Origin of the sequence: Uliginosibacterium sp. TH139 (genome assembly GCF_002855595.1) — a bacterium.
Taxonomy (GTDB): domain Bacteria; phylum Pseudomonadota; class Gammaproteobacteria; order Burkholderiales; family Rhodocyclaceae; genus Uliginosibacterium; species Uliginosibacterium aquaticum.
Window position 1 is genome coordinate 57,672 of the sequence record NZ_PKRR01000008.1, and the last position, 109,444, is coordinate 167,115.

The 109,444-nt window shown below is 61.1% G+C and carries 127 protein-coding genes and 1 tRNA gene (2 of these 128 only partly in view); 62 read left to right on the top strand and 66 right to left on the bottom strand.

All coding sequences use genetic code 11. The features are described from left to right. A protein-coding gene (locus C0V76_RS16155) for an HD-GYP domain-containing protein (RefSeq protein ID WP_101943796.1) crosses the window boundary here: on the top strand, positions 1-1,021 show its 3' portion. Its footprint begins 86 nt before the window's first position; only the last 1,021 of its 1,107 coding nucleotides appear in the window; its start codon lies beyond the left edge, outside the window; its stop codon occupies positions 1,019-1,021. Here the strand turns inward: C0V76_RS16155 and dnaQ are convergent, their stop codons facing one another. The 5 genes from dnaQ to C0V76_RS16180 all read right to left on the bottom strand — a co-directional run bounded on the left by dnaQ (position 1,022) and on the right by C0V76_RS16180 (position 5,971). Further along, positions 1,022-1,735, bottom strand: coding sequence for a DNA polymerase III subunit epsilon (gene dnaQ, locus C0V76_RS16160; RefSeq protein WP_101943797.1), 714 nt, complete (start codon positions 1,733-1,735; stop codon positions 1,022-1,024). It abuts the gene before it with no gap. Further along, positions 1,732-2,505, bottom strand: a complete 774-nt coding sequence (gene tpiA / locus C0V76_RS16165) for a triose-phosphate isomerase (protein WP_101943799.1) — start codon at positions 2,503-2,505, stop codon at positions 1,732-1,734. The genes dnaQ and tpiA overlap by 4 nt, the downstream gene beginning before the upstream one ends. Before the next feature lie 75 nt (positions 2,506-2,580). Continuing rightward, positions 2,581-3,942, bottom strand: a complete 1,362-nt coding sequence (gene radA, locus C0V76_RS16170; protein ID WP_101943800.1) for a DNA repair protein RadA — start codon at positions 3,940-3,942, stop codon at positions 2,581-2,583. After that, positions 3,942-5,018, bottom strand: a complete 1,077-nt coding sequence (gene alr / locus C0V76_RS16175; protein ID WP_101943802.1) for an alanine racemase — start codon at positions 5,016-5,018, stop codon at positions 3,942-3,944. Before alr ends, radA begins: the two co-directional genes overlap by 1 nt. After that, positions 5,015-5,971, bottom strand: a complete 957-nt coding sequence (locus C0V76_RS16180) for a LysR family transcriptional regulator (RefSeq protein WP_101943804.1) — start codon at positions 5,969-5,971, stop codon at positions 5,015-5,017. The genes alr and C0V76_RS16180 overlap by 4 nt, the downstream gene beginning before the upstream one ends. Before the next feature lie 172 nt (positions 5,972-6,143). Here C0V76_RS16180 and lplT point away from each other — a divergent pair, with 172 nt between their 5' ends. After that, on the top strand, positions 6,144-7,406 hold the full coding sequence (gene lplT, locus C0V76_RS16185; RefSeq protein WP_101943806.1) for a lysophospholipid transporter LplT: 1,263 nt from the start codon (positions 6,144-6,146) through the stop codon (positions 7,404-7,406). A 6-nt stretch (positions 7,407-7,412) separates the two neighbouring features. Here the strand turns inward: lplT and C0V76_RS16190 are convergent, their stop codons facing one another. The 4 genes from C0V76_RS16190 to C0V76_RS16205 are packed head-to-tail and all read right to left on the bottom strand — an operon-like array spanning position 7,413 to position 9,780. Continuing rightward, positions 7,413-8,198 (bottom strand): uracil-DNA glycosylase family protein, encoded by a 786-nt coding sequence (locus tag C0V76_RS16190; protein ID WP_101943808.1) that lies wholly within the window; start codon positions 8,196-8,198, stop codon positions 7,413-7,415. Next, entirely contained in the window at positions 8,195-8,653 is a 459-nt protein-coding gene (gene rimI, locus C0V76_RS16195) for a ribosomal protein S18-alanine N-acetyltransferase (RefSeq protein ID WP_101943810.1), read from the bottom strand. Before rimI ends, C0V76_RS16190 begins: the two co-directional genes overlap by 4 nt. Continuing rightward, complete coding sequence (tsaB, locus tag C0V76_RS16200) at positions 8,650-9,327, bottom strand: tRNA (adenosine(37)-N6)-threonylcarbamoyltransferase complex dimerization subunit type 1 TsaB (RefSeq protein WP_101943811.1); 678 nt, start codon at positions 9,325-9,327, stop codon at positions 8,650-8,652. The genes rimI and tsaB overlap by 4 nt, the downstream gene beginning before the upstream one ends. A 36-nt stretch (positions 9,328-9,363) precedes the next feature. Continuing rightward, complete coding sequence (locus C0V76_RS16205) at positions 9,364-9,780, bottom strand: hypothetical protein (protein WP_101943813.1); 417 nt, start codon at positions 9,778-9,780, stop codon at positions 9,364-9,366. Positions 9,781-9,922: 142 nt separating this feature from the next. Here C0V76_RS16205 and ompR point away from each other — a divergent pair, with 142 nt between their 5' ends. From ompR to fabI, 6 genes are all read left to right on the top strand, one after another. Then, entirely contained in the window at positions 9,923-10,657 is a 735-nt protein-coding gene (gene ompR, locus C0V76_RS16210; protein ID WP_101944029.1) for a two-component system response regulator OmpR, read from the top strand. Then, on the top strand, positions 10,657-11,976 hold the full coding sequence (locus C0V76_RS16215; protein ID WP_101943815.1) for an ATP-binding protein: 1,320 nt from the start codon (positions 10,657-10,659) through the stop codon (positions 11,974-11,976). The genes ompR and C0V76_RS16215 overlap by 1 nt, the downstream gene beginning before the upstream one ends. A gap of 56 nt (positions 11,977-12,032) precedes the next feature. Further along, positions 12,033-12,671 (top strand): septation protein A, encoded by a 639-nt coding sequence (locus tag C0V76_RS16220; RefSeq protein ID WP_101943817.1) that lies wholly within the window; start codon positions 12,033-12,035, stop codon positions 12,669-12,671. Positions 12,672-12,676: 5 nt separating this feature from the next. Continuing rightward, complete coding sequence (locus C0V76_RS16225; protein WP_101943818.1) at positions 12,677-12,949, top strand: BolA family transcriptional regulator; 273 nt, start codon at positions 12,677-12,679, stop codon at positions 12,947-12,949. Positions 12,950-12,991: 42 nt separating this feature from the next. Then, complete coding sequence (locus C0V76_RS16230) at positions 12,992-13,774, top strand: peptidyl-prolyl cis-trans isomerase (protein WP_101943820.1); 783 nt, start codon at positions 12,992-12,994, stop codon at positions 13,772-13,774. 151 nt (positions 13,775-13,925) lie between these two features. Further along, a complete protein-coding gene (gene fabI / locus C0V76_RS16235; protein WP_101943822.1) occupies positions 13,926-14,717 on the top strand; it encodes an enoyl-ACP reductase FabI in 792 nt (263 codons plus the stop codon). A gap of 9 nt (positions 14,718-14,726) precedes the next feature. Here fabI and C0V76_RS16240 read toward each other — a convergent pair whose 3' ends face one another. From C0V76_RS16240 to C0V76_RS16295, 12 genes are all read right to left on the bottom strand, one after another. Beyond that, positions 14,727-15,161: a hypothetical protein gene (locus tag C0V76_RS16240; protein WP_101943824.1), complete on the bottom strand. Its 435-nt coding sequence runs from the start codon at positions 15,159-15,161 to the stop codon at positions 14,727-14,729. Positions 15,162-15,170: 9 nt separating this feature from the next. Continuing rightward, a complete protein-coding gene (flgL, locus tag C0V76_RS16245; RefSeq protein WP_101943826.1) occupies positions 15,171-16,385 on the bottom strand; it encodes a flagellar hook-associated protein FlgL in 1,215 nt (404 codons plus the stop codon). A gap of 5 nt (positions 16,386-16,390) precedes the next feature. Beyond that, positions 16,391-18,328 (bottom strand): flagellar hook-associated protein FlgK, encoded by a 1,938-nt coding sequence (flgK, locus tag C0V76_RS16250; RefSeq protein ID WP_101943828.1) that lies wholly within the window; start codon positions 18,326-18,328, stop codon positions 16,391-16,393. Between the two features lie 200 nt (positions 18,329-18,528). Then, positions 18,529-18,723, bottom strand: a complete 195-nt coding sequence (gene iscX / locus C0V76_RS16255) for a Fe-S cluster assembly protein IscX (protein WP_101943829.1) — start codon at positions 18,721-18,723, stop codon at positions 18,529-18,531. Next, on the bottom strand, positions 18,720-19,064 hold the full coding sequence (gene fdx / locus C0V76_RS16260; protein ID WP_101943831.1) for an ISC system 2Fe-2S type ferredoxin: 345 nt from the start codon (positions 19,062-19,064) through the stop codon (positions 18,720-18,722). The genes iscX and fdx overlap by 4 nt, the downstream gene beginning before the upstream one ends. Positions 19,065-19,076: 12 nt before the next feature. Further along, positions 19,077-20,945, bottom strand: coding sequence for a Fe-S protein assembly chaperone HscA (hscA, locus tag C0V76_RS16265; RefSeq protein ID WP_101943833.1), 1,869 nt, complete (start codon positions 20,943-20,945; stop codon positions 19,077-19,079). Next, the gene (gene hscB / locus C0V76_RS16270; protein ID WP_101943835.1) at positions 20,945-21,457 is read right to left on the bottom strand and encodes a Fe-S protein assembly co-chaperone HscB; all 513 of its coding nucleotides are present in this window, start codon (positions 21,455-21,457) and stop codon (positions 20,945-20,947) included. The genes hscA and hscB overlap by 1 nt, the downstream gene beginning before the upstream one ends. Before the next feature lie 147 nt (positions 21,458-21,604). Next, positions 21,605-21,928: an iron-sulfur cluster assembly protein IscA gene (gene iscA, locus C0V76_RS16275; RefSeq protein ID WP_101943837.1), complete on the bottom strand. Its 324-nt coding sequence runs from the start codon at positions 21,926-21,928 to the stop codon at positions 21,605-21,607. After that, positions 21,928-22,317, bottom strand: coding sequence for a Fe-S cluster assembly scaffold IscU (gene iscU / locus C0V76_RS16280; RefSeq protein WP_101943839.1), 390 nt, complete (start codon positions 22,315-22,317; stop codon positions 21,928-21,930). Before iscU ends, iscA begins: the two co-directional genes overlap by 1 nt. An 18-nt stretch (positions 22,318-22,335) precedes the next feature. Then, on the bottom strand, positions 22,336-23,544 hold the full coding sequence (locus tag C0V76_RS16285; RefSeq protein WP_101943841.1) for an IscS subfamily cysteine desulfurase: 1,209 nt from the start codon (positions 23,542-23,544) through the stop codon (positions 22,336-22,338). Positions 23,545-23,575: 31 nt separating this feature from the next. After that, positions 23,576-24,730, bottom strand: a complete 1,155-nt coding sequence (locus tag C0V76_RS16290) for a cysteine desulfurase family protein (RefSeq protein WP_101943843.1) — start codon at positions 24,728-24,730, stop codon at positions 23,576-23,578. 12 nt (positions 24,731-24,742) lie between these two features. Further along, positions 24,743-25,234 (bottom strand): Rrf2 family transcriptional regulator, encoded by a 492-nt coding sequence (locus tag C0V76_RS16295; protein ID WP_101943844.1) that lies wholly within the window; start codon positions 25,232-25,234, stop codon positions 24,743-24,745. Between the two features lie 166 nt (positions 25,235-25,400). Between C0V76_RS16295 and C0V76_RS16300 the strand changes: the two genes are divergently transcribed. The 3 genes from C0V76_RS16300 (at position 25,401) to C0V76_RS16310 (ending at position 29,067) form a co-directional block, all read left to right on the top strand. Continuing rightward, positions 25,401-26,069, top strand: a complete 669-nt coding sequence (locus C0V76_RS16300) for an RluA family pseudouridine synthase (RefSeq protein WP_101943846.1) — start codon at positions 25,401-25,403, stop codon at positions 26,067-26,069. 44 nt (positions 26,070-26,113) lie between these two features. Further along, positions 26,114-26,755 carry a VC0807 family protein gene (locus tag C0V76_RS16305; protein ID WP_101943848.1) on the top strand — a complete coding sequence of 214 codons (642 nt, stop codon included), beginning with the start codon at positions 26,114-26,116 and terminating at the stop codon, positions 26,753-26,755. A gap of 107 nt (positions 26,756-26,862) precedes the next feature. Next, a complete protein-coding gene (locus C0V76_RS16310; RefSeq protein WP_101943850.1) occupies positions 26,863-29,067 on the top strand; it encodes a DEAD/DEAH box helicase in 2,205 nt (734 codons plus the stop codon). A 54-nt stretch (positions 29,068-29,121) separates the two neighbouring features. On the opposite strand, the gene C0V76_RS16315 is transcribed toward C0V76_RS16310, so the two are convergent. After that, positions 29,122-29,997, bottom strand: coding sequence for a class I SAM-dependent methyltransferase (locus tag C0V76_RS16315; protein WP_101943852.1), 876 nt, complete (start codon positions 29,995-29,997; stop codon positions 29,122-29,124). 109 nt (positions 29,998-30,106) lie between these two features. Continuing rightward, complete coding sequence (gene kduI, locus C0V76_RS16320) at positions 30,107-30,940, bottom strand: 5-dehydro-4-deoxy-D-glucuronate isomerase (protein ID WP_101944031.1); 834 nt, start codon at positions 30,938-30,940, stop codon at positions 30,107-30,109. A gap of 261 nt (positions 30,941-31,201) precedes the next feature. Here kduI and C0V76_RS16325 point away from each other — a divergent pair, with 261 nt between their 5' ends. The 6 genes from C0V76_RS16325 to C0V76_RS16350 all read left to right on the top strand — a co-directional run bounded on the left by C0V76_RS16325 (position 31,202) and on the right by C0V76_RS16350 (position 36,891). Continuing rightward, the gene (locus C0V76_RS16325) at positions 31,202-32,248 is read left to right on the top strand and encodes a hypothetical protein (protein WP_101943854.1); all 1,047 of its coding nucleotides are present in this window, start codon (positions 31,202-31,204) and stop codon (positions 32,246-32,248) included. Positions 32,249-32,316: 68 nt separating this feature from the next. Beyond that, positions 32,317-33,495 carry an 8-amino-7-oxononanoate synthase gene (gene bioF / locus C0V76_RS16330; protein WP_101943856.1) on the top strand — a complete coding sequence of 393 codons (1,179 nt, stop codon included), beginning with the start codon at positions 32,317-32,319 and terminating at the stop codon, positions 33,493-33,495. Next, entirely contained in the window at positions 33,492-34,199 is a 708-nt protein-coding gene (locus tag C0V76_RS16335; RefSeq protein WP_158239259.1) for an alpha/beta fold hydrolase, read from the top strand. Before bioF ends, C0V76_RS16335 begins: the two co-directional genes overlap by 4 nt. Then, positions 34,189-34,941, top strand: coding sequence for a methyltransferase domain-containing protein (locus C0V76_RS16340; protein WP_101943858.1), 753 nt, complete (start codon positions 34,189-34,191; stop codon positions 34,939-34,941). The genes C0V76_RS16335 and C0V76_RS16340 overlap by 11 nt, the downstream gene beginning before the upstream one ends. Next, positions 34,938-35,606: a dethiobiotin synthase gene (gene bioD / locus C0V76_RS16345; RefSeq protein WP_101943860.1), complete on the top strand. Its 669-nt coding sequence runs from the start codon at positions 34,938-34,940 to the stop codon at positions 35,604-35,606. The genes C0V76_RS16340 and bioD overlap by 4 nt, the downstream gene beginning before the upstream one ends. A gap of 121 nt (positions 35,607-35,727) precedes the next feature. Continuing rightward, a complete protein-coding gene (locus tag C0V76_RS16350; RefSeq protein WP_101943862.1) occupies positions 35,728-36,891 on the top strand; it encodes a DUF2863 family protein in 1,164 nt (387 codons plus the stop codon). A 36-nt stretch (positions 36,892-36,927) separates the two neighbouring features. Here the strand turns inward: C0V76_RS16350 and C0V76_RS19705 are convergent, their stop codons facing one another. Beyond that, complete coding sequence (locus C0V76_RS19705) at positions 36,928-37,251, bottom strand: hypothetical protein (RefSeq protein ID WP_143707448.1); 324 nt, start codon at positions 37,249-37,251, stop codon at positions 36,928-36,930. Between the two features lies 1 nt (position 37,252). On the opposite strand from C0V76_RS19705, the gene C0V76_RS19710 reads away from it, so the two are divergent. From C0V76_RS19710 to C0V76_RS16365, 3 genes are all read left to right on the top strand, one after another. Continuing rightward, positions 37,253-37,573 (top strand): hypothetical protein, encoded by a 321-nt coding sequence (locus C0V76_RS19710; RefSeq protein WP_143707449.1) that lies wholly within the window; start codon positions 37,253-37,255, stop codon positions 37,571-37,573. Between the two features lie 66 nt (positions 37,574-37,639). After that, positions 37,640-37,993 (top strand): ArsC family reductase, encoded by a 354-nt coding sequence (locus C0V76_RS16360; RefSeq protein WP_101943866.1) that lies wholly within the window; start codon positions 37,640-37,642, stop codon positions 37,991-37,993. Beyond that, positions 37,990-38,847, top strand: coding sequence for an Hsp33 family molecular chaperone HslO (locus tag C0V76_RS16365; protein WP_101943867.1), 858 nt, complete (start codon positions 37,990-37,992; stop codon positions 38,845-38,847). The genes C0V76_RS16360 and C0V76_RS16365 overlap by 4 nt, the downstream gene beginning before the upstream one ends. A gap of 49 nt (positions 38,848-38,896) precedes the next feature. Here the strand turns inward: C0V76_RS16365 and C0V76_RS16370 are convergent, their stop codons facing one another. Genes C0V76_RS16370 through gpmA form a run of 4 tightly spaced genes read right to left on the bottom strand, consistent with a single transcriptional unit; the run spans position 38,897 to position 42,827 of the window. Further along, the gene (locus C0V76_RS16370; protein ID WP_254048274.1) at positions 38,897-39,349 is read right to left on the bottom strand and encodes a hypothetical protein; all 453 of its coding nucleotides are present in this window, start codon (positions 39,347-39,349) and stop codon (positions 38,897-38,899) included. Between the two features lie 50 nt (positions 39,350-39,399). Next, a complete protein-coding gene (locus tag C0V76_RS16375; protein ID WP_101943871.1) occupies positions 39,400-40,836 on the bottom strand; it encodes a S41 family peptidase in 1,437 nt (478 codons plus the stop codon). Between the two features lie 12 nt (positions 40,837-40,848). Then, positions 40,849-42,027 carry a murein hydrolase activator EnvC gene (locus tag C0V76_RS16380; protein WP_158239260.1) on the bottom strand — a complete coding sequence of 393 codons (1,179 nt, stop codon included), beginning with the start codon at positions 42,025-42,027 and terminating at the stop codon, positions 40,849-40,851. A gap of 50 nt (positions 42,028-42,077) precedes the next feature. Continuing rightward, on the bottom strand, positions 42,078-42,827 hold the full coding sequence (gene gpmA / locus C0V76_RS16385; RefSeq protein WP_101943874.1) for a 2,3-diphosphoglycerate-dependent phosphoglycerate mutase: 750 nt from the start codon (positions 42,825-42,827) through the stop codon (positions 42,078-42,080). Here gpmA and C0V76_RS16390 point away from each other — a divergent pair. Genes C0V76_RS16390 through C0V76_RS16410 form a run of 5 tightly spaced genes read left to right on the top strand, consistent with a single transcriptional unit; the run spans position 42,801 to position 45,657 of the window. Further along, on the top strand, positions 42,801-43,424 hold the full coding sequence (locus C0V76_RS16390) for a rhodanese-like domain-containing protein (RefSeq protein ID WP_254048275.1): 624 nt from the start codon (positions 42,801-42,803) through the stop codon (positions 43,422-43,424). The two genes, gpmA and C0V76_RS16390, sit on opposite strands and share 27 nt — an antisense overlap. Beyond that, positions 43,421-43,681, top strand: coding sequence for a glutaredoxin 3 (gene grxC, locus C0V76_RS16395; RefSeq protein WP_101943877.1), 261 nt, complete (start codon positions 43,421-43,423; stop codon positions 43,679-43,681). The genes C0V76_RS16390 and grxC overlap by 4 nt, the downstream gene beginning before the upstream one ends. Positions 43,682-43,720: 39 nt before the next feature. After that, positions 43,721-44,191: a protein-export chaperone SecB gene (gene secB / locus C0V76_RS16400; RefSeq protein WP_101943879.1), complete on the top strand. Its 471-nt coding sequence runs from the start codon at positions 43,721-43,723 to the stop codon at positions 44,189-44,191. A gap of 15 nt (positions 44,192-44,206) precedes the next feature. Beyond that, entirely contained in the window at positions 44,207-44,653 is a 447-nt protein-coding gene (locus C0V76_RS16405; RefSeq protein ID WP_101943880.1) for an SH3 domain-containing protein, read from the top strand. Continuing rightward, the gene (locus C0V76_RS16410) at positions 44,650-45,657 is read left to right on the top strand and encodes an NAD(P)H-dependent glycerol-3-phosphate dehydrogenase (protein WP_101943882.1); all 1,008 of its coding nucleotides are present in this window, start codon (positions 44,650-44,652) and stop codon (positions 45,655-45,657) included. Before C0V76_RS16405 ends, C0V76_RS16410 begins: the two co-directional genes overlap by 4 nt. 65 nt (positions 45,658-45,722) lie before the next feature. Here C0V76_RS16410 and C0V76_RS16415 read toward each other — a convergent pair whose 3' ends face one another. Continuing rightward, positions 45,723-46,391 carry a GntR family transcriptional regulator gene (locus C0V76_RS16415; protein WP_101943884.1) on the bottom strand — a complete coding sequence of 223 codons (669 nt, stop codon included), beginning with the start codon at positions 46,389-46,391 and terminating at the stop codon, positions 45,723-45,725. A 70-nt stretch (positions 46,392-46,461) separates the two neighbouring features. Between C0V76_RS16415 and uxuA the strand changes: the two genes are divergently transcribed. The 7 genes from uxuA (at position 46,462) to C0V76_RS16450 (ending at position 53,260) form a co-directional block, all read left to right on the top strand. Then, the gene (uxuA, locus tag C0V76_RS16420) at positions 46,462-47,532 is read left to right on the top strand and encodes a mannonate dehydratase (RefSeq protein WP_101943885.1); all 1,071 of its coding nucleotides are present in this window, start codon (positions 46,462-46,464) and stop codon (positions 47,530-47,532) included. Continuing rightward, entirely contained in the window at positions 47,529-48,383 is an 855-nt protein-coding gene (locus C0V76_RS16425; RefSeq protein ID WP_101943887.1) for an SDR family oxidoreductase, read from the top strand. The genes uxuA and C0V76_RS16425 overlap by 4 nt, the downstream gene beginning before the upstream one ends. 22 nt (positions 48,384-48,405) lie before the next feature. Beyond that, the gene (locus C0V76_RS16430; RefSeq protein WP_101943888.1) at positions 48,406-48,675 is read left to right on the top strand and encodes a DUF2164 domain-containing protein; all 270 of its coding nucleotides are present in this window, start codon (positions 48,406-48,408) and stop codon (positions 48,673-48,675) included. 118 nt (positions 48,676-48,793) lie between these two features. Further along, entirely contained in the window at positions 48,794-50,194 is a 1,401-nt protein-coding gene (uxaC, locus tag C0V76_RS16435; RefSeq protein ID WP_101943890.1) for a glucuronate isomerase, read from the top strand. 95 nt (positions 50,195-50,289) lie between these two features. Next, the gene (gene mnmC / locus C0V76_RS16440) at positions 50,290-52,200 is read left to right on the top strand and encodes a bifunctional tRNA (5-methylaminomethyl-2-thiouridine)(34)-methyltransferase MnmD/FAD-dependent 5-carboxymethylaminomethyl-2-thiouridine(34) oxidoreductase MnmC (protein WP_101943892.1); all 1,911 of its coding nucleotides are present in this window, start codon (positions 50,290-50,292) and stop codon (positions 52,198-52,200) included. Between the two features lie 5 nt (positions 52,201-52,205). Beyond that, the gene (locus tag C0V76_RS16445) at positions 52,206-52,751 is read left to right on the top strand and encodes a DapH/DapD/GlmU-related protein (RefSeq protein ID WP_101943894.1); all 546 of its coding nucleotides are present in this window, start codon (positions 52,206-52,208) and stop codon (positions 52,749-52,751) included. Then, complete coding sequence (locus C0V76_RS16450; RefSeq protein WP_101943896.1) at positions 52,751-53,260, top strand: DNA-deoxyinosine glycosylase; 510 nt, start codon at positions 52,751-52,753, stop codon at positions 53,258-53,260. The genes C0V76_RS16445 and C0V76_RS16450 overlap by 1 nt, the downstream gene beginning before the upstream one ends. Before the next feature lie 48 nt (positions 53,261-53,308). Here the strand turns inward: C0V76_RS16450 and C0V76_RS16455 are convergent, their stop codons facing one another. The 4 genes from C0V76_RS16455 to yjgA all read right to left on the bottom strand — a co-directional run bounded on the left by C0V76_RS16455 (position 53,309) and on the right by yjgA (position 57,202). Beyond that, entirely contained in the window at positions 53,309-53,566 is a 258-nt protein-coding gene (locus C0V76_RS16455) for a hypothetical protein (RefSeq protein WP_101943898.1), read from the bottom strand. Between the two features lie 265 nt (positions 53,567-53,831). Then, the gene (locus tag C0V76_RS16460) at positions 53,832-56,012 is read right to left on the bottom strand and encodes a patatin-like phospholipase family protein (protein ID WP_101943899.1); all 2,181 of its coding nucleotides are present in this window, start codon (positions 56,010-56,012) and stop codon (positions 53,832-53,834) included. Between the two features lie 31 nt (positions 56,013-56,043). Then, positions 56,044-56,634, bottom strand: a complete 591-nt coding sequence (gene mog / locus C0V76_RS16465; RefSeq protein WP_216821783.1) for a molybdopterin adenylyltransferase — start codon at positions 56,632-56,634, stop codon at positions 56,044-56,046. Further along, complete coding sequence (gene yjgA / locus C0V76_RS16470; protein ID WP_101943901.1) at positions 56,627-57,202, bottom strand: ribosome biogenesis factor YjgA; 576 nt, start codon at positions 57,200-57,202, stop codon at positions 56,627-56,629. Before yjgA ends, mog begins: the two co-directional genes overlap by 8 nt. A 117-nt stretch (positions 57,203-57,319) precedes the next feature. Between yjgA and pmbA the strand changes: the two genes are divergently transcribed. Then, positions 57,320-58,669 carry a metalloprotease PmbA gene (gene pmbA / locus C0V76_RS16475; protein ID WP_101943902.1) on the top strand — a complete coding sequence of 450 codons (1,350 nt, stop codon included), beginning with the start codon at positions 57,320-57,322 and terminating at the stop codon, positions 58,667-58,669. Between the two features lie 112 nt (positions 58,670-58,781). Here the strand turns inward: pmbA and C0V76_RS16480 are convergent, their stop codons facing one another. After that, a complete protein-coding gene (locus C0V76_RS16480) occupies positions 58,782-59,666 on the bottom strand; it encodes a TraB/GumN family protein (RefSeq protein WP_158239261.1) in 885 nt (294 codons plus the stop codon). Positions 59,667-59,684: 18 nt separating this feature from the next. On the opposite strand from C0V76_RS16480, the gene miaA reads away from it, so the two are divergent. Continuing rightward, positions 59,685-60,638 (top strand): tRNA (adenosine(37)-N6)-dimethylallyltransferase MiaA, encoded by a 954-nt coding sequence (gene miaA / locus C0V76_RS16485; protein ID WP_101944036.1) that lies wholly within the window; start codon positions 59,685-59,687, stop codon positions 60,636-60,638. On the opposite strand, the gene C0V76_RS16490 is transcribed toward miaA, so the two are convergent. The 3 genes from C0V76_RS16490 to C0V76_RS16500 all read right to left on the bottom strand — a co-directional run bounded on the left by C0V76_RS16490 (position 60,639) and on the right by C0V76_RS16500 (position 62,868). Beyond that, positions 60,639-61,562, bottom strand: coding sequence for a CobD/CbiB family protein (locus C0V76_RS16490; RefSeq protein ID WP_101943906.1), 924 nt, complete (start codon positions 61,560-61,562; stop codon positions 60,639-60,641). Positions 61,563-61,637: 75 nt separating this feature from the next. After that, positions 61,638-62,249, bottom strand: coding sequence for a CoA pyrophosphatase (locus C0V76_RS16495; protein WP_101943908.1), 612 nt, complete (start codon positions 62,247-62,249; stop codon positions 61,638-61,640). A 4-nt stretch (positions 62,250-62,253) separates the two neighbouring features. Further along, positions 62,254-62,868 (bottom strand): TIGR02281 family clan AA aspartic protease, encoded by a 615-nt coding sequence (locus tag C0V76_RS16500; protein ID WP_254048277.1) that lies wholly within the window; start codon positions 62,866-62,868, stop codon positions 62,254-62,256. Positions 62,869-62,899: 31 nt separating this feature from the next. Here C0V76_RS16500 and C0V76_RS16505 point away from each other — a divergent pair, with 31 nt between their 5' ends. The 4 genes from C0V76_RS16505 (at position 62,900) to C0V76_RS16520 (ending at position 68,111) form a co-directional block, all read left to right on the top strand. Next, a complete protein-coding gene (locus tag C0V76_RS16505) occupies positions 62,900-63,613 on the top strand; it encodes a type 1 glutamine amidotransferase (RefSeq protein ID WP_101943911.1) in 714 nt (237 codons plus the stop codon). Positions 63,614-63,664: 51 nt separating this feature from the next. Beyond that, on the top strand, positions 63,665-64,126 hold the full coding sequence (locus tag C0V76_RS16510) for an OmpA family protein (protein ID WP_101943912.1): 462 nt from the start codon (positions 63,665-63,667) through the stop codon (positions 64,124-64,126). 48 nt (positions 64,127-64,174) lie between these two features. Then, positions 64,175-66,517: a penicillin-binding protein 1C gene (gene pbpC / locus C0V76_RS16515; RefSeq protein WP_101943914.1), complete on the top strand. Its 2,343-nt coding sequence runs from the start codon at positions 64,175-64,177 to the stop codon at positions 66,515-66,517. 73 nt (positions 66,518-66,590) lie between these two features. Then, entirely contained in the window at positions 66,591-68,111 is a 1,521-nt protein-coding gene (locus C0V76_RS16520; protein ID WP_158239262.1) for a YiiX/YebB-like N1pC/P60 family cysteine hydrolase, read from the top strand. 45 nt (positions 68,112-68,156) lie between these two features. Here C0V76_RS16520 and rnhA read toward each other — a convergent pair whose 3' ends face one another. Then, entirely contained in the window at positions 68,157-68,618 is a 462-nt protein-coding gene (gene rnhA / locus C0V76_RS16525; RefSeq protein ID WP_101943917.1) for a ribonuclease HI, read from the bottom strand. Beyond that, a complete protein-coding gene (locus C0V76_RS16530; RefSeq protein WP_101943919.1) occupies positions 68,606-69,352 on the bottom strand; it encodes a class I SAM-dependent methyltransferase in 747 nt (248 codons plus the stop codon). The genes rnhA and C0V76_RS16530 overlap by 13 nt, the downstream gene beginning before the upstream one ends. Positions 69,353-69,377: 25 nt before the next feature. Between C0V76_RS16530 and gloB the strand changes: the two genes are divergently transcribed. Continuing rightward, positions 69,378-70,154: a hydroxyacylglutathione hydrolase gene (gene gloB, locus C0V76_RS16535; RefSeq protein WP_216821776.1), complete on the top strand. Its 777-nt coding sequence runs from the start codon at positions 69,378-69,380 to the stop codon at positions 70,152-70,154. Here gloB and C0V76_RS16540 read toward each other — a convergent pair whose 3' ends face one another. Both C0V76_RS16540 and C0V76_RS16545 read right to left on the bottom strand, forming a co-directional pair. Next, the gene (locus C0V76_RS16540) at positions 70,155-70,553 is read right to left on the bottom strand and encodes a response regulator transcription factor (RefSeq protein WP_101943920.1); all 399 of its coding nucleotides are present in this window, start codon (positions 70,551-70,553) and stop codon (positions 70,155-70,157) included. Beyond that, positions 70,550-71,500: a diguanylate cyclase gene (locus C0V76_RS16545; protein ID WP_101943922.1), complete on the bottom strand. Its 951-nt coding sequence runs from the start codon at positions 71,498-71,500 to the stop codon at positions 70,550-70,552. Before C0V76_RS16545 ends, C0V76_RS16540 begins: the two co-directional genes overlap by 4 nt. A gap of 262 nt (positions 71,501-71,762) precedes the next feature. Here C0V76_RS16545 and fliO point away from each other — a divergent pair, with 262 nt between their 5' ends. From fliO to C0V76_RS16590, 9 genes are all read left to right on the top strand, one after another. Beyond that, positions 71,763-72,167 (top strand): flagellar biosynthetic protein FliO, encoded by a 405-nt coding sequence (gene fliO / locus C0V76_RS16550; protein WP_101943924.1) that lies wholly within the window; start codon positions 71,763-71,765, stop codon positions 72,165-72,167. Further along, the gene (fliP, locus tag C0V76_RS16555; protein WP_101943926.1) at positions 72,157-72,891 is read left to right on the top strand and encodes a flagellar type III secretion system pore protein FliP; all 735 of its coding nucleotides are present in this window, start codon (positions 72,157-72,159) and stop codon (positions 72,889-72,891) included. Before fliO ends, fliP begins: the two co-directional genes overlap by 11 nt. 15 nt (positions 72,892-72,906) lie before the next feature. Then, complete coding sequence (fliQ, locus tag C0V76_RS16560) at positions 72,907-73,176, top strand: flagellar biosynthesis protein FliQ (protein WP_101943928.1); 270 nt, start codon at positions 72,907-72,909, stop codon at positions 73,174-73,176. 10 nt (positions 73,177-73,186) lie between these two features. Further along, complete coding sequence (gene fliR, locus C0V76_RS16565) at positions 73,187-73,972, top strand: flagellar biosynthetic protein FliR (protein ID WP_101943929.1); 786 nt, start codon at positions 73,187-73,189, stop codon at positions 73,970-73,972. Positions 73,973-74,072: 100 nt separating this feature from the next. Beyond that, complete coding sequence (gene minC, locus C0V76_RS16570; protein ID WP_101944039.1) at positions 74,073-74,855, top strand: septum site-determining protein MinC; 783 nt, start codon at positions 74,073-74,075, stop codon at positions 74,853-74,855. A 29-nt stretch (positions 74,856-74,884) separates the two neighbouring features. Next, complete coding sequence (minD, locus tag C0V76_RS16575) at positions 74,885-75,703, top strand: septum site-determining protein MinD (RefSeq protein WP_101943931.1); 819 nt, start codon at positions 74,885-74,887, stop codon at positions 75,701-75,703. Position 75,704: 1 nt separating this feature from the next. Next, entirely contained in the window at positions 75,705-75,965 is a 261-nt protein-coding gene (gene minE / locus C0V76_RS16580; protein ID WP_101943932.1) for a cell division topological specificity factor MinE, read from the top strand. A gap of 64 nt (positions 75,966-76,029) precedes the next feature. Then, complete coding sequence (locus C0V76_RS16585; protein ID WP_216821777.1) at positions 76,030-76,650, top strand: trimeric intracellular cation channel family protein; 621 nt, start codon at positions 76,030-76,032, stop codon at positions 76,648-76,650. 51 nt (positions 76,651-76,701) lie between these two features. After that, positions 76,702-76,786, top strand: a tRNA-Leu gene (locus C0V76_RS16590). Positions 76,787-77,096: 310 nt separating this feature from the next. Here C0V76_RS16590 and C0V76_RS16595 read toward each other — a convergent pair. From C0V76_RS16595 to gspG, 9 genes are read right to left on the bottom strand one after another with little or no spacing between them, the layout of a single operon-like run. After that, positions 77,097-77,492 carry a type II secretion system protein gene (locus C0V76_RS16595; protein WP_254048278.1) on the bottom strand — a complete coding sequence of 132 codons (396 nt, stop codon included), beginning with the start codon at positions 77,490-77,492 and terminating at the stop codon, positions 77,097-77,099. Further along, on the bottom strand, positions 77,485-79,605 hold the full coding sequence (locus C0V76_RS16600) for a secretin N-terminal domain-containing protein (protein WP_158239263.1): 2,121 nt from the start codon (positions 79,603-79,605) through the stop codon (positions 77,485-77,487). The genes C0V76_RS16595 and C0V76_RS16600 overlap by 8 nt, the downstream gene beginning before the upstream one ends. A 4-nt stretch (positions 79,606-79,609) precedes the next feature. After that, positions 79,610-80,146, bottom strand: coding sequence for a hypothetical protein (locus C0V76_RS16605; RefSeq protein WP_101943939.1), 537 nt, complete (start codon positions 80,144-80,146; stop codon positions 79,610-79,612). Next, the gene (pilO, locus tag C0V76_RS16610; RefSeq protein WP_101943941.1) at positions 80,143-80,718 is read right to left on the bottom strand and encodes a type 4a pilus biogenesis protein PilO; all 576 of its coding nucleotides are present in this window, start codon (positions 80,716-80,718) and stop codon (positions 80,143-80,145) included. Before pilO ends, C0V76_RS16605 begins: the two co-directional genes overlap by 4 nt. Further along, positions 80,715-81,290 (bottom strand): hypothetical protein, encoded by a 576-nt coding sequence (locus tag C0V76_RS16615; RefSeq protein ID WP_101943942.1) that lies wholly within the window; start codon positions 81,288-81,290, stop codon positions 80,715-80,717. The genes pilO and C0V76_RS16615 overlap by 4 nt, the downstream gene beginning before the upstream one ends. After that, entirely contained in the window at positions 81,287-82,057 is a 771-nt protein-coding gene (locus C0V76_RS16620; RefSeq protein WP_143707450.1) for a hypothetical protein, read from the bottom strand. The genes C0V76_RS16615 and C0V76_RS16620 overlap by 4 nt, the downstream gene beginning before the upstream one ends. Before the next feature lie 31 nt (positions 82,058-82,088). Continuing rightward, positions 82,089-83,756 carry a GspE/PulE family protein gene (locus tag C0V76_RS16625; protein ID WP_216821778.1) on the bottom strand — a complete coding sequence of 556 codons (1,668 nt, stop codon included), beginning with the start codon at positions 83,754-83,756 and terminating at the stop codon, positions 82,089-82,091. Between the two features lie 8 nt (positions 83,757-83,764). After that, a complete protein-coding gene (locus C0V76_RS16630) occupies positions 83,765-84,949 on the bottom strand; it encodes a type II secretion system F family protein (RefSeq protein WP_101943947.1) in 1,185 nt (394 codons plus the stop codon). Between the two features lie 24 nt (positions 84,950-84,973). After that, the gene (gene gspG, locus C0V76_RS16635) at positions 84,974-85,414 is read right to left on the bottom strand and encodes a type II secretion system major pseudopilin GspG (protein ID WP_101944041.1); all 441 of its coding nucleotides are present in this window, start codon (positions 85,412-85,414) and stop codon (positions 84,974-84,976) included. A gap of 226 nt (positions 85,415-85,640) precedes the next feature. Between gspG and C0V76_RS16640 the strand changes: the two genes are divergently transcribed. The 5 genes from C0V76_RS16640 (at position 85,641) to C0V76_RS16660 (ending at position 91,010) form a co-directional block, all read left to right on the top strand. After that, positions 85,641-86,141 carry a type II secretion system protein gene (locus C0V76_RS16640; protein WP_101943949.1) on the top strand — a complete coding sequence of 167 codons (501 nt, stop codon included), beginning with the start codon at positions 85,641-85,643 and terminating at the stop codon, positions 86,139-86,141. Continuing rightward, positions 86,135-86,665, top strand: coding sequence for a type II secretion system protein (locus C0V76_RS16645; protein ID WP_101943950.1), 531 nt, complete (start codon positions 86,135-86,137; stop codon positions 86,663-86,665). Before C0V76_RS16640 ends, C0V76_RS16645 begins: the two co-directional genes overlap by 7 nt. Positions 86,666-87,054: 389 nt before the next feature. Continuing rightward, positions 87,055-87,756 (top strand): pectate lyase, encoded by a 702-nt coding sequence (locus C0V76_RS16650; protein WP_101943952.1) that lies wholly within the window; start codon positions 87,055-87,057, stop codon positions 87,754-87,756. Between the two features lie 578 nt (positions 87,757-88,334). Continuing rightward, positions 88,335-89,036, top strand: a complete 702-nt coding sequence (locus C0V76_RS16655) for a pectate lyase (RefSeq protein ID WP_101943954.1) — start codon at positions 88,335-88,337, stop codon at positions 89,034-89,036. A gap of 123 nt (positions 89,037-89,159) precedes the next feature. Next, entirely contained in the window at positions 89,160-91,010 is a 1,851-nt protein-coding gene (locus C0V76_RS16660; RefSeq protein ID WP_101943957.1) for a tetratricopeptide repeat protein, read from the top strand. On the opposite strand, the gene C0V76_RS16665 is transcribed toward C0V76_RS16660, so the two are convergent. The 10 genes from C0V76_RS16665 to C0V76_RS16710 all read right to left on the bottom strand — a co-directional run bounded on the left by C0V76_RS16665 (position 90,982) and on the right by C0V76_RS16710 (position 97,977). Continuing rightward, on the bottom strand, positions 90,982-91,551 hold the full coding sequence (locus C0V76_RS16665) for a hypothetical protein (protein ID WP_101943958.1): 570 nt from the start codon (positions 91,549-91,551) through the stop codon (positions 90,982-90,984). The two genes, C0V76_RS16660 and C0V76_RS16665, sit on opposite strands and share 29 nt — an antisense overlap. A gap of 9 nt (positions 91,552-91,560) precedes the next feature. Next, positions 91,561-91,950, bottom strand: coding sequence for a hypothetical protein (locus tag C0V76_RS16670; RefSeq protein WP_101943960.1), 390 nt, complete (start codon positions 91,948-91,950; stop codon positions 91,561-91,563). A 2-nt stretch (positions 91,951-91,952) separates the two neighbouring features. Further along, on the bottom strand, positions 91,953-92,777 hold the full coding sequence (locus C0V76_RS16675; RefSeq protein WP_101943962.1) for a hypothetical protein: 825 nt from the start codon (positions 92,775-92,777) through the stop codon (positions 91,953-91,955). Continuing rightward, entirely contained in the window at positions 92,774-92,992 is a 219-nt protein-coding gene (locus tag C0V76_RS16680) for a hypothetical protein (RefSeq protein WP_101943964.1), read from the bottom strand. Before C0V76_RS16680 ends, C0V76_RS16675 begins: the two co-directional genes overlap by 4 nt. Beyond that, positions 92,989-93,336 (bottom strand): glycosyltransferase, encoded by a 348-nt coding sequence (locus tag C0V76_RS16685; protein ID WP_101943965.1) that lies wholly within the window; start codon positions 93,334-93,336, stop codon positions 92,989-92,991. Before C0V76_RS16685 ends, C0V76_RS16680 begins: the two co-directional genes overlap by 4 nt. A gap of 23 nt (positions 93,337-93,359) precedes the next feature. Then, on the bottom strand, positions 93,360-93,782 hold the full coding sequence (locus C0V76_RS16690) for a hydrogenase maturation protease (RefSeq protein WP_101943967.1): 423 nt from the start codon (positions 93,780-93,782) through the stop codon (positions 93,360-93,362). A gap of 100 nt (positions 93,783-93,882) precedes the next feature. Then, positions 93,883-95,190 (bottom strand): Ni/Fe hydrogenase subunit alpha, encoded by a 1,308-nt coding sequence (locus C0V76_RS16695; RefSeq protein ID WP_101943968.1) that lies wholly within the window; start codon positions 95,188-95,190, stop codon positions 93,883-93,885. Between the two features lie 3 nt (positions 95,191-95,193). Then, entirely contained in the window at positions 95,194-95,988 is a 795-nt protein-coding gene (locus C0V76_RS16700) for a sulfhydrogenase subunit delta (protein ID WP_101943970.1), read from the bottom strand. 1 nt (position 95,989) lies between these two features. Next, a complete protein-coding gene (locus C0V76_RS16705; protein WP_101943971.1) occupies positions 95,990-96,826 on the bottom strand; it encodes an FAD/NAD(P)-binding protein in 837 nt (278 codons plus the stop codon). Further along, the gene (locus tag C0V76_RS16710) at positions 96,823-97,977 is read right to left on the bottom strand and encodes a 4Fe-4S dicluster domain-containing protein (RefSeq protein WP_101944043.1); all 1,155 of its coding nucleotides are present in this window, start codon (positions 97,975-97,977) and stop codon (positions 96,823-96,825) included. The genes C0V76_RS16705 and C0V76_RS16710 overlap by 4 nt, the downstream gene beginning before the upstream one ends. A 343-nt stretch (positions 97,978-98,320) precedes the next feature. Here C0V76_RS16710 and C0V76_RS16715 point away from each other — a divergent pair, with 343 nt between their 5' ends. From C0V76_RS16715 to C0V76_RS16750, 8 genes are all read left to right on the top strand, one after another. Continuing rightward, positions 98,321-98,551, top strand: a complete 231-nt coding sequence (locus C0V76_RS16715) for a HypC/HybG/HupF family hydrogenase formation chaperone (RefSeq protein WP_101943973.1) — start codon at positions 98,321-98,323, stop codon at positions 98,549-98,551. Further along, positions 98,544-98,903, top strand: coding sequence for a hydrogenase maturation nickel metallochaperone HypA (locus C0V76_RS16720; protein WP_158239264.1), 360 nt, complete (start codon positions 98,544-98,546; stop codon positions 98,901-98,903). The genes C0V76_RS16715 and C0V76_RS16720 overlap by 8 nt, the downstream gene beginning before the upstream one ends. Continuing rightward, positions 98,893-99,651, top strand: coding sequence for a hydrogenase nickel incorporation protein HypB (gene hypB, locus C0V76_RS16725; protein WP_101943976.1), 759 nt, complete (start codon positions 98,893-98,895; stop codon positions 99,649-99,651). Before C0V76_RS16720 ends, hypB begins: the two co-directional genes overlap by 11 nt. After that, the gene (hypD, locus tag C0V76_RS16730; RefSeq protein ID WP_101943978.1) at positions 99,648-100,739 is read left to right on the top strand and encodes a hydrogenase formation protein HypD; all 1,092 of its coding nucleotides are present in this window, start codon (positions 99,648-99,650) and stop codon (positions 100,737-100,739) included. Before hypB ends, hypD begins: the two co-directional genes overlap by 4 nt. After that, positions 100,736-102,967: a carbamoyltransferase HypF gene (gene hypF, locus C0V76_RS16735; protein ID WP_101943980.1), complete on the top strand. Its 2,232-nt coding sequence runs from the start codon at positions 100,736-100,738 to the stop codon at positions 102,965-102,967. The genes hypD and hypF overlap by 4 nt, the downstream gene beginning before the upstream one ends. Continuing rightward, entirely contained in the window at positions 102,964-103,959 is a 996-nt protein-coding gene (hypE, locus tag C0V76_RS16740; RefSeq protein WP_101943982.1) for a hydrogenase expression/formation protein HypE, read from the top strand. Before hypF ends, hypE begins: the two co-directional genes overlap by 4 nt. Before the next feature lie 129 nt (positions 103,960-104,088). After that, the gene (gene folE / locus C0V76_RS16745; RefSeq protein WP_101943984.1) at positions 104,089-104,802 is read left to right on the top strand and encodes a GTP cyclohydrolase I; all 714 of its coding nucleotides are present in this window, start codon (positions 104,089-104,091) and stop codon (positions 104,800-104,802) included. 11 nt (positions 104,803-104,813) lie between these two features. Beyond that, on the top strand, positions 104,814-105,242 hold the full coding sequence (locus C0V76_RS16750) for a BLUF domain-containing protein (RefSeq protein WP_101943986.1): 429 nt from the start codon (positions 104,814-104,816) through the stop codon (positions 105,240-105,242). 294 nt (positions 105,243-105,536) lie between these two features. Here C0V76_RS16750 and C0V76_RS16755 read toward each other — a convergent pair whose 3' ends face one another. The 3 genes from C0V76_RS16755 to C0V76_RS16765 are packed head-to-tail and all read right to left on the bottom strand — an operon-like array spanning position 105,537 to position 106,497. After that, on the bottom strand, positions 105,537-105,812 hold the full coding sequence (locus tag C0V76_RS16755) for a hypothetical protein (RefSeq protein WP_101943988.1): 276 nt from the start codon (positions 105,810-105,812) through the stop codon (positions 105,537-105,539). Beyond that, positions 105,809-106,195 carry a phage holin family protein gene (locus tag C0V76_RS16760; protein ID WP_101943989.1) on the bottom strand — a complete coding sequence of 129 codons (387 nt, stop codon included), beginning with the start codon at positions 106,193-106,195 and terminating at the stop codon, positions 105,809-105,811. Before C0V76_RS16760 ends, C0V76_RS16755 begins: the two co-directional genes overlap by 4 nt. Then, a complete protein-coding gene (locus tag C0V76_RS16765) occupies positions 106,195-106,497 on the bottom strand; it encodes a YqjD family protein (protein ID WP_101943992.1) in 303 nt (100 codons plus the stop codon). Before C0V76_RS16765 ends, C0V76_RS16760 begins: the two co-directional genes overlap by 1 nt. 199 nt (positions 106,498-106,696) lie before the next feature. Here C0V76_RS16765 and C0V76_RS16770 point away from each other — a divergent pair, with 199 nt between their 5' ends. Further along, positions 106,697-107,347 carry a hemolysin III family protein gene (locus C0V76_RS16770; RefSeq protein WP_216821780.1) on the top strand — a complete coding sequence of 217 codons (651 nt, stop codon included), beginning with the start codon at positions 106,697-106,699 and terminating at the stop codon, positions 107,345-107,347. Here the strand turns inward: C0V76_RS16770 and C0V76_RS16775 are convergent, their stop codons facing one another. The 3 genes in view from C0V76_RS16775 to C0V76_RS16785 are tightly spaced (at most 35 nt apart) and all read right to left on the bottom strand, a layout consistent with a single transcriptional unit that may run on beyond the window. Next, on the bottom strand, positions 107,348-108,397 hold the full coding sequence (locus C0V76_RS16775) for a DUF3108 domain-containing protein (protein ID WP_158239265.1): 1,050 nt from the start codon (positions 108,395-108,397) through the stop codon (positions 107,348-107,350). It lies immediately after the preceding gene. A 10-nt stretch (positions 108,398-108,407) separates the two neighbouring features. After that, a complete protein-coding gene (gene purN / locus C0V76_RS16780; RefSeq protein ID WP_101943997.1) occupies positions 108,408-109,049 on the bottom strand; it encodes a phosphoribosylglycinamide formyltransferase in 642 nt (213 codons plus the stop codon). Positions 109,050-109,084: 35 nt separating this feature from the next. Beyond that, positions 109,085-109,444 carry the 3' portion of a DedA family protein gene (locus C0V76_RS16785; protein WP_101943999.1) on the bottom strand. It continues 288 nt past the right edge of the window, so only the last 360 of its 648 coding nucleotides appear in the window; its start codon lies off the right edge, out of view — the gene reads right to left on this strand; it ends in the stop codon at positions 109,085-109,087.

The window sequence follows — 109,444 nt, forward strand, 5'->3', positions numbered from 1 at the left end:
GCTCTGCAAGGGCTTTCGCATCTCCCGCGAATCCCAGCGGGAAGTGCTGATGGCGCGTGGCCTGTACGTGGATGAACTGGTACTGAGTCCGCAGCGCTCCACAGATGACAACAAGGGCTACAACCCCTTCCGCGTCTGGGACAGCATCATTGATGAACTGGAGGTGCTACTGCGTGACATCCGCTTGGAAAAGGATTTTTGCGAGCAGATCTCCGGCTTGGCCAAGCTGATCCAGGAGCTCGCCCGGCGTAGCCCGGACATTGCCCTCGCAGCCATCATCCTGACCAACCAGCGGCGCTATCCGATCATTCACAGCGTGCATGTAGCGGTCCTTAGCGAACTGGTCGCAGCGCGCTTGGAGTGGCTGCCGGACCGGCGAATAAGCCTGATCTGTGCCGCCCTCACCCAGAATCTGGCCATGATTGAGCTGCAGATGAAGCTGTGTCATCAGCGCATCGCCCCCTCTACAGCTCAGCGCCAGGAAATTCAGCGCCACCCCAAACTGGCCCACGAAATGCTGCAGTCAGCAGGCGTCAAGGATCCGATCTGGTTGCATGCGGTTCTGGAGCACCACGAACTCAATGGCGGTGGCGGCTACCCCTTCGGGATCGTGGCACCCTGCGAAGAAGCGCTGCTGATCCAGACCACGGATATATTTTCTGCCAAGGTCAGTCCGCGCGCAGCGCGCAAACCCGTCACCCCGCAGGAAGCCGCCCGCTCGCTGTACCTGGGCTCAGACAAAGGAACAACGAATCGCTATGTGGCGGTACTAATCAAGGAAATCGGCATCTTCCCGCCTGGCACTTTCGTCACGCTCTCCAATGGCGAGTTGGCGCTGGTCACCCGACGCGGAGCCGGGGCCAACACTCCGGAGGTGTTAAGTCTGATCAGTCCGCAAGGCACGTCCTATATGGATCCGATCCAGCGCAACACCTCGCGCAAGCCTTATGACATCGCAACCGTAATACCGCGCGATCAGGTCAAGGTGCAGATCAATCCAGAGCGGATCTGGCGAATCTGATCAGGCGGAAGGTACGGCCTCCTGCGGTGGCAACCACAGGCAGGGGCCCTTCTTGCCGATATCGGCAAGCACTTTCTCATGCTCAGCCACCTCAAAATCGCTGGCACGCAGCACCCGCAGCGGTCGCCGCTCACCGTCCAGTACCAGACTGCTGGCAGTAGTCGTCGGTGCATCATCCAGACCGATGGTGAGGCTCTCTTGGCCACGCGTCATGGCCAGGTAAACCTCGGCCAGCAACTCCGCGTCAAGCAAGGCGCCGTGCAAGGTACGGTGCGCGTTGTTGATCGCATAACGATCGCACAGCGCATCCAGTGAGGCTTTCTTGCCCGGGAACATTTCCTTGGCGACCTTCACCGTATCGATCACCTGTGGGCACAACACGCTCACCTTGGTACGCCGCAGCCGCTCCTGCTCCATGTTCAGGAAGCCGATATCGAAACTGGCGTTATGAATGATCAGTTCTGCGCCAGCTACAAACGCCTCGAATTCAGCAGCGATTGCAGCATAGAGCGGCTTGTCAGCGAGAAAGGCGTCCGACAAGCCGTGAATTCGCTCAGAGTCACCGACATCACGTTCCGGATTCAGATAGACGTGGTAAGTGCGACCAGTCAGGCGCCGGTCTTCCATTTCCACGCAACCGATTTCCACCACCCGATCGGCGCCGCTGCGCCAATCCAGGCCGGTGGTTTCGGTATCGAGGAAAATCTGTCTCATTCGGCGGCAGACACCACGCTCAGCAGCTCGCGGTAAATGCTCACGAACTCTGTGGCATTCAGCGCTGCCGAACCGATCAGACCACCATCCACATCCGGCATCGAGAAGATCGACACAGCATTGGCAGACTTCACGCTGCCACCGTAAATGATCGGCAGACGCGCAGCGAAATCCTTATCGCGAATCGCAACGCGATGGCGCAGAAACTCATGCTCGGCCTGGATGATCTCGGGCGTGGCGGCAATACCGGTACCGATGGCCCAACGCGGTTCGTAAGCCAACACGATCTTGTCATGAGCGGTGCGGATGTAGCCAAAGGCAGCATCGAGCTGGCGCGCCAGAACGTCATGAGTGCGGCCCGTGTCACGCTCTTCAGCAGTTTCACCGACGCAGATGACCGGAATCAGACCCGCATCGATAGCCGCCAGTGCCTTGCGGCCCATCAGACCATCATTCTCTCCCTGGTACTGGCGTCGCTCGGAGTGGCCAATGATCGCGAAGCTGCCACCAAGTTCTTTGACCATCAGCGGCGAGGTTTCACCGGTGTAAGCGCCCTGCAGGTGGTCGGAAACGTTCTGCACGCCAACACCAATACCGGTGCCGCGCGTCAGCTCAGCCAGCTGATACAGATAGGGGAAGGCCGGGCAGACGACCATTTCGGCACCTTCGTCCAGCTCCGGCAACTCGGCACGAATGCTCGCGATGAGCGCCTTGTTGGCTGCAAGGTTGCCGTGCATCTTCCAGTTGCCAATCAGCCACTTCTTTTTCATGTTCAGTATTCCCCCGTGTCAATCCGGATATTTCACGCGGCGCGAGCTTACTCGCCGCCTGCATCACAAACAAGTTCAGAGTTCACGCAAAGCGGAAAACGCTTCCTCGATCCGTTCGACCGCAATCACCCGCATGCCAGCTATCGCCTGCCTGGGCGCATTGGCCGCAGGAATAAGGGCTAGCTCGAAGCCCAGCTTGGCGGCTTCCTTGAGCCGTTCCTGGCCCCGTGGCGCAGGTCGGATCTCGCCCGCGAGGCCCACTTCGCCAAACACGATCAAGCGCGGGGGCAGCGCTCGCCCCGTCAGCGAAGAGACAATGGCCAGTGATACCGCCAGATCGGCTGCAGGCTCGGCGATCTTCACGCCGCCCACTGCATTGATGAAGACATCCTGATCTGCACACTGGATACCTGCATGGCGATGCAGCACAGCCAGCAGCATAGCCAAGCGGTTCTGCTCAAGGCCGACAGAGAGCCGGCGCGGATTGCCAAAAGCCGAATCGACCAACGCCTGGATCTCTACCAGCAAAGGTCGGGTACCTTCCTGGGTGACCAGTACGCAAGAGCCTGGCACCGGCTGCGCGTGCTGTGAAAGGAACAGCGCGGAGGGATTGCTGACGCCGCGCAGACCTTTGTCGGTCATGGCGAACACCCCGAGCTCGTTCACCGCGCCAAAGCGATTCTTGATGGCCCGCACGAGACGGAAGCTGGAGTGGGTATCGCCCTCGAAATACAGCACGGTATCAACGATGTGCTCCAGTACACGCGGGCCGGCCAGAGCTCCGTCCTTGGTTACGTGCCCAACCAGCACCATGGCCATGCCGCAGGCCTTGGCGTGGCGCGTCAGTTGGGCAGCACATTCGCGCACCTGCGCTACGGAACCGGGCGCAGATTGCAGCACTTCGGAATACATGGTCTGAATCGAATCGATCACCACCACGTCGGGCTTGGTCTCGCGCAGCGTTGGTAGGATCTTTTCCAGCGAGATTTCCGGCAGCAGTGGCATATCCCCGGCTTCCAGCTGCAGGCGGTGGGCGCGCAGGGCGATCTGCTCGGCAGACTCCTCGCCACTGACATAAAGAACTTTCTGCTTGGGCCCCAGGCTGGCCAGTGCCTGCAACAACAGCGTCGACTTGCCGATACCAGGATCACCACCAATCAGCACCACCATGCCCGGGACCAGCCCACCGCCCAGCACACGATCGAGCTCATCGATGCCGGTGCTCTGGCGCGGCGATTCACGCGGATCAATCTCGGAGAGTTTCTGCAGTTTGCCGGCCCCGGCAGCAAGCGCTGCAAAACGCGAGCCAGCCGGCGCGGCTTCTGCCATCCCTTCGACCAGCGTATTCCACTGCCCACAGGCCGGACACTGGCCCTGCCATTTAGGGCTTTGGCCGCCGCACTCGCTACAGATGTAGACCGTTTTGGCCTTGGCCATCAGCCCAGCACCACCGGCACACGCGGGGCAAGTGCGCAGAACAGCTCGTAACTCACGGTGCCGGCGGCGCTGGCCACCTCGTCAGCCGGCAAACCCTCACCCCACAGCGTCACGCTGCTGCCGACGTCAGCGGCCAGATCCGTAAGCTCACAGGCCAGCATGTCCATCGAAACACGGCCGAGCGTACGGCTGCGCTGACCATTAACCAGAATCGGCGTACCGCTGGGAGCATGGCGCGGATAGCCATCGGCATAACCACAGGCCACAACACCAACCCGGGTCGGACGCTCCGCACGGAACAGCGAACCATAGCCCACGCTTTCACCGGGCTGAAGGCTCTGCACCCCGATGATGCGGCTGGCCAGACTCATCACCGGGCGCAACCCAAGGGCCGCAGCCGTGTTCAGGTCGGGCATCGGTGAGCCCCCATAAAGCATGATCCCCGGGCGCACCCAATCGCGCTGCGCTTGCGGAAAACGCAGCAAGGCCGCCGAATTAGCCACGCTGCATGGCAAACCGCTATCCGCGGCAATGCCCTCAAAACAGGCGAGCTGGGCTGCAATGCCCGTGTCGTCGGCATTGGCAAAATGCGTCATCAAGGTGATCTGGCCAACCTTGCCGCTGGTCCGCAAACGTGCCAGCAGTGCCGGCGCCTGCTGCGGCAGGAAGCCTAGCCGATTCATCCCCGTATTGAATTTCAGACCTACGTTCAGCGGACGCTCCAGCTCAAGCAACTCAAGCAACTCAAGCAGCGCGAGTTGCGCCTGACTGTGGATCACCACGCTGATGTCGTACGCGGCGGCGAGGCGCAGATCATCTTCCGCGAAGAAGCCTTCAAGCATCAGGATCGGCTGCGTAAAACCGGCTGAGCGCAGGCTCAGCGCTTCACTGATCTCTAGCAGTGCGAAACCATCGGCCACATCGCGCACGGCTTCGGCGCAAGGCAAGAGTCCGTGACCATAGGCATTGGCCTTGACGACGGCCCAGGCACGCGCTGCACCAGCGTGGCGTTTCGCCACCAGATAATTATGACGGAATGCGGCCGTATCGATCCGCGCCAGGATCGGCCGGGTCATGAATTCGAGCTGTCTTGACTGCCGGGGATGGCGATGCCAGAAGGCTTGGTATCGCCCCGTTCCATGTTGGTAAACATGCTCACCGCAAACTCGGCAAAGGTCGAGTGCAGCCGCGCGCGGAAGCGATCCTTGGGTACCAATACGTTGAGCGAGGAGTACAGCCGCGGCTCCAGCGAGATGCCGACCAGACCCCGGTTGTTGTAGTCGTTGAGCGCCGCCTTGGCGATGATGGCAAAGCCGAAGCCCTGCTTCACAAGGTGCAAAATGGATGGCAGCGAGCCGAGCTCACCACGCCGGTTAAGCGTCTCGGGCGGCACACCATTGCGGCGGAAGAAATCCTCGGCCAAAGCGCGGATGGCAGCGCCCGGGTCGCGATCCACAAAGGGACGCCCCTGCAGGTCTGCAGCCTTGATCGACGAAGCAGAGGCCAGCTCATGTCCGTGCGCTACGATGACCAGCAACTCATCCTGGCAGGCCAGAGTGCATTCAAGGGTCGGATCTTCGGACTGTTTCTCCACCAGGCCCACATCCAGCTCATGCGCAGCCACTCGGTTTTCGATGTTTTCGGAGTTCGCCACGAACACACGCGGAATCACCCGTGGATGCTTGCGGATGAAGTTTTCCAGCAATCGCGGCAGCCAGTAGCCTGCAATGGTCTGGCTGCAGCCGATGGTCAGCACGCCGGTTAGCTCGTCGGTGAGCTCCGCGATACGGGTTTCCATTTCATCGGAGAGACCCAGAATCCGTTCGGCGTAGGCAAACACGATCTCGCCGGCAGGAGTGAGCGTAACGCGTCCGTGACCACGATCAAGCAGGCGGGTGTTGAACTGCTCCTCCAGTTGCTTGATCTGGAAGGTTACCGCCGGTTGCGTCATGTAAAGCGTTTCCGCGGCCCGCGTAAAAGAGCCGTGTTTGGCAACGGCGTGGAACACCTGCAGTCTGCGATCAGCCATCACATTCCCCAAGATAAATGCGCTTTATCATTCTACGCGCAGAGCCCCTCAGCGTCGATTGCTGTTGCGCAACATTTTCCTCGGTTGTGTGCAACGCAAAGGCAGGTCGGGTGACTGTGGTATAAACGCCGCTCGGCTGCCCGAGCGGTTAGCGGATCTCAGAAGGACTTTCATGGGTTTGGGCTTCTACATTGTCATGGCCGCGCAGTTTTTCTCGGCGCTGGCAGACAACGCATTGCTGATCGCTGCCATCGCGCTGCTGGTCGAAATGAAGGCCCCGGCAGAACAGATCCCCCTGCTGAAGTTCTTCTTCACCCTCTCCTATGTTTTCCTGGCTGCCTTCGTTGGCGCCTTTGCCGACTCAATGCCTAAGTGGCGCGTGATGCTGTTCAGCAACACGATCAAGATTGCGGGCTGCGCCCTGATGTTCCTGGATGTCCACCCACTGCTGGCCTATGCGCTGGTGGGCTTAGGCGCAGCGGCCTACTCTCCGGCCAAGTACGGCATCCTTACCGAGATGCTGCCACCAGCCAAACTGGTTGCGGCAAATGGCTGGATCGAGGGGCTTACCGTAGGAGCCATCATCCTGGGCACCTTGCTGGGCGGCCTCCTGATCCACCCAGCACTGCTGGGCTGGGTCGAAAGTTTTCATATCCCGGCCATAGGCCCGGTCTTCAATACAGCTGTCGACCTCTCGATCTTGCTGATTGGCAGCCTGTATCTGGTTGCAGCCATTTTCAACATGTATGTACCGGACACAGGGGTGGATCACAAACCACTGAGCAACAATCCGCTGTACCTGCTGCATGAGTTCTGGCACTGCAACAGCCTGCTCTGGCGCGACAAACTGGGGCAGATTTCGTTGGCTGTCACCACCCTGTTCTGGGGGGCCGGTGCCACGCTTCAATTCATCGTACTGGACTGGGCGCGCGCCAATCTGGAACTCAAGCTCTCTCAAGCCACCAATATGCAGGGGGTGGTGGCACTCGGCGTGGCGATCGGCTCTGTTTTGGCCGCCAAATTCATCACCTTGCGCCGCTCCCCCCGGGTCATCCCGATGGGCATCGCCATGGCGATCACGATCATGTTCATGGTGTTCATTCACAGCGTACCGCTAGCCATGGTGCTGATGGTGGCAGTGGGCGGTCTGGCCGGCTTCTTCGTTGTGCCGATGAACGCCCTGCTGCAGCATCGTGGCCATGTGCTGATGGGCGCGGGCCATTCGATCGCAGTGCAGAACTTCAACGAGAACCTGAGTATTCTCGCCATGACCGGTCTGTATTCCCTGCTGCTCTACTCCGGGCTGTCGGTCAATATCGTGATCTTGCTCTTTGCGGGTTTCGTGGCAGCCTCGATGTATATCGTCAAGCGCAGACACGACGCCAATCAGCGCGCCTATGATTCAGTCGCGCTGCTCGACGACCGCTGCCACTGAGCTATATCAGCGCTGGAGTTCTGCCATGCGGTCCAGCGCAAAACACAGATCTTCCCAGGCGCGCGCCTTATCCGCCGGATTACGTAACAGGTAGGCCGGGTGATAGGTCACCACGACCGGCACGCCCTCTCGCTCAAAAAGCTTGCCTCTTGCAGCCCCGATCTTGATGTCCTGCCCCAGCAGCGTTTGTGCGGCTGGGCGGCCGAGTGCCACGATCAGCTTCGGGCGAATCAGCTCGATCTGGCGTGCCAGATAGGGCAGGCAACTCGCCGTTTCATTCGCCTCCGGCGTGCGATTGTTGGGCGGGCGGCATTTCACCGCATTGGCGATATAGACCTTCTCACCACGCTTCAGTCCGACAGAACCGAGCATAGCATCAAGCAGTTTGCCAGCCTGACCAACAAAAGGCTCACCCTGTTCGTCCTCGTCTGCCCCTGGGCCTTCACCCACGAAGAGCCAGTCAGCCTGACGATCTCCCACCCCCGGCACGGCCTGTTTGCGACGCTCACACAGCGCACAACGGCGACACTCGCGGATGCTGGTTTCAAGCGTATCCCAATCCATTGAGGCGACCGCATCCTGCTGCGCAGCGGGCAGCTCCTCGGCCGCAACAGGATTCGAGATCTGGAGGACTGGCGCGGAACGAGCAGGCTCCTCAAGCGGCGCCACTACTGCGACGACCGGAGCAGGCTCGACCGGCTGGGGCTGTTCCTCCCGAGCCTCCCGGGCTCGCAGGCGCCATTGCGGCTTAATGCCCATTTCAGCCAGCATCTGCTCATTGCGTTGGTTCATAGTTCCAGCCTCATGACCAAAGCGTCTTCGCGCTGCCCGTTCTGTGCCGGATAGTAAGCCTTGCGCCTGCCAATCTCGGCAAACCCGCGCTTGCCATAAAGCGCCAGGGCATGGAGGTTGGATGGGCGCACTTCCAGAAACATTTCGCGCGCCCCCTGCTCCGCCGCGCACAGGCATAGATGATCGAGAAGCTGGCGTCCGAGCCCCATGCCTTGCCAGGCCGGACTGACGCTGATAATCAGCAAGTGAGCCTCATCGAGCACCCGCATCATCACTCCCTGCGCCAGCAAGACTCCGCCTGAGCGCATGACCCAGCAGGAATTGCCAGCGTGCAGGGCATCCCTAAAATTCTGCAAAGACCACGGATACTCAGTCGCCTCAACCTCACAGTCAGCCACTTCAACAAGATCGGCTTCCTGCATCGGCAGGAACTGCAGGTGCGGATCGGGCCTCATGCCCTGCCCCCGTTTGCCAGCCGCTCGGCCACTGTCTGAGCTACGCGATCACGCACATACAGCGGCGCAACCAGGGCTGGATCCACACCCGGGATCTGACCGGCCAGACGCGCAATGGCGGCGGCATCCGGCACACAGGCCACGTCCGGCACGCAGACCCGGCTCTGCAGATGTTCCCCCAGGGCAGGATAGGCAGCAAAAGCATTACCAGCACCCAGCCAGCCCCCCTCCGGCACCAGCGGAGCAGCATCTGGCGCTACGCAGCAAGGCGTGATCACTTCCACCCAGCCAGTGGCCTCGCGCCTATACGCAGCGACATAGACTTCACCCATACGCGCATCCATCGCGCAGTACACCTCACGCGCGTTCATCGCTTCAGCCAGTGCCAGCAGGCTGCATACAGGGTGAACCACAAGATCGGCGCCCAATGCGAGGCCTTGGGCCACGCTGCAAGCCAACCGGACACCAGTAAACGCCCCGGGCCCGATACCGCAGGCAATTCCATCCAGCGCCGTCAGTGCCAAGCCCTGCCCGGCAAGCAGTTGGCGAATCTCGGGCAGAAGGGTGGCGGAATGCGCAGGGGGGCTGCTCAGGCGGGTCTGGATGATCTGGCCATCAAGGCTCAGGGCGATCGAGGCAAGCTCGGTAGAGGTTTCCAAGGCGAGGATTTTCATTGCGCCGCCATTCTAACGCAGCACAGCCTGCCAGCCTCAGGGACGCCGCCGTTCCCGCACAGCTTCACGCATTTCACGGCGCAAGCGCTCCCGCTCTTCAGGCGGCAATTGCCGCAGGCCGCGCCCAGGACCATTACCCACCCCGTCCGCGCGCCCAAAGCCCTGCCCCGGCGGATGATCCATCGTGGGCGCCAGAGCGGGCTTGCCGGCAGCCTCATCCACTTGGCGTTGCTCGATCAAGGCTTGGCGAATCGCCCGCATCCGCTCCCGGCGCAGTAGCCGCTCTTCGGCATTGAAGCCCGGCTGCGACAAGGGGGCTGACTGCCCGGCTACGCGCAGCAACGGCTCTGCCTGCAGCGCCGGCGGGCAGATGCAGATGCACAGCAGAAAGAGAGTTGGGCAGAAAATTTTCACAATCAGCTCACACTTGCGCAGGCACCGAGCGCGGTACATGTCTGAATTATCGCCGCCTTCCGCCGGGCGATCAGCGCAAGATGTAAGCACATGTTTCAGACAGAGCAAAAACCAACATTTGCTCACGATTGCTGCGACCGGGAAGCTGACAGGCTCACGCCGAGCGCATACGATGCAGGCCATGAATACCGAACGCCACCGCATTCTCGTCGTCGATGACGACGCTCGCCTGCGCAACCTGCTCGAGCGCTATCTCGACGAACAGGGCTTCAGCGTCAAGGCAGTAGCGGATGCCCAGCAGATGGACCGAACGCTCGCCCGCGAACATTTCGATTTGCTGGTGCTAGACCTGATGCTACCCGGTGAGGACGGATTATCGATTTGCCGAAGGCTACGCGCCGGTAACGCGTTACAGGGGAACGAGCTACCGATCGTGATGCTTACTGCACGTGGCGACGAGGTTGATCGCATCATCGGCCTGGAACTCGGCGCTGACGACTACCTGCCCAAGCCCTTCAACCCACGCGAACTGGTTGCCCGCATCCACGCGGTACTGCGCCGTCGCCCGCGCACGCTGCCAGGCGCACCGGCCGAGGCGGGCAGCATGGCGCGTTTTGGCCTGATCGAAATTGATCTGAGCACACGCCGCCTGCTGCGTGAAGGCAAGGAAGTGGCCCTGACCACCGGCGAATTCGCCTTGCTCAAAGTACTTCTGCAGCATCCGCGCCAGCCTCTGTCGCGTGATCGCCTGATGGAGCTTGCGCGCGGCCGCGAATACGATGCCTTTGATCGCTCCATCGACGTACAGGTCTCGCGCCTGCGCAAACTACTCGAAGAGGATCCGGCCAAACCGCGCTACCTGCAGACAGTGTGGGGCTTTGGCTATGTTTTCGTACCGGACGGTGAGGCTAACTGATGCGCCTGCCCTGGCCGCACTCCCTGCTGTGGCGGAGTTTTCTGCTGATTGTGCTACTTCTGGGCGCCTCCTATGTCATGTGGTTCCAGATCTACCGCGAATACGCGCAGGAACCACGCACGCGCCAGATCGCCCAGCTCGTGGTCAGCGTGATCAACCTCAGCCGCTCCGCCCTGCTGGCGGCGGACAGCAGCCAGCGCCTCGAATTGCTGCGCGAGCTCGAAGCGCGCGAAGGCATGGTCATTCTCCCAGCCGAGACAGACGACCCGCTGCTACCGTTCACCCACGGCCAACAGATGGCAATCGTGCAGGAGCAGGTACGCCAGCGCCTGGGTGAGCACACCCGTTTCACCGGTAATCTGCATGGGGAAAGCGGCTTCTTCGTGAGCTTTCGCCTTGATGACCGGGTGCCGGACGACGAATACTGGCTCAGACTGCCCGCCGAACGCGTTGAGCGCCTGCTGCCGACGCATTGGCTGGCCTGGAGCGCAATCGCCGTTATCGGCTCCTTGCTCGGAGCCTGGTTGCTGGTGGTAGGTATCAACCGGCCGCTGCGTGCTTTGCAGGAAGCCGCTCAGATACTCGGCCGCGGCGAACACCCGCCGCCACTGGATACGCGCGGGCCGCTTGAGCTCGCCGCGCTGGCCACAGCGTTCAATCAGATGTCGCAGGATCTGCAACGCATCGAGTCTGACCGCGCCCTGATACTCGCCGGCGTCTCCCACGACTTGCGCACACCGCTGGCGCGCCTGCGTCTTGGCCTAGAGCTATCGGGCGCCCAAGCCGAGGATCTCGCTGCGATGAGCTGTGACATTGAAGAAATGGACCGCATCATCAACCAGTTCCTCGATTTCGCCCGCGATCAGCAGGCGGAGAGCCCGCTCTCGCAGGACCTCTCCACCCTGCTCGCTGAACTGCTACAGGCCTGCCGTCTGCGCGGCGTGAAGATCCAGGCCGCTATTCAGCCAGAGATCGTGCTGCCGCTGCGGCCGCAATCGATCCGCCGCGCGACATCCAACCTGATCGACAATGCCACGCGTTACGCAGGCAACGAATCCCCACTGGATATCAGTCTGCGCCGTGAGGGACGTGAAGTGGTGCTGGAAGTGGCTGACCGCGGCCCCGGCATTCCACCCGCGGAGGTAGAGCACCTCAAACGCCCCTTCACCCGCCTGGAAGCCGCACGCAGCAATGCTGGCGGCTCCGGCCTGGGGCTTGCCATCGTAGAACGTGTGGCGCGCCTGCACGGCGGCCATCTGGCCTTGCTTCCTCGCCCGGGAGGCGGGCTAAGCGCCAGTCTGCACCTGCCTGCAGACTGAACTTCCAACTGGCGGCGGCTTCAAACACCAGTCCCTCGTTTATAATCCAGCGCCACATGAAACTATTTTTTGATTTTTTCCCGGTCGCCCTCTTTTACGCCGCCTTCCAGTACGCCAGAGCCCACAAGGAGCTGGCCGCGCAAAAGGCGACCGAGTGGTTCGGCTTCATGGTTTCCGGTGGAGTGGTCGGGCCGACCGAAGCGCCAACCGTGCTGGCCACGATTGTCGTCGTACTGGCTATTGCCGCACAGATCGGCTGGCTACTGGTGCGACGCCAGACAGTCAGTAAAATCCTGTGGGTCAGCATGGCGGCGGCCATCATCTTTGGGGGTGCCACGGTATGGTTCCACGATCCGGCCTTCATTAAGTGGAAATTCAGCATCGTGTACTGGTTGATGGGCAGCGGCTTTTTCATCAGTGCCCGCTTCTTCCGCAAGAATCCAATCCAGGCACTCATCGGAGAAGGCATCAGCCTGCATGAACAAGCCTGGCATCGCCTGAACCTCGCCTGGGTGCTGTTCTTCATTGGCATGGGCTGCCTGAATCTGGCGATTGCCTATAACTTCTCCGAGAACGCCTGGTTCAATTTCAAGCTCTTTGGCAGCATGGGCCTGACGCTCCTCTTTGCCCTGGCTCAGGGCCTGTATCTGGCGCGCTTCATCAAGAGCGGCCCCAAGGAAGAATCCCAAGCCTGAAACACATGGACCGTATCGAAGAAATCCGCCAGCGCCTTGCTGCACTCGAGCCACTACTGATCGAACTCGAAGACGAGAGTCATCGCCATGCCGGCCACGCCGGCGCACGCAGCGGCGGCGGCCATTTTGAGTTGCGAATCGTCGCAACCTGCTTTACCGGCAAACCGACGCTGGCACGTCATCGCTTGATTTATGCTGCTCTGGGCGAGTTGATGCAGACTCGCATCCACGCCCTGAGCATTCTTGCCCAGACCCCGGAAGAAGCCGCGCAAGCCTGAGCTTCGTCCATTTTCAAACCGCAATCCTCACCAGGAAATAACATGTCCGTGAAGCTGAGTTGTGTAGCCCTCTCCCTTCTTCTTGCTGCCGGCGTTGCCCAAGCTCAAGCCCAGAAACCCCTGGCCAAGGTCAATGGGGTCACAATCCCGGCCTCAATCGGTGAGCTGATGATCGCCGAACAGGTAGCCCAGGGCGCGCCCAACAACGAGGAACTGCGCAAAGCCGTTAAGGAAGAACTGATCCGCCGTGAGCTGCTTGCTCAAGAGGCCAAGAAAAGCGGCCTCGACAAGAAACCGGAAGTGATCGCGCGCATGGATGTGGCACGCCAGGGCATCCTGGTCGGCGGCTTCATCAATAACTGGATGAAGGCCAACCCGGTTTCGGATGCTAGCGTGCGCGCCGAGTATGACCGTCGCGTCAAGGAAATGAGCGGTACCGAATACAAGGTCCGCCACATCCAGGTCGAAAAGGAAGAGGCCGCCAAGGCCATTATCGCCAAGCTGCAGAGCGGCGCAAAGTTTGAAGACTTGGCCAAGGAATCAGTTGATGCGGGCTCCAAGGACAATGGCGGTGATATCGGCTGGGTAGCCCCCGCCGGTCTGCCGCCGGCCATGGGCGAAGCGCTGGCCAAGCTGGAAAAGGGTAAGTTCCATGCCCTGCCGGTGCAGTCCAACTTCGGTTATCACGTAGTGAAGCTGGAGGATTCCCGTCAGGCCGTGCCGCCCAAGTACGAAGAAGTCCAGGGCAATCTGCGCCAGGGCCTCGAGCAACAAGCACTCTCCAAGTACATCAATAGCCTGATGGCCAAAGCCAAGGTCGAGTAAGTCTGCCTCCGGGCTCCGACCTCTGCCAGCAGGTAAGGGGCGGAGCCCGCGACTTTGCGCGGCGCCCTGCCGCGCACAGCCAGCCCCCAATAAAACCATGCGGGGAGAATGGCTATAATCGCACCACAATCAAAACTACCGGGGAACGGAAATGGGTTTTCTCGCAGGCAAGCGCATCCTCATTTGTGGGTTGCTGAGCAATCGCTCGATTGCATACGGCGTCGCAAAAGCCATGCATCGCGAAGGCGCTGAACTCGCTTTCACTTACCAGCACGAGCGTTTCCTGCATCGCGTGACAGAAATGGCGCGTGAGTTCGACAGCGAACGAGTATTCCTGTGCGATGTGCAGTACGACGAGCAGATCACCGCCCTGTTCGACTCAATCGCCCAACATTGGGACGGGCTGGATGGCATCGTGCACTCGCTGGCCTTTGCACCAGCAGAAGCCCTCAAGGGAGACTTCCTTGAAGGGTTTTCGCGTGAGGCATTCCGTACCGCTCACGAAGTGAGCAGTTACAGCTTCGCGGCGCTCGCCAAAGCTGCTCGCCCGCTGATGAAGGGACGCAATGGTTCGTTGCTGACCCTCTCCTATCTCGGCGCGGTCCGCACCCTGCCCAACTACAACGTGATGGGCCTTGCAAAGGCCAGCCTGGAGGCTTCGGTCCGTTACATGGCCAATGCACTAGGGCCGGAAGGAACCCGTGTGAATGCCATCTCGGCCGGGCCGATCCGTACCCTGGCGGCATCGGGTATCGGCAATTTCGGCAAGCTGCTGACCTTCAACGAACACAACGCGCCACTGCGTCGCAATGTGACCATCGATGAAGTCGGCAACGCCGCGGCCTTCCTGTGTTCCGATCTGGCCTCGGGCATCTCGGCAGAGATCATGTATGTGGATGCTGGCTTCAATTCGGTCGCCATCGGTACTGACGAGCCGCTGTAAGGCGCTGCGCTATCCGCCTACGGCCTTCACCGGGATCATCCGGATCTCGGCATAGGCCGTGCGCCGCGGCAGCAGGATACGGTTATCCACGGCTTCCTCAAAGCGCTCGATCCGGTAGTCCGCCATCCCCAATTCGCGCACCAGTGATTCGGCGCGCCGCCGCATGATGTAGCCCGCTTCGCCATCCCCACCCACGCTGAGATACTGCTTGTTCATCTGATAGATCACGCGCTGGTCAGGCAGGCGGGTCTCACTGATTTCCCAGCTTGGTGCCCGCGGATCGGTAATGTAGTAAAGCGTACCGATCAGGACTCCAACCTTCAGAACATCGCCATAGGTCACCGCATACCCGAGCCCATCGGACGGAATCGGCTTACTGAGCGTACTGCAGGCGGCCATCACCAGCCAGGCCGGCAACAGGAGGGTTGGCAGAAGTCGCTTCATGGCGCGCCCTCAAGAAATGAAGTTGAACAGGGACAGCCCTGTGACTTTGGAGAAGGTGCTGCGGGCAGCCTCCAGGTAGGTCTGCTGCTGCTGGAAGTCCGAAATCGCGGTTACGTAATCCAGCCCCACCAGACGATCCAGTCGGTCCGCATACTGGATTTGCATGTCCTCTCCTACGCTTTCCAGCGCCTCGACTTCCAATTGTCGAGAGCCTCCCTGCGCCCGCAGACGCAGCACATTCTCCAGCGCATTGTCGAGCCGGCTGATCGATTCAGCGATCGTTGTCTGGTAATCCGCCCCGGTGGTGTTCTCCAGCCCCACGATCAGCTGCTGCAGACTTGTGAACATGTCAGTGCTGGCTCCAGGCAGGGCATTGAAAGTGTCACCGGCAGAGGGGGTTCCAGAAATCACGATGGCGATTTCCTGGGTCGCAGCATTAGCCGGATCAGGCAAGCCAATGGACTGCCCGGAGACATACGCCCCCGATGTCAAGGGCGCCCCACTCATGGTCGGATCGGCCGCTAAATCGAAAATATCGTAAGTCGTAGGGCTGCTGAAACGGATGCCGTATTGCCCACCAGCGTAAGCCACAGGGCCGGTTACATCGCCATCACTGATGGTGGCGGTGGTAGAGGTGGAATGCGTGGAAAAAGTGCCGTTGCCGGATTCGATATTAAGGAAGAGCTCGCTGCCATTCACACTGACCGGAATCAGGCGGGTACTTGAAACCTGAAGGGTTCGAGTGCCCTGATCCCCTTGGTAACTCACGCCTGAAAGATTGCCGGTGAAAGACTGCGCGTCGCCTTTGTAGCCGGAGAACATGTATTCGCCAGACGAATCCTTGGCGTTGGCAAGGCTCATCAACTCCTCGAACTGCGCCCGCACATCCACCGCGATGGAACGCCGGTCTTCCGCTGAGAGTGCATCATTACCCGCCTGAACCGCACGTTCACGCACATAGGTCAGCAACTCACCGATGGCGCCCAACTGGCTGTCGAGCGCCTTGAGCGAATCGGAAGCCGTCCCCTGGTTCTCCTTTTCGAGATTGATACGACTGACGGACTGGGAGATTTCCAGCGCCCGAGCCGAGGCCACCGGATCATCACTCGGTGCCACCACGCGAGAGCCCGTCGAGAGTTGTTGTTGGGTATGCAGCAGATCCACCTGCTGGCGACCAATGGTAGCAACGTTGGTGTCGTAAATAAGGGAAGTGCTAACTCGCATGATGCTTACCTCATGACCGAGAGGATGTCGTCGAACAGGCTTTGCGCAATGCCAATGCAGCGCGCGCAAGCTTGATAGGCTTGTTGGTAACGCAGGAGGTTGGCGGCCTCTTCATCCAGGTTCACGCCGGAAAGGCCTTGCTGCTCTGCCGTTGCCTGCTCCAGCAGCCCGGCCTGTGCTGTGGCATTGACCTTGGCTTCGCTGGTCTGGGTACCTACATTGCTGACCATCTGCGAATACGCATAACCCAGGGTCGCCGTGCCCCCGAGCAAATCCTTGGCCGAGGCGATCGCGTATAGCGCATTGGCGTTGCGCCCATCCTTGGTGCCGCCAACATTGGTCTCGATGGTGAAGGTATCGCCATTGGCAGGGCGACCTGCAATCGCAAAACTCAGATTGGGATTGGTGAGGGTTACGGTGGTTCCCGCAGCGTTGCTGGCCGGATCGTAGGCAATGGTGGCTGGCACAGCGCCGGTAACGTTGAACTGATTCAGCGCCGAATCGAATGTAAGGGTGATGGGAGTGGCAATGTGAGCGGCGGCGGGCGCAAGAATGCCGGTCAAGCTCTCAGCGACCGGCTGAGTCACGGAACCGGTACCGGTGTTGGTACTTGCGGCAACACTACGCACCGGAGAGCCTGCAGCGATCAAGGCGGTATCCTGAATGGCTATCGAGATATCGCGTGCGGCAAAGCGGGTTGGCTGGATCAGCACTCGGTCTCCGGCCGCCATCGTGCCGGAAATACTCAATCCATCTATATTCGTCGGCAGCGTAGCGCCGGAATACACAACGCCACTGTCCGACGTCCGGCTCAACGTATAGGTGGCCCCATCGAAACTCATCACATAGTCATCCGTGGTGAGCCCGCCCACATCCACCACACTGGTCGTGAGGCTCGCGGTTGAAGGGGAGGAGGTGAGCAGATTCGGCAAATTCTGCATGGTCGAGGTGAGCGAACCGAAAAAATTGCCGCCCATAGCGCCCTGCAAATCCTGCCCAAGCTGATGTTGTGCATTGAAAGTGGTTGCCAGACTCAGCGCGATCCGACCCAGGGCATTCTGGGCTTCGTCCAGCGATTCACTGCGGTATTTGATCAGGCCACCCAATTCACCGCCACTGAGCAGATTCTCAGGAATCGGCACGATGCCGCCGCTGGGTAGCTGCACCCCCACTGCGACGCGATTCTGGTCTGTCGCAGAAGGCGCTGTGTTGAGCGAAAACACATCGGTATTCATCACCAGTGGCTGCCCACTACCAATGAATACATTGATGGTGCCATCGGTATTGCCGGTGACCGTAACCTTGATCAGGGTATTGAGCTCAGTGACGATGGCGTCACGCGTATCCATCAAGTCATTTGCCGGAACATTGGGGCCGGCCGACTGGGCGGAAACAATCTTGTTGTTGAGATCCGCAACCTTGCTGGCCAAAGTGTTGATCTGCCCCACTACCTGGCTGATCTGGGTTTCGACGCCATCGCGAACTTCCTGAATACGCGCCTGCATGGCCTTGAAACGGGTAGCCAGCGCTTCGGCATTGGACAGCATGGACTGACGCGAAGGCACGCTGGAGGGATCTGCCGCCACTTGTTGGACGCCGCGGAAGAATTCGTCGAGCGCCGGACTCAGACCGGCAGTGGAATCCGCAAGCAGGTTATCGACCTGCTTGATCTGGTTGTAATAGGTTTCAAATTCAGCGCGCGAAGTATCTGCAGCAAGCACCTGCCCGGCCAAAAACTGGCTATAGACGCGTTTGACTGTGCTGACTTCGGTGCCCTGCCCGAAGAATCCCACCCCACTGAACATCGGCTGGGCAGACTCCAGCACGACCTGCTGACGGTTATAACCTGCCAGATTGGCGTTCGAGATGTTATGGCTGGTCGTGTTTAGCGCTGCCTGTGAGGCATTGAGACCGGTAAGAGAAATACTGAGTAGGCCTGACATGGTCGCGCGCTCCGCTGCTGTTACGAGCTTCTAACGCAAATCCGGTGCCAGTTTTTTCATTCGCCTTTAATTACAAGGCAAGCATTTGATTTTATTGGATTAAATACACACCCAAAAACACCTCAAGGAGGAATTGGAGCGCATGAAAAAGGCGGCATAAATTGCCGCCTCGCCGTACGCCAAACCTGCGCATTCCGACTTTATTCGCGCTCTTCGATCCAGGCGCTCTGGATGGCTTCAAGAATGCGCTCACCACACCGATCGCTGGCATCGTCAAAGCCTGGCAGCGCTTTCACCCAGTTCATCAAGTCGACGAAATTGATCCGGGTCGGATCCACATCGGGATATGCATCGGAGAGTGCGATAGCGATTTCAAGTGTGTCGGTCCATTTCATTTGGAGTTCCCTTCACTGACCATGTTAACGGTATAGCGCGGGATCTCCACCACCAGGGGCGTCTCCGCAACCACGGCCTGACATGAGAGGCGCGATTGCGGCTCCAGGCCCCAGGCCTTGTCCAGCATGTCCTCTTCAAGTTCGTCAGCCGCTTCGAGCGAGTTGAAGCCTTCACGCACGATCACATGGCAGGTGGTGCAGGCACAGGACTTCTCACAGGCGTGTTCGATATCGATCTCGTTGGCGAGCAGCACATCACAGATGGTTTCGCCAGGAGCGGCTTCCAGAACAGCGCCATCGGGGCACAGTCCGGCATTCGGGAGGACGACGATCTGAGTCATGGTCTTCTCCTTTCAGATAGGGAGGTTATCAACACGGCTGCCAGTGAGCGCCTGGCGAATGGCCTTGTCCATACGCCGCGCCGCGAGCTCGCCAGTTTGTGCCGAGAGGGCATCGATGCCGGCCTTGATCGCAAGGTGATCCGTGCCGGTGGCCAGTTGCTGCAAACGACTCATGGCCGATTCAACCAGCAGCAGTTCATTCGCTTCGAGCAAGGCAGCATCTTCGTTGAGCGCCTGGCGAGTCGCTTCGAGCAGACGTTCAGCTTCGACCTGCTGCTCGCGCAGGGAACGAGCCTGCATGTCTTCCGACGCGTGCTCGAAACCAGACTTGAGCATGCCGGCAATCTCATCGTCAGAAAGCCCGTAGCTGGGTTTCACCGTGACATTGGATTCAACACCCGTAGTCTGCTCACGGGCGCTTACCGACAGCAAACCATCGGCATCGACCTGGAAGGTCACCCGTATCCGGGCACCACCGGCTGGCATAGGGGGAATGCCGCGCAGCTCGAAGCGCGCCAAGGAACGGCAGTCCTGCACCAGTTCGCGCTCGCCCTGCAGCACATGGATTGCCATGGCGCTCTGGCCGTCTTTGTAGGTCGTGAACTCCTGCGCTTTGGCGACCGGGATGGTGGAATTGCGCGGAATGATTTTCTCGGTCAGCCCACCCATCATCTCAAGACCCAGCGACAGCGGGATCACGTCGAGCAGCAGCCAATCCTCGCCAGGGCGACGATTCCCGGCCAAAACGTTTGCCTGGATCGCGGCACCAATGGCTACGACTTTCTCCGGATCAATCTCGGTGAAGGGCTCGCGGCCGAAAAGCTGCGCCACGGCCGTACGCACATGCGGCATGCGGGTAGCTCCGCCAACCATCACCACAGCCTGGATTTCATCAACCTTGAGGGCCGCATCACGCAGCGCCTTGCGCACCGGCAGCAGAGTGCGCTCGACCAATTCTTGAGTCAGCTGCTGGAAATCGGCCAGACCGACTTTCAGCTCGCGCAGCCCGTCAGCCGCGACAGGAACGTGAGCGATCACCTCGGGATGCGTCGTGAGTGCTTCCTTGACCCGCCGCGCCTCCACCAGCAGAGCGCGGGATTTGGAACAATCCAGATCTACACCACTGGCCTGGCGGTGCATCCAATCAGCCAGCGCCTCATCGAAATCATCACCGCCCAACGAGGAGTCCCCACTGGTGGCCATCACTTCGAACACTCCACGTGAAAGACGCAGGATCGAGAAATCGAAAGTGCCGCCCCCCAAGTCATACACCGCGTAAATACCTTCGGCGGCCTCATCGAGACCGTAGGCAATGGCGGCTGCCGTCGGCTCGTTGAGCAGGCGCAACACGTTCAGACCGGCCACGCGCGCAGCGTCCTTGGTGGCCTGGCGCTGAGCGTCATCGAAATAGGCCGGCACAGTGATCACCGCGCCCACCAGCTCATCGCCCAGAGTAGCTTCGGCGCGCTCACGGAGCACACGCAGGATTTCAGAGGAAACTTCAACCGGGGTGCGCGGCCCGGCCACGGTATGGATACGCACCATGCCGCCGGTATCCACCAGATCGTAACGCGCGCGCATGCCGGCATCGGTATCCGCCAGGCCACGTCCCATCAAGCGTTTGACCGACGCGATGGTATTGCGCGGATCAGCCGCCTGAGCCGCCAGTGCATCCTGACCAACGATGGTCTTGCCATCGCGCTGATAACGCACCACGGAAGGCAGGATCACGCCGCAGCCGTCACCTGCCAGGCATTCCGGGATTGAATGGCGCACGGTCGCCACCAAGGAATTGGTCGTGCCGAGATCGATACCGACTGCGAAACGTTGCTGATGCGGATCCGGCGTTTCGCCCGGTTCGGAGAGCTGCAGGAGGGCCATCAGTTATCCAGTTGTGCGAGAGCGTCATCAATTTCATGACGCAGTTTTTCCATGAACATGAGGCGACGCACGAGTTCGGTAGCCACGACCAGATCTTCAACCTCATCGATGGCGTGCTTGAGATCGTCGAGCATCACACGCTCATCACGCGCCAGCTCCTTCTGCAGGCGCTGCAGCTCGACTGCATCGCCGCTGGCTTCCTCGGCCGCTTCGCGCCACTCCATCTGCTGCATCAGGAACGCGTGCGACATCCCGGTATTGCGCTCGGCTTCAACGGCATAGCCACGGCGCTCCAGCAGGTAGCGGGCCCGATTGAGCGGGCTCTTGAGGGTTCGGAAAGCTTCATTGGCGAGCGTAGCCCATTGCATGGCCACTCGCCGTTCAGCTTCAGGGCGATGGGCAAAGCGGTCCGGATGCACCTGTGCCTGCACATTGCGATAGGCCGCTTCGAGCTGGGCAGAATCGAGCGTATAACGCTCGGGCAAACCGAAGAGTGAGAAGTACTCTTGCATGGTGTGGAACGCCTTGCCACACACGGGGCACGACAAGGCGTCTGATCAGGTTAGGTTCCGGAAGGGCTGAGAAACAAGGCGGTAGGCTTTACCGCCACCGACAACACCACATTGGAGAAGTATTGCCGGGCGCATGTCTGACAAGCCCTAGACGTTGAAGCTCTCGCCGCAGCCGCACTCGTTCTTCACGTTCGGATTGTTGAACTTGAAGCCTTCGTTGAGGCCTTCGCGCACAAAATCAAGCTCGGTGCCATCAATGTAAGGCAGGCTCTTCGGATCGACCATGACCTTCAGACCCTGACTTTCAAAGACCAGATCATCGGCTTCAGATTCGTCCGCATACTCGAGCTTGTAAGCCATGCCCGAGCACCCGGTCGTTTTAACGCCCAAGCGAACGCCGATGCCCTTGCCACGCTTGGCGAGGAACTTGGTGATATGCCGCGCAGCGGCTTCGGACAGGGTGACAGCCATTACTTTGCCTCGTGCTTCTTGCGATAGTCGTCGACAGCAGCCTTGATTGCATCTTCGGCCAAGATCGAGCAGTGGATTTTAACCGGCGGCAGCGCCAGCTCTTCCGCAATCTGCGTGTTCTTGATGTTGAGCGCCTCATCCAGCGTCTTGCCCTTCACCCACTCGGTTACCAGCGAGCTCGAAGCAATGGCCGAGCCGCAGCCATAGGTCTTGAATTTTGCATCTTCGATCACGCCAGCTTCATTGACCTTGATCTGCAGTTTCATCACATCACCGCAAGCCGGCGCACCGACCATGCCGGTGCCCACAGTGGTGGCCTCATCCTTGCCGAAGCTGCCAACGTTACGGGGGTTTTCGTAGTGGTCCAAGACCTTGTCGCTATATGCCATTTTTTTCTCCTGCCAGATTCAGTGTGCAGCCCACTGCACGGAATTCAGATCGACGCCTTCCTGCACCATTTCCCACAGCGGCGAGAGTTCGCGCAGCTTGTCGATCTTGGCGTGCATCAGCTTGATCGTGTAGTCAACTTCTTCTTCGGTGGTAAAGCGGCCGATGGTGAAACGGATCGAGCTGTGAGCCAGCTCGTCCGAGCGTCCAAGGGCGCGCAACACATAGGAAGGCTCCAGCGAGGCTGAGGTGCACGCCGAGCCACTCGATACGGCAATATCCTTCACCGCCATGATCAGCGACTCGCCTTCCACATAGTTGAAGCTGATGTTGAGGTTGTGCGGCACGCGATGCGCCACATCACCATTCACATAGGTTTCAGGAATGTCTGAGAGCCCCTTGAGCAAACGATCCCGCAATGCGCCGATACGCGCGTTTTCGCTGGCCATTTCTTCGCAGGCGATGCGGAAAGCCTCCCCCATGCCAACGATCTGATGCGTAGCCAAGGTGCCTGAGCGCATACCGCGCTCGTGGCCACCGCCGTGCATTTGCGCTTCGATCCGCACCCGCGGCTTGCGACGCACGTAGAGAGCCCCAATGCCTTTAGGACCGTAAGTTTTATGGGCCGAGAAGGACATCAGATCAACCTTGAGTGTTTCGAGATTGATCTCGACTTTACCGGTAGCCTGCGCTGCATCGACGTGGAAGATGATGCCCTTCTCGCGGCAGATTTCACCGATCTCGGCAATCGGCTGGATCACGCCGATTTCGTTGTTCACAAACATCACTGACACCAGGATGGTGTCCGGACGCAGCGCCGCCTTAAAGGCCTCCAGATCCAGCAGACCGTTTTCTTGCACCTCAAGGTAGGTGACTTCGAAGCCTTGTCGCTCCAGTTCGCGCATGGTGTCCAGCACAGCCTTGTGCTCGGTTTTCAGCGTGATCAGATGCTTGCCCTTACCCTTGTAGAACTGGGCAGCCCCCTTGATTGCGAGGTTGTTGGACTCGGTGGCGCCGCTGGTCCACACGATGTCTTTGGAGTCAGCCCCCACCAGCGCGGCTACCTGCGTGCGCGCCTCTTCCACTGCGGCCTCAGCATCCCAGCCATAGGGATGCGAGCGGCTAGCCGGATTACCGAAATGTTCGGTCAGCCAGGGAATCATTTTCTGCGCCACGCGCGGATCAACCGGGGTGGTTGCTGAGTAATCGAGGTAGATGGGGAACTTCATCAGCTGCTCCAGGGGGCTTGTTGTCTTTGTTTCAGACTGCAAGCGCAGTCAGGTTCTTCAATTCATTCAGGGTCTGACGCAAGGCCAGCAGAAAACTTTCAATTTCGCTCATCTGTGTGCCCTGTCCCACGCTGACCCGCACCGCGCCACGCGCCAGCTCAGGGGCAATTCCCATCGCCAACAGGGTGCGCGAAGGTTCGGGATTGGCCGATGAACAGGCCGCGCCACTCGCCATTGCAAAGCCGGCACGATCCAGCTTGCCAACCAGGGTTTCGCCGTCGATCCCCTCAAAAGCGAAAAAACTTGTATTCGGCAAGCGCGCAGCCTGAACACCGAAGAGACAGGCCTGCAATTTCCGCAACCCGACCTCCAGGCAATCACGCAGCGCCTGCATATGCTGAACCCGCCGCTGCAGATCATCTTGCAGCAGTTCGCAGGCAAGGCCGAAGCCAACGATGGCCGCGACATTTTCGGTACCGGAGCGCAGCCCGCGCTCCTGACCTCCACCGCCAATCAGCGCCTCTAATTCGACCCGCTTGTCCAGCACCAATGCACCAGCCCCAAGGGGGCCATAAACCTTATGCGACGAGAGCGTCAGTCCATGCACACCCAGCGCGCGGAAGTCGAGCGGGATTTTACCCAAGGCCTGCACCGCGTCACTGTGAATATATCCACCCTGCGCACGCTGGGTTTTGGCCAAGGTCACAAGATCATTCAGCACGCCTGTTTCATTGTTGGCCAGCATCACCGAAACCAGCGCAGGCTTGTCACGCAGCACTTGATCAAGCGCGGCATTTGTATCAAGTGCACCCTCAGCACTCAGCGGCAACTCGTTCAACTGCCATCCCGCATGCCGCAACTGCCGGGCCGGTTCTCGCACACAGGGATGTTCACTGGCACCGATGGCGATTCGCCCCACAGGCAGATTCGCGGCCGCGCCCTTGATGAATAGGTTGTTGGATTCGGAGCCGCCGCTGGTGAAGATCACCTCGGTCGGGTGCGCATTCACCGCCGCAGCCACTTGCTGGCGAGCCTGATCAATCGCAGCGCGTGCCTGCCGGCCATATTCATGACGACTAGACGCGTTGCCCCAGCGCCCTCCGCCCAACCAGGGCAGCATGGCCTCACGCACACGCGCATCAAGCGGCGTGCTGGCATTGTGATCGAGATAGGCCGGGGCAAACATGACAGTCTCCGCTCAGGCCAGCGCCTCAGCATCGGCCTTGCTGCCGCGACGAAACTCGTCGCACAGCACGACAGCCTGATGCGGGTTTTCGCGCTGACGAATCTGGCTGACCAGAGTATCCAGATCCACCGATTCGAGATACTCGAACATGCGGCGGTTCAGATTGGACCACAGATCATGGGTCATGCAACGGTGATGCGGCTGGCCGTTGCAGTCTTCCTTGCCACCGCACTGAGTGGTATCCAGTGGCTCGTCAACAGCAATGATGATGTCTGCGACGGTGATCTTGTCCATGGTACGGGCCAGGCAATAACCGCCGCCAGGGCCACGCACGCTAGAAACCAGCTGATGGCGACGCAACTTGCCGAAAAGCTGCTCAAGATAGGAAAGCGAGATACTCTGACGCTCGCTGATGCCGGCCAGCGTTACTGGCCCCTTGTCCTGGCGCAGGGCCAGATCGATCATGGCGGTAACGGCGAAACGACCTTTGGTGGTGAGGCGCATGTTCTGCTCCGGTCTCTGTGGGTGGCTGGCTGAAATCCTTTGCGGGGCTGGCGCGCAGGGCCTCAGGGCAATACTTGATTGTTTTGCTCAAGAATACAATTCCCGACCAATCTGGTCAAGCATTCCCGAACCCGGAAAGACGCTATCGGCACGATAGAATCCACGCATGCTTCCTCCCCCTTCGCCCTATCAGCCACCGCCCGACCAAGGCCTGCCACTCATTTACGTTGACGAGGCTTTGCTAGTGCTGGACAAACCTGCCGGCCTGCTAACCGTGCCAGGCAGAGGCCCCGAAAAAGCGGACTGCCTCGCTGCAAGGGTGCAAAAACGCTTCCCTGAAGCACTGATCGTTCATCGGCTGGACATGGAAACCTCTGGGCTCGTCCTGATGGCACGTGGCCCGGCCATGCAACGCACGCTGAGTCAGCTTTTCGAGCAACGGCGCATCCACAAGCGCTATCTGGCACGCGTGGCAGGCCGGCTGACCCCCGAGCGCGGAGCAGTCAACCTGCCACTGATCACGGATTGGCCCAGACGCCCGCGCCAGATGGTCGATCATGGCATTGGCAAACCTTCGCTGACCCACTATGCCAGCCTGCACTTCGACGCCGCAACGCAGAGCAGCCGGGTAGCACTGGAACCACTCACCGGCCGCTCCCACCAACTCCGGGTGCACATGCTGAGCCTTGGGCACCCGATCCTGGGAGATGCGCTCTACGCACCCGAAGCGGTGCGCCTGGCCGCCCCGCGTCTCATGCTGCATGCTGAATGGCTGAGTTTTCCGCATCCGGATAGTACTGAGCCGGTCGAATTCACTGCGCCCTGCCCGTTCTGAAGCACAATCCCGCCCCCTGTCCATAGCCCCCCTCCATCCATGCAATGAAGGTCCGCCTGCATACATTCCTTGAACTATTGCTTAACCTGCTGGCGCCTTGGCTGGCCTACTCGGCCGCGGAACCCCACTACGGCGAATTTGGCGCCCTGATCGCGTCCTCCCTGCCGCCCTTGGCATGGAGCGTCTTCGAGTTGCTCCGCTATCGGCGCGTGGATGCCCTGAGTTTCTTCATTCTCGGCGGCATTGCCCTCTCGCTGCTGGCCATGGCTTTGGGCGGGGATGCCCGCTTGTTGCTGGTGCGCGAATCACTCATTTCCGGCCTGGTCGGAATTGCTTTCCTGGTTTCGCTGCTGTTTCAACACCCGCTTGTTTACTATCTCGTGTGCGCAATGGCAAAACGTGGAGACGAGCAGCATGGCGCTGAGCGTTTTCATGCCTGGTGGCTGCTTGCCGGCAGCCGCAAGCTCATTTGCGAGATCAGTTTCGTATGGGGTACGGGCCTGGCACTGGAGGCGGCTCTACGCATCTGGCTAGCCTGGCACTGGGAACCGCAACGCTTCCTCGCTATCGCTCCGCCACTGGGCTACGCAATCGCCGGCCTCATGGGCGCATGGACATTCTGGCGTGTGCGCCGGCATTTATCGGGCCAGCCCAAAGCGACAAAGACTTCAGCAACTGCTGAATAAATCCGCTAAACATCCTGAATCGGCGACAATAGCGGTATTCCCGCGCTGTCGCCTTCCTGCATTTCCCCGGCTCGCCCATTTGCGCAGCCCAATCCGGTACCACTGCCATGTCAGACTCCATCGCCAGCTTCGCCGACCTGAAGCTTTCCGCCCCCATTCTCCAGGCCCTTGCCGACGTCGGTTATGAAACCCCGTCGCCCATTCAGGCTGCCTGCATCCCGATCCTGCTTGATGGCGGTGACATTCTCGGCGAAGCCCAGACCGGTACCGGCAAGACCGCAGCCTTCGCGCTACCGCTGCTTGAGCGCCTCGATGCCAGCGACCGCCGGCCGCAGATTCTGGTTCTCACTCCGACCCGCGAACTGGCCATCCAGGTCGCCGAAGCTTTCCAGAAGTACGCCCGCTACCTGCGCGACTTTCATGTACTGCCGATCTACGGCGGCCAGAGCATGGTGGTTCAGCTACGTCAGCTCTCGCGCGGTGCTCAGGTCATTGTCGGCACACCCGGCCGCGTCATGGACCACCTGGAGCGCAAGAGCCTTGATCTCACCAACCTGAAAGCCCTGGTACTGGACGAAGCTGACGAGATGCTGCGCATGGGCTTCATCGACGACGTCGAGTGGATACTCCAGCACATTCCTGACACGCGCCAGACAGCGCTGTTCTCCGCCACCATGCCGGACGTAATCCGCCGTGTGGCACACAAGTATCTGAAGAGCCCGCAAGAAATCAAGATCAAGGCTTCGACCAGCACCGTGGCGGCAATCAGCCAGCGCTACTGGCAGGTTCGCGGCGTAAACAAGCTCGATGCACTAACCCGAATCCTTGAAGTCGAGGAAACTTTTGACGCCGCGATCATCTTCGTTCGCACCAAGATCGCGACCGAAGAGCTCGCGGACAAACTCGAAGCCCGTGGCTATGCCGCGGCCGCCATCAACGGCGATATGAACCAGGGCATGCGCGAGCGTGTGATCGAGCAGCTCAAGAGCGGCACCCTCGACATCCTCGTTGCCACCGACGTGGCCGCCCGTGGCATTGACGTACCGCGCGTCTCACATGTTATCAACTACGACATTCCCTACGACACCGAAGCCTATGTGCACCGTATCGGCCGCACCGGCCGCGCAGGTCGTACCGGCAACGCCATTCTCTTTGTCGCCCCGCGTGAGCGCGGCATGTTGCGCGCCATCGAGCGCGCCACGCGTCAGCCGATCGAGCAGATTTCCCTGCCGACGCGCGAAGATGTTGAAGGCCGCCGCATCGCTCAACTCAAGCAGCTGATCCTTGACACTATCGAAGCCGAAGACATGCAGTACTTCAGCGAAGTGCTGGATCAGCTAGCGGAAGAGAACGAGCTCTCGGTTGAAGAGATCGCCCCGGCTCTGCTCTTCATGGCTCAGAAGGAACGCCCGCTGAAGGTTGAAGAACACGGCCATGGCTGGGACGTAGCCACGGCACCGGCCGACGCCCCGCGCAAATTTGACGGTGGCAGCTTCACCGAGCGCAACGAACGCCCGGCCCGCTTCGAGGAGCGTGGTGAGCGCCCCCGTTTCGAGCGCGAAGAGCGCGCCCCGCGCGAACGTGCCCCCCGTCAGGAGTTCGTCTCGGACGGCAAGACTCAGCGTTACCGCATCGAAGTGGGCCGTGCTCATGGCGTGATGCCCAAGGAGATTGTTGGCGCCATCGCTAACGAAGGGGGTATCGACGGCCGCATGATTGGTCAGATTGACCTCTTCGACGATTTCAGCACCGTTGATCTACCGGTGTTGCCTGAACCACTACTTGGCGTGCTCAAGCGCACCCGCGTGCGCGGCCAGACCATCAATATCCGTGCCCTGGCAGAAGGTGAGCGCTACGAAAAGAGTCGCGCCCCGCGTGAAGAACGCCGCCCGCAAGGCGCCTACGACGAAGGCCGCCGTGGCGGTTTCTCGCGCGACGAGACCCCGCGCCCGCGCCGTGAGGGCGGCTTCCCGGAAAAGCGCAGCTTTGACGATCGCCCGCGCAGCCCCTACAACAACGAAGCCCCGCGCCGCAGCTTCGACGATCGCCCGCCGCGCCCACGTGAAGGTGGCGCTCCCTTCGATGGCCCACGCAAGAGCTTTGGCGGTGATTCCGCCGCGCCGCGCCGCAACTTCAGTGATGCACCACGCAGTTTTGGCGATGCGCCCCCGAAACGCAGCTTCGCTCGCGATGACAGCGCCCCGCGCCGTGATGATCGCCCGACGCAGCCGCGTGAGGGCTTCAGCAAACCGGCCTTTGGTGACAAACCCAAGACAGGATTCAAGGGCGGTAAGCCAAAGAAGAGCTGGTAAGCAGAAACGAAAAAGCGGACCTACAGGTCCGCTTTTTTTGTGTCATCCCCTGCTTCAGATCGCCATTGGCATCGCCATGCCTCCGAAATGGAAGAATCGGGCATAGTCAAGCAAGTCCCGGCGTTGAGCCGGCTGAAGCCGGCTGATCAACTGGCGGGCGCGTGCTTCAGCAGGCGCGTCTGGCAGCCAGCGCGGAGGACTGCGCAGGGCAAGCATGAAGGGCGCCATCCAGGTTCGGTGGAGACTGACGTCAGAGCCCAGCACGGGCGCCAGTTGGCGTAACTCAGGCTCGCTGAAGGCAGCGCGCAGTGAGTGGCGGTAATCTTCGGTGAACAATTCCGGCTGCAGATCGGCCCGATCCGTAGCAAAAAACTCCTGGGTCTGCGGGCGACGCAGACGACCAAAGTCGATCAGCAGAACACCGCCACCAGGCTTCAGGACTCGTCTGAGCTCGCGAAAACAGGCTTCAAGTGCTGCCAGATCTGGCAGATGATGCAGCGACAGGGTGGACGTCACCACGTCAATGGAGGCATCCGCGAATCCTTCCAGCTTGCAGATATCTCCCTGCCGCAGGCGCATGTTGTCCAACTGCTGGCGTGCAAGCGTAGCTTGGCCGTGCTCAAGCATCGCAGCCGAAGCATCTAGGCCGATGAACTGTGCCTGTGGATGCAGGCTTGCCATCACACCCAGCTGGTTCGCCGGGCCACACGCCAGATCCAGCACGGTATCACCGGGGCGAATCAAGGACAGGGTCTGGAGCGCGTTATAGACGTAGGTAAAGGCGAGGATGCCATCCTCGCGCCCGGCGCGCATGAAGGCCTCGACCTTGGCCGGATCCTCCATCACCAGCGCCGGCTCCGGAACGCGCACCTGCTCGTGACGAGCGAGGCGGTCGAGAACGAGATGGAACATCATGACGAGGCCGGACATGGCAAGAGCGTGAGCAAATTGAAACGCGATTGTAATAGGCAATCCCGCACACCAACAAAAACGCCGGTCATTCGCACGACCGGCGCCCAGGCAACGGCAAAGCCCGGAATTACTTCAGGGCAGTCATGGCCACGTGATCCATGTCCGGGAAGGTCTGGTTTTCACCCGCCATCCCCCAGATGAAGGTATAGGTCTGGGTTCCTACGCCGGTATGGATCGACCAGGACGGCGAAATCACGGCTTGCTCGTTGCGCATCACGATATGACGGGACTCGGTCGGTTCGCCACACATGTGGAAGACCACTCCGTCCGCATTCATGTTGAAGTAGAAATACACCTCCATGCGGCGCTCGTGGGTATGACAGGGCATGGTGTTCCACATGCTGCCTTCTTCCAGTTTGGTCAGGCCCATGATCAGCTGGCAGCTATCCACTACGCCCGGCACGATGTACTTGTTGATGGTACGGCGATTGGAAGTCTTGGCGTCCCCCATGGTTTGCGGGCTGGCCATTTCACGGGTGATTTTCTTGATCGGATAAACCGCGTGGGCCGGGGTGCTGTTGTAGTAGAACTTGGCAGGATGAGCAGCGTCCGTACTCCTGAACACCAACTCCTTGTTGCCCTTGCCAACGTAAAGCGCTTCTTCGCCATTCACTGCGAACTCAACACCGTCGACGACAACGACACCGTCGCCACCAATATTGATCAAACCCAGTTCACGACGCTCCAGAAAATAGGCGGTGCCATAGGTTTTGCCCAGATCAGGCATGGCGATCGGTCCTGTCACCGGCATGATCCCGCCAAAAACGATGCGGTCGACGTGGCTATAAGTCATGGTGATCTGGTCTGCCACAAAAACCTGCTCGACCAGATACTCCTTTCGCAGACCTTCGGTATCAAGCGTCTTGCTGTAGGCGGCGTTGCAGGATTGGCGAATATCGATTTGCATGCTTGCTCCAAAGAAATGAGGCGCGGCGCGGCAGGCACCCGGCCTGTGAAAGGGTCTGACAAAGCCAAAGGCGAGCCATTGTACGAGGGCGTCAGGGCTTCCTGCTGCTGGAAGGGCTGCCCGCCCTTGATCCAGACCACATTTCCTGTCGAAATTGCGGCCCTGCCGGGTATGATCACACGGAAAACTAAATGAAAACGCTGTCACCATCCAGCAGTTGTAGTGACAGCGAAACAATAGGCAGGGGACTCTGTAATGGCAAGCGAATACCGCGTCGTATTCAAGGGTGAGATTCTTGATGGTTTCGATCCGGAAGCCGTGCGTATCAAGGCATCAGCCAAACTCAAAGCATCGCCTGAGCAGGTCGAACGCCTGTTTTCCGGACGCAGTTCGGTACTGAAGAAAGGCATCGCCGCCGATGTCGCTGAACGTTATGTGAAAGAGCTGGGCAAAATCGGCATGCGGGTGAAGCTCGAAGCCGTGGCTGAAGCAGCCCGCACACCGCCGCCCACACCAATCGTTCAGGCCTTCTCCGATCTGGAAAAAACTCAACTTGCCGATCCCCTGGCGCTTTCGCGCTATCTTCAGGGCGAACAGGACGCAGCCAGTGCGCCCACCGTGATCGTTACCCCTGCTCAGCAGCAGGAAGTTCTGGACGCTGTTGCCAGCATGAGCGCTGAAAACGCTCCGACCCTGATCGTGACGCCTGCGCTGCGCGCCGGTTTCCTTGCCGAGCACGCGCCCAATGCGGCCGACATGCCGACCGTGATCGTCAATCCTGCCCCCCGTGGCATTACCCCCGGCATGGTGGTACGCGAGGAAAAAACCAGCCCGCCGCGACACGATCCGGAGCGCACCCTGATAGCTAATCCAGCCGCGCTGGACGCTTATTTCAAGACTGAAAGCAGTTCCCAGCCCGCCGCAGCCCCGACCCAATCCCAGTTCCCGACAGGCCTGCCGCTGGACCCACACAAGACCGAGCTGAACCCGGATGCACTTGACGCGTACCTGAGCGCCCATCCTCAGCCACCGGCCATCACCAAGCCGGCGCCGCTGCGCGAGGTGACCGTCAGCGTCGCCAAGGATTTCAACACCGGGTCGGGAGATCAGGCGATCAGCGTGTTTGCCCCCTCCATGCCCAGTGGCCCCTTTGCAGCCGCAACAAGCCCGACCCAGTGGATGGAAACCGAGCAGGACGAGGATCTGGCGCCACCACCCGACCACGCAGCTACCCGCCTGCGCAAGATCAAGATCGGCGCCGCTGTCACCTTGGCCTTCCTCTTACTTTGGTGGCTACTGTAGGCCGTAGCCCCCAGAGGGGGCGTCCGGGCCGCTACAATGGCGGCCCTTTGCATTTCTGTTGACGCGCCATGCCCCTCGAACACCCTGCGCATGAAGCACTCCAGGCGCAGCTTGCAGAGCTGGATGCCGCATCGCTCAAACGCCAGCACCGGATACAGGCCCACGCCTGCAGCCCGGTGACCCTGGCCGATGGCAAGTCGCTCCTGGCATTTGCCAGCAACGACTATCTTGGGCTTGCCAATGCGCCAGAATTGATTGCCGCGGCCCAGACTGCCGCCGCTCGCTGGGGCGTTGGTGCTGGCGCTTCGCACCTTGTCAGCGGACATACTGAAGCCCATCAGGCACTGGACGAAGCGCTCGCCCGCTTCACCGGCTTCGAAGCCGCGCTAGGATTTGCTACCGGCTATCTCGCGAACATTGCCGTCATGCCCGCGCTGCTCGGGCGGGGCGATGCCATTTTTGCCGACCGTCTTAATCACGCCTCACTGGTCGACGGCGCACGCCTCAGCCGTGCCGAACTGAACCGCTACGCCCATTGCGACCTGACCATGCTGGATGCGCAACTGTCAGCCAGCCGTGCCCGACGCAAGCTGATCGTTACCGACAGTGTATTCAGTATGGACGGTGATGTTGCGCCACTCGCCAAGCTTCTGACGCTCGCCGAACAGTACGACGCCTGGCTGCTGGTTGATGACGCACATGGCTTCGGCGTACTTGGCCCGCAGGGACGCGGCACACTGGCCGAGGCGGGTCTGAACTCCGGGCGCCTGATCCTGATGGGCACCCTCGGCAAGGCAGCCGGCGTGGCGGGCGCTTTCGTCGCCGCTTCGCGAACCGTCATCGACTGGCTGCTGCAAACAGCCCGCCCCTATATTTTCACCACAGCCACACCTCCGATGCTGGCAGCGACGCTGCAAGAAGCTCTGACGCTGATTGCCGCCGGTGATGAACGCCGTGCCCATCTGCAGAGGCTGATTGCCGCACTCACCGCGGGGCTTGCCGATACGCCCTGGAAGCTCCTCCCTTCACGCACCGCCATTCAGCCCATTCTGATCGGCGAGAACGCCCGCACACTTGCCATCTCCAAAGCGCTTGAATCGCGCGGCCTGCACGTCCCGGCAATCCGCCCCCCGACGGTACCGCAGGGCACGGCGAGGCTGCGCGTCTCTCTATCCGCCGCACACACCGCCGAAGATGTCACCCGCCTGTGCAGCACCCTGCACGACTTAGCACAGGACTTCGCGTGACGCCCACCCTGATCTTCCTCCCCGGCTGGGCTTATCAGCCCACGCTCTGGGATACTCTGCGCGCAACGCTCAGCGAATTCCCCTCCTATGCGCCTGAATTGCCCATGCACGCCGGGGGGCTTGAGTGCTGGGCAGATACGCTTGCTGGCAAACTGCCGGAAAACGCCCTTCTGGTCGGCTGGTCGCTCGGCGCCATGATCGCTCTGGTGCTCGCGGCACTGCACCCTGAAAAAGTGCGCGGTCTCTATCTGATCGGGGCCACTCCGCGTTTCGTCACCACTCCGGACTGGCCACATGGGCTTGATGCATCGACGGTCAGCGCCTTCCTCCGAGGGTTTTCCAGCTCACCCGAACGCACCTTGCAGCGCTTTCTGACCCTGCAAGTGCTGGGAGACGCACGCCGCAGCACCCTCACACCGCAACTTGAAGCCTGTCTGGCCAAAGCCACAGAGCCCGGCCTTGATGAAGGCCTGCAGCAACTCGAACGCGCCGAACTGCGGCCGCTGCTCGCACATGTGCGCCAGCCAGTCTACCTGCTGCATGGCAACCGGGACGCGCTGATGCCGGTCGGCGCTGCAAAGTGGCTGGCCGCCCAATTGCCCACTGCCAAGCTGGAAACTCTCGCTGAGGCCGGCCACGCACCGCTGTTTGACCAAATTCCCGAGTTGGCTAGGCGCATCCGGAACTTTGCCAATGCGCGCTGAGAAGCAGCTCATTCGCGCAGCCTTCGGCGCTGCTGCGACCCGCTATGACGCGGTTGCCGAACTCCAGCGCCGCATTGCGCGCGACTTGCTGAGCCGCACCCCCGCCGCCAACCGGATGCTGGACGCCGGTTGCGGCACCGGTTTTGGCGCCCGCCTGCTGCGCTCGGCGCACGCTGAAGCGAACGTGTTTGCGCTGGATGCAGCGCAGCCCATGTGTGCCCACTCAGGCGAAGCGCTAGCCACCTGCGGCGATATCGAAGCCCTGCCCTTCGCCAACGCCAGCTTCGATCTGTACTGGTCCAGCCTCGCCTGGCAATGGACCAACCCCCTGCTGGCCGCGCACGAAGCGGCGCGTGTTCTCGCGCCCGGCGGGGTCTTGCGCGTCGCGACACTGGGCCCCGACAGTTTGCGTGAGTTGCGCGAGGCCTTTGCCAGCGTGGATAGCCATGCTCATGTGCGTGATTTCGACAGTCTTGAGCACCACGCCAATGCCTTGAACACAGCAGGCTTCAGCACTCTATATATCGAGCGTGTCGTCATCCAGGCTTTCCTGCCCGATCTCAGAACAATCCTGCGGGACTTGCGCCAGCTCGGCGCCCACGCCCTGGGGGCTGCCCGCCGTCGCGGCATGCTCGGGCGCCAGGCCTGGCAGCGTCTTGAAACCGCCTACGAAGCACACCGCAGCCCAGCCGGCTTGCCCGTGAGTTACGACGTGATTTATCTCGCTGCGAGCAAAGCATGAGCGCCTTCTTTCTTACCGGAACGGATACCGAGATCGGCAAAACCTTCTCGGCCTGCGCCCTGCTTCACGCCTGGCGCAACCAGGGATTCAGCTCCGTGGCTTACAAACCGGTTTCGGCGGGTGCGGAACTGATTGAGGGCCAATGGAGCAACGAGGACGCGCGCCGCCTGCAGGCTGCCTCCAGCCCAGGCTTCGTGCTTGAAGAAATCAACCCGCTGTGCCTGCGTGCCGCCATCGCACCGCACCTGGCAGCCGCCGAGGAAGGACGCGAACTCGCACTGAACGACATGCTGGCGGGCTTCCACGCCCTGCAGGCACGCGCCCAGCGCGTACTGGTCGAAGGGGTGGGTGGCTTTCGCGTACCGCTCGGGCGAGACTTTGACAGCGCCGACCTGGCCGTGGCGCTGGGCCTGCCCGTGATTCTTGTGATCGGCCTGCGTCTGGGCTGCCTGAACCACGCCCTGCTGACGACGGAAGCGATCCAGGCACGCGGCCTGAGGCTCGCAGGCTGGATCGGCAACACACTGAATCCGGCGATGAACCGACTCGACGCCAACATCAGCACGCTGCATGAGCATCTGCGTGCTCCCTGCCTGGGTATCCTGCCTCACGCAACCGATGGCGAGGCCGGCGGAGTGGCGCAGCATCTCCTTCCGCCCGCTTGAGCCCAGGGTCTGTTGGCAATCACTCGCCGAATCAGCGGATGATTGTCAACAGACCCTGGGCACATGGCCAAACGGGGGGAATGCTAGACTCCAAGCCTTCCCTGCACCGCATACCTCCTCCATGAAACGCTCCCGCCTTGGCCGCCGCAGCGGCCTGCCCCGCGAAGCTGAAGAAATTCTCTGGCTGGCCAATGGCCTGGCCGAATCCGGCAGCCGCGCCGAAGACTCCGGTTGGGAGAACCCACTCCTGAAAGCCCTCGAAGCCCTTCTGCAAGCAGGCGATGAAGAAGTGCTTACGAGCACCCTCGACCACCTCTACAACACCAACCAGCGCGCTTACGATGTGCTCGCCGACTGCATCGAAACCAGCGCCGAGCAACTGCTGACGCCAGCCGGTGAAGTGCTGTTGCTGGCCGTGCCGGTACTGGCCTGGTCACGCTTCTCGATTCCGGCCAGTGCCATTCCGGCCAAGGTGCTGAACAATCTGCGCGTGCATCTGCAAGCCCATGTACTAGCTCAGGGTGTGAAGCTCGGGCTGGCTGACGCGCTCTTCAGCCCAGATCAATTGCCTCAGGGCTATTGCGAAACCGCGCGTTTTACCGCGGCCATGATCGAAACAACCCTGGCTGAAGGCGTGCTGCACATTGATCAGGAAACCCTACCGGAAACCACTCGTTTCCTGTCGGATGTTCGTTACATTCTGGCCGCCGTTGAGGTACGCCCGGGTCAGCCGGTGTTCCACTGGCAGGAAAAGGATGGCAGCAAGGAACAGGCTGGCGAACAGTGGCGCGCCCAGGGCGGTGCCTGCCTGTTACCCCTTCTGGCCGGCTGCGCCATGGAACTGGTGCTACCCGACGCCTATTTCTCAGCCTGCCGACAGGCCGATCGCGCCTCACGCCCCTATTCGGTACGCGCTTCCGCAGCATTTTTGAGCACTACGCTGGATGTCGCGCCAGGGGAGCTGCGCGCGGTAGTAGCGCCATTCTACGACCGTCAAATCGAGGAGTACCGCATCGGTTTTACCACCACCAAGGGCAAAAACGTAGTGCATGGTGTGGTGTGGCCGCTGCTCGGACCAGAGGACGACTCGGCCGAAGTGCCCGGGCAGATTGAGGCTGCGCTGAAAGATAGCGGCATCACTCGCATCGAGCACCTCGACAACCGCTTTCCGCTGGAATACTGCGATGACTGCGGAGCCCCGATGTATCCCTCGCCGGACGGCGATGCAGTGCACGCCGAGCTGCCTGAAGACAAGGCGGAGCAGATGCCCAGACACCTGCACTGAGCCCTGCAGTGGCCGCCTCAGGGCGGCCCCTTGTGTTCATTCCATCCGGTCGGCGAGGTTACGGCCATTGATCAACACAGTGGCAGTAGACAGGCCGCTGGCGTCAGTGCTGAGCGGGTCGATCATCAGGCTGCCAGATTCAAGCTGCTTTTGCAGACGCTGCTTGGCCATATCACTGCTATCCCCCTGCAAGCCAGCCACTTTGTATTTGCGACCCTGGTAGAAAAAGGTGTCTCCATCTACTGCGTAGGCACGGTCCGGGGCGCTACGGGCTTTTACTTCAGTCTCTGGCCCGTCTGCTGCCGGTTTATCCAGCGCGTCCCGGGCGATCGGGCTGCTGAGCGTTTTTTCGACCGGCACGTTGCAAACCTTCCTGCTGGTCCAGCCCTTGGCCGTCCTGACCCTCTGCATTTTGCAGCCTTCAAGTGCAGCGCTCGTTCCTGCCGTTTTTCCGGCGGACTTCCTGGCCCCAGCCTTCTTGCCCGTAGTCTTGCCCGTGGGTTTGGCTGGCACCGGTTTGCTGGTGCTTTGCTTGCTGACCGGCTTTTTGCTGCTGGTTGTTGCTGCCGCAGCAGTCTGGGCAAACCCCGCGCACAACAGGCCGGCAAACAGGACACAAAGCACTCGCTTCATCGTTTCTCCACTTCAGGCACATTCATCGTTTCCGGCATTTTCGCACTGATCACGTGCGAACATGGCGCACAGGTGAGAAAATCCGTCTCCCGCAAAGTTCCCTACCGCCTCTCCCATGCTCCGGATTTACGGCATCAAACAATGCAGCAGCATGCAGAAAGCCTTCGCTTGGCTGGATGCACGCAGCCTTCAATATGACTTCCACGACTACAAGAAAAACGGCATCGACGCCGTTACCTTGCAAACCTGGAGTACCCAGGCGGGCTGGCAAGTTTTGCTCAACACGCGCGGCACCACTTGGCGAAAACTTAGCGAGAGCGAACGTCAGGATGTTGATGAGGCCAAAGCCATTCGCCTGATGCAAGCCAACCCCAGCCTCATCAAGCGGCCTGTCATCACCGGCGGCAAGCAACTGGTCGTAGGTTTCGACGAAGCCCGCCTTGCCGCAGCCCTGGAGCCTCAAGCATGACCAATGCCGTTACCCGTTTCATGCTCGATGCACTGGATATCCGTGGTGCGGTCGTTCAGTTAGGAAGCACCTGGCAGCAAGTGTGCGTCGGTCGCCACTATCCACCGGCGGTGCAATCACTGCTCGGCCAGATGTGCGCTGTGACTGCAGTCATCGCTGCCAATCTCAAACAGGCAGCCCGGATCACCTTTCAGCTCAGCGGCCACGGCTCGGTTTCGCTGCTGGTGATTGACTGTAATGAACGCTTGAACCTGCGCGGCTACGCCCGCCACGAAGCGGCGCCTGTCGGGCCTGCCGGCCTACAGGAACTGCTCGGTGACGGCCGCCTGCTGATGTCACTCGACATGGAGGGGGCACGCCAGCCCTGGCAAAGTTATGTACCGGTCGAAGGTGAATCAATCGCAGCGGTTTTTGAGCACTACCTGGCACAATCCGAACAGCAACCCGCACTGCTCGTGCTGTTTGCCAACCAAGAACAGGCTACCGGCCTGTTCCTGCAGAAGCTGCCCGGTGCAGATCTCAAAGATGCAGACGGCTGGAATCGCATCGTGCACCTCGCTTCAACCGTGAAAGCAGAAGAGTTGATGGAGCTTTCAGCTGAGGAAGTGTTGCTGCGCCTGTTTTTCGAAGAAGAGGTGCGTATGTTTGAAGCACGCCCGGTGACCCATGACTTCCCACCGGATCGCGACAAGATCGCTACCATGCTGCGCAGCCTCGGTCACGAAGAAATCGAACGCATCCTGGCCGAGCATGGCGAAGTACGTATCCATGATGATCTTTCCAATCATGAGTACATATTCAGCAGCGAAGAAGCGCTGGCGCTATTTAGTCAAGGCCGACCGACCCTGCACTGACTGGCTTCAAACAACCATGGAAATGGCCGTCACAAGACGGCCATTTTTTTTATTTGAACTCGCGTAATTCAGGCGGTGTTTCGTCCCGATCTCCGTGTGGATGATGCTCCCAGGCTTTGACGTAGACCTGATTGGATTGCTTGATCAGACGCTGCGGCGCGGTTGCATTGCGGCTACGCGTTTCTTCGCAGAAATGGGTCAGCGAGCGCTTGATTCGTGAAATCAGGCTATCGTCGAGACGAAAGCCCTCAGCCTCCAGAGCCTGCTCAATACCACGCAGGGAGTAGTGCGCAAGGTCGTAACACACATGCAGACTCTCCGCGTGCACTCCGGACTCCACATGCAGCCAAGGTTGATTCTGCAGGAACAGCAAAGCTCTGGCGCTCTGGCCTTCCGGATACTGCGCAAAGCGTAGCTCGTGCTCGCACAATGCCTCAGCCAGCGCGTTTTCGTGCAGATGCTTGCGTCCGGCAAGCTTGTAGGCAGTTTCGCGACGCATCATGCCCTCCGCCGTCAAAATGCGGGCCAACCGACGGCTGACCCGGTATTCACTTACTTGGGCTGCGAGGCCTCAGCTGCCGGCTCCGCGACTTCGGATTTCACAACAGCAACCGGTTTGCCCTTGAGCAGATTCATGGCTTGCTCAAATTGATAGTCACCCGCACCAGCTGGCTCAAAACGTGCAGGCGGTTCATCAGCTTCAGGCTTGCGACCATTCTTGGCTGGCTTTGCTGCCGGGGCAGACGCGGACGCAGCAGGCGCAGATTGCTCTGTCGGATTGGCAAGATGACGCGTCAGATCGGCTTCACGATAGAACGGCTCCGAAGAACCATTCGGCGTCTCATCAACCTGGAAGTCGGGATCGATACCCTTTGCCTGGATCGAACGGCCAAGCGGTGTGAAGTACTTGGCGATGGTCAGCTTGACGCCAGTCTGCCCTTGGATGATCGGGAAAATGGATTGCACAGACCCCTTGCCAAAAGAACGAATTCCCAGCACTTTGACGCGCTTGTAGTCCTGCAAGGCTCCGGCCACGATCTCCGAGGCCGAAGCAGAACCACCGTTGACGATCACCACCATCGGCACGGTCTTCACGCCCTTGGGTAGACTCTTGAGTGCATCCTCGCTGCCACGCGAATACTCGCTGGCTTCTGCGTGATACTTACGCCGTGCATCGGGGATACGCCCCTCCGAATACACCACCAGACTCTTGGCTGGCAGGAATGCGGCGGAGACTCCTACCGCCGCATCGATCAGACCACCCGGGTTGTTTCGCAGATCAAGCACCAGCCCCTTGAGCGGGCCATCCTTGTAAAGCTTATCCAGATGGCGAGCCAGGTCAGCCGTCGTCTGTTCCTGGAACTGGGCCACACGAACATAGCCATAGCCCGGCTCAATCAATTTGGACTTGACGCTTTGCACCTGGATCTCTTCACGCACCAGCGTGAACTCGAGCGGTTTTGTTTCACCCTTGCGCACAATGGTGATGTTGATCGAGGTGCCAGGCTTTCCGCGCATGCGCTTGACGGCATCGGTCAAGGTCAGGCCGCGCACAGGGGTGTCATCGAGCTTGAAAATCAGATCACCAGACTTGATGCCAGCACGGAAAGCTGGCGTGTCTTCGATCGGGCTGACGACCTTGACCAGACCATCTTCCATCGAAACCTCGATACCCAGGCCACCAAATTTACCCTTGATCGAGATCTGCATGTCCTTGAAGGCTTCTTCATCAAGGAACTGCGAATGTGGATCCAGACCCGCGACCATGCCGCTGATCGCATCGTTGATGAGTTTCTTGTCTTCGACCGGCTCTACGTAAAGCTGCTTGATGTGGTTGAACACGTCAGCGAGGCTACGCACCTCATCCACCGGGAGCTGCGGCGTTGCACCGCCTTCGCGATTGGCGTTGGCCGCAAACTGCAGGCTCACCAGCACCCCCAGGCACATGCCGCACAGCACCAACCCCAACTGCTTGAATCTGCTCATCAGCTCTCCGTCAGACTATTTTGCCGCCATCCATTTGGCGGGATCTTGCGGTTGCCCGCGATGTCGTATTTCAAAGTATAAACCCGATTCTTCGAGGCCACCGCTGCTGCCCGCACTGGCCAGCACCTCTCCTGCCCGTACGTCGTCTCCCGGGTTCTTGAAGAGCGACTCATTGTTGCCATACACGCTCATGTAACCATTGCCGTGATCAACGATCACAAGGTTGCCAAAACCGCGCAACCAATCGGCAAAAGCTATCTTGCCGGAGGCGATGGCGCGCACATCGGCACCACTGGCTGTTTTGATGAAAACCCCACGCCAGCTCGCCCCCCCCTCCGCACGCGGGCTGCCGAATCGCGCCTTGATGGTACCTGCCACGGGCCACGCCAATGCCCCCTTGCGCGCAGCAAATTCACCGCCCTCAACATCACTACCGGCCACGCGAGAAATCTGCTCTTCCTTGCCTACGGGCTTGCTTGGAGCAGACTGAACGCTTCTGGGCGCAGGCGACGGACGGCTGCGAGAAATTTTCTCCAGTCCACGCAACAGCTTTTCCATGCGCGCCTCGTCACGTTGCAGGGTCTGCATCTGCTTGCGCTGACCACGCAACTGACTGGCGATCTGCTCCAGCACTTCACGCTGCTTGCGTCGCTCGCTCTGTAAGCCCTCCTGCTCGCCGCGACGCTGCTGCTCAAGACGCAGCAGTTCAGTCCGTCTAGTCTCGGCCTGGGCTACCACGCCAGCCAACTCCTGCATCGCGGAGCGGGCACGCTCGATCGCCACAATGCGCTGACGCGCAATCTGCTCGAGGTAATAGGCATCCCGGGACAACTGATTTGGACTATCGCCAGAAAGAAAGCGGCGAGCCCCCCCCTGGCCACCTTCAACATACATGCGGAACACTGCATCGCCCAATTGCTTTCGCAATACGGCAATCTCGTTTTCAAGCGCGAGCTGCTGCTCCCGCAAGCGTTGAATTTCGGCTTCAGCTGCCTGACGTAACAGTGATATTTCACGCAGGCGGCGCTGCGCGGCAGAAATGGCCTTGTCCGAGCCAGCCAGCTCGTCAGCCACCTCCTCCTTGTTTTCTTCGCTGCGGGCAATTTCATCCTGCAGGCTATGGATCTTCTCGCGCAGAGCGGAAAGCTCACTGCGCTTGCTGTCAGCCGGGGCCGCACGGACTCCGGCTGACATCAGGCAGGCGCCTGCCATGCATACAGCGGCAAGGCCTGCTCGCCAAGTCATCAGGCCTTGGCCTTGCCCTGATTGGCAACTGCGTTCATTGCAGCCTCGATCACCGACGGATCAGCCAAGTAGTAGCTCTTGATCGGCTTCAGATCCGCATCCAGTTCATACACCAGCGGTTGTGCAGTCGGGATGTTGAGCTTGAGGATGGCCTCTTCGCTCATGTTGTCCAGGTACTTGACCAAGGCACGCAGGCTGTTGCCATGGGCAGCAATAACCACGCGTTTGCCGGATTTCACTACCGGCGCAATGGTCTCCAACCAGTAGGGAATGAAGCGCTCGACCGTATCCTTCAGACACTCGGTGCGCGGAAATTCGCCCGGCTTCATGTCAGCGTAGCGCGGAGCCTTATCTTCCATGCGCGGATCGTCCAAATCCAGAGCAGGCGGCGGCACATCATAGGACCGACGCCACACCAGCACCTGCTCCTCGCCGAACTTGGCTGCGGTTTCAGACTTGTTGAGACCTTGCAGCGCACCGTAGTGACGCTCATTCAGACGCCAGCTGTGTTCGACCGGAATCCACAGTTGATCCATCTGTTCCAGTACGCCATTCAAGGTCTTGTTGGCACGCTTGAGCATCGAGGTGTAGGCGATGTCGAATTCAAAGCCCTTTTCCTTGAGCAGCTTGCCGGCGGTAATCGCTTCTTCGACACCACGCGGCGTGAGATCCACATCGGTCCAGCCGGTAAAGCGATTTTCAAGGTTCCAGGTGGATTCACCGTGACGCATCAATACGATTTTGTACATGACGTTAGCCTATCAGAGGGAAGTGAAAGCGGTCTCTCCGCCGCCCGTAAAACGCGGGTTGCGGCAAAAGTGGTATTGTATCGGATCACTTGGCCCGCGACGCATTGCCGCACGAGCGGATCGCGCGTGTTTTTGATCGCAGGCACGTTTTCCGGAATTTTGCAGAAAAGAACCATGGATTTCGTTTCACAAAACATCTTCCTAATCACCCTCGCCGTCATCAGCGGCCTGGCTCTCTTCATCCCCGTACTGCGCGATGCCCAGGCCAGCACCAGCCAGGTTTCGCCGGCCCAGGCCGTCATGCTGCTGAACCGCCAGAATGCGGTCATCGTTGACGTGCGCGAAACCGCAGAGCTTGCGACAGGCAAGATCGAAGGTGCCCGCCATATCCCTGCTGGCGAGATCAAGGCCCGCAGTGGCGAACTGGATAAATTCAAGAACCGTCCGCTGATTCTCGTATGCGAGAGCGGCGCGCGCTCTGGCCGAGCCCTGGCAGATCTGCGCAAAGCCGGCTTTGCCCAAGCCTACAATCTGGCCGGTGGCATCAAAGCCTGGAAAGAAGCAGGTCAGCCTCTTGCTGGTAGCAAACAGACATGAGCAAGGTCGTCATGTATTCCACGGGCGTCTGTCCGTATTGCGTACGTGCCGAGCAACTGCTGCTGCGCAAAGGTGTCACTGATCTTGAAAAAATCAGGATCGATCTGGATCCGCAGCAGCGCGATCACATGATCGAGATCACCGGCCGGCGCACCGTCCCCCAGATTTTCATCGGGGCTACGCATGTGGGCGGCTGTGACGACCTGTATGCGCTTGAGCACGAGGGCAAGCTTGAAGCCCTGCTCAAGGACGCCTGACACTTACCCGTTTTAACTTCCACGCGGAAACTCCACATCATGGATCAGAACCAGCAACCCGTTTTCAAGATTGAAAAGCTCTACGTCAAGGACCTCTCGCTGGAAGTGCCGAACGCTCCGGCCATCTACCTCGACCCGAATTCGCCTTCCGTAAATGTTGACCTCACCACCCAGGCGGCGGCCGTGGGTGAAGGCTTCTTCGAAGTGTCGATCACGGTAACCGTGACGGCCAAGATGGAAGAGGAAGAGAAGGTCGTCTTCCTGGTCGAAGCAACCCAGGCCGGCATTTTCCAGGTGCGCAACATCCCCGCTACGGACATTGAGCCTCTGCTGATGATCGGCTGCGCCAACATCCTGTTCCCGTATGCCCGCGAAACCGTGTCGGACGCGGTCACCCGCGCAGGCTTCCAACCGGTGCTGCTGGCGCCAGTTAACTTCGAAGGCATGTATGAAGCTCGCCAGCAAGAACTCGCCGCTCAGCAGCCGAAGATCGAAGTGCCGATTCAGTAAGCAGGCCTTCAAAGCATGAAGCACGGATTCCTCAGACTGATCCTGGCCTGCAGCGCGGCATCCGCGTCCTTCGCGGCGCCGGCTCTGGAGTACAAGTCCTTGGCCGACAATGCCATCTTGTATGACGCCGGCTCCACCAAGGCGCAGCCGCAGTTCATCCTGCTCAAGGGCACACCGGTCGAAGTGATTGTGACGGTGGACAAGTGGCTTAAGGTGCGTGAGCAAGGTGGTGGCATGGGCTGGGTTGAGCGCGGCAGCATCAGCGACAGCCAGCAAGTCATCGTCAGCGCAGCCACGGCTGACGTACGCCAGCGCGCCGAGGAATCCGCACCGCTGGTCTTCCAGGGCAGCAAGGGCTTGTTGCTGGAAGTACTTGAAAAACCTGTCGGTGCCTGGCTAAAAGTCCGGCACCGCGACGGGCAGAGCGGTTACGTTTCGCTCAAATCTGTCTGGGGAATCTGAACGTGTCCCGTATTGTTGTACTCGGCGCAGGTGCCTGGGGCACTGCGCTGGCGAATTCCTATTGCTTTTCCAATCACAGCGTCACGCTTTGGAGCATCGAGGCCGATCATGTCGCTGAGATGCAGGCCGAACGCATCAATCGTCGTTACCTGCCGGACATCGCGCTGAATGAAACGCTCGCCATTACGGGCGACTTTGCCACCGCCTGCAAAGATGCCGACCTGGCACTAATTGCCACGCCGGTAGCGGGTCTGCGCCCTACGCTGAAACGTATCGCCACCGAGTTTCCGGCCCTGCCGGTGCTGTGGGTGTGCAAGGGCTTCGAAGCGGGCAGCGGCAAATTGCCACATGAGGTGGCCGCCGAGCTTCTGGCACCAGGTACTGGCCGCGGCGCACTAACCGGGCCCAGCTTTGCGCAGGAAGTGGCCATCGGCCTGCCCTGCGCAATCACCTTGGCCTCGAAGGACCTTGCTTTTGCGCGCCACTGGGCCGGTAAGTTGATGCATCCGCGCCTGCGCCTCTATGCCAATGACGACATTGTCGGTGCCGAGATCGGCGCTGCGGTGAAAAACGTGCTGGCGATTGCTGCCGGCATCTCAGACGGGCTCGGCTTTGGTTTGAACGCCCGCGCCGCCCTGCTGACGCGTGGGCTGGCCGAAATTGCCCGGCTCAGCACCGCACTAGGCGGACGCAGCGAAACCCTGATGGGCCTCGCCGGCATGGGCGACCTGATCCTCACCGCGACCGGCGATCTCTCGCGCAACCGTCGCGTCGGTCTGGCGCTGGCAGAAGGCAAGCAATTGCCGCAGATCCTCCAGGAACTCGGGCATGTAGCAGAAGGCGTGCTGACCACGGCCACTGTGGTGCAGCGTGCCCGCAGCCTGAGCGTCGAAATGCCGATCACAGAGGCGGTGCATGCCGTGCTTGAAGGAGGCTTGAATCCACGCGACGCGGTCGAGCAATTGATGACCCGTGAAGCCAGATTGGAGAACGGCGCGGGCTGATACTCGCCCGAGCCGAAAAACAAAGCCCGGTCATGTGCCGGGCTTTGTTTTTGCGCAGCAAGCGCTCAGAGTTCAAACATCTCCGGATACTGCGCCGCCAACTGCGGCAACTGCTGCAGGATCTCGGCCATATGAATGCGCACTGCCGCCTCGGCCGCACTGGCGTCATGCGCCGCAATGGCCTCGACGATCTCGCTATGCTGGCCGATCAACCGTTCGGCCGGGCTGACATCGGTGTAGCTCAAATAGCGCACCCGATCCATCTGCGCCTTGATTTGGTCCACCACGCGCCAGGCCGCCTCGCGCCCGGCGATCAGGGCAATTTCATGATGCATGGCTTCGTCGGCAGCCAGAAACTCCGCATTACCTTCAGCGCCCGCCTGCGCCTCCAACGTTGCGCGCAGGCGTGCAACCGCAGCCTCATCGGCTTTCAGCGCTGCCTCCCGCGCCACCGCCACTTCAATCGCCTCGCGTACGAAGCGCGCATCCAGCACATCCGCCATCACTATGCGCTTTACATAAGTGCCACGCTGCGGGCGGATTTCGACCAGATCTTCCTGCGCCAAACGAATGAAAGCCTCACGCACCGGCTGGCGACTAACCGTGTAGCGCGCCGCAATCTCGGCTTCTGACAAGGCCGTACCCGGCTTCAGCTCGGCACGCACAATGGCGTCGCGCAAGGCCTGGTGAAGCTGGGAGCCGATGGATGCGGCGCGTTGCGGAATGCTTTTCATGATTTCGTTGACCCTCAAAAACTCACTGCTATACTACCATACAAGTTAGATCACCCGAAGGAGTAGCGCAATGAAGATGACCTTCCGCTGGTACGGCGAATCCGATCCGGTCAAGCTCGAATACATCCGCCAGATCCCGGGCATGTACGGCATCGTGTCGGCCATTTACGACGTATCGGTCGGCGAAGTCTGGCCGCTTGAGAGCCTGCAAAAGCTCAAGGCCCGCATCGAAAGCGTCGGCCTGAAATTCGAGGTCGTTGAAAGTGTACCGGTGCATGAAGACATCAAGCTCGGCAAGCCTTCGCGCGACCGGCTGATCGCCAACTACCAGCAAAACATCCGCAATTGCGCCGCCGCAGGCGTGAAGGTGATCTGCTACAACTTCATGCCGGTCTTCGACTGGACTCGTACCGAGCTCGAAAAAGAGTTGCCGGACGGCTCCACCACGCTGGCCTTCGATGCTGCAGCGATCGAGAAGCTCGACATATCCAAAGGCATTTCCCTGCCGGGCTGGGATAGCAGCTACGGCGCCGATCAGCTGCGCGCGCTGCTCGATGAATATGCCGCCGTGGGGGAAGAACAGCTGTGGGCCAATCTGGAGTATTTCCTGAAGGCCATCATCCCGGTCGCCGAAGAAGTCGGCGTGAAGATGGCCATGCACCCGGATGATCCGCCCCGCCCGATCTTCGGCCTGCCACGCATCGTGAAGAACCGCGACGATCTGGCGCGTCTGGTGAAAATCGTCGACTCACCGGCCAACGGTCTCACGCTGTGCTCGGGCTCGCTCGGCGCGGATCTGTGCAACAACATCGAATCCCTGGTGCGCGAATTTGGCGGCATGGGTCGCATCCATTTCGGCCACCTGCGCAATGTGGCGGTGGATCCGGACGGCAGTTTCCATGAAGCGCCGCATCTGTCCTGCACCGGCTCGCTTGATATGGCTCGCATCCTGCGCGCTTACCATGAGATAGGCTTTGAAGGTTATGTGCGCCCGGACCACGGCCGCATGATCTGGGGCGAAACCGGCAAGCCCGGTTACGGCCTCTATGACCGCGCCCTCGGGGCGGTCTACCTCAACGGACTATGGGAAGCCATCACCAAGTTCGTTCCCGCCCAACCTGAACAGAAAGACGCAGCATGAGCGCCACCGACAATTCCCTGCCCTTCGCAATCGACTTGAACAACAAGGTGGCCGTCGTCACCGGCGGTGCCGGCGTGCTCGGCGCCGCCATGTGCCGGGCGCTGGCCGCCTGCGGCGCGAAGGTCGTGATTATCGGCCGCGACCTAGCCAAGGCTGAGGCCCTGGCCGGCGAAATCGAAGCCACGGGTGGCGTTGCCCAGGGCCTGTCCTGCAATGTGCTCGACCGCGCTGCACTGGAAAGCGCAGCAACCCACATTGCCAGTAGCTTCGGACCCTGCGACATCCTGATCAACGGCGCCGGCGGTAATCACCCGAAAGGCATCACCGATCAGGAGTACCTGGACACCACCGGCAGCGGCAGCAATTTCTTCGACCTGGACATGGAAGGCTTCAAATTCGTGTTCGATCTGAACCTGATGGGTACCCTGCTCCCCAGCCAGGTTTTCGCGAAACAGATGCTCGGCCGCCCCGGCTGCTCGATCATCAACATTTCCTCGATGTCCGCACTCAAGCCCCTGACCAAGGTTGCCGCCTACAGCGGCGCCAAGGCGGCTGTCAGCAACTTCACCCAGTGGCTGGCCGTGCATCTGGGGCAGAGCGGCGTGCGCGTGAATGCGCTCGCGCCTGGCTTCTTCATCACCGAACAGAATCACAAGCTGATGCTGCAGGAAGATGGCAACTACACCCCGCGCGCCCAGAAAGTGATCGCCCAGACGCCGATGCGTCGCTTCGGCGAGGCCAATGAGCTGATCGGCGCCCTGCTGTGGCTGGTGGAACCCAAGGCCTCCGGCTTCGTCACCGGGTCGATCATCGCGGTAGATGGTGGTTTCTCCGCCTACGCCGGGGTTTGAACCCTCGCGTACAGATTGCCCCATGAGCATTGAAATTTCAAAAGAGGCCCGCCTGCAGGCGATTGCTTCGATCGAACGTTATTTCATGACCCATATGGAAGAACCGATCAGCAATCTGGCTGCCGGAGGGCTGCTCGGTTTTTTCCTGGAAGAGATTGGCCCCCTCATTTACAACAAGGCGGTCAACGATGTGCAGACGCAGATTCAGGCCCGGGTGGCGGAAGTCGACATCGAAGTGCATGAAGAGGAATTCGGCTACTGGCAGAAATCGGGCCGCTCACGCAAAGCTTAGTCAGACAACTTAGGGTAAATCCCGGCTTATGGCATAATTGGTCAGACAACATAATCAGCTTTTCGCTTGCGGCCCCGGTAGACCACAGCGGCCCTCACGCACTTCAGGAGATCAAAGCATGGCCAAAACTTTCATGGACGAGAACTTCCTGCTCGAGTCCGCCACCGCGCAGAAGCTCTACCACGAGTACGCCGCAGCACAGCCGATCATCGACTACCACTGCCACCTGCCGCCCGAGCAGATCGCGCAGAACAAGCAGTTCAAGAACATCACAGAGATCTGGCTCGGCGGCGACCACTACAAGTGGCGCTTCATGCGCTCCTCCGGCGTCACCGAGGATTTCATGACCGGCAACCAGCCGGATGAAGCCAAATTCCGCAAGTTCTGCGAAGTGCTGCCGATGGGCGTGGGTAACCCACTGTTCCATTGGAGCCACCTGGAGCTGCAACGCTATTTCGGCACGAAAACCCTGGTCTCGGCCGCCACGGCCGACGAACTGTGGAACCACTGCAACAGCCTGATCGGCACGCCAGAGCTCTCCGCACGTGGCCTGATGGTTCGCTCCAAAGTACGCGTGGTGTGCACCACCGATGACCCGGTCGACACTCTGGAGCACCACAAGGCCATCGCCGCCGACGGCTTTCAAGTGAAGGTGTTGCCCACCTTCCGCCCGGACAAATCCTTCAATATGGATCGTGCCGGCTTCCAGGACTACATCCGCAAGCTCGCCGAAGTCTCAGGTGTAGCGATCAATTCGTTTGCCGACGTGACCCGTGCGCTGGACAAACGCCTCGATTATTTCGCCGCCCACGGCTGTAAGGTGTCGGATCACGCCATCGACGTGGCCTTCTTTGCCGAAGCCGGTGAAGCCGAGCTGTCCGGAATTCTCGCTCGTGCCATGAACAATGAAGTCGTGAGCCGCGACGACGTCGAGAAATACAAGACGGCCATCCTGCTGCACCTGGGCCGCGAATACGCCAAGCGCGGCTGGGCCATGCAGCTGCACATCGGCGCTCAGCGCAACAACAGCGCGCGCATGTTCCGCAATCTGGGCCCGGATACCGGCTTTGACTCAATTGCCGATGACATCATCGCCGCCAAGCTGGCCCGTTTTCTCGATGCGCTGGATGGCGATGACCAGTTGCCGAAGACCATCCTCTACAACCTGAATCCGATGCACAACGAAGTGCTGGCCACCATGATCGGCAACTTCCAGGACGGCAAGGTCGTCGGCAAGATGCAGTTCGGCTCGGGCTGGTGGTTCCTCGACCAGCAAGATGGCATGAAGCGTCAGCTCACTGCCCTCTCGCAACTCGGCAACCTCGGCGCCTTCATCGGCATGCTGACCGATTCGCGCAGCTTCCTGTCCTACACCCGTCATGAATACTTCCGCCGCATCCTCTGCAACATGATCGGCGGCTGGGTAGAGAATGGCGAATACCCGCAGGACTGGGCACAGCTGCAAAAAGTCATCGAAGGCATCTGCTACAAGAACGCCGAGGCCTATTTCAATTTCTGATTGAAGCCATCCCCCGCATCGAAGCCCCGCCGCGCGCGGGGCTTTTTGCGGGTGCCGCCTGCTAAACTTCGGCGACTCCAGAATCCGCCGCTCCCGTGACGCCACTCCAGCCCGCCTCCCTGCAGTTCTCCGCCGAAGGCATTCCCTTCTCCGCCGAGTATGGCGACGTGTACCACTCGGCCAGCGGCGCGCTGGCCCAGGCCGAGCACGTCTTCCTTGCCGGCAACGGCCTGCCCGCCCGCTGGCAGGACCGTGATAGCTTCGTCATCGTCGAGACCGGCTTCGGCCTCGGCAACAATTTCCTCGCCACCTGGCAAGCCTGGCGGGCAGACCCGCAAGCCTGCGAGCGCCTGCATTTCATCTCGCTTGAAAAACATCCCTTTGCTGCCCCTGATCTGGCCGCCGCGCTGAGCACATCAGGCGCCCCCGCCGATCTGGCCGGGCAGCTCTGCGCACGCTGGCCCTTGCCACTGCCGGGCATGCATCGCATCGAATTCGAGAGTGGCCGCGTCGTTCTGAGCCTGATTTTCGGCGAGGCCGCAGAAGCCTTGCAGCAGATCGCCGCGCGAGCCGACGCAATTTTTCTGGACGGTTTTTCACCGGCCAAGAATCCGCAGATGTGGTCGGACGGGGTATTCCGCGCACTCGCCGCCCTCTCGGACAGCAGCACCACCTTGGCCACCTGGTCGGTGTCCTCTGCCGTGCGCGAAGGCCTCGCGCGGGCGGGCTTCGTGGTCGAAAAGGCTCAGGGTTTTTCCGGCAAGCGCGAAATGCTGCGCGGCCAATATCGCGGCGCCCGGCCGCGCCCGGCCGCGCTCGCCGAGCGCCGCGTACTGGTGATCGGCGCAGGCCTGGCCGGCTCGGCGATTGCCGAGCGCCTCGCTGCGCGTGGCTTCACAGTCGATATGCTGGAAGCCCAGGAAGAGATCGCCCAGGGCGCTTCCGGCAATCTGGCCGGCGCCTTCCGCCCGCTGCCGAGCAAGGACGACAATCTGCTCTCGCGGATCACCCGCACCGGTTTTTTCTACGGTCTGCAGCATCTGGCCAGCTTGCAGGCTCGGGGCCATGAGGTTCTCTGGGAACCCTGCGGCGTGCTGCATCTGGCGCGCAGCGCCGATCAGGAGCGCAAGCAGCAGGCCGTCTGCGAAACCCTGGACTTCCCACGCGAATATCTCGACTGGGTGACGGCCGCTGAGGCCACACTCAAGGCCGGGCATACGGCTTCGTTTGGCGGCTGGTGGTTCGCGCAAGGTGGCTGGATTCAGCCGCGCAGTCTGGTCGCTGCAAATATCGCCGCCGGTGGTACGCACATCCGTCTGCACGCGGGACTGTCGGTCGACAGCCTGCGTCGCGAAGCCGGCGAGTGGCAAGCACTGGCCAGCGATGGCTCGGTGCTTGCCGCCGCGCCGCATGTCGTTCTTGCCAACGCGCATGATGTACGCCGCCTGGCCGAAGCCGACTGGTTGCCGCTGCGCGCCGCGCGCGGCCAGGTTAGCCATCTGCCGATGGCCCAGCTTGCCCCGCTGGGCGTGGTGGTCTGCGGTCAGGGCTACATCACACCCGGCATCGGCGGCCATGCCGCACTTGGCGCGAGTTTTGTCGTCGATGATTTCGACTTGGCACTGCGTGAAGACGAACACGCCGAAAACCTCGCCAAGCTGGGGCGCATGCTGCCGGGCATGGCCGGGGAGCTGCAAGGCAGCGAACTCGAAGGGCGGGTCAGCCTGCGCCCGGTGTCGCTGGACCGTCTGCCCATGGTCGGCCAGTTGCCCGCCGTCACGACTGGCGAAGGCTTCAATCTGGACACACTGCCGCGTAGCGAAGGCCTCTGGATGCTGACCGGTTTCGGTGCCCGCGGGCTGGTATGGAGCAGCCTGTGTGGCGAACTGCTGGCTGCCCGCATGTGCGGCGAGCCGCTGCCGATCGAAAGCGAGCTGGCCGAGGCCATGGACCCGGCCCGTTTCGTGATCCGCCCGCCGACCCGCCTCGCCTTTGGCACGGAATAGCCATCATGACCACCTTCCTGCGTCGCCTCTATCGCCGCTTCACCGGCCGTGATGCGCTGGCCCGCCTGATCGCACGCGGGCTGGTCGTCGGCCGCAACTTCTACATGCAGGATGGCTGCACCATCGATGCCTGCCACTGCTGGCACATCACCATCGGCGACGATGTCACCCTCGGCCCCAACGTCACCTTGCTGGCGCATGACGCCAGCACAAAACGCGCCTTAGGCCATGTGCGCCTGGGCAAGGTCGAGATTGGCAACCGGGTTTTCATCGGCGCCGGCAGTATCGTGCTTCCCGGCGTCAGCATTGGTGATGACGTGATCATCGGCGCAGGCAGCGTGGTCACCCATGACATTCCAGCTGGCAACCTCGCCGCCGGTAACCCGGCCAGAATTCTGGGCCTGACGGCCGACTATCTGGCGCGCCAGGCCGAGGCGATGAAGAGCGCCCCCTGCTTCGATCAGCGCTACACCCTCAGTGCTGGCGTCACGGCCGCAACGAAGGCCGAGATGAACCGTCGCATGGGAGACGGACCCGGCTATATCGTGTGATGGCCCGCCTGGAAGCGTTTCCGCCAATTGCCACGCCAGAGGCGAAAATCCTGATCCTTGGCAGCATGCCGGGCGCGGCTTCGCTTGGCGCACAGCGCTACTACGCGCATCCGCACAACCAGTTCTGGCCGATCATGGCCACTCTCCTCGGCTTTGACCCGACTCTCGACTACGCCAGCCGCTGCGACAGACTCAGCACAGCCGGCATCGCCGTGTGGGATGTACTGCAGAGCTGCCGCCGGCAAGGCAGTCTGGACGCCGCAATCGAGCGCGACAGCATCGTGGTGAACGATTTTGGCCGCTTTTTCACAGCCCATCCGCGCCTGCAGGAGATCTTCTTCAACGGATCGACTGCAGAGCAGTTATTCCGCAAACATGTAACGGCAAGCATATTGCCAGCGGGGCTACACCTGCAGCGCCTGCCCTCGACCTCTCCGGCGCACGCCAGCCTGCGACCGGAAGCCAAGCTGCAACACTGGCGCCAAGCCCTTCAGGCCGACCGCCAATGAAAACGGGCAGCCGCAGCTGCCCGAAACACACCTTGGCTGAAACCTGTCTTACTTGGCCGTATTCCAGGAAGCACCCTTGCCATCACTGGTGAGCTTGCACTGCACCTTCACACCGGAAACCGTCGCTACGGTACCCACAGCCTGGAAGCTTCCCAGGTCTCCGTTGTAGCACTCCGGGGCCTTGGGCGCTGCGGGAGCGGCCACCACCGGAGCTGCCGGCGCAGTTGCCGCGACCGGCTTGGTTTCGGGGCTGCTGGCACAGGCAGCGGTCAGCAGGAACAGCGAAGCAACAAGAATCGTACGCATGAAAAACTCCAGTGGTCATCGGACAGTGATTGCCCGGCATGCGCCGGGCCTGCCAGCATGATCCACGCGGAGTGTTACGTTTTCATGAAGCGTCACATGACGCGATGATTTCGAAGGCTGTTAACGATCTGTAGCGAGAGGCCGTTAGTGGGGCGAAAAGCAGCGCAGGAACCGGGGTGTATGTGGATACATGAGGATTCCGAGCAGCGCATGAGCCCCCTCAGTTGCCAATGAGCGGCCTCGCAGTAAGATCGTGAATAGCCTTTCAGGGCGTACCGATGAACAGATACCAGTGCGAAGAAGCATTGCGCACATGGCCCCAGCCCAGGTACATGATGCCCATCGGAGTCTCTCCGCCGAAATAGAGCGAGCTGGCTTGCTGCCAGCCGTCGCGCTCGGTCTCGGTATAACGCAGGCCCATTCGGCCGGCCTCCAGTGTCGCCCCCACCCGCAGGTCACCGCGCAGGCCCAGCGGCATGCGTCCGACAATACGCGCCACACCGACAGACCCAAAGCGCATCGAATCACCGATCATCTGGTCGCTGTAGAAGCCGGACAGGTTCATGAAGCCCCCCAAGCGAGCCGCGTCATACAGCGGCAGATTGCCCTTAGGGGAGTCCGTCATGCGCAAGGCAGTCGTAAAAACGAAGTCGTTCCAGTTCTGGGCGCCCTTGAATTCCCCAGTGATCTTGCTGTAGTCCCCGGTGACCGACTCGAAATAACTGCCATTCAAGGCCCAGCCCTTCTGCGGGAAATACAACCGGTCCATCTGATCCATGTCAGCCCGCAACTCCGGCCCGGAACTCCATTTCTGTACATTGGGCAACAGGGGGACGCCGGTGTAGAACTCGTAATCACTCATGCGCGTCAGCCACCCGCCCTTGACCTGCCCAACCGAGCCAAGCGCGAGACCTGCAGCCAGGCGAGTCTCCAGCGTGCGCACCTGATATTCCGCATAACGCTTGTCGTTCTCGTAGATGCCCTGGCGCTCACGCCTTGCCAGCATGGAAGGCTGCACAAACACGTGCTGGGTCTTCTCCACAGGCTGGTACCAATCCACGCCCAGGGCCGAGCTGTTGCCGATCTCACCGGTCACCAGCAGCTCGCCGCCCAGGGAATTGATCCATGTCTTGTGATAGGCCCCGCGCAAGGCAAAAGTCGCTTCGTCTCCCAGCACCGCATCGAGGCGCAAACCGAAGCGCAGGTAATCCGGCCCCCAGGACTTTTCGATCGGAGTGATCCGCAGGATGTTCTTGTCTCGCTCCTGCAGCACGGAGTAATCAACCGACTCGTAAAAACCATCACCATAAACCCGCAACAGATCGCGTTCGATCTTCTCCGGCTCCGGCGTATTGCCATATTTCAGATTCAGATGGCGGGTCACTGCACGCGAATCGACGTCCCCCAAAGCAGCCACCTGGACCTCGTGAATGGTCAGCTCACGATCCGGTTGCGGGAAGCGCTCGCGCCAGGCCAGGTATTCTGGCTCGGGCACCTTGAAACGTTGCAGTTGCGGCACGATGGCTTCTGCGGCGGCCTTTCCGCGGTCCGCGATCTCGGCATTCTTCGGAAAATCCCCCGCCGTAAGCCCTTCAAGGTCCGGGCGCAGATAGAGGTCCCGTGCCGGATCCAGCGCTGCGATCGAGCGCGCCACGTTCTGCTCGGTCAGGATGTTGATCATCTGGGCCGACACAGTCAGCAGCGAGCCGACATCCTCGGCCTTCAACAGCGGCGAGCCCACGTTGATGGCGATCACCATGTCTGCATTGCACAGGCGCCGCGCCTCCTCCACCGGCAGGTTATCGACCAGACCGCCATCGACGAACTTGCGCCCTCGATAAACCTGCGGCGAGAGCAGCCCCGGCACCGACATGCTGGCGCGCATGGCCTGGGTCAGACTACCGTCACGGAACACCACACGCTCACCGGTGCCGATGTCTGTCGCGATGATCGCCAGTGGCATGGCGAGCTTCTCAATCATCGGCTCGCCGTATTCAGCGCGCACCACCCGGTTGAAGAAAAGCTTGATCTTCTGGCCTGCTACCACGCCGGGCTGGTACTGCACGCCCTTGTCAGTCACCCCGGTCTCGGAGCCGGGCAGATAGCGCTGCGACACGACATGGTTGCGATAGCTCAGCTCCGAGTAAGCCGGGTTGTCCTGGAACATGTCGACCCAGTCCGCCCCGGCCAGCATCTCGCGCATTTCGGCTGGTCTAAGGCCGACAGCAAGAGCGCCCGCCACTAGCGCACCCATGCTTGTGCCAGCCACGCAATCTATTGCCACCCGCTCACGTTCCAGCACTTCGAGCACACCGATATGCGCGGCGCCGCGTGCACCGCCGCCACCGAGCACCAGGGCCACTCGCGGACGCTCGGCCGCAACGAGTGGCAAGACCCACACGGCCAGACAAAAACAGAGGGCAAGACGCTTGGCAGTGTCAGTCATGGCGACGGGGAAACCCTAAAGGGGACGGGAGTCAGGATGCAGGCGAACGCTGGGCGCTCTTGGGGCGGAAAGCCTTGCAGACCTCCGGGCGAGTCTCGATGTAAGGTCCGCCGATCAGGTCGATGCAATACGGCACAGCGGCGAAGACACCTTCGACAAGTAGTTTGCCATCGGCATCACGCAGACCTTCGAGCGTTTCGCGGATCGCCTTGGGCTGCCCTGGAAGATTGATGATCAGACTCTGCCCACGGATGACGGCGGTCTGCCGTGACAGAATTGCCGTCGGTACGAAATGCCGCGAGATCCGCCGCATCTCCTCACCAAAGCCCGGCATTTCCTTGTGCGCCACGGCCAGAGTGGCTTCCGGCGTTACATCACGCAGCGCCGGGCCGGTGCCGCCAGTAGTCACGATCAAATGACAGCCGGCCACATCCGCCAGCTCGATCAGGGTCTGTTCGATTACAGCCTGTTCATCTGCGATCAATCGCTGTTCGGCTCGCCACGGAGAGTGCAGCGCAGCGGCAAACCACTCCAGCAGCGCCGGAATGCCCTTGTCCTCATAGACTCCGGAGGACGCCCGGTCACTGATCGACACAAGGCCGATGCGCAAACCCTCACTCACCGTGGGGACCTGCGTGATCATGCCCATCGTCCTCACTATGATGGTGCGGATGTTCGGTAGCGACACCGCCCTCTTCCATCTCACGCAGAATCTGGAAAATTTCGCGGTAGGCCTTCGGCGGCTTGTTCTCGCTGCGCTCCTTGATGGCATTACGGCGCAACTGGCGCATCCGATGCAGATCGGCTGCCGGATAGAGGTTGCCGATTTCGGTCAGCATGGTCTCGTCTTCAAGAAAGCGCTCGCGCAATTTTTCGAGGCGATGCATGCGCGCCACTTCGGCGTGAGACTTGCCCTCGATCACATCCAGAGCGGCCTGGATCGGGCCGATTTCTTCGCTGCGCATCAACTTGCCGATGTATTGCAGCTGACGCGCACGCGCTCCGTTAGCCGTGAGGCGGGCCATCTCGACGAGGGCTTCGCGCAGGTTGTCGGACATCGGCACTTTCTTAAGGCGCGCCGGCCCGTATTCCGTGAGCTTCTTGCCCAGATCCTGAAGGGCGTCCATATCGCGCTTCCTCTGCGACTTGGAGACGAAATAACTGTCTTCTGATTCTTCGTGCTTGTGCATATCGGGGTTTGGCGCGTCTGCTCACGCCGCCTTGCAGCAGCTGAAGTGCAGTGAGATGCGCCTGAAGAGGCCTTAAACGGTAAGATTATAGCCCCTCGCATCTGCATCCCCCTCCTCATGTCCAGGAAGAACAACAGCTTCAGCTATTCCCAGTCCGAACTTCACGACATTTCCCAGGACATTCTCGCCTACGCGGCTTCGCGTGGCGCCAGCGCCTGCGAAACCGACATTTCCGAAGGCTTTGGTCAGACGGTCACCGTCCGCTGCGGCAATCTCGAAACCATCGAGTACAACCGTGACAAGGGCATCGGCGTCACGGTCTATCAAGGACAGCAGCGCGGCCATGCCAGCTCATCGGACTTCTCGCGCGAGGCCTTGCATGCCACCGTAGATGCGGCCCTGTCGATCGCCAGTTTTACCGCCCCTGATCCAGCCGCGGGCCTCGCCGACGAAGCCTTGCTGTGGCGCGGAAAGAAGATGGACCTCGATCTCTACCATCCCTGGCGGATTGACACCGACCAGGCGGCCGAAATCGCCCAGCGCTGTGAATCCGCTGCTTTTGCGGTCAGCCCTGAAATCCGCAACTCGGATGGCGCCAGCGTCTATGCCCAGCAATCCCAGTTCATGGCGGCCAACAGCGCGGGCTTCTGTGCCGGCTTCGCCACCTCACGCCACTCGATCTCGGTCGGCGTGATTGCCGGCGAAGGCGATTCGATGCAAACAGGTGACTGGTACAGCTCGATGCGCGATCCGCAAGAGCTCGCCAATCCTGCCGCCATCGGCGACTACGCCGCGCGTCGCGCGCTCTCACGCCTGGGATCGCGTCGCATCAAAACCTGTGAAGTCCCGGTGATCTTCGAAGCGCCGCAAGCCTGTGGCCTCCTGGGTAGCTTCGTGCAGGCTGTCAGCGGCGGCAGTCTCTATCGCAAGGCCAGCTTCCTGATGGACTCGCTTGGAAAACCAGTGTTTTCCGCCAACGTCCATATCGACGAATTGCCGCATATCCCGAAGGCGCTCGGCAGCACCCCTTTCGACGATGAAGGCGTGGCAACGCGCGAGCGCAAACTGGTGGACGCTGGCGTGCTCGATGGCTATTTCCTCGGCAGCTATTCGGCCCGCAAGCTGGGCATGCAAACCACTGGCAATGCCGGTGGCTGTCACAACCTGATCCTGCGCGCCGGTGACAAGAGCCTTTACGAGCTGGCGCGCGAGATCGGCCGCGGCCTTTTGGTCACCGAACTGCTGGGCCAGGGCGTAAATTACGTCACAGGGGATTACTCCCGTGGCGCAGCCGGGTACTGGATTGAAAACGGAGAGATCTGCTACCCGGTGCAGGAAATCACCATAGCCGGCAATCTGCGCGACATGTTCCGCAACATCGTTGCCATCGGCAATGACACGATCGTCCGTGGTGGCAAACAATGCCCCTCGCTGGTAATCGGCAAGATGACCATCGCCGGGGAGTAAGGCTGACAGGCGCTTAACAAAGCGCCTTCACCCTGCTTTCAATACGCCAAGACAGACCGCCCACCGTGCTATAGCGCATGGCACAAAGTATTGCTTCGGTGGCATCCTGAAATTAGTCCCCGTCGCTCAGCTGGCGCAGCTTGAAGCCTTGTTGCGCCAGCAGGGCCGGCACCCCTTTGGGGCCGACCAGATGCGCCGCACCGACCACCACAAAGAGTTTGCGTGAGGCGGGCAGGAATTGCTTCTGCAGCTTGTCGGCCATTTCAGCGTTGCGCCGATCCAGCAATTCATAAGTAATGCTCGAGCCTTTCGGCGCACCTTCTGCCGTCAAACGTTCAAGGGCGCTGGTATCGCCCCGCTGCCAGGCTTGGCGCATTTCCTCGAACATGCCGGGCAAGCGGCCGGCATTCACCTGTTGCAGCAAGAGCTGCAGCGCCTCAAGCTGCTCGTGCTCACTGCCGGCAGAAGCCGCCGCAATCTGGCGTTCCACGCTTTCAAGCTCCAGCACCTTCTTGCCTTGCGCACCAGCGCGTTCCAAGGCCCATAGATCGATCCCCTGTGAGACATCAAAACCGGCCTGCTGCGCAGCCTGCAGAGTGATGGTCAGACTCAACATCCAGGGACGAAAGCCCGCCATCATGGGTGCTGGCAAGCCCAACTTTTCGAGACTGCGCTCCAGTACCTGCCATTGCCCAGCTGACATTTTCCGCTGCAGGCTATCGCCCGCGGGATACATGCCAGCCGTCAGCAAGCCCAGTTGGGCTTCACTGCGAGCCGGATCAAGTTCCAACACCAGTGCATCACTGGCATCCAGACGACGCGTCACACTGGCGCTCAAAGGAAAGCAGCTCGCCTTGCAGACGTGGATCGAGCCGAACAAGTACACTGTGCCCTTCGCACTGCTTGCCTCCCACAGCATCAAGCGCTCGCCCGCCAATGCGAAAGGGCTACCCAGCAGCCCGAGCATCAATCCCAACACCGCCACGATCCTGTACATCCTTACGCTCCTGTCCTGATGTCTGATACCCGCCTGCAAGCTGTTCTCCTGATGGGCCCTACCGCCAGCGGCAAGACAGCCGCCGCCCTGCATCTGGCCCGTCAGTCGCCGATCGAGATCATCAGCGTGGATTCCGCCCTGGTGTTCCGCGACATGAACATCGGCACAGCCAAGCCGGACGAGGAAGAACTGGCGCAATGTCCGCATCATCTCATCGACATCATCACGCCGGAAGAAGCTTACTCAGCCGCACGTTTCTGCAGTGATGCCCAGCGCCTCATCGGCGAGATCTGCGCCCGCGGCCAGCTGCCCGTGCTGGCTGGCGGCACCATGCTGTATTTCAAGGCATTGCTGGAAGGACTATCGGACTTGCCGCAGGCTGATGCCGCCCTGCGGCAGGAGATCGAAGAGCATGCTGCTCGTGCAGGCTGGCCAGCCCTGCACGCGGAACTTGCCCGCCTCGATGCGACCGCTGCCAGCCGCCTGAATCCGAATGATGCCCAGCGCATCCAGCGCGCGCTGGAAGTTGTACGCCTGACCGGCCGCCCCCTGGCTGAGAGCTACGCCCAGCGTGAGAGCACGAGCCCAGCCATTGACTACCTGCCACTGGCGCTCCAGCCGGCCGAGCGCAGCGTACTGCACACCCGCATCGCCCGGCGCTTCGATGCCATGCTGGATGAGGGCTTTGAAGAGGAAGTTAGGCAATTACGCACGCGCTATCGCCTGAACATCGAAATGACCTCGATGCGTTGCGTTGGCTATCGCCAGATGTGGGAATACCTCGACGGCGAAGTCAATGCCGCCACAATGCGCGAAAAAGGCATTGCCGCCACCCGCCAACTGGCCAAACGCCAGATCACCTGGCTGCGGCAATTCCGCGAAAACTGGAGCGGCTATCAGGAGTTCGACAGCCTCGATGCGCAACATCTGACGCAACTTGAAGCGGCGCTCAACGCCTGGCGCAAAACCTGATCAGGCAGCCAGGCGGGACAGGCTCAGGAACACCAGCGCCAGCACGTTGAGCACCAGCGTGCGCCGTACGAGTCCCACAAAGCTCTGCAGATAGGCGACTTCAGCGTCGTCGCCTGCGCCCAGAAGCGGTCGATCCAGAATTTCGCCGCTCTCCTGCACCGGTTGACCGACCTGCACACCCAGAGCCCCCGCGCCCGCAGAGATGAGGATGCCTTCGTTGCGGTCCGGCCAGCTGCTTGCCTGGGTCCGCCAGCAGTGCGCGGCATCTTCAAAGTCACCCACAATGGCGAAGGCCATCGCGGTAATCCGTGCTGGAAGCCATTCAATCACCGCAAAGGCACGCCGTGCGAAAGCACCAAAATCACCGATTTCCGGATCACTGCGCGCGCCCCATTCGCGGTTGAAGAAATCCGCCATGCGATACAGCACTGCGCCGCTGGGACCCGGCAGAAGCAGGAAACAGACAATGATCGCGAACACCTGACGATGAGCACCGACAATGCCCTTCTCGAGCGTGAGACGCACGATTTCCTCGCTGCTGCTCTGATCGTGCAGATGGCCACGCCATTCACCGATCAGCTTGCGCGCTTGCTGCAGATCCTGCGCTCGCAAGGCCGCATGGATGCGCGTGAAGTAGTGACTGCTGTGACGAAAACCCATCGTGCAATAGAGCAGCGCAATGTTGAAGAGCAGCGCAGCGAGCGGATGGATGGCGTAGAGCAGGAAATGGATCAGGGCCGAGAGCAGTACCGGCGGCAGCACCATCACACACCAGGCAATCATGCCGTGGTGGGCTTTGCCATCGTTGAAGCGCCCTTCGAAGAAACGCCCTAGCGCGGCCAGCGCCGGATAGAGAAAGCGCGTCGCATTCAGCGGGCGGAACTGTTCAAGAACCAGCGTGAGGATGATCGCGAGCAGGGTCATCGGAAAACCAGCGGAAGAATCTCGGGGAAGCGCCTTGCCATCGTGACGCAGGCGGGGAAGATAGCATAGGCCCCGTCAGCCCGCCCGGCCTTGTGGCGCTTTGGTCACATCATCGAGCAGGAAAGCCGCGAACATGGCCAGGATTCCTGCCGTGGCGCCCCAGATGAAACGCCCTCCATGCGGTACGGCATGAACACGACGCTCGCCCTCACGCCAGCGAACGCGATGCAACTGGTAATTTTCGCGTTGCAGCAGAAATTCCAGCGGCACCTCGAAGACCTCGGCCACTTCGAAATCATCCAGGCGTAACGCGGGGTCTCCGAGCAGCAGGCCAACGACCGGCGTAATGCGAAAACCACTCGGCGTCCCAAACTCCGGCAACACTCCAAGCACTTCGACGCACGCCGGATCGAGGCCAATCTCCTCCTGCGATTCACGCAGAGCGGTCTGGATCAAGGAAGTGTCCGCCTCTTCACGACGGCCGCCAGGAAAACTGATCTGCCCCGCATGGTGATTGAGATGATCGGTACGCCGGGTCAGCAGTACCTGCAAGCCAATCTCGGCCGGGCGCACCGGCAACAATACGGCCGCTTCGGTCTGACGCTCGCTCAGAGGCCAGGTCTCATGCCAGGCAAACTCGGCCAGATGCGCAAACCGTGCGCGCAGGGCATGGATGTCGTGAGCCATGCCGTCAGTAACGTTGGGTCAGCACCATGGTGCTGCCATCCCGGCGCATTTCCATCCGGTTCAGAAAACTCATCCCGAGCAGCACATAAGGCATATCCACCTGCATCACAGCGCCCTCAACATCGTTGAGGAGAATGTCACCGATCCGCACATTGCGGATCCGTACCCGCCACATCGGCACCACACCATTGGCAGTACCGGCCATACCCGGCTCGCCCTTGCGAAAATCGATACCGGCAGCCATTGCGGTAGACGCCCCCATCGCGACCGAAGAGGCCCCCGTATCAACCAGGAAAGTCACATTGGCACCATTGATGCTGCCAGAGGTGCTGAAGTGCCCCCGGACATCAGAGACCAGCGTCACCTGCTTGGCAGTACTGTTTCGCTCACCCACGCTGACGGGAGAGTCGCCCATCCGCAAGCGCGAGCGCTGGCCGCGAATCTCGATCTCGGCGGTATCGCTGCTCACACTCAGGAGCTTCACATCGCCAACGAGCTGCCCCACGGCCAGGGTACGCGGAGCGCCGCCATCAATCACCAGCAAGGCCTTGCTGCCCAACACCCCCACCAAAGCCACTTCGGCAGCCACCGCATGCCACGCCGAAATCGCTAGAATCATTGCTATTGCGCAGCGCAGCATCGTCATCATCATGAAACCCATCGCAGTATTCCAGCACAGCCCGCTGGTAGGGCCCGGCCATTTTGCCAGCTTCCTCGACGCCCGCAAGCTGCCCTGGCAGCACATTCGCATAGATCAGGGTGCAGCCGTACCGGATTCAGCGGCGCCCTTTGCAGGTTTGTGCTTCATGGGCGGCGAAATGAGCGTGAACGATGAACTACCCTGGATCACACAGGAGCTGGCCCTGATCCGCGAAGCCGTAGCCCTGGACATCCCGGTTATCGGACACTGCCTTGGCGGGCAACTGATGGCCAAGGCACTCGGCGGCACGGTGACACGCAATCCGCAGCGCGAGATCGGCTGGGGCCGGGTAGAGCTTGCGACCAACGCCACCGCTCGCCACTGGCTGGGAGATTTGTCGGACTTTGACAGCTTTCACTGGCACAGCGAGACCTTCACCCTGCCGGCTACGGCTGTGCCGCTTTTCTCCAGCGCCTTCTGCTCCAATCAGGCCTTTGCCCTGGGGCCACATCTCGGCATGCAATGCCATGTGGAGATGACCGAAGGCCTGATCACAAGCTGGGCTTCAGAATGGTCCCATGATCTGGCGGTGGAGCCCAGCGCTCCCGCCCCGGTGCAGAGCCGCAGCGCCTTGCTCGCCGAGCTGCCAAGCAAGCTGCCGGCGATGCGCGCCGTTGCCGAACATCTGTATGAGTGCTGGCTCCTGAATGTGCATACGAAATGAGTTGCGCGTATCCTTCGCGTCTTCAAAAAAAGAATTTTTCCCGGAGAGAACATGGAGAAAGATGAACAGATCGGACTCGTCGTACTGATCGGCGGCCTGGTACTGGCCTGCGTGCTGGCAGTGATCGGTTTCGGTGTCTATACCACCTCGCCCGGCTACCGGAATGTATCGGTCAAAACCCAAGCCGGCATACCGCAGGGCGAGCCAGTGGCACGCATCTACTTCAATCTCGGCAGCGACGAATTGCCCGAAGAGGCCGGCGGAGCCATCCAGACGCTGAAGGAAAAAATCGCAGCCAATCCGAAGGCGCAGGTGCTGATTTCCGGTTTTCACGACCCCTCCGGCGATCCAGTCAAGAACGCTGAATTGGCCAAGGAGCGCGCCATGGCTACCCAGAAAGCCCTGATCGGGGTCGGCGTTCCGGCAGAGCGCATCGTGCTTCGCAAGCCGGAGCAGCTCACCGACACCGCTGATATGCAGGAAGCACGCCGCGTGGATATCCATCTGCAATAAACCGCATCGCTCTGAAGCAAATGCCGGCTCACGCCGGCATTTCTTTTCATGCCCCACTTCCTGCGCCTGCGCACCCTTCTTCGTCAAAGCCTCGCCTGGCTGCGCCGCCATCCGCTGCGCGGCGGCCTGGCCCTGCTGCTGACCCTCGGTCTCCTGGCGGATCAGCTCTTCCCTTTGCCGCTGCCACGTAACGAATCCGCCCAGGTCGTACTGGCCAGCGATGGCAGCAGTCTGCGCAGCTGGCCCGGGCGCGACGGCATCTGGCGACACCCGGTTGCCATTGAGGCGGTCTCGCCGCTTTATCTGGAAGCCCTGCTGGGCTACGAGGATCGCTGGTTCCACTACCATCCGGGTGTGAATCCGGTCGCCCTGCTACGCGCCGCCCTGCAATGGGCAAGGCACGGCCGCATCATTTCGGGTGGCTCCACGCTGAGCATGCAGGTAGCCCGCATCATCGAGCCGCCAAGTCGCAACCTTGGCGGCAAGCTACGCCAGATCCTGCGCGCGCTGCAGCTTGAATTGCATTTCTCGAAGCGTGAGATTCTAGGGTTGTATCTGAATCGTGCTCCGATGGGCGGCATCGTTGAGGGCGTGGAAATGGCCAGCCGGATGTATCTGGGCAAGCCATCCTCACATCTGAGTGCCGCTGAGGCCGCCCTGCTGGTCGTACTGCCCCAGGCGCCCTCGCGCCTGCGCCCGGACCGCTTCCCTGCACAAGCCCAGCAAGCGCGCGACAAGGTGCTCAAGCGGATGGCGGAGCTTGGCGTATGGACGCCAGCCGTGGTGGAGGATGCCCGAATCGAACGCGTCGGCGTAAATCCGCTGCGCGCGCGCTGGGTAGCGCCGCTGGCCGCCGAACGTCTGCGCCAGTTACATGCGGGCCGCCATGCGCCGCTCATCCGCTCTACGCTGGATGCAGAAACCCAGAGTACGGTTGAGCGTCTGCTGCAGGATCGCGTTGAACAACTGCCACCACGCGTGTCGATGGCGGTGCTGGTGATGGAGACGGCCAGCCTGGAGGTGCGTGCCTACGCAGGTTCGGCAGACTTCAGCGATGCCCAGCGCTTCAATCATGTAGACATGGTGCGTGGCCTGCGCTCGCCAGGCTCCACTCTGAAGCCCTTCCTGTATGCGATGGCGCTGGATGAAGGCCTGATCCACTCCGAAAGTCTGCTCAGCGATGCACCGCAATCCTTCGCTGGCTACGAGCCGGGCAACTTCCAGGCTAACTTCTCCGGCCCGGTCAGCGTGGCCGAAGCCTTGCAACGCTCGCTCAACGTGCCGGCCGTTGACCTGCTCGACCGCCTCGGTCCGCAGCGCTTCGCCGCCCTTCTCCATAACGGAGGGCTGCCACTGCGCCTGCCTGCCGGCAGCGAACCGAACCTGTCGATCATCCTGGGCGGCGCCGGGGCACGCCTGGAGGAACTCGTCGGCGCTTACCGCGCCCTGGCCGCCGGCGGGCTCAGCGGCCAGCCTCGCCTCACCCCTGAGGCTCCCCGCATCGAGCGACGCATCATGAGCGAGGGCGCAGCTTTCATCGTGCGCGACATCCTCGAAACCGGCGGCCATCCGGATCGCCCCTTTCACGAAGGCGCGACTCATCGCCTGGCCTGGAAGACCGGCACCAGCTTCGGCTTCCGCGACGCCTGGGCGATCGGGGTGAGTGATTCCCATACCGTCGGCGTGTGGGTGGGGCGCCCGGATGGCACACCCAATCCGGGTTTCTTCGGCGCCAACATCGCCGCCCCACTGCTGCGCGAGCTGATTGCCGCCCTGCCCGCTGGGCCTGCCACGCCGCGCCAGCGGCCCGCCAGCGTCAGCACCGCAACCATCTGCTGGCCGCTGGGCACCGCGCTTGATGCCACACCGGCGGAATACTGCCCTGAAAAGCGCACCGCCTGGATACTGGCCGGCGCCATCCCGCCGACCTTGCCGGAACGCGATGCCCGCCCGGGCCTGGTCGAAACGGCCTGGATCAACCCGGTCAACGGCCTGCGCACCAGCCCGGCCTGCCAGCCAAGCGCCCAGACCCGCGAGATCCTGCGCTGGCCCGCGCATCTCGAACCCTGGCTGAGCCCGGCCCGCCAGTCAGTCCTCGAATGGGACCCTGCTTGCCGTCAGGCACTCGGAGTCGGCCCCTTACGACTACACGGCATTGCCAGCGGCGCACGCCTGCGGGCTACTCCAGGCAGGCGCGAAGCCGAGCTGAGCCTGCATGCCAGCGGCGCAAGCGGGCGCGTGTATTGGTTGCTTGACGGTGCCTTGCTGCGCCCGGCCAGCACTGACGGCAATTTGTTGCTGCGCCTGAACACCCCGGGCGAGCACCACCTCAGTGTGGTCGATGATGCCGGCCGCCACGCCGGCGCGCATTTTGAATTCCGCCGCGATTGATCCGACGGGCAAGGCTTGGCGAGTCGTGTGCCAGCGGCTTATGCTTCTTCGCCCCGATGCTGGAGACCTTCTCGTGCGCCTGCCCCACCTACCCTGCCTGATCCTTGCCTGCATCAGTCTGCTCAGCCTGCCTGCCACCGCTGCAGCGGCCGGGAGCTGCGCGGCGCAGGAGATCGAAACGCTGCAGCCACTCGCTGCCGAAGCCGTCCAGGCCGTATTCCGCGAGCGCATCGAAGCCTTCCAGCCCTTGGCGGAAGAGGCCCTCGCCGAGCGTGAAAAACTGATCCGCGGCGCCATCGTCCTGCGTGACAAGCGCGATCGTGGCGAGCCCCTGAGTGGCGCCAATCTCGAAAACATCCGCCTCGCCACCCTCGCCCATATCAAGTTGCGCGAGCGCCTGCTGCAGATAGCTGAGCACAATGAATGCTGGCTCGAACCGCTCGCGCCTGCCTTGAGAACACGTGCGGAATTCCAGCGCGCGCGCAATGAAGGCGTAATGATGGCACTGGCCGCGGCCCTGCTGCTCTACGACAACTACCTGCTCGCCGTATCCCTCTATGAACAGGACGGTGCCCTTCGGCGCATCGTGGACCAGGCCGATCCGGGCTGGGGTCTGTCACCCGGGCAGATGCGCGAAGCGCAGCGTGGCTACCATTCGGAAGCCAAGCGCCAGCGCGTACGGCGCGCCATCGAGCATTACCAGCGCGAGATCCGCCCTCAGCGCGACAGCCTGCCCAGTAGCGAAGAACGTTACCTTGCCGGGCTGGTTGAACAGAGCCCTTCCTTCGTCCGGATACAGGAAAGCAGCGTGGCCGGACGCGTACTCAATCGCATCGGCCTCTTCAACCAGCTCACCGGCGACCAGGTACGCCGCCTTGGAAAAGACGGCATGGGCATGTTCTCAATGCTCTTCGGCAATGCCATTGGTGTGATTGAAACCCGCCAGGGCTATCTGCACGAGAATCAAAGCGCACGTACCCAATTACTCAGCCAGCTCAAGGCCGGTGACATCCTGCTGGAGAAGACGCCCTTCCGCCTGACCGACGCCTTGATCCCCGGCTACTGGGGGCATGTCGCAATCTGGGTCGGTAACGAAGCGGAACTGCGCGAACTGGGCGTATGGGATCACCCCGTGCTGCGGCCGCACCAGGCCTCCATCCGCAATGGGCGCTCGGTGATCGAGGCGCTGCGCCCCGGCGTGACCGCCAGCACCCTGGCGCATTTCATGAACGTGGACGATCTGCTCGCCCTGCGGGATCCAGCAGCCAGTCGCGAAGCTCAGGTCCAGCGCGTGCTGCGCGCCTTCCGCCAGATCGGCAAACCTTACGATTTCAATTTCGACGTCGAAAGCACCGATCGCATCGTCTGCTCAGAACTGGTCTACCAGGTCTTCACCGAGATGAGCTGGCCAACCTCACGCGCCATGGGGCGCGCCACCATCAGCCCGGATCAGGTAGCCGAACGCGCGCTCGACGGTCAGGGCCTGCATGTGGTGGCGCTGTATCAGGCAGGCAAGCCAATCGAACAGGATCCGGCACGCCAGCTCCACCGTTTGATGCGCGGGCGCGAGCCCGCGAAAGTCGCACTGCGCTAGGATCTGCGGCATACATTCGGCAGATCGAATGTATGCCGACAGTCCCTAGACCGGCTCTACGGCCTTGCCACTCTTGCGCACCGCCTCCACCCCGAGGCGGGCCAGTTCGTCGCAGCGCTCGTTTTCGGTATGCCCGGCGTGGCCTCTGACCCACACCCATTCCAGCTGGTGGCGTGCCGCCTCGGCGTCCAGCAGGCGCCACAGGTCCTCATTTTTCACCGGCTCCTTGCCAGCAGTTTTCCAACCGCGTTTTTTCCAGCCCTGCAGCCACTCAGTCATCCCCTTTTGAACATACTGGGAATCGGTGTGCACGCGCGCCGTCACCGGCCGCTTGAGTGCAGCCAGTGCCCGAATTACCGCCAGCATTTCCATGCGGTTATTGGTCGTGGCGGGCTCTCCCCCCCACAGCTCCTTCTCGTGAGTACCCGCGCGCAGGATGGCGCCCCAGCCGCCGGGGCCGGGATTGCCCGAGCAGGCACCATCGGTAAAGATTTCTACATGTTCCATTCTGAATCCTGGTGTGGGTTTTTCTGTGTCACCACAGCCATGCCTTTCTTACTTGCCTTCAACTGACGCCAGCGCGGCATGATCAGGCGCAGGCCCTGTACCCGCTTCACGGCATGCAGCACATAGGCCCCGCCAGCGATCGGCCAGCAATGACGGCCGGCTGCTTCCATAAAAGACCAGCGCCGCAGCCACACTTCGCTCGCCAAGGGCGGCGCATAGCAGCCGTATTGCAGATCGTGCACTTCAAGGCCCAGCAGGCTCAGCCAATCCTTCAGGCGCGACACCGACAGATACTGACCGGTCCACGGAATTTCGCCCATATGCCCCGAGAAACTGCGCCGCAGCCCCCATAGGCTCAGTGGATTGAACCCACTGACCAGCAGATGGCCTTCGGGCAGCAGCACCCTTTCCACTTCGCGCAAAACCTGATGCGGATGACTGGCGAACTCCAGCACATGCGGCAGGATCACCAGATCCAGACTCTGCGAAGCAAAAGGCAGCTCTTCGACAGCAGCCTGCAGCGCACCGGGCTCGCCTGGATCACGACAGACATTGCAGTGCACACGGTGCGGCATGCGGTTGGCACGCAGAAAGTCCTGCCCGCACAATCCGACCTGCACCGCATTGAAGCCGAAAATATCCGCCACACGCTGATCGAACTGGCTTTGCTCCCAGGCTTGCAGATAAAGCCCACGCGGCGTTTCGAACCATTGACCGAGATTGCTCAGCGACATGCGGCAAGCCTCGTAGAATAAAGGCATGGAGAAGATGACCCTGCGGATTGTTCCCGTTTCTGCCCTGCGCGACAACTATATCTGGGCACTGTGCAGCGGCACGTATTGCTGGCTGGTCGACCCAGGCGAAGCTGCGCCCGCCGAAGCCTTCCTCGCCCGCGAAGGACTCATCCTGGGCGGCATCCTGCTCACCCATCGCCATGCTGACCACCAGGGCGGCGTAGCCGAGCTGCTGACAACAAGATCCTGCCCGGTTCTGGGGCCACTCAGCCCAGCCATCCCGACAGTGACCTACCCACTGCGAGGCGGTGAAATGATTGAACTGGCTGGGCTGCCCGGCCTAACCGAGATCTTTGCAACCCCCGGCCATACCGAGGAACACATCGCCTACCTATGGCAAGGCGCACTGTTCTGCGGTGACACGCTTTTTGCAGGCGGCTGTGGACGTTTGCTGGGCGGTACCGCGCCTCAACTCCATGCTTCACTGCAAATGCTGGCAAACCTGCCCGGCGACACCCGGATCTGCTGCGCGCATGAATACACGCTGTCCAATCTGGCTTTTGCGGCCGCTGTCGAACCTGCCAACCTCGCAATCACCCGGCGCCGTGCCCACTGCGAAACGCTGCGTAGCGAAGCTCATCCAACCGTCCCGTCACACCTGCGGGACGAGCTTGAAACCAATCCCTTCCTGCGCTGTGATCAGCCCGCAGTACGGCAAGCTGTTGAAGCCCGGGTAGGCCACTCCCTTGAGGAGCCACTGGAGGTATTCACCGCGTTGCGAGGCTGGAAAGACAGTTTCTGATCACCCTCGGAGCTTGCGTCCGGTTGCGCCTTCGATAGAGGCAATCACTTTGGCGCCATTGAAGGGTTTCACAAGGTAGCCACAAGCACCGCCCTGAATGGCGGACTGAACGGTATCGCGATCCGTCGAGCCGGTCACCATGAGCACCCGCACATCCGGCATCTCGGCCTTGATCTGCCCGAGCACTTCAATCCCGGACACATTCGGCATCATCACGTCCAGGCACACCAGCCCCGGGCGCAGTTTGCGCACCAGCGCCACCCCTGCCTCCCCATCCTTGGCCTCCCCCACTACTTCAATACCCTCCGCGCGCAGGATGCTGCGCAACATGGCCCGGGTGGTGTCGTTGTCATCAATGATCACCACGCTTAGGCCGGCAAAACGGTTTTGCAGGCTCATTGCTCTTCTCCCGAATAAAGCACAACACGATTACGCCCCGATTGCTTGGCCTGGTAGAGCGCGCTATCGGCGTCTCCCAGAAGTTGTTCGGCGGTGCCGCGCTCACGACGCGGGATGGTACAAGCGACACCAATACTGATAGAGACCAGCCCCAGCTCCGCACCGCCATGCGGGATGGCCAGCGCCTCAACGCCCAGCCTCAATTCCTCCGCAACCTGTAGCGCGCCATCCAGCGCGGTATCCGGCAGGATCACCGCAAACTCCTCACCGCCATAGCGCGCAGCCATATCTGCAGGACGTCGTGCGCCCTCCTTGAGCACAGCCGCCACGCTGCGCAGACATTCGTCTCCGGTCTGATGACCATAGAAATCGTTGTACTGCTTGAAACTATCCACATCACACATCAGCAAGGACAAGGGCGCAGCCGAGCGCACGCCGCGCGCCCATTCTCGCTGCAGAAATTCATCGAACTGACGGCGATTAGAGATGCCGGTCAGCCCATCCACAGAAGAGAGCCTCAGCAGTTCGCGATTGGCCTCATCCAGGCGGCGGGTGAGCACCACCAGGGAGTAGCGCATCTGGGCAATACGCTGCATGGCCCGGACCTTGGCATTAAGCACGATCTCGGAGACCGGCTTGACCAGATAATCATCCCCCCCCACTGCAATGCCACGCTCAAGGTCTTCGTCGTTGGTACGTGCCGTGAGGAAAATGATGGGCGTCCATTCACCATCGCGCTCGAGCTGACGCATGCGCTTAGCCGTTTCGTATCCATCAATGCCGGGCATGATCACGTCCAGCAATACCAGATCTGGCCGGTGTTCCTTGAACAGCTCGATGCCCGTCGCACCGTCAGCAGCCGTCAGAGCCTCGATACCCATCTTGCGCAGCTGATGGCTGATCACGGTAGAACTGGTAAGCGTGTCGTCGATAACCAGTGCTTTCATCTGCTTGAATATTCCGCCCCGAAAATTGGCTGCCGATCCACCCAGACCTGACAGCAGGACAAGGTCGACGCCGTTCGCCGGAATCCCTGGTCCCTCTCCTGTTTTCGGACAGAGACCTGACATTCTTTAGGGCTCTTTACAACCGGAGCGGCCGTCGCAAGGCAAGTCGGCAGAATTTGCCGCCCTTTTCCGCGGCTTTTCCGCTGCTGATTTCAAGCCCGGCCGCCCTAAGCTGCAGACATTCCCACTTCGTCTGCACATCGTGAGCCTGCGCCTGCTCCTCCTGCTTCTGCCAAGCCCGGCTTTTGCCGCTGATGCTCTGCCGACACCTGCCACCAGCCTGCTGCAGATGCTGCTAGGGCTGGGCGCCACGCTGCTGGTGCTGCTTGGCGCGCTGATCATGCTTAAGCGCCTGCAAGGCCGTCGGCCTGGCCAGGGCAACCTGATGAACATCCGCAGCGCAATCTCGGTGGGTACGCGCGAGAAAGTTGTATTGCTGGAAGTCGGCAAGCAGGTGCTGGTGCTGGGCGTCACGCCTGGCCGCATCAACGCCCTGCATTGTCTCAATGCGAGCGATCTTCCCCCGGCCACAACACCAGGTCCCTTGCCCGGCAGCGAGTTTGCCGGACGCTTGCGCCAGATGCTGGAGCGTCGCAATGAAAACTGAACGCGCACTTGCCCTGTTGCTCCTGATCCTGCCGGCCCTGGCCCAGGCCCAGGGCATTCCAGCGCTGACCAGCACCCCCTCAGGGGCTGGCGGCACCACTTACAGCCTGTCGGTGCAGACGGTCATGATGCTCACTGCACTGAGCTTCCTGCCGGCGGTCATCCTGATGATGACCTGTTTTACCCGCATCATCATCGTGCTCTCTCTCCTGCGCCACGCTTTAGGCACCCAGACCACACCGCCCACCCAGGTCTTGCTCGGTTTAGCCTTGTTTCTGAGTTTTTTTATCATGTCACCGGTGCTGGACAAGGTGTATGACGAGGCCTACCGGCCGCTGGCCGAAAACCGCATCCAGTTCGACGAGGCTATTCAGCGCGCCTCCGTGCCGATGAAAGCCTTCATGCTGGCGCAGATCCGCGAACCAGACCTGTCGCTTTTCGCTCAGCTCGCCAAAGTGCCGAAAGTGGACAAGGCAGCCGATCTGCCGATGCGGGTGATCGTACCGGCCTTCGTCACCAGCGAACTTAAAACGGCCTTCCAGATCGGCTTCATCATCTTTATCCCCTTCCTGATCATCGACTTGGTCGTGGCCTCGGTGCTGATGTCGATGGGCATGATGATGATGTCGCCGGTCATCGTCAGCCTGCCCTTCAAGATCATGCTGTTCGTGCTGGTGGACGGCTGGAACCTGCTGATTTCGTCGCTGGTGCGAAGTTTCGGCTAGCGCAAGGAGACCGCCATGACCCCCGCCACCGTAATGGAAATCGGCCGCAGCGCACTCGAAGTGGCGCTGATCGTTGCTGCTCCAATGTTTGCAGCCGCCCTGATCACTGGCCTGATCATCAGCATCCTTCAGGCCGCCACCCAGATCAACGAGCAGACCCTATCCTTCGTGCCAAAACTGATCGTAATGTTTGTCACCCTGATTCTCGCCGGCCCATGGATGATCACCATGCTCACCGACTACATCCGTCGCCTCTACGGGGCTATCCCGAGCCTGATCGGCTAGCTCCAGCATCATGCTGACGATCACCGCAGCCCAGCTCGATGCCTTGCTGCTGGCCTGGATGTACCCGCTCGCCCGGGTGCTCGGCATGGTCAGCGCAGCGCCGATCTTCAACAGCCGCGCCACGCCACTACGAATCCGGCTCGCCATTGGTGTGGTTCTCACCGTCGCCATCGCCCCGATGCTGCCTGCCCCACCGGCCATGGCCCCCGGAAGCTGGGCGGGCATCGCTCTTTTTGTGCAGCAGATCCTGATCGGCAGCGCCATGGGCATCACCATGCGCATCGTGATGGCCGCATTGGATATTGCCGGCGAAATCATCGGCCTGCAGATGGGCCTCTCCTTTGCAACCTTCTTCGATCCGGACACTTCAGCGCAGACCGCCGTGCTCGGCGAATTCCTCGGTCTGCTGGCGATTCTGGTATTCCTCGCGCTCAATGGCCACTTGCTGCTGGTCGACGTTCTGATCCGCAGCTTCGAGCTGGCCCCCATCGGCGGAGTGAAGCTGACCGACAAGCCCTGGCTGGGACTGCTCCGCGTGGTCACCCTGGCTTTCTCGAGTGGCCTGCTGCTGGCCCTGCCGATCATCGCTGCGCTACTCATCACCAACATCTCACTGGCCGTGCTCACGCGTGCTGCGCCGCAGCTCAATATCTTCGCCATCGGCTTCCCGGTCACCTCCACGGTGGGGCTGATCGTGATGATCGTCTCACTTGAGGCCCTAGCGCCGGCCATGCAGCTGGTTTTTGAACGAGGTTTCGAGCTGGTCGGGCAATTCCTGCGTGCCCTGCCGGGATAAAGTCACAAACACAGGTATGCCGTTTGCAGATCCGGCTTGCCGGCAAGCCCCCCAAAAAGTAGACTCGGGCGCTTGATTACAGCCGGATTTCATGCCGTTCATGGCAAAACCCATTGAATTCAAGGTCGGTACGCTCACCGCGATGAGCGCCGTGCTGCGCGAAGTCGACAACGTTCGCCTGGCCGACGCCCTGCAAGTGATGCTGGGTGGCATGGGCGAATTTTTCGCCGGTGAGCCTACGATCATCGATATCAGCCAGGCCAAGAGCCTGCCGGACCGCGTGGACTGGAGCGGCCTGCAGAGCCTGCTGCGCCGCTATGGTCTGCAGCCCGTAGCCCTGCGCGGCGCTCCCGAACATCTGCACGATGCAGCCCGCCGTTCCGGCCTCGCGGTACTCGGCGATGAAGCCGCCAAGCTCAAAGCAGCCACGACAGTCCATCCCGTTGCGGCGCCTGTGGCAGAAGTGGTGGCCGAGCCGGCTGCGGGCAGCACCGGTGCAGCACCAGCACCGGCAGATTCTCTGCCCCCGTCCGTCGGCACCATGGTAGTTGACCGCACCATCCGCTCTGGCCAGCAGATCTACGCCAAGGGTGCCGATCTGGTGATCCTTGGGGCGGTCAGCAATGGCGCGGAAGTCATCGCTGACGGCAGCATCCACTGCTACGGCCCCTTGCGTGGCCGCGCCATCGCTGGTGCGGCCGGAAATCGTCAGGCACGCATTTTCACCACCAATTTCGGCCCCGAACTCATCTCAGTGGCAGGCGTATTCCGCACCTTCGAAAAAGGCATTCCCGCAGCGATCGCCGGCAAACCGACGCAGGCGCAGCTGCGCGGCGAGGACGACAAGGCCGCACTCGTGCTCGATCCGCTCAAGCTCGACTGAACACAACAAACAAACCAGGGAGAAACCCAGTGACCACCCGCATCATCGTCGTAACCTCCGGCAAGGGAGGGGTGGGCAAGACCACCACCAGCGCCAGTTTCGCCTCCGGCCTCGCGCTGCGCGGTTTCAAGACCGCCGTGATCGACTTTGACGTCGGCCTGCGCAACCTCGATCTGATCATGGGCTGCGAGCGCCGCGTGGTGTATGACTTCGTGAACGTCATCCAGGGCGAAGCCAATCTGCATCAGGCCCTGATCAAGGACAAGCACTGCGAAAACCTATTCGTGCTGCCCGCCTCACAAACCCGCGACAAGGACGCACTCTCCGAAGAAGGCGTCGAAAAGGTGCTTAAGGAGCTCGAGCACATGGGTTTCGATTACGTCATCTGCGACTCGCCGGCCGGCATCGAGCACGGCGCCATCATGGCGCTGACCTTTGCCGACGAAGCCCTGATCGTCACCAACCCGGAAGTCTCCTCGATCCGTGACTCCGACCGCATCCTCGGCATCCTGCAGAGCAAGAGCCGCCGTGCCAAGGAAGGCCGCGAAGCCGTCAAGGAACATCTGGTAGTCACCCGCTACTCCGCGCGCCGCGTCGAAGAGGGCGAAATGCTTTCCTACAAGGACGTGCAGGAACTCCTGCGGGTTCCGCTACTGGGCGTCATCCCAGAGTCCGAAACCGTTCTGCAGGCCTCCAACTCCGGTGCTCCGGTGATCCACACCAAGGAATCCGAAGCCGCCGAAGCCTATCAAGACGTCGTCTCCCGCTTCCTCGGCGAAGAACGCGAAATGCGCTTCGTGACCTATGAGAAGCCGGGTCTGCTCAAGCGTATTTTCGGAGGAGCCTGAGATGAGCTGGCTTGAAAAGATTTTCGGCGGCACCCAACCGAAAACGGCTCAGCTTGCCAAGGAACGCCTGACCCTGGTGATTGCCCACCAGCGCGCCGACGAAGCCGGCGCGCCGGACTTCCTGCCCGAGTTGCAGAAAGAACTGATCGCGGTGATCTCGAAGTACGTCAAGGTCAATGCCGACGACATCAAGGTGCAGCTGGAGAAGAAAGGTAATTACGAAGTGCTAGAGGTCAATATTGTGATGCCCGAAGCACACTGAGCGCAGCCCCCTGCAACACCCATGCTGCCCGGCAATGCCGGGCAGTTCCATTTTCGCTCATGCCATGGACAACCTGATTTCCTTCGACTGGCTATACCTGATCGGCACAGTCTCGTTCTCGATTTCCGGCTACCTGATCGGCGCCCACAAGCAGTTCGACATCCTCGGCATCACCATCCTGGCGCTCCTCACCGCGATTGGTGGTGGCCTCCTGCGCGACGCCCTGATCGGCCGCATGCCCCTCGTCTTCATCAACGCCGGGCCAGTCATGGCCTGCTTTGCAACCCTGAGCGTCGCCTGGCTGATCAAACTGCACCGCCACAGCCAGCTCTTCCTGCGCCGTGCCTTCATCATTGCGGACTCAATCGGGTTGGTCGCCTTCAGCATTGCCGGCGCTCAAGTCGGAATCGGACTTGAGCTGAACCTGTTCGGCGTCGCCTTCCTCGGCTTCATCACCGCGGTGGGCGGAGGTCTCGTACGCGACATGATGGTGAACGAAGTCCCCTTCATCCTGCATCGCGACTTCTACGGCACGGTCTCCATCCTTGTCGCAGTCATGCTCTACGGCGCAGCACATCTCGGCGCGGCAGACCGGGTCACCCACTGGGCCCTGTTCCTATTCGGACTAGCCCTTCGCCTGATAGCACACAGCCGTGACATGAGCCTGCCACGGGCCGACAAATAATCCCTCGCAAAGCCAGACAGAACAGGCTTTCGGGTTAGAATTCGACGCCCTGCCCGGGTGGTGAAACTGGTAGACACAAGGGACTTAAAATCCCTCGGCGCAAGCTGTACGGGTTCGATTCCCGTCCCGGGCACCAAAACAAAGAATCACACCGTATCAGGACACATTGCAAAGCCCGCACACAGCGGGCTTTTTGCTCTGTAGGTCGTATCAGGACGTAGCAAGACATCCCCCCAAGCGCATTATTCTCAGGGGCACATTCGGGGGCAAAGAAAAGCGTCTTGGGCTTGGCGTATATCCCCAGATTTCCGAGTAATGAAGCCCCGAGAAGCGCGACGAAACCCGCAAGCAGATTGAATTGCCCCGCGGCGAATCAGTGCACACGCCTCAAAATGAAAAATGCCGTTCACCTAAGTGAACGGCATTACCAGCAAACCGGTTCTTTTTCAAAGCATTGAGTATGGGCGGCCGTCCTTGGTATGTCCCTTGGCACCGCTGTGCAAGTCATAGACCTGACCGCGCAACGGAGGCTCCGGCGGCACGATCACCCAGCTGCGACTGCTCTGAGTGATCGGATCCACCGGCAGCGCACGCAGGTAGCGCTTGTCAACAAGCTCGCCGAGTGAGTCTGGATAGCGGCCATTGTCGCCATAGAACTTGTCGATCACGTCACGCGTGACCTTCAGGTTTTCCATCAACACCGCATCCTTGGAGCGATCCAGGCCGTCAAAGTAGCGCGGCACCGCGATGGTCAGCAGCAAAGCCAGAATGGCCATCGCCACGATCATCTCAATCAGGGTGAAACCCCGGCTTGCCGGGGCCGCGCGCTGCAAATCAGTCACTTGAACCACCAAACTTGCGGGAGCCATCGCCGTTGCTCACCGGCTGCACCACGATCTGCTGCACCGGCTGCTGGACCTGGGGAGAAGACTCGATCGAAGCCCCCCCCCCATCTCCCCCCTCACGACGGCCACGCAAGCTGCTCTGGGTGCCCGCATTGAAGCTGCGAGCATCCGCATCCAGCGTACGGTTCTGACGGACCAGGCGCGGCGTGATCGACAGCACGATCTCAGTCTTGCTCTCATCCGGGGAGTCAGAGCGGAATAAGCGCCCAAGAATAGGGATGTCTCCCAAGAGCGGCACCTTGCTGACCGTTTTCTTGTCGATATCCTGGATCAGGCCAGCGAGGATCTGGTTCTCGCCATCCTTGAGGCGAAGCACCGTTGACGCATTACGCGTACCAATGCGGTAGGCAACGATGCCCGCGGCTTTGTTCTCAACCGTGTTGGTAATGCTGGAAACCTCCAGATTCACCTTCATGGAAATTTCGTCGCCAGGGAAAATCTGCGGTTCAACCTCCAGCTTGAGACCCACATCGATATAGGTAATCGCCTGACTGACCACTCCTGTGGAGGTCGTATTGGAACTGATATTAGGCACCCGCTCACCAATCAAGATCTTGGCCTTTTCCTTGTTTTTGGCGCGAATACGAGGATTGGCCAGCAAATTGAGGCTATTGTCAGTGGCATTGAAATTAAGGGCGAGATCGCTCCCTAAGGTCATACCCAAGGAACCCGGGGTCAAGCCCCAAAGATCACGCAGAGTCAGGGGGGTTGTACTGCTCGTCGTTCCAGAGCTCGTGGTTGAGACCGGAGAGGCACTACGCGCAAGCGGCGTCAGGCTCATTGAAGTCGGCCAGGACACACCAAGATTTTCCAGCTTGCCCTTGCTGACTTCAAGCACGGTCACTTCCAGCATCACTTCCGGTTCGGACTGATCGTGCATGGCCACCAGCTTCTCGGCCATGGCGATGGCTTCTGGCGTATCACGCACCACGATCATGTTGAGCTTTTCGTCCACGACCAGATTGGTGAAGCGCAACACCGTCTTCAAGCTATTGGCGACAAACTTCGCATCCGCGTTGAAGAGCTGGAAGCTTCGCACCGTGAGGGCCTGATAGTCACGCTGCTTGTTGCTGTCGTCCATATAGACCAGCAGGGTGTTCTCATCGAGATTGCGCCAGGCGAGCCCACTGGTCATCACGATCTTCTCGATAGCAGAGCGAACCGTCGTATTGCGCAGATAGACCGTAGTCCGCAGGTCAGGCGAAACTTCGCGGTCGAAAATTACGTTGAGGCCGGAAGCCTTGCCAATCACATCGAAGAGCGAGCGCACGGTTGCATCACGAAATTCCAGCGTAACCCGGCGAGCCATCGGATCTTCCACCGCGACCGGAGCGGGAGTGGGTGCCAGAGGTGCTTGAACGGCAGGTGCGGCCGCGGCAAGTGAGGCAGCAGACATGGCATTGCCGCGCACGGCGGCAGTGCTACGCTCACGCACGGCCATGGCTGACGAAGCAGACGCCTGACTGCCGTTCGCAAACACTTGGGGCAACTCGCTCGTCACAGCGGAGCTTTGGGCCGACGAAGTGGAAAAAACTGAAGGCACGGCATTCGCCGCCTGCCCCGGAAGTGCGGTACCACCTGCTACGGCAGCTACCGATGCAGAAGAAGTGCTGCTGGCAACACTGGTAGAGGCGAGCACAGCAGGCGCAGCAAGTTTGCGTGCAGCGGGCACAGCTGACACATCCTGAGCATGCTGGACACGCTCCAACCCCTCATTGGCTTTACCGGCCTGGCCAGGAATTGCAGCCAGCTCGCGATAGGCGCTGCGTGCGTCCTCCCAACGCCCTTCATTCAGAGCTGACTCGGCACGACGCAAGGATTGCAGCGCATAGCGTTCGCGGGCAGCCAGCGTTGCGTTGTGCAGTTCGGCGTTATCGGGGTGATCCGCGCTGGCTCTTTGCAACGTCTGCCAAGCCGGGCCGTACTGACCTGCGGCGCTAAGAGCCTGGGCACGCTCCAGGCTCGACTGCACGCCGCTGGTGGCACAGGCCGCCAGCAGGCCGAACGCCAGGATGGCAGCCCCCTTGCGAAAATATCGGGAGGTGTTCATGTGCTCAATCTCTCTTGTCGCCATCGATCGGTATTACCAGCTCTGTCTTGTCCGTTTCACGCAACAGCCTCACTTCATTGCTGCTGACTTTCACGAGTTTGAAACCATCCGCCACCTCACCTTCACGCAAGGCCCAAGCCACACCATTGCGCTCAAGGAACACTTGCCAGCGCCCCGCTTCAAGCATGCGACCAATCAATATGAAAGGCTGCTCGGGCGGCGGCGGAGGGGGCGTATTTTCAGCTGGTGCTGGTGGGGGCGGAGCACTCCCAGTGCCACTGAAAAGATCAGTACTCCGCTGGCCTCTCTCAACCAGACCCATTCGCGCCCCCAAGCGCTTGACCTGCCCAGGGCGAGCCTCTTCCGGCTCAGAAACAGCCTCTGCAGCCGGCGCTCCGGGAGAAGCCGCAGCAGGTGCAGAAATGCCACGCGAAGGCATGGCTACCTGCTCTTCCGGTGGCGTCTTGTCACCAAACAAGGCAAGCCAGCCCGCTATGGCCAGCAGCGGAAGCATCAGCAGGAGACGCTGGCGCGAACTCATCGTGCGCCCCCCGTGACCGCCACCGGCTGCTGCCAGATGGAAAGCGAAATCTGCGCCTCAATGATGTTGTTGCCAGTCTGCTCGCGCTTGATGTTGAGCTGGTCTACCGATACGGAAGGCATCTGGCCGAGCATTTCACCCAGAAAGCGTTTCAGTGACGGATAGGAGCCCTTGACCGGCATCGACACCTGCAGTTGCGAGAAGGCGCCCGCACCGTCAGCCTGCCGCCTCATATCAAGCTGGGCAACGCTCAGACCCGCTTCGATCGCTTTCTGGTGAATCACGCGTAGCTGGGTCGGCGTCGCATCCTGCATCGCCAGCGTGTCGCGGAACAACTGCAGCGGGGGCACCTGTTGCTGCACGCTCAAACCACTGGGAGTCTGCCGGGCACGCTCCAGCTCTGCCTGTGCGGCCTGAAGACCGAGATACTGTGCCGGAAGCCAGACCAGCCCGGTCAGCAAGGCTGCCAACAGCGCAACCGCGGCCAGCGGTAAACGCCAGCCAAAGCGCCACAATGCAAGTTCAGCCTGCAGGCGCAGGTGCGCGGCGGAATCCAGATTGACGCGCTTCATTCCTGCCCCCTTGCCGGCGCCTTGCTCAAGGCGCGCGGCACCGCGTCGGCCTGCGGCATTTCAAACGTGAAGCGCCAGCCCTGACCATCACCACCACTTGCTTCCTGACGAGTCAGCGCAAGATTCTGGAATCCGGGTTCATTGCGCATGTCTTCAAGGTAATCCAGCGCTTCAGGCAGGCTTGCAGCCTGAACAATGATACGGAATGTGGAGCGAACCGGCCCCAGCTCGGCCGACATCAGGGCCACGTTCGGGCGCGCGCGGTGTTCGAGCGCTTCGAGAATATCGATCAAGGGGTAATCCATGATGCGGATCACGCCATTGATCGAATCCAGCATGTCTGGTGCGATCTGCTCCTGATGTCGGGCAGCCGAGCGCAAGGCATCCCGTTCCATGGCCAGCTCGGCCGCCTGCTGACGCAGTGCTCCGGCTTCGCGGGAGAAGCTGCTGCCAGCCACCAGACCCAACAAAGCCAGCGCGCCCCCCACCAGCACGGCCAGCGACCACTTCCGCGCAGAGCTGCGGTGCCCGCCGGTGCGAGAAGACGCAAATTCAATCTGCAGGGACTTCATCCGCGCACTCCCTGCAAAGCCAGCGTGCCGGCCTCAGAACGTACCGTGCGGCCAGCCTCCTCGTTCTGTTGCAGCATCAACAACCGCATGCCAGCCAGCTTGCTATCGGGCTCCAGTGGCGGCTCGATACCCAGCACGCACAGTACGGGCGGTGCCTCACCGCCAAGGCGCAGGATTTCGGCCTCCAGCAAATCTTCCAGACGCTCGACATCGACCACCTTGCTCAGCGGATGGCGGCGCACATGGACCACCTCACCCTCGGCAACCCGCGCTAGCAAAACGCCATGACGACCATACACAGCCACCCAGCATTCATCCGGAATCTGGCGCGCGAAAGCCCCCAACAAACGCACGGCAGAGGGCTGGATGGAACGCACGCGCCAGCCCTTGAGACCTGCGGCCTGCAGGGCATTGACGAGCTTTTCAGGCAAGGCGCAGACCAGAATCGCCCCAGTTGCGCGCCAGTCTGCCAGCATGCACCAGCCCTGCATGCTGACACCGAACAATGCCTCGAAACGCGTCGCGGCGAGCGCCTGGAGTTCTTCGAGGCGACTAACGCCTTCCGGCACGATGAAAATCCAGTAGCGGGCCCACTCATCCGCCACCGTTACCTGCAGATCCGCCCCACTGCCCTGCCCGATCTGGGCAGCCAGAGCTGCAATCGAGGGTCCCCAGTCTGCGCTGACAGCATGGGCCACGCCCGGCACATAGGCGTCCAGCGGTAGCGATGTGAGCGGGCGTCGGGAAGCGAGGTCAACTACCGTCATTTCCTTGCAGCCCAAGCCCAATCCGTAATGTTTACGCCGCGAGTGTGACACGACGTACCTCCTCAAGCGTGGTTTCGCCGGTCGCCACCAGGCTCAGCGCGTCCTCATACAGGCTTCGCGTACCGTTGCGGCGTGCGGCCTCAATAATCTGACGCACCGAGCGGCGCTCGACAATCAGTTCGGCAATTTCGGGATTCATCGTCAGCACCTCGGCCACCGCCTTGCGACCACGATAGCCAGAACCACGACAATCCCCGCAGCCACGCCCCTTCATGAACACGTAATCCTTCACCGCCTCCGCACTGAGGCTGGCATCGGCCAGTTCGGCATCCGTCGGCCGGTAGGGAACGGCACAATGCTTGCAGTTCAGGCGCACCAGGCGCTGGGCAATCACACCGTTCAGGGCCGAGACAAAGGAATACAGATCGACGCCGATGTGATGGAAACGCCCGAATACGTCATAAACGTTGTTGGCGTGCACCGTGGAGAGCACAAGGTGACCCGTAAGCGCAGACTGCACTGCAATCTCCGCAGTTTCCTTGTCACGAATTTCACCGACCATGATTTTGTCCGGGTCGTGACGCAGAATTGATCGCAGGCCACGCGCGAAGGTCAGGCCCTTCTTGTCGTTAACCGGGATCTGCAGGATACCCGGCAACTGGTATTCGACCGGATCCTCGATGGTGATGATCTTGTCGCGGCCGTGATTGATTTCAGAGAGAGCGGCATACAGCGTGGTGGTCTTGCCCGAGCCGGTCGGGCCGGTCACCAGCACCATGCCATACGGCTCCTGCACCAGGCGGCGCAAGGTTGCCAGGGTATCCGGGTCAAAACCGGCCGCATCCAGAGTCAGCCCGCCATGCGCCTCGACCATGGCCTGCTTGTCGAGAATCCGGATCACCGCATCCTCGCCGTGAATGCTGGGCATGATCGACACCCGCAGATCGATCTCACGCCCCATCGCCTCAACACGGAAGCTGCCATCCTGAGGCACGCGGCGCTCAGCAATATCAAGCTCCGATAAAACCTTGATACGTGAGATCACCTGCTCGGCCAGCGCCACGCCCGGCATGGTGGCCACCAGATCCAGCACCCCATCGATGCGGTATTTGGAAACCATGCCGTTCGGCGTGCTCTCCAGGTGAATGTCCGACACACCCTGGCGCAGCGCATCGTAGAGCGTGGAGTTGACCAGTTTCACTGCCGGGCTGGCCGCATCACTCACCGAAGCGAAGGTCAGACTCTCCAGTGTCTTGCCATCCACCGCCACGCCAGAATCCGTGGTGATCATGCTGTCGATGGCCCGGATCGACTCTTCCTGGCGCGAAAGATAGGCCTGGATGTCAGAAGGCAGTGCGAGGCGATAACGCAGCGCCCGGCCGGTGCTGCTCTCCAGCCAGACCTGCAGATCCTCATCGAAAGGATCAGACAGCACGGCCAGCACAGCCGTCGACTTGGCCGGATCACGCATCAGCACGCAGCCACGCTGCTGGGCCCGCCCCAGTGGCAGCAGATCAAAGGCCGGCTGCAGATCAAGCATGTGCGCCGTTTCGATGACCGGAAAATGGAAGTGGGCCGCAACGGCACGCAACACTTCGCGGGCGTCGAGTCCACTCATCGCCTCCAGCTCGGCAATCACCGGGCGCCCGGATTTCTGCGCAGAACTGCGCGCGAGTTTCAGGGTTTCAAGTTCGATCATGCTGTCATTCATTGCAGCGAGCCCGCCAGATCGAAGATCGGCATGTACAGCAGCACGATGATCACACCGATCACGCCGCCGATCATGGCCATCAATGCGGGCTCAAAGACCTTGGAAAAACGCTCGATCCAGCGGGCGCTCTCACCCTCGTAAAAATTCGCCGAGCGCATGAGCATCGCTCCGAGCTGACCGGAGCGCTCCCCCACACGCAGCATGCGCAAGGCGATCGGCGTCGACAGATCATGCTGCTCGAAAGCCTGCGACAGGCTCTCGCCACTCGAAATCTGGGCGCAAGCGCCTTTGAGCTTGAAACGGGTTTCGGCAGACACGGAAGTCTCCACCATCTCCATCGCCATCACGATCGGAATCCCGCCATCGAGCAGCATCCCCAGCGTGAGGTAGAGCCGCGACAACTCCAGAATGCGGGCCCGCTCACCGATGCCCGGAATCTTCTTGGCCAGTTGGGCCCAGCGCCCTTCACGCGAATTACGCCGCACCATCCACACCAAGCCGCTCACTACCCCCAGCATGACGATGCCAACCAGCAGCGTGTGCTGCCCGAGGAGCTCCCCCCAGGACAGCAGCAAGCGCGACATCAAGGGCATCTCGCGACCACTGTCCTTGTACACGGCTGCGAACTTAGGCACCACGTAAGTCATCAGGAAGAGTCCAACCAGACCGCCCACCGAGAACAGAACTGCCGGGTAGATGGTGGCACTGATGATCTTGCTGCGGACCATGTCCAGACGCGTCTGGTAATCAATATAGCGGCGCAAGGCCTGAGCCAGATCACTGGTCCGCTCGGCAGCGCGCACGATGCCGATGAAGAGCGGCGGAAAGAACTCCGGTTGGGCAGCCACCGCATCGGAGAGCTTCGAGCCTTCGCGGATGCGGGCATTCAAGGCTTCCATCACGCTACGCGAAACCGGGGTAGTCTCCTTCTCGATCAGACCTTCCAGCGCTTCCACCAGGCTCAAGCCGGCTTCGAGCAGTGACAGCAACTCCTGGCTGAACATCACCAGCGAGAAGTTGCCACGCGCACCACCGCTGCGAGCATGGCCACGGCTGCGCACGGTCACGATGCGCAGATTCTTCGCCTCTACGCTCTTGCGGGCGGCGAGCGCATCCACCGCCTCGACCAGCAAGGTCTGCAGGCGGTTATCCGGCGAGAGGGCACGTACCTCGAACTGCACTTGGAGCCGACGCTAAAGCGCGGATCAGTTCAGGATATCGGCGGCGACATCCGTACCGCCAGGCTGACCATCGCTACCATAGGAAATGATGTCGAAGTCGCGCCCGCGAGTACCGGGAATCTTGTAGATATAAGTCTTGCCCCAGGGGTCCAGCGGAATCGCCTTGGCCAGATACGGACCATTCCAGGTCCGCACATCCACCGGCTTGGTGAGCAGGGCATTGAGCCCTTCAGCCGTGGTCGGGTAACGACCGGCATCCAGACGGAAGGTATCCAGCGCCTTGCCGAAAGCTTCAATCTGGGCCTTGGCCACGTTCTGTTCAGACTTCCCCAACTGCGAAAAATACTTCGGCCCCACATAGGCAGCCAGCAAGCCGATGATGGCCATCACGACCAGCAATTCCAGCAGGGTAAAACCAAGGTTGCGCATAGTGTGCGCGGCGCGCTTTGCGTGCTTCTGCTTCATGTTCTGCATCCTGTCGATGTTCTGTATTGTCTGCGGCCTGTACCGGCGGCTGTCTCCACCGGCGCTAGACTGCCACAAAGCTGCGCGACTTCCAATCGGCAGCGCACAAGGAACACGCCCCTTTGCCTGCCGCCCATCGACTATTTGGCAACAAGGGGTTCGTCCGAATGATGTGGCTGCATGTAAAGGTGTAACCTCTTTGTCGAAAGTAATAGATTTGCCAGCCATGCAGACCTCTGCCCGATCATCCCGTCCGACTCATCGCCTTGGCTTCAGCCTGATCGAAATGCTGATCTCGCTGGCCATTCTCGGCATGCTGGCGAGCATCGCGGTGCCGCTTGCCCAGGTGGCACTTCAGCGCAGCAAAGAGCAGGAACTGCGCTTGGCTTTACGCGAGATTCGCACCGCACTTGACGCCTACAAACTCGCCGCAGACCAGGGCATCATCCAGCGCGCCATCGACAGTAGCGGATACCCCAAGACTCTGGATGATCTCGTCATCGGAGCACCGGACCAGCGCAATGCGAGAGGCCAGAAGATTTTCTTCCTGCGCCGCATCCCGCGCGACCCTTTCAGCGCCGACCCTAGCCTGCCCAACGGCGCAACCTGGGGCCTGAGAGCCTATACAAGCGAAGCTAGTGATCCGCAGGAAGGCGTCGATGTATTCGACGTCTACAGCAAGGCGGAGGGCATGGGTCTGAATGGTGTGCTCTACCGCCAATGGTAAAGCGCCGCCCCCAGACCTCGGCCCGGCTTGCCGGCTTCACCTATATCGGCCTGCTGCTGGTGATCGCCGTCATCGGGCTGGCTGCGGGCAGTGCCATCCAGCTCGGAGCCATTTCCCAGCGCCGCCAGGTGGAAGACGAATTGATGTTCGTCGGCCTGCAATACAAGCGTGCCATCCGCAGTTACTTTGAAGCGGCCCCTCCAGGAGCCACGGCAGCAGCGCCTGCGCGCTTGGAAGACCTTCTGCGCGACCCACGCTTCCCGCAAGTCAAACGCCATATCCGTCGCCTTTATGCAGACCCTCTCACTGGCAAGAATGACTGGGTGTTGATTCGCACTCTCGATGGCCAGGGCATCCTTGGCGTACACAGTCGCTCCCCGGAAACACCCATCCGGGTGGATAACTTCCCGGACGAGTTCTTCCATTTCAAGGGCAAGAAGCGCTATGCGGACTGGGTGTTCGTCTATGGCGTGGTGTGTACCGATGCCGGCTGCGAGCTTGCGCCCTCCCAACGGGCAGAGTAAAAACCGCCAGCATTCATGTCGGATGAGACTAAAGCCCTGAAACGGCAGCCGTTCGTCGGAATGTTCGCGGTCTCACCCTGCCCTCCACAGCGCCCAGCCATTACAAAATTCTTCCATTGAACAATCTCGAGCGGCCCGGAAAGCGGCGCTTTGAAGACATCCGCATAGCCACTTCAATTCGCAATTGACAAACAACTAACGTGCGGTCAAACAACTCCGTTCCTTGACGCCAGCCCATTCGCATACCAGATTTCGTCTGCCCGCAATTCTCTATTCGCCTTCTGTGGCAAAGAAGTGACGGGTAACACAAGGAAGCTGAAGGCGGCAGCCGGGTATATCACCCGACTCACCGACTGCAGCCCAAACTCAAAAGATCTGGAGACATTCACATGTATAGCAAGCTTCTGTTGGGCCTCGTGCTCACCATCTCGGCGCTGACTGCGTCAGCTACTACAACCATTTCAGGCACCAAGGACTATGGTGGCGCAACGGTTGGCACGTCCTGCGACGGTCAGTCTGAAAGCCAGCAGCCGGTCTTCGTGCTAAAGGATGGCGCAGTGCTGAAAAACGTAGTCCTCAAGGCCGGGGCTGCGGCTGACGGCGTGCACTGCCTCGGCTCCTGCACCATCCAGGGCGTGAAATGGGCCGATGTCTGCGAAGACGCAGCCACCATGAAAGGCGGCTCCGGAAAAACCATGAATGTGGTCGGTGGCTCCGCTTACAAGGCCTCAGACAAGGTTTTCCAGCACAACGGCATCGGCTCCACCATCAAGATCAGCGGCTTTGCTGCGGACACTATCGGCAAGCTCTACCGCTCCTGCGGCAACTGCTCTTCCAACGGAGGCCCGCGCAAGGTCAGCATCAGCAGCACCAAGCTGGCCAATGTGTCGGCTTCGGTAGTGGGGGTAAACAGCAACTTCGGCGACGTGGCTACCATTCGCACGCTGCAGATCAAGGGCTACAAATCCGGCAGCCCTAAAGTGTGTGTCGAATACAAGGGCGTACAGAGTGGCTCAGAGCCGACCAGCCTGGGCGAAAAGTGGAACACCACCGCCTGTAACGTCAGCAAAACCGACGTAACCTCTTACTGAGCCATCTTGAATGCAGGCGCCTCACCGGCGCCTAGCACTCCGCAGGCCCGCCCTCGGCGGGCCTTTTAATTTTCTAGTCATCAGATTCGTACGCGACACCTCACCCGTTTTTCATCTAGAGACTTTCCCTTAATCAAAGCAACATCCGTTTAATTCCAAAGGAATTTTTTGCTGCTCTGCAGCACAAACACCTGCTGCAACAGAATGTAGCACTCTGCTCAGCCACCAAGGATTGGTGTATGGCCGGATCAAATGCCCCTCGCTGGCCCCATACCAAGGCTTTCAGTGGTTTTGCACGGCGCCCAGCCAAACGCCGCGTAGCGTGCCAACATTTAGTTTCAAAACCGACAAATGTTTCCGGTATCAAAACAAGTACAGCGCAAACTGAACTTATCTTGCTGAGCAGCATGTTACCGAGATCAATTCAGACCCTGCCTGATGCCTTAAGCATCCTTGACAGGGCTTTTGGCCTGAACCAGAGTGCCCTTCAGCTATTGACCAGATGCGCCCCGGATCGTGCAGCAGAAGGCGCCAGGCAATAGTCCTAATAATGAAGTTCATGCCTGGAGACAAACAACATGTACAGCAAACTCATCCTCGGTCTTGTGCTCGCCGTATCAACCCTGAGCGCATCGGCCACGACCACCATTTCCGGAACAGTTGATTACTCCGGAGCCACCGTCGGCACCTCTTGCGATGGTCAGTCCGAAAGCCAGCAACCGGTATTCGTTCTGGCGGCCGGAGCCACCATCAAAAACGTGGTCCTGAAGGCGGGCGCAGCCGCCGACGGCATTCATTGCCTGGGTAGCTGCAAGCTTGAAAACGTGAAGTGGGCCGACGTCTGTGAAGACGCAGCCACCATGAAAGGCGGCGCCGGCACCACCATGTATGTGAAAGGCGGTTCGGCCTACAACGCCAGCGACAAGGTATTCCAGCACAACGGTCTGGGCTCAACAGTGCAGATCTACGGTGGTTTCTACGGAGAGAACATCGGCAAGCTTTATCGCTCCTGTGGCAACTGCTCCACCAATGGCTCGGCTCGCTATGTCGTGATTGATAGCGTCAAGCTCAACACCGTGAATGCTGCCGTCGTAGGGATTAATACAAACTACGGCGACAAGGCAACAATCACCAACCTGCAGATCAAAGGCTACAAGTCCGGCAGCCCCAAGGTTTGCTACACCTACAAAGGCACCACCAGTGGAGAGCCGACCGCTATTGGCGAAAAGTGGAACACCAGCAACTGCGTGGTTTCCAGCAGCAACGTGACGTCTTACTGAGCTTTATCGCAGCAAGCAGGACCCCGCCCGCAGGCGGGGTCCTGCCGTTCTTCCGGGGCGTCTCTCACCACGGTGGCGAAGGCCTAGAATTTTCGATTCCAGCCCATCCCTGAGGCCACAGGCATGAAGCCGATCAAATCCAGGAAGCCCGCCGTAGCAGCCCCCCGCCCCTCGAAACAGGATGCGCTCGCAGCACCCTGGTTTGCCCAGGCATTGCAGCGTCATCGTGCCGGTGATCTGAGCGCAGCCGAGCCGCTCTATCAACAGGCCCTAAAACTGGCCCCCAAGCATTTCGATGCACTCCACATGCTGGGGGTCTTGCACGCACAGCGCGGGGAACCAGCCCTGGCTGCACCACTGATCACCCAAGCGCTGCAACAGCAAGCACATGATGTAGCGGCACTCAACAATCTGGCCGGGGTGCTCAATCTGCTGCACCGTTTCGAGGAAGCCCTCGACTGTTTCGATCGCCTGCTGACACTCCAGCCTGACAATGCCGACGCCCATACCAGCCGCGCCGATGCGCTGCGTGGTCTCGAGCGCCACGCCGAATCCCTCGCCGCGGCTCATCAGGCCTTGAAACTCAAACCGGACCTTCTGCGCGCCCGGATAGCGCAGGCCAATGCCCTGCGACGCCTGAACAGGTTTGAAGAGGCACTGACCAGCCTCGATCGCGTACTTGAGCTGCGCGCAGATTATCCGGAGGCACTGAACGACCGGGCCAACGTGCTCTTCGATCTGCGCCGCTTTGATGAAGCCCTGCATGCACTCGACGCTGCGCTGGCCTTGAGACCAGGGTATGCAGAAGCCCTCTTCAACCGGGCCAACTGCCTGCGTGCCAGCGGCCGTTGCGAGGAGGCCCTCGCCGCCTACGATGCGCTCCTCCTGCTGCAACCTGCACATGCCGAAGCACTCAATAATCGCGGTGCGGCTTGCGAAACCCTGGGTCGCTTTGAGGAAGCCATCGCCAGCTATCAACGCGCCCGCCAGGTTGAACCGCAGCATGTGATGGCCCACCTCAACGAAGGCCTGTGCCATCTGTTACGGGGTGATCTTGAAAGGGGCTGGCCGCTCTATCAATGGCGCTGGCAGGCACCAGAGGCGCGCCTCAATGACCGCCCCCTGCCCGCTCCGCGCTGGGATGGACAGACCTCACTTGCAGGACGAAGCATCCTGCTCCTGAGCGAGCAAGGCCTGGGAGATTGCCTGCAATTCTGCCGCTATGCCCGCCAGCTTGAGGCGCTCGGCGCACGCGTCGTACTGGAAACCTGGCCACCACTGGCGAGCCTTCTGGCGCGGGCAGAAGGGGTAGCGGAAATTGCGCTGCGTGACGAGGTAAGACCCACGCCCGATTATTGCGTACCTCTGCTGGACCTGCCAGGTCTGCTCGGCAGCACACTTGAAAACCTGCCTCCGCCCGCACCTCTCACCGCAGACCTTACCCGGCGCCAGTACTGGCGAGACATGCTCGGCAAAATTGCCGCTTCCCAGCATCCCCGGATCGGTCTGGTTTTCTCCGGCAACCCGCGCCACAGCAACGATCACAAGCGCAGCATTGCACTGGCCAAGCTGAAAACCTTGCTGGAACATCCCGCCAACTGGCTGTGTCTCCAGCCAGAGATTCGCGAGTCTGATCTTCCGGCCTTTGCCATCAGTGGCCTCAGCGATCTGCGCACAGAGCTGACAGATTTCGAGGAGACCGCGGCATTGATCAGCGAACTGGATCTGGTCATTACGGTGGACAGCTCGGTTGCCCATCTTGCGGCAAGCCTTGGCTGTCCAACCTGGCTGATGCTGCCGGCCAAGCCGGACTGGCGCTGGCTGCTGGAGCGTGCGGACAGCCCCTGGTATCCGTCCATGCGACTGTTCCGTCAGACTGTCCCAGACGACTGGAGTGGTGTGATTGAAGAGATCAGCGCCATCCTGCCAAGCTTCATCGCGGAACTCAGGCCGCCCGCTGCAGCAGCAAGCTGACCCGTTCGCAAAGCCTCGTCACCCACGCCTCCTGAAGCTCAGCCTCTGGGCGTGCGACATCAAGAGCCAATACCGTCAGGCGCTCGGCCGGCACGCCGCCTGCGGCATTCCACGCAGCTATCACCGCCTCATACGCCCGCTTGCCCAACTCAGTGCTAAACACGCTTCGCTGCTCGCCCTTGGCATCGGTCACCGTCAGGTCGGTGAGATAGGCGGTATTCAGCGCCGTCGCGCTGGAGAAATGCGTGACCCCGGTATTGCCACTATTGCCACGCAAGGCGTCGAAACCCTTCACCATCGCGGTGAGGGCGCTCTTCCCTTCCACACTCGCCAGCGATCCGGAGATACCCGCCAGCGTGCCCACCCCTGCGCCGTTGAAGGTGTAAATCTCCTTGATCAGAGGATCGCCACTGGCGGTCGTCTCGCCTTGGTGCAGCAGGTTGAAGGCGGTGGCAAGGTGGCCGCTCAGGCTGTAGCCGGTGAGGGAGAGCTGGCTGTTGCCGATCTTGGCTTTCAGGCTGCCCTGATACCAGGCCTCCATGTCCGAGATCTAACCCATCGCCCAGCCGGTGTTGGAAATCTCGAATTCGTTGGTCTGCTTGTTGTCGCGCGCCGAATCGTCGATGAATTCGGTGCTGCGCATCGAGAGGACGTATTCGCCGGAATCCTTGTTACGGAACAGCGTGCCGGAAAAGCCGGTGGTGGTGTTCGACATGTGCTCCAACACCGTCCAATCCTTGGAAAACTCCGCCGCCTGCGTGGCGGTGAATTTGGAGGCGTGACGATTACCCTTTTCAAGCTGATCAGATGACGGCGAAAAGTCACGCCGAACCTCCCCCGGCTTCAACGTGTTTTCAACAGCATCAAAACCATAAAGAGCCTCCGCCGCCATCTGCAGGTTGACGTATTTGTAAGCGGTGGTGATGTCATAGGTACTCATGATTATTTGTCCTTGCGCGGCAGGAGAATTTGGTCTGCAAATTGTCGGGTTTTGGCGTCAGAGAGTTTGGAGTTGCTGCCACAACGCCGGGCCGTAAGCCATGGGGTCGGGTTAGCCGGGTTCGGCTTCGAGGGGGTCCATGAATACATGGTCATTTCACCCAGCACTTCATTCGTTTTGAGATCCAGCACCTTCACCGTGCTGCTCGCCAGCCCCAGCGCCCGCTCCTCTGGAATGACATGATCGTCATACATCACCCCATAGCGCGGTCCTTCCACCGGCGCCGGCTGACGCTCCAGAACGGTATCGACCCAGCCGATCTTTGAAGTCGGCCTCGGCTTCTGCGCCAACGAATACCTCCATCTAGCCCCCGTCCCTTCCTCCACCACATCCACGTAGCGGTAGCCGGGAAGGTTATAGGGAGCGCCAGGGCTAAACGTCGTATTGATATAGCCTCGACTAGTCGGCGTGATGGGAGTCCAGCTAGAGCCGCTGCCAAGAGCTTGCTCATAACCAAGAAAGGTATTGATGTAGTTTTCGCCACTGTCTTCCAATGCAAACGCCGCCCCCGGCCACATCGGGTCGGACCATTCACGCTCGCCGGCCTTAGGCCTCACCTTCAACAACACAATCCCCTCCACGTCCGCGACCGTCTTGTAGATCCTGATGCCCGCGACGCTCTTGCAACGGTCTTCAAACAGGGCTTCGCCCGCCTTGGCGCGCTGCAGGCCGGGGCTGGGCAACACGGCGCAGGCCGCCAGCAGTGGCAGGGCCAGCGCGGCAAGCACGAGGCCGCGCAAGGGGAAGCTATGAGAACGAGCGTTCATGCACGGAACTCCTTGAACAGGTAATCGATTGAGGCACGGTCGGACCGAAGGCGGTGCTCGACGGGTAAACCGGAGAGGTGCGCCAGACGGTCTTTTGCAGCCACCTTTTCCGCACAGCCAAGCACGGCAGACTTCTCCGGCAGACAGGTCTGCAGATCGGGCACAGAAACGGCGGACGGGGCAAAACCGGCATCACGGATGAAAAGCATGTTCATGCAGCCACCTCGCTTGCAGCTTGCGCCGGGCGGGGCAGCATCGGCAGGCCAAGCAGATGCTCATAGGCTCGCACGCCTGCCGCCAGCCCGTAAGCCTGCGCATCGGCCCGCGCGGCTTGGCGCAACGCCTGCCCACGGGTTGGATCGGCAAGTGCGGCGAGAAGCTTGTGGCTGAGGTCGGCGGGCTTGAAGAAATCCGCCCGTTCGCCGTTTTCGCCATCGCGGATGACTTCGCGCACCGGCGCGGTGTCTGAGGCAAGGATGCGGCAGCCGGTCGCCATGGCTTCGGGCGGAAAGCAGGGCATGCGCAAGGAAGAGGTTTCGATGGCAGTGCGGCAAGGCATGTCGCAGTGTAAAGCCTGCAGCCTCAGAGCAGCGCCCTCACCCGCCGGACCAGCGTTTCCACCCACTCCGGCTGGATGGAGGCATCGGGCTGCAGCACATCCAGCGCCAGCACGCAGAGCCGCTCGGCCGGCATGCCCAGCACACAGGCCAGGCGAACGGCATCGTCCAGACCGTGTCCGTGGGAAGAGAGGCGCAGTGCTGCCTGTGGCAGATCGGCCACGCTGAGTTGATGCAGCGTGCCGGCGGGGCCGTCGCCGAGCAGGGCGTCGATCACGATGGCGCGCGGGGCTTCGAGCAGCAGCGGGGTGAGCTCGGCGGGCAGGCTGCAGGCGACGAGTTTCACCGGCCCGGGCAAGGCTTCATGACGCAAGGCCTCGATCACGGCCCAGCCGAGGCGATCCGCGCCATGCGGGGAGCCGATGCCGGCGATGAGGGTTTCAGTCATTCGAACTCTTTGCGCGTGTGTTCAGCGCTGTGGGAGCGACGTCCACGTCGCTCCCACACGGACAACTCGCGGCCGGAGGCAGCTCCTACATCGGCTGCCCTCACTCGCGATTGACCTTGAGCTTGAGGAAGTGGGTGGAGCACGAGAGGCAGGGGTCGTAGTTGCGGATCACTTTTTCGCACAGCTCGCGCAGGGCTTCGTCCGGCTGATCGAGACCGTAGTGCTCGACGGCCGAATGCAGGTTCTGCTCCAGCCGCGCCTGGTTCTGCGAGGTGGGCGGGATCATGCTGGCCGTCTTGACGCGACCGTCGCGGTCGATCTCGAAGCGGTGGTAGATCATGCCGCGCGGCGCTTCGGTGCAGTGGTGGCCGATGCCGGGGCGCGGCGTGTAGTCCTGCCAGGGGCGGGTCGGCAGCTTGTAGTGCTGCAGGATATCGAGCGCTTCGACGATGGCGAGGTGGCACTCCAGCGCGCGCGCGGCGACGTTCATGAACATATTGCGCGAGGGGAAGGAGAGCCCCAGTTCGTGCGAAAAATCCTGCACTTCCTGCGGCAGGCGGTCGAAATTCAGATTCACGCGGGCCAGCGGGCCGAGGAAGTAGCTGCGCCCGTCCATCATCGAGTAGTGGGCGGTGGAGTGCTCCACCTGATGCTCATGGAAGTGAGTCGGGTATTGATCGAAGCCGATATCGAGCCCCTTGTCCGATACCAGCCGGCCTTCGTTGATGCCGTATTCCTGAGGATGGCGGATCGCGACGCTGACAAAGTCCTGCTCGTCCACCGGGCGCGGCAGGCTCACCGCCCAGGCCGCGAATTCGCGCACGGCATCGCGCGCGGCGAGCAGCTTGTCGACCAGATCGGCCACTTCGTGCTTGGGCGGGGCACGGTGGAAGCCCCCCACGCGCAGGCCGATCGGATGCACCGAGCGGCCGCCCAGCAGGCGCAACATGTCGTTGCCCAGCCCCTGCAGCAGCATGCCGCGCTTGACCTCTCCAGGGTAGAGCGTGGCCATCTGCAAGGCATCGGCATAGCCGAGGAAATCCGGCGCGGCGAAGAGGTTGATGTGCAGCGCGTGGCTCTGCAGCCATTCGCCGTAGTAGATCACCCGGCGCATGGCATGCACCCAGGGATCTTCGACCACGCCGAAGATGGATTCCATCGCCCGGATGGAGGTCATCTGGTAAGCAATCGGGCAGACGCCGCAGACGCGCGCGGCGATGTGCGGCACTTCGGTGTAGTCCTGCCCCTCCAGGAATTTTTCGAACAGGCGCGGCGGCTCGAAAATGCGCAACTGCAAACGCTCGACGCGGCCTTCGCGGGCCGTAAACTCAAGCGAGCCTTCGCCTTCCACGCGGGTCAGCAGCGGCACCTGGATATCGATATCGCGTTTCGGATCAAGTGTTGTCATCGCTTACTCTTCCATCCAGGGTTCGGAGCAGAACAATTTGGCGGCATCACTGAAAGCGGGCGAAGCGTTGTTGATCGAGGCGAATTTGCGCAGCACCTGCTCCTGCGACAGGCCGAGGCCCATCAGGCGCCGGCCGAAACTGCCGACGTTGATGTTCTCGGCCGGGCCGTAGCAGGTGTAGCACGGTGCGCCGAAGCTCGGGCACAGCGCGCCGCAGCCGGTGCGCGTCACCGGCCCCATGCAGGCGGCGCTCTGGGTGACGAGGATGCAGTTGTTGCCGCGCCGTTTGCATTCCTGACAGACCTTCTCGCGCAGGTTCGGCGGCGTCACGCCAAACAGGAAGGCTCGCACCGCCGCCAGCATCTGGCGCACGCTGACCGGGCAGCCCCATAGCTCGAAATCCACCTTCACGTAGTTGGCAATCGCGCCAGAGGACGACAGCGAGTGGATGAACTCGGGCTTGGCATACACCGAGCGCATCCATTCGGCCGTGTCGGCATTGTTGCGCAGGGCCTGGATGCCGCCGGAAGTCGCGCAGGCGCCCATGGTGATGAGAAAGCGGCTGTGCTCGCGGATCTTCTTGAGGCGCTCCACATCATGTGGCGTGGTGATCGAGCCTTCGACGAAGGCGATGTCCATGTCCTCGTCTTCGGACAGCACATGGCCCACTTCGGCCATGTGGGCGATATCGACCAGCTTGGTCAGCTCGATCAGCTCCGCCCCCATGTTCACGAAAGCCAGCTGGCAGCCGGAGCAGGAGGCGAACTTGTGAATCGCGACACGCGGTTTGGCGCTCATCTCAATACCCCTTCACGCGCATGAGCTCGGCCACCTGCGGCCAGGTAAAGATCGGCCCGTCTTTGCAGACGAAGTGCTGGCCGAGCTGGCAGTGTCCGCAGTGGCCCACGGCGCACTGCATGTTGCGCTCCAGCGATACATGGATACTCTCGCCCGGCACGCCGAGATCAACCAGGGTGCGCGAGGTGTCGGCCATCATCTGGTCCGGCCCGCACATCATCACCACGCAGTTCTGCTTGTCGTACTGCGCTTCATCGAGCAGCACGCTGACGCGGCCGAGGTGCCAGTGCGGCCAGCGCGTCTTGTCGCGCGAGGCGGTGAGCAGCACTTGCGTATCCGGCAGGCTGCGCCATTCGTCGTACTGCGGCTCCCACAAGCCTTCGTTGCGGTGACGCACGGACTGCATGATCACCAGCCGGCCGTAGTCCGCGCGATTGGCCACCACATGCTTGATGGACGAAGTGACCGGCGCGCAGCCAAGGCCGGCGGTGACGAAAACGATGTCCTTGCCGCGCGCAGCCTCCAGCGGCCAGGCGCTGCCGAAGGGGCCGCGCACGCCGATGTGATCACCGACCTTCAGCTCCATCATCGCGCGGGTCACACGGCCGACGGCGCGGATCGTGTGCAGCAGCTCTTCGCCTTCATTGGACATGACCGAGATCGCCACCTCGCCCACGCCATACAGGTAGAGCATGTTGAACTGGCCATGCTTGAAGCCGTACTGGCGCGCCACTTCGCGATCGGTGAAGCGCAGCCGCCAGGTAAAGATGTCCGGCGTTTCCTGGATGCGGTCGACGATCTCGGCTTCCCAGGGGAGATAAGGATTCGCGGGTTTCACTCGGCGGCCTCCGATCCATCCACATGCGGCAGTTCCGCCTCGGGTGCTGCTGCCAGGCCCAGCAGCACATTGGCCTCCAGCACGAAATCGATGCCTGCCGGGCACCAGGTGGTGCAGCGCCCGCAGCCGGTGCAGCCGATGCGGCCGTACTGCGGCACCCAGTTGAAGAGTTTGTGGGTCATCCACTGGCGATAGCGTTCGCGGGTGCCGTGGCGCACCACTTCGCCGACGATGTAGCTGTGGTCCTCGTTGAAGCAGGAATCGGCGTCGCGCCAGTGCTCGGTGCTCTTGCCGTCGAGCGCCGGCACTTCGAATTCGCGGTGGCAGAAACAGGTCGGGCACACCGCTGTGCAGTTGCCACAGGACAGGCAACGCTCGGCGATGCGCGTCCAGCGGGCATCTTCGAGTAGCGCGTCCAGTTGCTGAAGGCGTTGCTGCGATGGCAGGACGCGCTGCTGCTGCCGCGCGCAGGCTTCGCTTTGCTCGGCGGCCTCGGTCTGCTGCGCCGAGCTGGCTGGCTGTAGCGGCAGATCGGCCGCAATCATGGCGCCGCGCTCGCTGCCCACGCGCAGCAAATAGCCCTCTTCCAGCTCGTCCAGCAGCAGGTCATAACCCTCGCGCGCCACGGGGCCATCGCCAGTGGAAGCGCAGAAACAGGTGGCGGCCGCATGGGTGCAATTGACGGCCACCAACAGCAGACGCTCTCGCCGCGCCTTGTAATAAGGATCCACATAGGTGCCCTGCAGGAAATGGGCGTCCTGCAGTTCAAGGGCCGCCAGATCGCAGGCCCGCACACCGAGAATGGCGGTCTTGGCGGCCTCGCGCTCAACCGCTTCGAAATGCACCCGCCCCTCCTTGCGCATCGCGCGCCAGAGTTTTTCGCGCGGCGCATACAGATAGGGCTTGATGGCAGAGGCGGTATTGGCCCAGGCAAAGCAGCGCGGGGAATTCGTTTTCGTCAGGCGGTAATGACCGGGGGCCTGACTGTCCCGCACGCCCTGCGGCAGATCCTCCACGCCATCGATCTCACGATACACAAGGCCGCCCTGACCGGTCTCCTCGCGCGGGCCGATCAGCCGGTAGCCTGCCGCCCGGATCGCACTGAACAACGCGGACAGATCGGCACGGTGCAGGTAACGCATGTCACTCATGGTCATGCTCCCGAAAGTGCTTGCACTCCTCTTTATCGGCAGCCCCGGCGGATGCAGCAAGCCCTATCGGGAAGGCCTTTGATTTGATCGTAAATGCCTGTTCATAATTGCTTCGCCGGATATGCCCATCCGGACTGAAGGGCTTTAGGGTCTGTTGACATACATTCGGCGAATCGCGTTGAAACGTATGGCTTGTGGGACAAGGCGTCCAACACAGTGTGGAGTGGGCCTCCACACAAGGAGCGCAACGCAGTGCCACGAGCCATACGCTTCAACCCTCAGGGCTCGGGCGCCTTGAGCGCGGCCGACGAATGTATGTCAACAGCCCCTCAGGGAGACAGGGATGTGCCTCGGCGTACCCATGAAGATCGTCAGTCTCCACGGCGAGCGCGCCTTCGCCGAGGCGCTGGGCGTGCGCCGTGAAATCGGCCTGAGCCTGCTACCCCAGCCCTGGCCAGACCCAGGCGACTATGTGATGGTGCATGTCGGCTATGCCATCGAGCGCGTGGATGCCACCCTGGCTGAGGAATCACACACTTTGTGGCAGGCCATGGAGGCGGGTCGCGATGCATGAACTTGCGCTGTGCCGCGCCCTGATTACCTGCGCCGAGCGCGAGCTGGCAAAACACCCCGGTCGCCAGTTGCGCGCATTGCAGGTCAGCGTCGGCGCCCTCTCGGGTTGCGAGCCGGATCTGCTGGCACACCTCTTTCCGCACGCAAGCCCCGATACGTCAGCGGCTGGCGCCAAGCTCGAAATTACCTTTCAGCCCGCGCGCGTGCGCTGTAGGCGCTGTGGCCAGGAGGCCGAAGTCGCGCCCAGCGCCCTGTGCTGTCCGGCCTGTGGCAGCCTGGCGGTACAACTGATTGCCGGGGATGGGGTGTTATTGACCAGCCTGACCCTGCGCGAGGATGCCCATGTGCAATGAATGCGGTTGCGGCCTGCCTTACTCGCCTGCGGCACGCAAGCAGCGCCTGCCTGCCGAGGCTCTCTCGCATGAAACCGTGATCGCTGTGCGCGAATCATTGTTTGGTGCCAACGAAGCGATAGCGGCGCAGAACCGGGCAGACTTCCGCCACCATGGCGTGCTGGTGCTCAATCTGATGTCCAGCCCCGGCAGCGGCAAGACGGCTTTGCTCGAAGCCCTGATCCCGCGCCTACCACTGCGCTGTGCAGTACTGGTCGGCGATCTGGAAACCGACAACGATGCCCGCCGCATTGCCTGTACCGGCGCGCCAACAATCCAGATCACCACCGGGCAGGCCTGTCATCTGGATGCAGCGATGATCCGAGCAGCACTGCCGCAGCTACATCTGAACACCATCGATATCCTCTTCATCGAAAATGTGGGCAATCTAGTCTGCCCGGCGAGTTTCGATCTGGGTGAAGCAAAACGCATCGCCCTGCTCTCGGTCTGTGAGGGGGACGACAAGCCCGCCAAATACCCGGGTCTGTTCCACAAGGCCAATCTGATGCTGATCACCAAGGCCGATCTGTTGCCGCATCTGCCCCAGTTCAACCCCGCGCGCAGTGAAGCCTGCCTGCGTCAGCTCGCCAGTTCAGCCCCCTGCCTGACCCTCTCAAGCCTGCAGCCCGACAGTCTCGTGCCGCTGCAGGACTGGATCCTCCGCGAACACACTGCGGGCCGTCTGGCGCATGTCTGGAAACCAGCATGAACGCCCGCGACACGCTGGCCCGCATCCAAGCCCTGCCCGCCCCGCCCCGCCCGATCCGGGTGCTCAATGTGTGTGGCGGGCATGAGCGCAGCATTACCGAACTGGGCCTGCGCAGCCTGCTGCCGAACTGGGTGCAACTGATCCCGGGGCCCGGCTGCCCGGTCTGCGTCTGCCCCGAGAAAGCCATTCATCAGGCGATCCAGATGGCCTTGCAGCACCCGCTCACCCTCGTCGCCTTTGGTGACATGCTGCGCGTGCCGGTCAATGTGAATAAGGGTGACGCCAACTCCCTCGCTGCCGCTCGCGCACAGGGCGCGGACATCCGCCCGATCGCCTCGCCGCTTGAGGTCATCGCCCTCGCGCGTAGCCTCGCACCGCGCCCGCTGGTGTTCTTCGTCGCCGGCTTCGAGACCACTCTGGCCCCGGTCGCAGCGATGCTGGCCGAGGCAGATCTGCCTGCCAACCTGTTCCTGCTGCTGGCCGGTCGCCGCACCTGGCCGGCCGTGGAATTCCTGTTGCAAGCGGGTAGCAGCTTTGAAGCGATGATCGCGCCGGGCCATGTCGCCGCCATCATGGGGGCGAACGAATGGCGCTTCGTCGCCAAGAAATACGCCCTGCCAGTGGCCGTTTCCGGCTTTGCGGCCGACAGCCTGCTCGCCGGATTGCACACGGTTCTGCATCACGCGCTGCAGCACGAAGCAGCGCTGGACAACGCCTATCCAGCCGTCGTGAAAGCCGACGGCAATCCGCAGGCGCAAACCCTGCTCGCCAAAGCCTTCGACATAGTCGATGCCCCCTGGCGCGGCATCGGCAGTATCCCGGCTTCCGGCTACCGTCTGACATCGCAGCACGCTGCGCGTGACGCCTCGCTGCAGTTCCCGGTCGCCATCAACGGCCACAAACGCAGCGGCCAGATGCCCGCCGGTTGTGATTGCGCCGCCGTACTGCTGGCCCACAAACGCCCCAACGAATGCAGGCTGTATGGCTGCGCCTGCACACCGGAGTCACCGATCGGGCCCTGTATGGTCTCCGACGAAGGGGCCTGCCACATCTGGTGGCGGGCCGGCGAACGCGTTGCCACCGCATGAGCTTGCAGCGACGCCATCTAACCCTCAGCGGCATCGTGCAAGGCGTCGGCTTTCGCCCCTTCGTGCACCGCCTCGCACATGAGTTGAGCCTGGGGGGCTGGGTGCAGAACCGGTCCGGCCAAGTGCAGATCGAAATCGAGGGCCTGGCTGACACTCTCGATAGCTTCAGTCTGCGCTTGATCAAGGAAGCCCCCCCGCTAGCCAAGCCGCAGATTCTGGAAAACGCCCGGCAAGCCATCGCTCAAAGTCGCCGTGATTTCGTCATTCTCGCCAGCCACACAGAAGATGCGCCCGACATCCATCTGCCAGCGGACACTCATCTGTGTGCCGACTGCCGTCGCGAGTTGTTTGACCCGGCCAACCGCCGCTTCCGCTACCCCTTCATCAACTGCACCCAGTGCGGCCCACGCTACACCTTGATCGCCGAACTCCCCTACGACCGCGAGCGCACCAGCATGGCGAGTTTTCCGCTGTGCCCTGCCTGCCGCGCGGAATATGAAAACCCGGCCGAGCGGCGCTTTCATGCCGAACCGCTGGCCTGCCCGGTCTGCGGCCCGCAACTGCGCTGGCACGACGAGACCGGTGAAGCTGCCCTGCAGGCCGCGCTCAGCGCCCTGCGCGAGGGGCAGATCATTGCGGTGCGCGGCGTTGGTGGCTATCACCTGATGTGCGATGCGCGCAATGCAACCACTGTCACCCGCCTGCGGGCGCGCAAGCAACGCCCGGCGCGCCCTTTCGCGCTGCTCTTCGACGAATGTGGCGAAGATGGCAACGCCATGCTGAACGAATACCTTTCGCCTAACCCTGGCGAACTAACCCTGCTGCACAGCCCGCAACGCCCCATCGTGCTGATCGAAGCCTGCGCCCACCACGCACTGGCCGCTGGCATCGCGCCGGGCATGCGACGCATCGGTGCGATGCTGCCCCACTCGCCCCTGCAAGCCTTGCTGGCGGCAGACTTTGGCGCACCGCTGGTCGCCACCTCCGGCAATCTCTCAGGCGAGCCGATCTGCCTCGACCCTGCCGATGCCGAAGCTCGCTTAGGCCGGATTGCCGACGGCTTCCTGCATCACGACCGCCCGATCCTGCGCCCGGCGGAAGACAGCGTGTGGCAATGCGCGGCTACGCCCATGCCGATCCGCCTCGGACGGGGCGAAGCGCCTCAGGAATGGCAACTGCCGGGACGACTGGCGCAGCCCACGCTGGCGCTGGGCGGCGAGCAGAAGGTCTGCATTGCGCTGGGCTGGGAAGACCGCGCCGTGATCTCACCCCATATCGGCGACCTTGACCATCCCGAGAGCATGGCCTGGCTGGCGCGCGTGGTCGCGGACTTCAGCCGTCTGTACCGGGTGACGCCCGAACGCATCGCGCTCGATGCCCATCCGCACTACCATGGCCGCCAGCATGCTTTGGCCAGCACGTTGCCACTGCACGAGGTCTGGCATCACCATGCTCACGCCAGCGCCCTCGCCGCCGAATATCCACAAATCAAACACTGGCTGACATTCACTTGGGATGGAGTAGGCCTCGGGCCGGACGGCCAGCTATGGGGTGGCGAAGTCTTGCTTGGCGTACCGGGACACTGGCGGCACGTAGCCAGCCTGCGCCCCTTCCGTTTGCCCGGCGGCGAGGCCGCCAGCCGCGAGTGCTGGCGCAGCGCGGCCGGCCTATTCTGGGAGGCAGGCCTGTCCTGCCCGCCCTGGCATCCACAACTCGAACTCCTGAGACAGGCCTGGCAAGGCGGCTTGAACAGTCCGTCCACGTCTGCCATCGGTCGCCTCTTCGACGCGGCAGCGGCCATCCTCGGCGTATGTACCCAAGCCAGCTTCGAGGGCGAAGCACCGATGCGTCTGCAGGCGCTGGCCGAATCCCTCAGTGAGGGGCCGCTCTGGCCGACCCACTGGCAAACCGAAGCAGGGCTCTGGCTGCTCGACTGGCGAGCCTGGCTTGCCGGCCTGAGCGATCTGCAGATCCCCGTTGCCGCGAGGGCCTGGGCATTGCACGACGCCTTGGCTCGCGCGGCCGCTGAACTCATCTTTCTACTTGCCGTGCCCGGCGAAACCGCCATCGGCGGCTGCGGTGGCGTGTTCCAGAACAGGCTGCTGACCGAGCGCCTGCAAGATCATCTCGGCGCGCGCCCCCTCCTCCTGCCGCAGCGCCAGCCGCCCAACGATGCCGGTCTGGCCCTAGGTCAGCTCATGGAAATCCTTGCGAAAGATTGCGCATGAAAGACATCCATATCCAGCTCGCTCACGGCAACGGCGGCCGTCTGATGCGCGAGCTGCTCGAAACCCTTATATACCCGGCGCTAGGCTGCCGTGAAGCCTTCACAGACGCCAGCCCTCTGGCGCCGGACAAGCGCATTCCACTCATGACCAGCGACAGCTTCACCGTGCAACCGCTGGAGTTTCCCGGCGGCAACATCGGCAGCCTTGCGGTGCATGGCACGCTCAATGATCTGGCGGTCTCCGGTGCCGAGCCGGCAGCGCTGACCCTCAACCTGATCATTGAAGAAGGCTTCGCTGTCGACACGCTGCTCCGCCTGCTCAAATCCGCCGGTGCGGCAGCGCGTGCAGCCAACGTGCCGATTGTCGGTGGCGACACCAAGGTAGTACCGCACCGCCAGGGCAGTGGTCTGGTGATCGCGAGCACCGGCCTGGGCTGGCGCGACGCCAGCTGCGCGCTGGACATCCGCAGCGTACAGCCGGGCGATGCAGTGCTGGTCAGCGGCCCACTGGGCGATCACGGCGCCACCGTGCTGATGGCACGCGAAGCTTTTGGCCTCTCCAGCGAATTGCAGTCTGACGCCTGCTGCGTACTGCCGCTGGCTCGTGCCGTACGCAACCTGCCAGGCCTGCGCTTCATGCGCGACCCCACGCGGGGTGGCCTCGCCAGCGTGCTGCATGAAATCCTGCATGCCAGCGGCTGTGGCAGCGAACTGAACGAGGCCGTCATTCCCCTGCGCCCTGAGGTCAGCGGCGTCTGCCAACTGCTCGGCTTCAACCCGCTGCAACTGGCCTGCGAAGGGCGCGTCGTGGCTATCGTCGCGGCGGAGTCAGCCAATGAAGTGCTGGCGCGCTGGCAGGCCCTGCCTGAAGGCCAGTCTGCCGCCCATATTGGTCATCTCACAAAGGATGAACACGTCATCCTGCGCACCCCGCTCGGCGGACAACGCTATCTGGACGAACTCGCCGATGATCCACTGCCGCGCATCTGCTGAACCACCCTCAGCGCGCAGGAATCTTGAACCTTATATCGCAGCATGAATCACATGGCTCTGCCGCCTCGTGGTTTCCGCCATCACGGTGATGCGCTAAGCTGACGAAGTCCTGAAACAGGAAACAACAACATGTCTGACACGCCCCCCGACTCCATCACTCATCGCTACGTTCCGGTTTCGGAGAAAATCCGCAGCCGCATCCAGCAGGCGCAGCATCGCTTTCATGCCAATGACAATATCTCGGCCTTCATCGAGCCCGGCGAGCTGGACGCGCTGCTCGACGAGGTCGAAGAAAAAATGAAGACCGTGCTCGAAAGCCTGGTGATCGACACCCGTAGCGACCACAACACCCAGGACACCGCACGCCGCGTGGCCAAAATGTATCTGACTGAGGTGTTTCGCGGCCGTTACCTGCCAGCGCCGCCGGTCACGGAATTTCCCAATGCCGAGCACCTCAACGAGCTGATGATCGTCGGCCCAATCACCGTACGCAGCGCCTGCTCCCACCACTTCTGCCCGATCATGGGCCGGCTGTGGATCGGCATCATGCCCAACGAGCATTCGAACCTGATCGGCCTGTCAAAATACGCCCGGCTCGCCGAATGGATCATGAGCCGTCCGCAAATCCAGGAAGAAGCCATCACCCAGGTTGCCAATCTGCTGATGGACAAAGTCAGCCCGGACGGCCTCTCGGTAGTGATGGAAGCGGATCACTTCTGCATGCACTGGCGCGGCGTGAAGGACAGTGACACCAAAATGATTAACAGCGTGATGCGCGGCGTTTTTCTCAAGGATGCCTCGCTACGCCGCGAATTCCTCTCACTCATCAACCTCAAGAACTGACGGAGCCTGCCATGCTCGTTCGATTGCTTTACGCCAGCCGTGCAGCTCAGCCGCTCTCACCCGAAATGATCGAGGGCATCCTCGCTCAATCACGCGCCCACAACCCCGAGCAAGGCATTACCGGCATTCTTTGCTACAGCGGTGACATCTTCATGCAGGTGCTCGAAGGCGGGCGTGATGCCGTCTGTGAGCTCTACAACCTGATCGTGCGCGACGAACGCCATCGCAACGTACGCCTGCTTTCCTTCGAGGAGATCCGTGAACGTCGCTTTGCCAGCTGGACCATGGGCCAGGTCAATCTCGCCAAGATCAACCCTTCCTTCATGCTCAAGTACGCTGAAAAAGCGGAGCTGGACCCGTTCTGCGTCAGTGGCGCAGCCTCCATGGCCTTGCTGGACGACCTGATCGCCACCGCCTCGGTACTTGGACGCGCTAGCTGATATCACGGCTGAAGTGCCCCAAACCCGATCAAGAAAATTCTTCCTTGAAATATGGGCAGGCAGGCATTACAAAGAGATTGCAGGCACCCCCTGCGCAACAAAAGGGAACCCTTATCGCAACAGCAACAGCGTTGAGCATCAGGTAGACCTAACCGGGACAAACCCGGCGACGGTGGTGGATCCACCGAAAAGAAACGCCGCGCAATGCGGCGTTTCTCTTTTGTGTTTGAACCTCAGCAGCAAACCTTCGGGGTCAGGAATCCGAACCTTAGCGGCGGTTCAAACGAGGAGCGCTCAAACCACGGGCCCCTGCTTTTCGCTGCGGTCGACAACTGTTTTGGCTATGCGTACCACACCCAGCGCCAAATTCAACCAACGCCCCCAACGCGCGGGCAAGATTGATCCGAGCAAGGCCCCTGCCCCATCAAGCCAGGCCGTTCGCGTGAGTTCCTCGCGCAGGGAACGGGCGGTGGCATCGCCCAAGCGATGACGCATCGCAGCCCGATACTGGGCCGACTGCAGCAACAGCATTTCCTTGCGCAGCTTACGCATGCTTTGTCGCTGGTTCATTGCGCAGTCTCCCGGGCGCCATTAAGCGCCAATCGGTCACGCTCGAACTCCTGCCGAGTCGCCTCGAAGGGCTCCGGAGCGTCAGCCAGACGTCGCCGCAAATACCAAGCCAAGCCCAAGGCCAGTAGCAGGAACAGCACTGCCAGCGTTGCACATACTTCGAGCAGCACGCCATACCGGGCAGCCAGCACGAGCCCCGCTACAAGCGCACTCAGCAAACAAAACAAGGTGCAGATTGCAGCCCCCAACAGCAGCGCCAGGTGGCCAAGCAGACGCTCACTCTCCTCCTGCAGTTCGATCCCGAACAGGGCAACGCGATTGCCCAGCAGGCCGGCAAGATTATCGGCCTGCTGGCGCAGGCGCTCGAGGAAACGCGGCAACATCAGCGGCGGGCGATCAACATACCGACCACTACGCCGACAGCGGCTCCGATACCAATGGCCTTCCAGGGATTGTCATGCACATAAGCATCAGTGGCCTGGGCGGCAGCCTTGGCTTTGTCCAGGGCGATCTGTTCGGCCACCCCCAAGCGTTCCTTGGCGTCACGCAGGCCGGCAATGATGCGCGCCTGCAGGGCCTCCGCTTCCTTGCCAGTGGCGTGAGCGGCATCAGCGATCAGCTTTTCGGTCTTATGCAGGATTTCCTGGGATTCATCGAGCAGGGTGGAACTGGTGTTTTCAGACATGTCGCTCTCCTGAGTGGGTGATGACGTATTTAGAGGGACTGCCGGGCTCGTCATTCGTTCCGCAGCATTCACACAATTAATCCTAGCCACTTGCACAGCCGGCGCGAGGAAAATTGCCCGTCCAAACTATCATTTCCGGGTTAAAGTTGGTCACGCATACGCTTTAGTACGGCAGCAGAGAGAATCCTTGATGGAATATATGAGACCCCAGAGCCGGGGCGAAGAATTTGCCAACTGGGCCAGCCACAGTCTTGGCCTGCTGGCAGCATTGAGCGCCTTCCCGATACTCGTGATCCTCACCGCCCGGCACGGCAGCGCCATGAATATTGCTGCGGCCAGCATCTATGCCAGCACCCTGGTGTTGATGTTTGCCAGCTCCACGCTCTACCACATGGTTCGGCCGGGACGCATCAAGCAGATCCTGCGCAAGCTGGATCATGCGTCCATCTACCTGCTGATCGCAGGCACCTACACTCCTTTCACTTTCAGCGTGCTGGCCGGCCCCTGGGGATGGACCCTGTTCAGCGTGATCTGGGCGCTGGCGGCTCTGGGGCTGTATCTGAAACTCAGCGAACGGATGACCAAGGAGTGGATCTCCATGGGCCTTTACCTGCTGATGGGCTGGCTGGTGATCGTAGCGGCGGTACCGCTCTTCCAGAATCTATCCGCTGCCGGCACAGTGTGGCTGATTGCGGGTGGGCTGGCCTATACCGGCGGTGTGGTGTTCTACGCACTCGATAGCAAGCTGCGCTACGGCCATTTCGTTTGGCACCTCTTCGTGCTGGCTGGCACCATCTGCCACTTCTTTGCCGTGCTGTATGGCTGCACACCCGAAGCAGCCGTCGCGTGATCAAAAATCGCTGTGAGTCTCAGGGGCCTTGAGCTGGACCTGACCCTCTATCTCGACCTCTACCGCCTTAAGGTCAAGCACGTAACCGTCAGCCGAGCGGATGCGGATCCGCACCGGCGCACTGCGCCAGTCCGGCGCGAGCCAGACATTGACCTGAGTACCGTTGTTCGCCCGGGATTCGTAATGCCGGGCTTCTATCTTGCCGGAAGACAGGGATAGCTGCTCCAGCCCGCGGGCAATCAAGACGGAATCCTCGACCCAGAAGTCCCCCACCACGAACAGGGCGGCTTTCTCAAGCGACTCATCCAGCGTCATCAGAAATTGCGGCAATGCCGACATGGCCACCGCAAGGCCCTTGATCGTACGCTCGCGGGTATCTCCACCACGCTGCATAGTCACTTTGCCGCCCGCCTGATCGATCAGTCCGGTGGACTGTTTCTTCATGCGCCGGTCACTGGTGGTTTCGCTGATCAACTGGCCTGCGGCGAGGCGACCGGTCGAACGATAGTCGAACATCCCGTCTGAAGCACCCATCCCCGCTGTCAGACGGCTCTGGAAACGCGCCCCATCATGCTCCCAGCTGGCTTCGCCGATGGCATTCAGGGAAACGAAACCACCGACAGTGCCGTGATAAAACACACGCCCCTGACGCGGCAAGGGCTTGGCGACAAGGTGTGGGGATGGAGCTGGCGAGGATGCCTCCGGGGCAGGTTCGGCAATAGGTGCCGAGCTCGTAGCCTCTGCAAGCGTTTCGATGCCGGGCTCTGACACTACCGATTCGGTCGCGACAGGCAAAGAAGCTTCAGGGACCGGCTCCGGTTTGGCTGCAGGGGCTGGTTTTGGCTGCGACCGCCGGGTAGTGGAAGGGGCGGCAACAGGCACGACAGCTGCGGGCGCAGGGCTGGCTGCAGCCAGAGTGGCTTCAATACGCCGGGCATCGCCCTCGGGAACATCCGCATCCGGCAGTTCCCAGCCGGGGCTGAGCAAGCTGCCCAGATGCACGGCCAGCGAACAGGCACAAGCGACGATCAGGGGCGTCTGTCGTCGCATTGCCGCAACCTTAGTCGTCCACCGGTGGCACACACCAGCCCAGCGGACCGCGCTGCGCATCGCGCACACACACGCGACCATTTTCGAGACTCAAACGCCCTTCCACGAACCAGCGTACAGCCTGCGGATAGATCTGGTGCTCCTGAGCCAGCACACGCGCGGCAAGGCTGTCTTCATTGTCCTCGGGCAATACAGGCACCACGGCCTGAATCACGATCGGGCCATCATCGAGCTCAGGGGTCACGAAATGCACCGTCGTGCCGGCCACCTTCACTCCGGCTTCGATCGCCCGACGATGGGTATGCAAACCGGTAAAACTGGGCAGCAGTGAGGGATGGATGTTCAGCATGCGGCCTTCGAAGCGGCGCACGAAGGCATCCGTGAGGATGCGCATGTAACCAGCCAGCACCACCAGGTCCGGCTCGAAGCGCTCGATCTCGACTGCCAACGCGGCATCGAAGGCCTCGCGGCTGGCATGGGCCTTGTGATCGAGAGCAAGGGTTTCAATGCCGAAGCTGCGAGCGATCTCCAGGCCCTTGGCATCGGGTCGGTTGGAGATCACAGCCGCAATCCGGGCACCGGGAATGCCTGCTCGCGCAATGGCTTCCATGTTGCTGCCGCGGCCGGAAATAAGGATGACGATATTTTTCATGCAGAAACTCGGGAATAGCCGGAATTACCTTGAACTTAAGCCCCGGCGGCCGCTTTGCGGCTCTTGAGCCAGGCAACAAAGACCGGCATCAGGGAAACGGCAATAATGCCCAGCACGAAGAGCGTCAGGTTGTTCTTGATGAAAGGGATATTGGCCAGGAAGTAGCCTGCCCAGGTCAAGGAGAAGATCCAGATCGCGCCGCCAATGATGTCCAGTGGCAGGAAGCGCTTATAGCTCATCTCCGCCACGCCCGCCACGAAGGGCGCAAAGGTACGCACCAGCGGCATGAAGCGCGCCACGATGATGGTTTTGCCGCCATGAGTCTCGAAATAGGAGTGGGTCTTGTCGAACACAGCACGGTTGAAGAAACGCGACTGTTCCCACTTGAACACTTT

Bases quoted from the DNA above. Each gene is read 5' to 3' on its own strand.
- dnaQ (WP_101943797.1), bottom strand. From the start codon at position 1,735: ATGAGACAGATTTTCCTCGATACCGAAACCACCGGCCTGGATTGGCGC.
- tpiA (WP_101943799.1), bottom strand. From the start codon at position 2,505: ATGAAAAAGAAGTGGCTGATTGGCAACTGGAAGATGCACGGCAACCTT.
- radA (WP_101943800.1), bottom strand. From the start codon at position 3,942: ATGGCCAAGGCCAAAACGGTCTACATCTGTAGCGAGTGCGGCGGCCAA.
- alr (WP_101943802.1), bottom strand. From the start codon at position 5,018: ATGACCCGGCCGATCCTGGCGCGGATCGATACGGCCGCATTCCGTCAT.
- C0V76_RS16180 (WP_101943804.1), bottom strand. From the start codon at position 5,971: ATGGCTGATCGCAGACTGCAGGTGTTCCACGCCGTTGCCAAACACGGC.
- lplT (WP_101943806.1), top strand. From the start codon at position 6,144: ATGGGTTTGGGCTTCTACATTGTCATGGCCGCGCAGTTTTTCTCGGCG.
- C0V76_RS16190 (WP_101943808.1), bottom strand. From the start codon at position 8,198: ATGAACCAACGCAATGAGCAGATGCTGGCTGAAATGGGCATTAAGCCG.
- rimI (WP_101943810.1), bottom strand. From the start codon at position 8,653: ATGAGGCCCGATCCGCACCTGCAGTTCCTGCCGATGCAGGAAGCCGAT.
- tsaB (WP_101943811.1), bottom strand. From the start codon at position 9,327: ATGAAAATCCTCGCCTTGGAAACCTCTACCGAGCTTGCCTCGATCGCC.
- C0V76_RS16205 (WP_101943813.1), bottom strand. From the start codon at position 9,780: ATGTACCGCGCTCGGTGCCTGCGCAAGTGTGAGCTGATTGTGAAAATT.
- ompR (WP_101944029.1), top strand. From the start codon at position 9,923: ATGAATACCGAACGCCACCGCATTCTCGTCGTCGATGACGACGCTCGC.
- C0V76_RS16215 (WP_101943815.1), top strand. From the start codon at position 10,657: ATGCGCCTGCCCTGGCCGCACTCCCTGCTGTGGCGGAGTTTTCTGCTG.
- C0V76_RS16220 (WP_101943817.1), top strand. From the start codon at position 12,033: ATGAAACTATTTTTTGATTTTTTCCCGGTCGCCCTCTTTTACGCCGCC.
- C0V76_RS16225 (WP_101943818.1), top strand. From the start codon at position 12,677: ATGGACCGTATCGAAGAAATCCGCCAGCGCCTTGCTGCACTCGAGCCA.
- C0V76_RS16230 (WP_101943820.1), top strand. From the start codon at position 12,992: ATGTCCGTGAAGCTGAGTTGTGTAGCCCTCTCCCTTCTTCTTGCTGCC.
- fabI (WP_101943822.1), top strand. From the start codon at position 13,926: ATGGGTTTTCTCGCAGGCAAGCGCATCCTCATTTGTGGGTTGCTGAGC.
- C0V76_RS16240 (WP_101943824.1), bottom strand. From the start codon at position 15,161: ATGAAGCGACTTCTGCCAACCCTCCTGTTGCCGGCCTGGCTGGTGATG.
- flgL (WP_101943826.1), bottom strand. From the start codon at position 16,385: ATGCGAGTTAGCACTTCCCTTATTTACGACACCAACGTTGCTACCATT.
- flgK (WP_101943828.1), bottom strand. From the start codon at position 18,328: ATGTCAGGCCTACTCAGTATTTCTCTTACCGGTCTCAATGCCTCACAG.
- iscX (WP_101943829.1), bottom strand. From the start codon at position 18,723: ATGAAATGGACCGACACACTTGAAATCGCTATCGCACTCTCCGATGCA.
- fdx (WP_101943831.1), bottom strand. From the start codon at position 19,064: ATGACTCAGATCGTCGTCCTCCCGAATGCCGGACTGTGCCCCGATGGC.
- hscA (WP_101943833.1), bottom strand. From the start codon at position 20,945: ATGGCCCTCCTGCAGCTCTCCGAACCGGGCGAAACGCCGGATCCGCAT.
- hscB (WP_101943835.1), bottom strand. From the start codon at position 21,457: ATGCAAGAGTACTTCTCACTCTTCGGTTTGCCCGAGCGTTATACGCTC.
- iscA (WP_101943837.1), bottom strand. From the start codon at position 21,928: ATGGCTGTCACCCTGTCCGAAGCCGCTGCGCGGCATATCACCAAGTTC.
- iscU (WP_101943839.1), bottom strand. From the start codon at position 22,317: ATGGCATATAGCGACAAGGTCTTGGACCACTACGAAAACCCCCGTAAC.
- C0V76_RS16285 (WP_101943841.1), bottom strand. From the start codon at position 23,544: ATGAAGTTCCCCATCTACCTCGATTACTCAGCAACCACCCCGGTTGAT.
- C0V76_RS16290 (WP_101943843.1), bottom strand. From the start codon at position 24,730: ATGTTTGCCCCGGCCTATCTCGATCACAATGCCAGCACGCCGCTTGAT.
- C0V76_RS16295 (WP_101943844.1), bottom strand. From the start codon at position 25,234: ATGCGCCTCACCACCAAAGGTCGTTTCGCCGTTACCGCCATGATCGAT.
- C0V76_RS16300 (WP_101943846.1), top strand. From the start codon at position 25,401: ATGCTTCCTCCCCCTTCGCCCTATCAGCCACCGCCCGACCAAGGCCTG.
- C0V76_RS16305 (WP_101943848.1), top strand. From the start codon at position 26,114: ATGAAGGTCCGCCTGCATACATTCCTTGAACTATTGCTTAACCTGCTG.
- C0V76_RS16310 (WP_101943850.1), top strand. From the start codon at position 26,863: ATGTCAGACTCCATCGCCAGCTTCGCCGACCTGAAGCTTTCCGCCCCC.
- C0V76_RS16315 (WP_101943852.1), bottom strand. From the start codon at position 29,997: ATGTCCGGCCTCGTCATGATGTTCCATCTCGTTCTCGACCGCCTCGCT.
- C0V76_RS16325 (WP_101943854.1), top strand. From the start codon at position 31,202: ATGGCAAGCGAATACCGCGTCGTATTCAAGGGTGAGATTCTTGATGGT.
- bioF (WP_101943856.1), top strand. From the start codon at position 32,317: ATGCCCCTCGAACACCCTGCGCATGAAGCACTCCAGGCGCAGCTTGCA.
- C0V76_RS16340 (WP_101943858.1), top strand. From the start codon at position 34,189: ATGCGCGCTGAGAAGCAGCTCATTCGCGCAGCCTTCGGCGCTGCTGCG.
- bioD (WP_101943860.1), top strand. From the start codon at position 34,938: ATGAGCGCCTTCTTTCTTACCGGAACGGATACCGAGATCGGCAAAACC.
- C0V76_RS16350 (WP_101943862.1), top strand. From the start codon at position 35,728: ATGAAACGCTCCCGCCTTGGCCGCCGCAGCGGCCTGCCCCGCGAAGCT.
- C0V76_RS16360 (WP_101943866.1), top strand. From the start codon at position 37,640: ATGCTCCGGATTTACGGCATCAAACAATGCAGCAGCATGCAGAAAGCC.
- C0V76_RS16365 (WP_101943867.1), top strand. From the start codon at position 37,990: ATGACCAATGCCGTTACCCGTTTCATGCTCGATGCACTGGATATCCGT.
- C0V76_RS16370 (WP_254048274.1), bottom strand. From the start codon at position 39,349: ATGATGCGTCGCGAAACTGCCTACAAGCTTGCCGGACGCAAGCATCTG.
- C0V76_RS16380 (WP_158239260.1), bottom strand. From the start codon at position 42,027: ATGTCAGCCGGAGTCCGTGCGGCCCCGGCTGACAGCAAGCGCAGTGAG.
- gpmA (WP_101943874.1), bottom strand. From the start codon at position 42,827: ATGTACAAAATCGTATTGATGCGTCACGGTGAATCCACCTGGAACCTT.
- grxC (WP_101943877.1), top strand. From the start codon at position 43,421: ATGAGCAAGGTCGTCATGTATTCCACGGGCGTCTGTCCGTATTGCGTA.
- secB (WP_101943879.1), top strand. From the start codon at position 43,721: ATGGATCAGAACCAGCAACCCGTTTTCAAGATTGAAAAGCTCTACGTC.
- C0V76_RS16405 (WP_101943880.1), top strand. From the start codon at position 44,207: ATGAAGCACGGATTCCTCAGACTGATCCTGGCCTGCAGCGCGGCATCC.
- C0V76_RS16415 (WP_101943884.1), bottom strand. From the start codon at position 46,391: ATGAAAAGCATTCCGCAACGCGCCGCATCCATCGGCTCCCAGCTTCAC.
- uxuA (WP_101943885.1), top strand. From the start codon at position 46,462: ATGAAGATGACCTTCCGCTGGTACGGCGAATCCGATCCGGTCAAGCTC.
- C0V76_RS16425 (WP_101943887.1), top strand. From the start codon at position 47,529: ATGAGCGCCACCGACAATTCCCTGCCCTTCGCAATCGACTTGAACAAC.
- C0V76_RS16430 (WP_101943888.1), top strand. From the start codon at position 48,406: ATGAGCATTGAAATTTCAAAAGAGGCCCGCCTGCAGGCGATTGCTTCG.
- uxaC (WP_101943890.1), top strand. From the start codon at position 48,794: ATGGCCAAAACTTTCATGGACGAGAACTTCCTGCTCGAGTCCGCCACC.
- C0V76_RS16445 (WP_101943894.1), top strand. From the start codon at position 52,206: ATGACCACCTTCCTGCGTCGCCTCTATCGCCGCTTCACCGGCCGTGAT.
- C0V76_RS16450 (WP_101943896.1), top strand. From the start codon at position 52,751: ATGGCCCGCCTGGAAGCGTTTCCGCCAATTGCCACGCCAGAGGCGAAA.
- C0V76_RS16455 (WP_101943898.1), bottom strand. From the start codon at position 53,566: ATGCGTACGATTCTTGTTGCTTCGCTGTTCCTGCTGACCGCTGCCTGT.
- C0V76_RS16460 (WP_101943899.1), bottom strand. From the start codon at position 56,012: ATGACTGACACTGCCAAGCGTCTTGCCCTCTGTTTTTGTCTGGCCGTG.
- yjgA (WP_101943901.1), bottom strand. From the start codon at position 57,202: ATGCACAAGCACGAAGAATCAGAAGACAGTTATTTCGTCTCCAAGTCG.
- pmbA (WP_101943902.1), top strand. From the start codon at position 57,320: ATGTCCAGGAAGAACAACAGCTTCAGCTATTCCCAGTCCGAACTTCAC.
- C0V76_RS16480 (WP_158239261.1), bottom strand. From the start codon at position 59,666: ATGTACAGGATCGTGGCGGTGTTGGGATTGATGCTCGGGCTGCTGGGT.
- miaA (WP_101944036.1), top strand. From the start codon at position 59,685: ATGTCTGATACCCGCCTGCAAGCTGTTCTCCTGATGGGCCCTACCGCC.
- C0V76_RS16490 (WP_101943906.1), bottom strand. From the start codon at position 61,562: ATGACCCTGCTCGCGATCATCCTCACGCTGGTTCTTGAACAGTTCCGC.
- C0V76_RS16495 (WP_101943908.1), bottom strand. From the start codon at position 62,249: ATGGCTCACGACATCCATGCCCTGCGCGCACGGTTTGCGCATCTGGCC.
- C0V76_RS16500 (WP_254048277.1), bottom strand. From the start codon at position 62,868: ATGATTCTAGCGATTTCGGCGTGGCATGCGGTGGCTGCCGAAGTGGCT.
- C0V76_RS16505 (WP_101943911.1), top strand. From the start codon at position 62,900: ATGAAACCCATCGCAGTATTCCAGCACAGCCCGCTGGTAGGGCCCGGC.
- C0V76_RS16510 (WP_101943912.1), top strand. From the start codon at position 63,665: ATGGAGAAAGATGAACAGATCGGACTCGTCGTACTGATCGGCGGCCTG.
- pbpC (WP_101943914.1), top strand. From the start codon at position 64,175: ATGCCCCACTTCCTGCGCCTGCGCACCCTTCTTCGTCAAAGCCTCGCC.
- rnhA (WP_101943917.1), bottom strand. From the start codon at position 68,618: ATGGAACATGTAGAAATCTTTACCGATGGTGCCTGCTCGGGCAATCCC.
- C0V76_RS16530 (WP_101943919.1), bottom strand. From the start codon at position 69,352: ATGTCGCTGAGCAATCTCGGTCAATGGTTCGAAACGCCGCGTGGGCTT.
- gloB (WP_216821776.1), top strand. From the start codon at position 69,378: ATGGAGAAGATGACCCTGCGGATTGTTCCCGTTTCTGCCCTGCGCGAC.
- C0V76_RS16540 (WP_101943920.1), bottom strand. From the start codon at position 70,553: ATGAGCCTGCAAAACCGTTTTGCCGGCCTAAGCGTGGTGATCATTGAT.
- C0V76_RS16545 (WP_101943922.1), bottom strand. From the start codon at position 71,500: ATGAAAGCACTGGTTATCGACGACACGCTTACCAGTTCTACCGTGATC.
- fliP (WP_101943926.1), top strand. From the start codon at position 72,157: ATGAAAACTGAACGCGCACTTGCCCTGTTGCTCCTGATCCTGCCGGCC.
- fliQ (WP_101943928.1), top strand. From the start codon at position 72,907: ATGACCCCCGCCACCGTAATGGAAATCGGCCGCAGCGCACTCGAAGTG.
- fliR (WP_101943929.1), top strand. From the start codon at position 73,187: ATGCTGACGATCACCGCAGCCCAGCTCGATGCCTTGCTGCTGGCCTGG.
- minC (WP_101944039.1), top strand. From the start codon at position 74,073: ATGGCAAAACCCATTGAATTCAAGGTCGGTACGCTCACCGCGATGAGC.
- minE (WP_101943932.1), top strand. From the start codon at position 75,705: ATGAGCTGGCTTGAAAAGATTTTCGGCGGCACCCAACCGAAAACGGCT.
- C0V76_RS16585 (WP_216821777.1), top strand. From the start codon at position 76,030: ATGGACAACCTGATTTCCTTCGACTGGCTATACCTGATCGGCACAGTC.
- C0V76_RS16600 (WP_158239263.1), bottom strand. From the start codon at position 79,605: ATGAACACCTCCCGATATTTTCGCAAGGGGGCTGCCATCCTGGCGTTC.
- C0V76_RS16605 (WP_101943939.1), bottom strand. From the start codon at position 80,146: ATGAGTTCGCGCCAGCGTCTCCTGCTGATGCTTCCGCTGCTGGCCATA.
- pilO (WP_101943941.1), bottom strand. From the start codon at position 80,718: ATGAAGCGCGTCAATCTGGATTCCGCCGCGCACCTGCGCCTGCAGGCT.
- C0V76_RS16615 (WP_101943942.1), bottom strand. From the start codon at position 81,290: ATGAAGTCCCTGCAGATTGAATTTGCGTCTTCTCGCACCGGCGGGCAC.
- C0V76_RS16620 (WP_143707450.1), bottom strand. From the start codon at position 82,057: ATGACGGTAGTTGACCTCGCTTCCCGACGCCCGCTCACATCGCTACCG.
- C0V76_RS16625 (WP_216821778.1), bottom strand. From the start codon at position 83,756: ATGATCGAACTTGAAACCCTGAAACTCGCGCGCAGTTCTGCGCAGAAA.
- gspG (WP_101944041.1), bottom strand. From the start codon at position 85,414: ATGAAGCAGAAGCACGCAAAGCGCGCCGCGCACACTATGCGCAACCTT.
- C0V76_RS16640 (WP_101943949.1), top strand. From the start codon at position 85,641: ATGCAGACCTCTGCCCGATCATCCCGTCCGACTCATCGCCTTGGCTTC.
- C0V76_RS16645 (WP_101943950.1), top strand. From the start codon at position 86,135: ATGGTAAAGCGCCGCCCCCAGACCTCGGCCCGGCTTGCCGGCTTCACC.
- C0V76_RS16650 (WP_101943952.1), top strand. From the start codon at position 87,055: ATGTATAGCAAGCTTCTGTTGGGCCTCGTGCTCACCATCTCGGCGCTG.
- C0V76_RS16655 (WP_101943954.1), top strand. From the start codon at position 88,335: ATGTACAGCAAACTCATCCTCGGTCTTGTGCTCGCCGTATCAACCCTG.
- C0V76_RS16660 (WP_101943957.1), top strand. From the start codon at position 89,160: ATGAAGCCGATCAAATCCAGGAAGCCCGCCGTAGCAGCCCCCCGCCCC.
- C0V76_RS16665 (WP_101943958.1), bottom strand. From the start codon at position 91,551: ATGGAGGCCTGGTATCAGGGCAGCCTGAAAGCCAAGATCGGCAACAGC.
- C0V76_RS16670 (WP_101943960.1), bottom strand. From the start codon at position 91,950: ATGAGTACCTATGACATCACCACCGCTTACAAATACGTCAACCTGCAG.
- C0V76_RS16675 (WP_101943962.1), bottom strand. From the start codon at position 92,777: ATGAACGCTCGTTCTCATAGCTTCCCCTTGCGCGGCCTCGTGCTTGCC.
- C0V76_RS16680 (WP_101943964.1), bottom strand. From the start codon at position 92,992: ATGAACATGCTTTTCATCCGTGATGCCGGTTTTGCCCCGTCCGCCGTT.
- C0V76_RS16685 (WP_101943965.1), bottom strand. From the start codon at position 93,336: ATGCCTTGCCGCACTGCCATCGAAACCTCTTCCTTGCGCATGCCCTGC.
- C0V76_RS16690 (WP_101943967.1), bottom strand. From the start codon at position 93,782: ATGACTGAAACCCTCATCGCCGGCATCGGCTCCCCGCATGGCGCGGAT.
- C0V76_RS16695 (WP_101943968.1), bottom strand. From the start codon at position 95,190: ATGACAACACTTGATCCGAAACGCGATATCGATATCCAGGTGCCGCTG.
- C0V76_RS16700 (WP_101943970.1), bottom strand. From the start codon at position 95,988: ATGAGCGCCAAACCGCGTGTCGCGATTCACAAGTTCGCCTCCTGCTCC.
- C0V76_RS16710 (WP_101944043.1), bottom strand. From the start codon at position 97,977: ATGAGTGACATGCGTTACCTGCACCGTGCCGATCTGTCCGCGTTGTTC.
- C0V76_RS16715 (WP_101943973.1), top strand. From the start codon at position 98,321: ATGTGCCTCGGCGTACCCATGAAGATCGTCAGTCTCCACGGCGAGCGC.
- C0V76_RS16720 (WP_158239264.1), top strand. From the start codon at position 98,544: ATGCATGAACTTGCGCTGTGCCGCGCCCTGATTACCTGCGCCGAGCGC.
- hypB (WP_101943976.1), top strand. From the start codon at position 98,893: ATGTGCAATGAATGCGGTTGCGGCCTGCCTTACTCGCCTGCGGCACGC.
- hypD (WP_101943978.1), top strand. From the start codon at position 99,648: ATGAACGCCCGCGACACGCTGGCCCGCATCCAAGCCCTGCCCGCCCCG.
- hypF (WP_101943980.1), top strand. From the start codon at position 100,736: ATGAGCTTGCAGCGACGCCATCTAACCCTCAGCGGCATCGTGCAAGGC.
- hypE (WP_101943982.1), top strand. From the start codon at position 102,964: ATGAAAGACATCCATATCCAGCTCGCTCACGGCAACGGCGGCCGTCTG.
- folE (WP_101943984.1), top strand. From the start codon at position 104,089: ATGTCTGACACGCCCCCCGACTCCATCACTCATCGCTACGTTCCGGTT.
- C0V76_RS16750 (WP_101943986.1), top strand. From the start codon at position 104,814: ATGCTCGTTCGATTGCTTTACGCCAGCCGTGCAGCTCAGCCGCTCTCA.
- C0V76_RS16755 (WP_101943988.1), bottom strand. From the start codon at position 105,812: ATGAACCAGCGACAAAGCATGCGTAAGCTGCGCAAGGAAATGCTGTTG.
- C0V76_RS16760 (WP_101943989.1), bottom strand. From the start codon at position 106,195: ATGTTGCCGCGTTTCCTCGAGCGCCTGCGCCAGCAGGCCGATAATCTT.
- C0V76_RS16765 (WP_101943992.1), bottom strand. From the start codon at position 106,497: ATGTCTGAAAACACCAGTTCCACCCTGCTCGATGAATCCCAGGAAATC.
- C0V76_RS16770 (WP_216821780.1), top strand. From the start codon at position 106,697: ATGAGACCCCAGAGCCGGGGCGAAGAATTTGCCAACTGGGCCAGCCAC.
- C0V76_RS16775 (WP_158239265.1), bottom strand. From the start codon at position 108,397: ATGCGACGACAGACGCCCCTGATCGTCGCTTGTGCCTGTTCGCTGGCC.
- purN (WP_101943997.1), bottom strand. From the start codon at position 109,049: ATGAAAAATATCGTCATCCTTATTTCCGGCCGCGGCAGCAACATGGAA.